This window comes from Neobacillus sp. NRS-1170 (assembly GCF_050468025.1).
Genome location: NZ_JBITPF010000029.1, coordinates 1 through 115,343, shown reverse-complemented (window position 1 = coordinate 115,343; position 115,343 = coordinate 1). Strand labels below are relative to the sequence as shown.

Sequence of the window (115,343 nt, the reverse complement as noted above, 5' to 3'; positions counted from 1 at the left end):
TGCCATATGGTGATTTAGAAGCATTAAAGCAAGCCATTACGCCAAATACAGCTGCCTTTTTAATCGAACCGATTCAGGGAGAGGCGGGCATCGTTATTCCGCCGCAAGGTTTTATGAAGGCTGCTTTTGAGCTGTGTAAAGAAAACAATGTCCTGTTTATCGCGGATGAAATTCAAGCAGGTTTAGCACGGACAGGTAAAATGTTTGCCTGTGAGTGGGAAGATATTGAACCTGACATGTATATTCTCGGAAAAGCTCTAGGAGGCGGTGTGTTTCCAATCTCTTGTATTGTTTCCAATAAGGAGATTTTAGGCGTCTTTAATCCAGGATCCCATGGTTCTACCTTTGGTGGAAATCCGATGGCATGTGCTGTCTCTATTGCCGCGCTTGATGTGCTTGTCGGTGAAAGGTTAGCTGAAAAATCCTTAGAGTTTGGTGAGTATTTTTTAAGCAAACTTAAGGAAATTAACAATCCGATTATTAAGGAAGTTCGCGGACGCGGCTTGTTTATTGGAGTAGAGTTAACGGAACCGGCCCGAAAATATTGTGAACAATTAAAAGAACAGGGACTGTTGTGCAAGGAAACACATGATACAGTCATTCGATTTGCGCCGCCGCTCGTGATTACGAAAAACGAATTAGATTGGGCTATTGAAAGAATCACGAAAGTATTAGGTTAAATTGGGATTGCTAGGGGTGCCAAAATGTGGAAAATTGATGGAGCAGGCAAAGAGAAAGAGACGTTAAACCTTCTTACATCAACACAAACTATCATTCGTGATGCAATAACTGAACTCGGTTTTAACCATGATATGTATCATCTGCTAAAAGAACCTATAAAAACACTCGAAGTCAGGATCCCTGTTCGAATGGATGACGGCTCGACGAAAGTATTTACTGGTTTTAGATCCCAGCATAATGACGCACTTGGCCCGACCATGGGCGGTGTCCGTTTTCATCATCAGTTGAAAGAGGATGACATAAAAGCCTTATCAATGTGGATGAGTTTGAAATGCGGAATAGCTGATTTGCCTTTCGGAGGAGGAAAGGGCGGCGTTATTTGTAATCCAAGAACGATGTCCTTTGGTGAACTGGAACGACTAAGCCGCGGATATGTAAGGGCAATAAGCCAAATTGTCGGACCAACCAAAGATATCCCTGCACCAGATATGTATACCAATTCGCAAATTATGTCGTGGATGATGGATGAATACAGCCGTCTCCGACAATTCGATTCACCCGGTTTTATCACAGGGAAACCCCTTGTTCTTGGAGGGTCTGAAGGCCGCGAAAAAGCAGGAGCAAAGGGTGTCATCATTTGTATTGAAGAAGCGGCCAAGAGGAGTGGAATCAGATTAAAGGGAGCGCGTGTGATTGTCCAAGGGTTCGGTAATGCCGGCAGCTACATCGCTAAGTTTATGCATGAGGCGGGGGCGTATATCGTAGGGATTTCTGATGTATATGGCGCTCTTTATGATCCAGATGGATTAAATATTGAGTACTTACTTAGCAGGCGGGATAGCTTTGGGACTGTTACCACCCTTTTCGAAGGGGCTATTTCTAATCAGGAACTATTGGAACAAGATTGTGACATTTTAGTTCCAGCGGCGATTTCGAATCAAATTACGGCAGAAAATGCTGGAAGCATAAAAGCTAAGCTGATTGTAGAAGCGGCGAATGGCCCTACATCGCTAGAGGCAACCAGGATTCTTACAGAGCGTGGAGTGTTAATCGTCCCTGATGTTCTGGCAGGGGCTGGTGGTGTAACGGTTTCCTATTTCGAGTGGGTGCAAAATAAACAGGGCTATTATTGGTGTGAAGAGGAAATCACCGTAAAATTACGGGATAGAATCGTCAAGTCATTTAATGAAATTTACAACCTCGCGCAAAACCGTCAAATAAATATGCGTTTAGCTGCCTATATAGTTGGCATAAGAAAAATGGCCGAAGCCACAATAGTTAGAGGGTGGATATAATTTCTCCTTGCATTCTTTATGAGTGCAAGGTAATTTTTTTGCAAAAAAATCTTAAATCCATAATAATGTTTAGTGAAAAGGATGGTGTTAATTTTGGATAATTTTACATTTTGGAATCCCACCGTTTTAATTTTTGGAAAAGACCAGCTTGAACAATTAAAAACACAGGTTACACGCTTTGGAAAAAAGGTGCTGCTCGTGTACGGCGGCGGAAGTATCAAGCGAAACGGCTTATATGATAAGGTGACGTCCCTTTTAGATGAAATCGGGGCTGAAGTGTATGAGCTATCAGGTGTAGAACCAAATCCACGCCTTACAACTGCCCAAAAAGGAATTGAAATCTGTAAAAAAGAAGGAATTGAATTCCTATTGGCGGTTGGAGGCGGAAGCGTTATCGACTGCACCAAATTGATTGCTGCAGGTGCAAGATATGAGGGAGATGCCTGGGATTTAGTAACGCGAAAAGCAGTTGCTAAGGATGCCCTTCCGTTTGGTACTGTTTTAACCCTTGCTGCTACCGGCTCAGAAATGAATGCCGGTTCGGTTATTACCAATTGGGAAACAAATGAAAAATATGGCTGGGGAAGTCCTGTGACGTTCCCGAAATTTTCGATTTTAGATCCTGTTAACACTTACACTGTTCCACGCGATCAAACCATTTATGGAATGGTTGATATGATGACACACGTTTTGGAGCATTATTTTCATCTTGAGGAGAATACGGATTTTCAGGACCGTATGTGTGAGGGCTTGCTGACAACTGTAATGGAAACGGCGCCAAAATTGCTCGATGATTTAGAAAATTATGAACACCGAGCAACGATTCTATACTGCGGCACAATGGCTTTAAACGGTATTTTAAACATGGGATACCGCGGCGATTGGGCGACACATAATCTTGAGCATGCGGTTTCAGCTGTTTATGATATCCCTCATGGCGGCGGGCTTGCGATATTGTTCCCGCACTGGATGGAGCATAATCTTTCAGTAAAACCGGAACGCTTTAAAAAGCTGGCGGTAAGAGTGTTTGGCGTTAATCCGGAAGGAAAAAGTGCCGAGGAAACAGGACTTGAAGGAATTAGAAAACTGCGTGAATTCTGGAGCAGCATTGGTGCCCCAGCTAGATTAGCCGATTATGATATTGATGACAGCAAGCTAGAAATTATGGCAGACAAAGCTATGGTGTATGGTGAGTATGGAAACTTTAAAAAGCTGAATCGTGAAGATACACTAGCAATATATCGCGCATCATTATAAATGCATGGACTCGGGCACTCGGTGTCCGAGTTTTCTTATTTTAGGTAGATGAGATTATATTTCGACAAAATCTACGAAAACGTAAAAAATTTATCGAAAATGGGTACGCTTACATGAGAGGAACTTGCTTGATAATCCGTCAGTCATTCGTTAAAGTGATTATTGAAAATAAAATTATGGAGGATCATTCATGACACACGTTCGTTTTGATTACTCAAAAGCATTAACCTTTTTTGGAGAGCATGAACTTACATATCTGCGCGATGCCGTTAAAGTTGCCCATCATTCACTGCATGAGCAAACAGGTGCGGGCAGCGACTTTTTAGGTTGGATTGAGCTTCCAACTAACTATGATAAAGAAGAATTTTCCCGGATCCTAAAATCAGCCGAAAAAATTAAAGCTGATTCTGACGTACTTCTTGTCATTGGAATAGGTGGTTCTTACCTTGGTGCAAGAGCAGCGATTGAAATGCTCCAGCACAGTTTTTATAATTCGCTTCCAAAAGAAAAGCGGACCACCCCTCAAATTATTTTTGTCGGTAACAATATTAGTTCTACATATATGAGGGATGTAATGGATCTCCTTGATGGCAAGGACTTCTCCATTAACGTTATTTCTAAGTCTGGGACTACAACAGAACCAGCGATTGCTTTCCGTATTTTCCGTAAGCTTCTTGAAGAAAAATACGGACAAGAGGAAGCGCGTAAAAGAATTTATGCAACTACTGATAAAGCCAGAGGTGCTTTAAAAACATTATCAAACGATGAAGGCTACGAAACCTTTGTTATTCCAGATGATGTAGGCGGCCGTTACTCCGTTTTAACTGCAGTTGGTTTACTTCCAATCGCCGTGAGCGGCGCAAATATAGAAAAAATGATGGAAGGAGCTGCCAAAGCACAGGAGGATTTTGGTCATTCCGAACTTGAAGACAATGCTGCCTATCAATATGCAGCCGTTCGAAATGCTCTTTATAATAAGGGAAAAACGATTGAAATGCTGATTAACTATGAGCCAGGGCTTCAGTATTTCTCAGAGTGGTGGAAACAGCTTTTTGGCGAGAGTGAAGGAAAAGACCAAAAAGGAATATTCCCTTCCTCGGCAAACTTCTCAACAGATCTTCACTCACTTGGTCAATATGTCCAAGAAGGCCGCCGTGATTTATTTGAAACGATTATTAAGGTTGAAAAGCCGCGTCATGAGCTTACCATTGAAGAAATGGCCAATGACCTGGATGGCCTTAATTACTTAGCCGGCAAAACGATTGATTTCGTCAACAACAAAGCGTTTGAAGGCACGATGCTTGCTCATACAGATGGCGGTGTACCGAACCTGATCGTAACGATTCCATCTTTAGATGAGTATACATTCGGCTATCTGGTTTATTTCTTTGAAAAGGCTTGTGCCATGAGTGGATACCTGCTTGGCGTCAATCCATTTGACCAGCCTGGCGTTGAAGCATATAAAGTCAATATGTTTGCATTATTAGGTAAACCAGGATTTGAAGAGAAAAAAGCTGAACTTGAAAAACGTTTGAAATAAAGATAAAAAAGTGCTGATTGGATTTTACGCAATCAGCACTTTTTTTATTGAAATTGGAGAAACTAACGGTAATGTCTAAAGGGGGTAAATAAATAATGATTGAATTACCATCAAAAGTAGAAGGGAAACAATTTGATTTATACAAGCTTGAACAAAAATTAAAACCAATCGGGTATTCGATTGGCGGGAATTGGGATTATGATCACGGAGCATTCGACTATAAAATCAATGATGATGATAGTTATGAGTTCTTGCGCTTGCCATTTAAAGCTGTAGACGGCCAGCTAGATGCCAGAAATTGTACAGTCCAATTAGAAAGACCATTTCTGTTATCACATGTTTATGAATCAGGATTGGATCAACTAGGGTCTTCAGGAGGAGGTACTTTCAATCAATTTCAAGATCCTGTTGATAAGGATGCCAGTTTTCCAGAACAATATATCGAAAACGGAAAATCGCTTGTTCAAGAACTAGAGTCATTGTTGTTAAACGATTAGCATTATTTAAAAGTCAATAGCTGGTCATTTTCTTCAATCTTGAAAGAATGGGAGGGGTTAAGCATGGTATCCTCCCCTCTTTTGATTCCGATTAAAAGAAAACCTTTTCCGAGCAGCTCCTGACAAAGCTCCATGAAAGTTTTTCCAATATCTGTTTCCATTACTTTAGAAGAAGATAATCGACTTTCCTGGAGCTGATGGATCACGCTAGATAAGAGGCCATCACCATTGGAATGGAGGCTGTTCACCATAAAAACGCTAGTCAGCTTATTAGATTGAATGACCTCGTCAGCACCTGCTCTCATCGCATTAATCACTTGTTCAGCGGTTAATATTTCAACGATGCATTTAACCTTTGAGCATAGCCCTTTAATCGTTAATAAGGTTAATATACTATTCATATCAGCTTGCAGCTCATCATTTCCCCGGTCGGCAGTGATTAAAACCTTTTCTGCCTTTTCGATATCACTTTTAAGGATTGTTTCATCTACATGACCTTTTCCTTGAATAAAATGAACAAATTTTGATTTCACCGGATTTGATTCCAGTGTTTCATCGATTAAGACAATCATTTGTGGAAAGTTAATATTTGTCAGCTTGCTGATTAATTCTTTCGAGCGTTCGTTCCAGCCAATGATAATGATGTGGCTTTCACCTTTAAAAGGAATTCTCCCCTCTGAAAAGGCATCTTGCTTTGTGACTGCGGCTGCTGCGAGTGTTCCAAAATAGGAAGAAACAAAACCTACTCCCAGTAAGATTAAAAATAACGCTGTTAATCTGCCCATTAACGACTGAGGTACATAATCTCCATACCCCACTGTGGAAGCAGTGATAATAGCCCACCAAATTCCATCAAAAATAGTTGGAAAGGTTTCTGGTTCTAATAGATGAATGGTTATTCCGAAGGTAAGAAAAACAAGCAGGGCAATCAGTAATATCCTTACTAGAAGCGGCATTCTTAAAAAGCTTATATAAACCCTATTTGGCACAACCAACACCTCTTTTCTACTAAGTAATATTATGGACGAAATTGGAGGATCTAATAATCATATCTAGTAATTTCTAAAAAACACTAAAACCCTTCCAATCCGTTTGGAAGGGTTTTTTATAGGAATAAATTTTATCAAATTTGTAAAATTTAAACGAAAGTGACCAATTATTTCAAGATTTATGAGGTGTATAAGGTGCTGATTGAAAGAAAAAAAGAGCGAAGATATATCCTCTTCGCCTTGATTGTTCTAGCGGTCTATCTTTCCCCGCTTTTTATTCTTCAAGAAAATGCCCATATTCGTGTCCATGATAATTTGGACTCTAATTTGGCATGGTATAAAGTTTTAGCAAGAAGCGGCGAGATGTTTGGTGGTGTACAGTCTCCTATCCCGCAAATCATTAATGGACTGTTGTCTAGAAATGCCTTCGGAACAGAATATAGCGTGATTGTTTGGTTATATACTCTTCTTCCAACCATGGCAGCCTATGGTTTGAGTCAAGCTTTAACAAGGCTTGTGGCCTTTTTTGGTATGTACGTACTGTTAAAGGCGCATTTACTTCCCGGGGAAAGATGGCTTCCCATTCAAATAGTAACGGCTTTGGCTTTTGCTTTAACGCCTTTTTGGCCTTCGGGGATGCTGAGTACATTAGGGATGCCGCTCGCACTTTGGTCGTTCCTTAATTTTCGGAATCGAGAGGATACGTGGAAGGATTATTTAGTAATAACTTTATTACCCTTATATGCGAGTATTGTCTTAGGCTTTTTCTTTTTCTTAAGCGCTATGGGCATCTTCTGGCTGACAGACGTTGTAAGAAGAAAAGGCTGGAACCTGCGTTTTTTATTTGCCATTGTTTATATGACCTTTATTTTTATGCTAGTAGAATATCGCTTAGTTTATTCGTTTCTATTCACTGCTGAGCCCAATAGCCGAGATGAATATTTCCATGCTCACTTGCCATTTTGGAGTGCTGTTCGGCTCTTTTTTAAAAACTACTTGCTTGGTCACACGCATGTTCTGACCATACATACTTTATTTATTTTACCTGCTACGTTTATTGCCTTTTATTTTGTTTTTATGAAACAGCTTTGGAAACAGGAAAGAATTTTTGTATTTTTATTCGTATTAAATATTTTGTTGTCTGCCTGGTATGCCTTTTGGTTTTATGAGGGCTGGCTTCCGTTGACAAAAAAATTCCATTTTATGGATACATTTAATTTTGCCCGCTATCATTTTTTAAGGCCTCTCGTGATTTATGCAAGTTTTGCCCTGGCCTTAAAGATTATTTCACTCCAGGGATTTTCCTGGAGAAATACGGCGAAATGGTTTGCTATTATGCAAATTGTTTTTTTAGGATTATTTAATGATGAAATCATTTATCAACAAAAACCAACTGTGAAGGAATTTTACGCAGTGGATTTATTCACGGAAATCAAAGAGCATATTGCTCTTCCTCAAGAAAATTATCGGGTGGCCAGCATCGGAATCCATCCAGCAATCTCTCAATATAATGGCTTTTATACACTTGATACCTATAATAATTTTTATCCTTTAAGCTATAAGCATCAATTTAGGAAAATAATTGAAAAAGAATTGGCGAAAAATAAAACGGTGCGAACGTATTTCGATCAATGGGGCGGGCGCTGCTATCTGTTTACGGCTCAGCTCGGAAAAAGATATATGATTAAAAAGGATTCAAAACGACATTTGAAAAAACTAGAGTTAAATACAGATGTTTTTAAAGAAATGGGCGGACGTTATATATTCTCTGCCATCCCAATCGATAATGCCGAGCAAAATCAGTTACTGTTAGACAAAGTGTTCGAATCGAAAAAATCTGCCTGGAAAATTTATTTATATAAGATATTGTAGACATCGGGGGTATATAACAGATGATGGAACCAGTTCTTACGATTGTGGTGCCTTGCTATAACGAAGAAGAGGTATTGCCTGAGACAATGATGAAGCTTGGTCAGCTGCTGCAGGAGCTAATGAGCGATGAGCTTGTTTCAAAACAAAGCAAAATCTTATTTGTGGATGACGGAAGTAAGGACCATACGTGGGAAATGATTTATAAAGAAGGGTTAAAAAATGACCATGTACGGGGCTTAAAATTAGCGCGAAATGTTGGACACCAAAACGCATTATTGGCTGGTTTATTTACCGCTAAGGAACTTTCTGATTGTGTCGTTTCCATTGATGCTGATTTACAAGATGATATTCAGGTAATTCGGGATTTTATGCTGAAATTCCATGATGGCTGTGAAATCGTTTATGGTGTGCGCAAAGGCCGTGATACAGATACGTTTTTTAAACGAAGCACGGCACAGGGATTTTATAAAATCATGAAAATACTCGGTGTCGATCTCGTCTACAACCATGCAGATTTCCGGTTAATGAGCAAAAGGGCTTTGCAAGAGCTGGAGCGATTTAAAGAGGTCAATCTTTTTTTACGGGGGATTGTCCCGCTCTTGGGTTTTCGAACTGACGTGGTCTTTTATGACCGCTTAGAGAGGCAGGCAGGTGAAACAAAGTATCCGTTAAAGAAAATGTTGGCCTTTGCGTTTGATGGGATTACTTCCTTTTCAATCTCTCCAATTCGTTTTGTTTTAATGATTGGCTTTGTCTCATTCTTTATGAGCCTTGTCTTTGGCGGCTACTTTTTAACGTTAAAATTTTTGGGGAATACAGAAACCGGATGGACATCACTAATTACATCGATTTGGTTAATTGGCGGTCTGCAGTTAATTGCGATTGGTTTAATTGGAGAATATGTTGGGAAAATATATAAAGAAGCAAAGCAGCGCCCCAAGTATATCGTTGATATTGATTCCTTTAATTTACCTTTGCCAAGGCATCGTCTGCTTAACCAAACCGGTGAGGATGAGTTTTATAACCTTGATTATAGAAAAATAGCGGAATCCAATAAATAGTTTTTTGTATAAAGAGTTTTCCTGACGATGGAGGCTCTTTTTATTTTTGTCGTACAACCTACTGGCGTTGAATAAAAATGAATAGACAGGCTTTTATTTAGGGTGGGGGAGATATAAATGAATGTATTTTTAAGCTATATACTTTTAGGATTGTCTCTAGCTGCTCCCATTGGACCAATTAACGCAGCCCAAATTGACAGAGGAATTAGAAATGGCTTCATGCACTCATGGCTGATTGGCGTAGGTGCAGTGTTGGCGGATGGGATCTATATGCTGGTGGTTTACATAGGTGTGGTCAATTTTCTTGAAACGTCCTTTATGCAAACCTTCCTATGGCTTTTTGGCGCCTTTGTACTAATCTACACAGGGGTTGAAACGATTTTAAAGGCAGGAAAGATTCACTTACAGGATTCAAGGGGGACGGAGCCGCTCATAAAATCGTTTCTCTCCGGTTTTTTTATGTCGATTTCCAACCCATTAACAATTCTTTTTTGGCTGGGTATTTATGGCTCCGTGCTCGCGAAAGCAGCTTCTGCCTATGAAACCACTCGATTAATATTTTATAGCAGCGCTATTTTTATCGGGCTTTTGTTATGGGATATCACCATGGCAGGGGTTTCTAGCAGCTTCCGAACCTTTGCCACCTCACGTTTACTTATTATGATTTCACTTCTGTCGGGTTTTTCTTTAGTAGGATTTGGCGTGTATTTTGGTATCCAGGCGTTTAAAATTTTATTTCCTTAAAGCACAAAAACTGGCATGAATAATTGCCAGTTTTTGTGCTTTATTTTTATGCGGTAGGCCAAGGTTTAAGCACTTTCTTCTTATGCTTATTCCATTTGAGGTTCATCATAAAGGTAATGGCTCCAATGATTCCAAGAAAGGCTAAACTAATAAAAAAACCTGGACGGCTTGTATCATGGAAAATCGTCCCGCTTACGGCGATTAAGATTAAGATTGTCCCGAGGGTATATTTCATTTTGTCCATTATTCTTAATTCAAGAATTTTTCTTGAGGAGGCCAGAATAAACATCCAATTATATAGAAGCATTAAGCCGGCCGCCGTTGTAATATACTCATAAATCAGATTTGGCATTAACAAAGCAGATACTACTGAAGCAGTGATACCGACCATGGTAATGATGAGTGTCGCAATCGGTACCTTTAATTTTCCTTTTCTAGAGAAGCTTTTCGGTGCATCACCTTCTTCACCCAGGGTAACAAGAACGCTTGTTACACCATAAAGAGAAGCAACCATCGTAGAAAATCCTGCAATGATTAAGGCTCCATTGAAAATATGAGGGACAAATGAAAGATGATAGGCATCTAAAGCAACGACAAACGGACTTTCCTTTGCATTAAATTTTTCCCAGGATACCATTATGACAGCCAGACCAATAGATAGAATATAAATTAGCATAAGCGTAAACAGCATAACCCTTCCAGCCTTAGGGGCTTCTTTGGGATCCCTCAAATTTGTTGCCATTAATCCTAATATCTCAATCCCGCCAAAGGCGTAAAAGGCAAAAATGACGGAAGACCATAAGCCTTTTACTCCATGTGGAAGGAAATCGTTTCGGCTGCTCGGATATTGTATTGGGCGGTCGCCATCAATCACACCGAAAATGGCTAAACAGGCAATGATGATAAACATTAATATCGCAGAAATTTTTAATATTGCCAAAATGTTTTCCAGCTTGTTCAATACACTTACTCCGATTAATAATACGACGAGTCCAAGAGTGGCATAGCCAGCTGCGAACAGCCACAAGGGAACTTTTGGAAACCAAAAACGTGAAAAAATGGAAAGAGCAGTCATTTGGCTTCCCATAATTAACACTTCAGAGCACCAGTATACCCATCCGCTGCTAAAGCCTGCCCATCTCCCGTAAGCTTTTTTTGCATAAGAGCGAAAACCGCCTTTAAGGGGCTCTTTTGATGTCATTTTTGAAAGAGCATCAAAAACGAAATAAGTACTAATGGCAGCAATGATGAATGCAATTAAAATAGATGGACCTGTCATTTTAATAGCTAAGCTCGATCCTAAAAAAAATCCTGTTCCTATCGTACAGCCCACTCCAAACAAAGAGAGGTGCCACCACTTCATGTCGTGTTTCTCCTCAGCCCCAGACTTTGATTTGCCCATACAACTTCTCCTTTTTACAATCTTCGTCCAGTGGCACCTGGTGATTTATCGGTATCCTTTTGATTATTATATTCTTCATCATTAAGTCCTGGATTCTGGTTATTAGCTCCTCCTAAATACTGTGCCTCATGCTCACGTTGGACTTTTCGAAATTTATTAAAATTTTCATTAACCATCTAATCTCCTCAATTCTTATCAAGTTATCTTTTTTAAGATACACGCCATGTTCATTCTTATTCAAAATCTTAAAGTAATTATGGATAGGTTTTTGATGGAATTAAATTTTTGTTACATAATCAGCCGCCTAACAAATGAAAATATATGATATAGACAATAGCGCTTTTTGATGAAAGGGGTTTATCTTATGCTATCGACACAGCAATTAGCTGAGTTACGTCTGCAACTATTACAGGAAAAGAATGAAGTGGAGGAACATTTACAACAAAATGACCACTTTGGTTTAGAAAGAGGCCATGCACATGAAGCAGTAGGGGAGTTGTCGAGCTATGATAATCACCCCGCAGACGAAGGAACAGAATTATATGAACGTGAAAAGGATATTGCCTTAAATGAGCATTATGGATTGCAGCTTCAAAATATTAATCATGCTTTAGAGGCGATGGAAAATGGAACATATGGGAAATGTGAGGTTTGCGGAAAAGACATTCCGCTAGAACGCTTGCAGGCCTTGCCTAATACCACTTATTGTATTGAACACAGTCCTGACCAAATAGTTTCTCACAACCGCCCAGTTGAAGAAGGGGTACTTATGCCGCCTTGGGGGAAATTTGATATGGATGAAAAGAATGAGAACGTCGCCTTCGATGCCGAAGATTCCTGGCAAACAGTGGCCCAGTGGGGAACCTCTGATACTCCCTCTGATATAGCCTTTCCACAGGATGATTATCAGGATATTTATGCGGAGGCAGACGAAAACATTGGGTATGTGGAGGACTTTGAAAACTTTGTCGGGAATGATATGTACGGCAATAATATCACAGTTTATCCAAACCCTCAGCACGAACAGTATGAGGAAGCGCTCGATGAGGAAGGAATTATGACAAGCTTCGGAGATTTGCCAGCATTTGAACATGACCCTTATGTGGATCATGATGATAAATAATTAAAAAAAGAGAAAACAGCTTTCGCCATGAGAGCTGTTTTCTCTAATTATTGATTAACTTTGTTCAGTTGCATTTTCGTTTCCGGTCGTGACATCGCCTTCCGCATACACATCACTTACTTGTTCATGTGTGGTGGCAAGCCCTGATGAAATCTGATCTTTTTCTTGATAATAGCTTGGATGATAGAAGCTCCCGGCAACTTCTTTGTTCGGATTCGCTTTTTGTTTCTGTTTGTCCATCATGTTTTCCTCCTTTTCATTATGATACAACGGTATTTTTTTCTTTTTTAAAGCGGATTACTCCTAAAAAATATTTCAGCTAAGGAAGTGCTTACTATGAAGAATAAAAAGAATTTTCCAACCCGAGAAGATTTAGACCAGGCTTTTCATTATCTCCACGACCAGATAAACAGGATTTCTGTTATCGAGGAAGTTGAAATGATGAAAGAAGAAAAAGAAGAATATAAAGAGTAAATAAGACTGAAAAATTGCCTAAATCCAAATTAGATTGAAAGGGGCAAGAATTTTTCTCTAGACCCAATAAGGTTGTTTTTGCTATGATTTCTAGAGGCATTTTAAAGGTGGTTTAATATGGTAATAAGAGAAACGCTGGCAAAAAAAGTCGCTTGGATCAGTGTGATCAGTAATATTATTCTTACATTAGGAAAGATCATCATAGGCTGGTATGGAAACAGTGATGCGGTATTTGCAGATGGGATTCACTCTGCCGCCGATGTTTTCGCGTCTATCATTGTTCTATTGGTCATTAAAATTGCCAATAAACCCGCGGATAATGAACACCCCTATGGACACGGAAAGGCAGAAGTCATTGTCTCTGGCATTGTTGGAATTTTACTCTTTCTTGTCTCTATTTATGTTGTTTATGAAGGAATAAGCGGCTTTTTTCACGAAGTGGAATCACCTAGCCTGTTGGCCATGTGGGTCGCACTATTTTCATATATTATGAAAATCATTTTATACCGCAGTTCATTAAAAGTAGCCAAGCAGCATAATAGCAAGGCCATTGAAGCCATTGCTTTTGACCATAAAGCCGATATTGTTGCATCCATTGCTGCGGCTATTGGTGTTCTCATTTCTATTTTAGGAGAACGATTCGATCTTCAACTTCTTCTTTATGGAGATAAAGCTGCTAGTATTTTTGTCGCCTATTTAATTTTTAAAATTTCAAAGGAAATGCTGACAGAGGCGTTTGATATTCTTCTGGAGCGGAACATTAGCACGGAGACAATTCAAGAATATACTAAAATAATTAATGATTTTCCTGATGTAAAGCGGATTGACCGAATCCGGGCAAGAGAGCATGGCCATTATATATTGGTGGATTTGCGGATTTCCATTGATCATTATAAGACAATCAAAGAGGGTCATGATCTGGCCAAATCGATTAAACAAAAGCTCATGAAAAATTATGATAACATCGATGAAGTTTTAATTCATTTAAATCCTTATTTTCCGGAAGACAATTAATTCCCAAAAAAAACACCTTTGTACTTTGGACCATTTGGGTTTATGATAGGATAGGATATAAAAAGATCGAAGGAGTTGATATTTTTGAGTTATTCCGTTGACCCGGACCCAAGTAGGCGAGGGGAAGTCAATGTTATTTTTGAATTGATTGAATTGATTATCAAGAATATCAACTCTAGAATTGGATGTTGGCTTCCTCAAACAAAGTGAGTGAGGAGGTTTTGGCATGCTTGAAATGTTTAAAAGCACCGATGCGAGGGTGCTGGAAAAAGTGGATGCTATTTCCAAAGGCTGCTGGATTAATATCTATGCTCCAACCCCCGAGGAAATAGCAAAGGTCTCAAATGATGCCCAAGTAGATATCGATATTATAAAAGACGCGCTGGATGATGAAGAGCGTCCGAGGATTGAACGTGATGATGGCCGAGTTTATATCATCGTTGACTTTCCCTATATTATCCATGATGAAACAGGTCTTGCTGTTTATGAAACGATTCCAATTGGGATTATTTTAACGGAGGATAATATTATTACCGTATCCTTAAAGGATTCTCCAATTATAGAGGAATTCCGAAAAAATCGCGTCAAAGAATTTTTTACGTTTAAAAAGACGCGCTTCGCTTTGCAGATTCTATTTGTAATCTCATCCTATTATCTTCGGTATCTAAAGCAAATCAATAAGAAAACAAATGAAATAGAACGCGAAGTACACCAATCGTTGAAAAATAAAGAACTATATGCCTTTTTAGCTTTAGAGAAAAGTTTGGTTTACTTTACGACATCCTTAAAATCAAATAAAGTCGTCCTTGATAAAATCCTGCGTTTTAACTATTTTAAAATGTATGAAGAAGACAAGGATTTATTAGAAGACGTGATAATTGAAAAAACGCAGGCAATAGAAATGGCTGAAACGTACCGTTCGATCTTGAGCGGGATGATGAATGCTTTTGCATCGATCATTTCAAATAACCTGAACATTGTGATGAAGTTTTTAACTTCAATTACAATCATCTTGTCTTTCCCAACGATGGTGGCCAGCTTTTACGGAATGAACGTGGATATTCCATTCCAGCATGCTACACATTCCTATGCAATCCCGCTAGTGATCTCTGCCTTTTTAACTAGTTTAACAGCGTTTATTTTTTGGAAAAAGAAATATTTCTAGATTACCAGCCATTCAATTGGCTGGTTTTTTTATTTTCAATGATAAAATTTTCTTATTTTTTATTACCAGAAAAAATAATCTATTTACGTTCTGTTATTTTTATAGAAAATTAAAAATTTTCCCAACATTAATAACTGGTGGATTGTTATTATATAAGAAATTTAACAATAGGCTAGAACATCAGCAAAACGGCTGTAGTGCAAAGGGAGAAGGGAGTTTTTGAATGAAAAAAGGGAAAATTCTAGGGGCTGCGTTAATGAGTGCGGTAATGGGGATATCGATGTTTGCAACAGCCGCATTCGGACAGCAATCTGCCAATCAGGAATCTTATCGCGTCTTGATTCAAGGCCCGTCTGCAGAAAAAGCAAAAGCTAAGGCAAGCTATGGGGCCCGCTGGGAGTTTGAAGGGCAAGGATTTACAACAACGGTAAACGGTCAGCAATACCAAGCACTATTGAAAAATAAAAATCTAAAGATTGAAAGACTTCCAGAGCTTCAGCTTGGTTTAAATCAGGATGCAGCAGCAAAGCCAGGAGGAACAACGGCAGCGGCTCCTAGTGATCAAACACCTTGGGGGATTGAAGCCATCTATAATGATTCAGGAGTAAAGGCAACTTCCGGTGGCAACGGTATTATAGTTGCCGTACTTGATACAGGTGTTAAAAAGGACCATAAGGATTTAGTTAATCAAGTTCTTCAGTGTAAGGATTTCTCCCAAATGAAAACCCCACTTGTTGATGGAAGCTGCTCTGACGGAAATGGACATGGGACACATGTTTCCGGTACCGTTCTTGCAAATGGAGGCAGTGACGGGAAAGGAATCTATGGTGTGGCACCAGGGGCAAAACTGTGGTCCTATAAAGTATTAAACGACCGTGGCTCAGGGTACTCAGATGATATTGCAAAGGCAATTGAAACAGTTGCTGATAATGCATCAGGTTTAAAAGTTATTATTTCGATGTCACTTGGGTCTAGTACAAAGGATTCGCTTATTGAAAATGCGGTTAACTATGCATATAACAAGGGTGTACTAGTCGTCGCTGCTGCTGGGAATGATGGTCCTGGAACCAATACCATAGGTTATCCAGGTGCATTAGTGAATGCTGTTGCAGTAGCCGCCTTAGAGAATGTCCAGCAAAATGGGACCTATCGTGTTGCAGATTTTTCATCTCGAGGCAATCCAGCTACTGATGGCGACTATGTTATTCAAGAGCGTGATGTAGAGCTTTCAGCCCCTGGAAGAGCGATTGAATCCACTTGGAAAGACGGCGGCTACAATACGATTAGCGGAACATCGATGGCTACTCCGCACGTATCAGGTCTTGCCGCAAAGATTTGGGCCGAAAATCCATCTTTCACCCATACCCAACTTCGGGACGAACTGCAAAGACGTGCAAAGGTTTATGATATTAAAGGCGGCACTGGAGCAGCAATAGGTGATGACTATGCATCTGGCTTCGGATTCCCTCGAGTAAATTAAATGTGTATAGGCCATCCGGCTCTGATGATTGGATGGCCCTGTCATAATATTATTTATTTTTTAAAAAATCAGAAAAATAACTGTATGAAGGGTGACATTTCATGTAAAATAGTGTAAAAAAGGAAGGCAAGCTAGGTGGTCATATGGAATTTGGAGCCCTGATTAAATTCTATCGTACACAAAAAGGAATGACGCAAGCAGAGCTTGCTAAAGGAATCTGCTCTGTTCCCCATTTAAGTAAGATTGAAAACAACTCGAAGGAAGCAAATGAGGAAACGATTTCCCTTTTACTTGAACGGCTGGAAATCGGACTGGAGGAAATGGACGAGAAAGAGGGCTTAATCCAAACTTTATTGGGGCAGCTTGGGGAAAAAATCAATTATTTTTTAAAAGACAAAATCGATGAAATCTATCAAAAGCTCCAGGAAATGGAGCATATCATCCCATTTTCAAAGTTTATTCATACCTATGAATTATACAAGTATCGATATCTATTATTTAAAGGATTTTTGGCCGAGGCCGAAAGCCAAAAGGATTTATTATTTAAACAAAAGAAAAATTTTTCCCAACATGAAGAGTATTTATTTCGCTACTTTAATGCGGTATGTTTAATTATGAAGGGACAGTATAAAGCTGCAGATGAATTACTCGAGGCATTGTATATTGATCCAAGTAATGATAGGCCTAACGCTGAATTTTTTTATCATCGTGCAATAGTAAAAAGCTCTTTAGAGCAATCAGGACATGCCATTCATTTTGGCAAAATGGCATTGCAGCTGTTTATGAACGAACATAATTTCTTCCGAATCCTTCATACGCTTATGATGCTGGGAATTAATTATACTCAATCGAATATTTATGAGGAAGCTGAAGACTGCTTCAAACACTTAATCCGCAATGCCGAATTATTAAAGCAGGAAAAGCTGCTTCCACAAATTTATCACAATATGGGCTACCTGCAAAACAAAAAGAAAAATCCTAAGGAAGCGATAAGTTATTACGAAAAAAGCTTAGCCCTTCAGCCAATCAACAATTCGCATTATCTGGTAACCCTGTATTCAATTGGTGAGAACCAATATGCACTTCAAGAAACGGCTAAAGCGAAAGAGTGCTTTCAGGTGGTCAGTTCATTAGCGAAGGAGCTAGGTGTTAAGAAATATCGCTTGCTGGCAGATTTTTATATTTTCCACATCGTTTCTCCAGAAAAGGCATTTAAATACTTAGAATCAAAAGTGATTCCCTATCTTGAAGCGACAAACGAACATCATAATGATCTTACCCGCTTTTACAAAATGCTTTCAGATTTTTATAGTCAACAAGGAACCTACCTGGAAGCAGTTAACTATTTAAATAAAATTACATGAGGAGGATATAACATGAAAAAGGCTTTTATTCTATTATTTTCTGTCGCATTACTAGTTTTATCATCACCGGTGAGCAGCGCGCAACCTGTTAATGTTGCAGATTCTATTACAGATCACCCTATTTTGCCTCCAGTATAATACAATAATAATAACCTCCTGTTCATCAGGGGGTTTTTATTTTGCGGAAAAAAGCGATGCCCTGAAATGTCTAGTTGAATAAAAATAATAAAAAGGATTTCTTTGAAAGGATATCGCAATGGATATTAAGAAAAAAGAAAATGAACAGGTTTTATCCGAGAGGGAAGAGTTAATCATTAAGTTTGAAAAACAAATTGCCATCGGTGTCTGGATTCAAGCAGTGGGACAATTAATTGAATTGGTGGGCTTGTACAGGCTAAATCTTATTAGTGATGAAGAGGAACCTATGATTGAAAACCAAATTCTAACAGGAGCATCCCTGCAAACAATCGGCACATTTTTAGAAGCGATTGGCGTTACAGGAGAAATTGGCATGGACAGCGGCGAGATTAGCTTAAGTGCACAAAAATTAGCCGTAACCGGTGATTGGATTCAGGGATTAGGAGCAATATTGGAAGCTGTAGGCGGAACTGAAATTATCAAAGAAAACGCCAATTTATTTGTCCCATAATAGGAATGAAACCAACGCTAATAAGGGTATCCTAATCACATGTGTTGAAAAATTATGGAAGAGGATTGAGGATACGATGAAATCATTTGTTGTTGGTTTTCACCAAGAAGACAATGTAGATGCAATGCAAATTCAAAAATTAAGCAAAGAGGATTTCGATAAAGCAACCGAAGGCGGTACGCGGCATTTATTTGAACTTGATACCAACATTGGCTTTTTTGTTTTTTTTGATGGAGAGGATGCTGATGGGCTGGTCTCATACATGGTGCTCCAATATGAAGAGGACAATGAAGAGCCAGTGGCTTGTTACTCGTTCCAGTTGAAGGATTTTTATGAATTTATGGCGCTTTACTTAAGTGATCTTGGATTTAGCGAAGAAATGGAAGAAGAGGACCAGGAATACGGCCCCATTCATCATCTCGCCCATTTAATGTTTCACATCGTCGAAGAAGGGCAGAGTCTTGAGGTGTAGAAGGTACAGAATTGAGAATAAACAAGCACCGGACCAATATAGTCCGGTGCTTGTTTGTGTTAGCTTTACGCTGTACCTTTTTTATTCACAATGACACGGGCATTGCCCATGAAAAAGATCGTTATGGCAGCAAGCGCAATCGGAATTAATGTAAGCATAAAGGTATGCGTAATCGAATCCGACATTGCATGGACAATTTTATCCAAGATAAAGCTAGGGATTTTCGAGCGCTCGCTTGCTTGGAAAATTTGTCGTGGATCGCCCATTTGGAAACCTTGTCCTCCAGCACCCTGCATGCCTTTAAACGCCTCGTTAAGCTTATCCGTAAATAAGTTGTTTTGCAGCGAACCGAAGATTGTAACACCGAGTGTCATCCCAAAAGAACGTAGGAATGAGTTCGTAGAGTTGGCTGTACCGCGGAATTGCGGCTCTAAATTATGCATCGATGCCGTCGGTAATAGCGAGAAAGAAAACCCTACGCCGAAACCGACAAGAATCATATAAATCGTTAATAACCAGCGTGCGGTATCAACAGTTAAGGTTCCGAGGAGATACATGCCAACAACATATGAAATAATGGAAATAATCATCAAATTTCGATAAGAAGTTTTGGTTAAGAATATACCGCCTATCGAGCTTCCCGCTACAGACCCCAGCATCATCGGCGTCAAAATAAGTCCGGCATTCTTCGCGCTGCCCCCGTAGACTGCCTGCACAAAAATCGGAATAAACACTGTTAATATAATAAACGTGCCGCCATATAAAAAGGCCAAGATTTGCGAGGTAGCAAATAACCGCCTTTTAAAAAGCCATAGTGGCAAAATCGGTTCAGCTGCTTTCAATTCAGCTATGAAAAAGACAACAAAAAAGACAAAAAAGCTCGCAAATAAGCCAATGATTTGAATAGAATCCCAGTCGTATTCTTTTCCTCCAAGCTCAAGAGCAAACATCAAGCTGACGACCGATATAATAAGTGTAATCGCCCCGGCCCAGTCAATTTTTTGCTTAGAGTGCTGCAGTGATTCATGATAATAACGAACGATTAAGATAATTGAAACAATGCCAATCGGAACATTTACATAGAAAACCCAATGCCAGCTGATATAATCAGTAATATAGGCACCAAGCAGCGGCCCTAAAACGCTGGATGCCCCAAATACGGCACCAAGTAAGCCCGTCATTTTACCACGATTTTCAGGCGGGAAAATATCAAAAACAATCGTAAAGGCAATCGGCATAAGAGCACCGCCGCCGATCCCTTGAATGGCTCGGTAAACACTTAACTGAACGATACTCTGGGCGATACCGCATAGAGCGGACCCAATAAGGAAAACGACTAATCCGAAAATAAAAAAGCGTTTCCGCCCGTACATATCAGATAACTTACCGAAAATCGGCATTCCCGCCATAACAGCAACCATATATGCAGAGGTTACCCAAATAAATTTATCAAGTCCGCCGAGGTCGGAAACGATGGTCCCCATAGCAGTTGCGACTATCGTGTTATCCATTGCTGCCATCAGGATACCTAATAGTAAGCCTGCAACAACAGGTTTTATATTACTGTCTTTTTTTATCATAAAAATCTCCTTAAAATGGTCATATAGGGTATGGGCCATAATTGCCACGGTTCCTCCTCCTGATGACTATTTTAACTGATGAGTGAAATAAAATAAATTTTAAACAAAAGGCTCTGTTAAATATGTCTGTTGATTTCCGCTCCAGACGCTCGCTTTCCGCGGGCGTGCCGGGGAGCCTCCTCGGCGCTGAAAGCGCCTGTGGGGTCTCCCCAGCCCCGTACTCCCGCAGGAGTCGAGCGCCTTCCGCTCCAATCAACAGGGTATAAAAAAACAACAATATCGTTTAACACAGCCAAACAACAAAAAAATCCCCTATTTGTAAGGGGATTTAAACCATTTTTTATTTTAAAACATCATGGTCAACATAACGCTCGCCATTCATTTCACTGATAACGTTGATTGCGACTTTTGCACCGTCACCAGCCGTGATGATCGTGTGCATGCTGACACCAGCGATAGTGCCGGCTGCCCAAATTCCTTCAATATTAGTTTTTCCTTGAGCATCAACGTCAAGGATCGTTTTAATTCTTGGTTCAGTTCCAGGCTTTGTGGTTAAGCCGATTGTTTCAGCAAGGTCAGCCATCAAACCAGTTGCAACAATGACATGCTTTGCTTCATATGCTGATTGGTCGGTTTCTACTTTAAATCCACCGTCGGTTTTAGTTACGTTTGTTACAGTAGCTTTAACCAGTTCAGCGCCAAATTTGCTCGCTTGTTTTTTGCCAGTTTCAACAAGGTCTGGTCCAGAGATTTCTAAAACGCCATAATGGTTTTCCATCCAGGCTCTCTTTGTCACGCTCTTATCATTATCAATTACCAGGGTTTTCTTGCCAGCTTTAGCTGTAAATAAGGCAGCACTAGCACCAGAAGGGCCTGCACCAATAACTACAACATCAAACATCTCCAAAACCTCCACTTTTTAAAGTTATTCCTTGTATTATCGTAACGTAACAAAAAATGAAAGTAAAATGAATTGCTTGTTTGAGATATTGGGAAAAAGAAGTGATTGATAAGATTCTCTTGTATTATTTTTTACATCCATTTACTGTAATATTAAAGAGGGTGATAGTTATGGTAGAAATTGTTCCGCTCGGTGATTTGGCCGTACGAGTTTCTTTTGGAAACGAAATTAATGAGGAAATTCATAAGGAAATACAAGGATTTATTTCTAAACTGAAAGCAGCAAACGTGAAGGGTATAGTTGAATGGGTACCATCTTATACAGCAGTTGCTATATACTATCAGCCTGAATTCATTAGTTATTTTACACTAGTTGAAAAAGTAAAAAAGATTTACCATCATAATAAAGATGTCGAACCACTCGAGCCAATTGTTTATAAAATTCCGGTTTTTTATAATGGTCCTGATTTGTCCTTTATTGCTGGGTACAATCATCTAAGTGTGGATGATGTTATCTCTTTACATAGCAATAAGGAATATCTTATCTACATGATGGGCTTTGTACCGGGGTTTCCGTATCTTGGAGGACTCTCTCCAAAATTGACCGTCCCCAGGCTTGAACACCCAAGACCGAATGTCCTCGCAGGTTCGGTTGGTATCGGCGGAAATCAAACAGGAATATATCCTTCAGATGTTCCGTCCGGCTGGAGGATATTAGGTATTACCCCTGTAAAGCTGTTTGATATAGAAAATTCCGCGCCGATTCTCTTCTCGGCCGGAAATTATATTAAGTTTTATCCAATTGATGAAGAGGAATTTTCTAGAATCAAGCAATTAGCAGAGTCGAATAAATATGAGATCTCAACTTTTAAAAGAGGTGAAAGTAATGAAGGTCATTGATTTAAACTGCGATCTGGGTGAGGGTTTCGGGGCATATAAGATTGGAAATGATCAAGAGGTATTAAATTATATTTCAAGCGCTAATATTGCTTGCGGCTTTCATGCTGGTGACCATAATGTCATGTTTGAAACTGTAAATCTCGCAAAAAAATCAGGAGTAAGAATTGGCGCACACCCGGGATTCCCAGATCTTGCGGGTTTTGGCCGCCGCGAGATGATACTTTCACCTCGTGAAATATATAACCTAGTTACCTATCAAATCGGAGCATTAGCTGCCATTTGTAAAGTAAATGGAACATCACTAGTCCATGTAAAACCGCATGGTGCGTTGTATAACATGGCGGCGAGCAATCGGGAAATGGCAGCCGCAATTGCCGAAGCTGTGGCAGATTTCGATTCTACTATTGTCTTATTCGGACTTGCAAATAGTGAGTTAGTGCGGGCTGGGAAAGAAAAAGGCCTCCTAGTGGCCGAAGAAGTATTTGCCGACCGTTCATACCAGCCTGATGGTTCATTGACCTCCAGGAAGGAAAAAAACGCCATCATCCATGATGCCGATATTGCGATAAAAAGAGTGGTTCGCATGATAAAAGAAGGAAAAGTGGAAACGGTGGATGGGACGGATATTGATATAAAGGCGGATACGATTTGTGTCCACGGTGACGAGCCAAAGGCTTTAGAATTCGTATCAAAATTAAAGCATGCCTTCGAACAAGAAAATATTCTTATCCGAAAAAGCTGGTGAGACCAATGAAAACAGCTCTTTTTAAAGTAATGAAGCCTGGGCTGCAAACAACGGTTCAGGATTTAGGAAGATATGGGTATCAGCAATTTGGAATCAGTCCATCGGGAGCTATGGATCCATACACGATGCAGGTAGCAAATATACTCGTCGGAAATGCAAAAGGTGAAGCTGTGTTGGAGGCAACGGTGATTGGACCCGTTTTTCTGGCTTTGAGTGACATGACCATAGCAATCTGCGGCGGGAATTTTTCTCCAAAGGTGGATGAACGAGAAGCTCCAATGTGGAAGAGTTTTTTAATTAAGAAGGGGCAAATTCTTTCATTAGGTTCATGTAAACAGGGTGCTAGGGCTTATATTGCTGTTTCAGGGGGAATAGATGTCCCAGTGGTTTTAGGAAGTAAATCTACCTTTTTAAATGGTAGATTTGGTGGATTTGAGGGACGTTCCTTGCAAAAAGGAGATGTGTTATTTGGCAGTCCAATGATAAAAAAGCCAAATAAAACACTGCATCCAAATCTAATCCCACAATTTAAAAAACTAATCTCCTTGAGGTTTATTCCTGGCCCGCATCAAAATAGCTTTAATAAAGTGAGTCTCGAGCAATTTTGTAGTGAAGAATACGTAGTTACTCCACAGTCTAATCGAATGGGCTATCAGCTGAAAGGACCACAACTAGAACATCTTATTGGTCCGGATATTATCTCTGACCCGGTCCCACTAGGCGGAATACAAGTACCAGCAAGCGGGCAGCCTATCATCTTAATGACTGAACGGCAAACCACAGGGGGTTACACCAGAATAGGCACGGTTATTTCAACGGATCTTCCAAAGCTTGCTCAGGCGGTGTCTGACACCGTTATTCAGTTCTCCATCGTGTCATTAGAGGAAGCGCAACATTTGTATTTACAAAATCAGATTTTATTAAAGCATTTGTCGCTGGCTGCAAAATAAAAAGTCCTAATTTTTACAGTGATAGGACCGAATCCTCAGCCGGACAGGAGATTGGAAATAATACTAATTATTTATATTTACTATTAGCAGCCTATAAGGTAAAATGTATTTTGTACAATACATATAGAAATAGTAGGAATTAAAATTCATTACTAAAACTACTATTCTTGTTGTTATAAAAATATTAAGCATAGGGGGAAGACAAAATGGTTCGTAAAAATGTAAATATTCTTGTAGCCATTTTACTCAGTATCTTATTAGTACTTGCAGGCTGTTCTTCAAAAACGAAGGATAATGCAAGCACTAAAGATAAAGGTGATACTGCAAATAAACCAGATACCTTTATTTATGGAATTGATGGAGATCCAGGTAACGCAGTAAACGTCATTTCAACAGGTGACCGTTATGGATTAATGGAAATTAAAACTATTTACTCTCCATTGTATATGTATAACGGAAAGGATAATGTTAAGTACTTCTTGGCAGAAAGCATGACTCCTTCAGAAGATTTCTTAACATATACAGCAAAATTAAGAAAAGATGTAAAATGGCATGATGGACAGCCATTTACGGCCGATGATGTTGTTTTCACGTATGAGCAAATGTTAAAAGAAGAAAATGGCGGCTGGGCAAGAAGCCAGCTGATCTTTAATAACCAACCAGTTAAAGTTGAAAAAGTGGATGACTATACAGTAAAATTCACGCTACCAACTGTCAGCATGGGAGCAATGGAAGCTTTAGGCAATATTTTCATCATGCCGAAACATGTTTATGATGGGGAAGCAAATATTGCTAACAGCCCTAAAAATGCCACTCCAGTTGGTACTGGTCCATACAAATTAAAAGAATATAAAGCAGGGGAAAGCGTCACGTTTGAAAAGAATGATGATTATTTCCTAGGTGCACCTAAAATTGCAAAAGTTGTTTACCGTATCATCATGGATCCAAATACAGCTACATTGGCTCTGCAAAAAGGGGAAATTAATGCCCTTGCGATCCAGCCATCCGATACAAGTAAGTTTAAAGGTAACGACAATGTTGCGATTAAACCATACGATGAAGGGCGAATCGGTTACTTAGCCTTTAACTTAAGCTCAAAAGCAGTACAATCAAAGGATGTAAGAACGGCAATAGCTTTCGGTTTGAATCGTGACGAAATCAATACAGCAAGCTATGTTTCAACTGATTATTCCAAGCCAGCCTATTCATTCTTACCAAAAAAAGCAACCTATTTCACTGACAATGTTGAAAAACATAAATTCGATACGAAAAAAGCAAAAGACCTGCTGGCAAAAGCCGGAGCATCTAATTTAAAATTAAAACTTGCATTTATCGCCAATAATCCAATCCAGCAAAAACAAGCAGCTGTTATTCAACAAAACTTGAAAGCTGCAGGCGTTTCAGTTGAGTTAGTTGGTATGGATGCGGCAGCTTTAAGCAAGAAGCTTCAAAGTGTCCAAACGGACTTTGATATGTATCTAAGCGGATATATCATGGGAATTGACCCAGATACCTTTAATTCCTTGTTTGTTACAAATGGTGAAGCAAACTACATGCACTATAGTAATCCAAAAGTGGATGAGTTATTTAATCAAGGCCGTGTAGAAAAAGATGATGCAAAACGTAAAGCTATTTATGAAGAAATTCAAAAGCTCATCATTGATGATGCTGCGTTCTATCCATTAACAGAGAACAAACGAATCCTTTCGATTGATTCAAGAATCAAAGGTATTGAGGAAGCTGCTTTAGTTCCGGTTTACACATTTGAAGATATGTCAAAGCTATCCTATTAAAAAAATAAAGGTTTTAGTAGATAAAGATAAACAGTTCGCTGTTTATCTTTATTTATTAAGACCAAAAGGAATAAAATGATAGAGTAGGATAGCGTAAGGAGTGGGATTATTTTTGTTAAGGTATATTTTGAAACGAATTTTACAGGCAATCCCTTTGCTTTTCATTATTTCGATTATTTGCTTTACGCTCATTCAATTGGCTCCATATGATGCAGTTGACGCGATGACAACTCCAAACATGACGAAGAAAACAGTGGAACTAATAAAAGCAAGATATGGATTAGACCAGCCAGCCTATATGCAATATGTTTATTGGATAAAAGGGATTTTGAGCGGTGAATGGGGATATTCTATTGTAACGCATGAAAGTATTACAAATGATCTTTCCGCAAGGATACCGAATACGATTCTGCTTGTCCTTCCTGCTTACATTCTTGCACTTTTATTTTCTATTATTCTTGGGTTGATTGCAGGGGCGAATAGAGGGAAATGGGCGGATAAAATCATTGATAGTTTAAGCTCATTCGGGATTGCCATACCGAGCTTTTGGATGGCGATGATTCTAGTGTTTATTTTTGGGTATCTTTTAAATTTATTACCAATCCTTGGGATGCACACCATTGGGAGTGAAGGATCATTCTCTGACCTGCTAAGTCATATGGTGCTTCCTTGCACCGTGTTGATGCTGTCTTTCATGCCTGAGCTTGTTCGTTATGTACGCTCATCCACCATTGGACAGCTTTCCGAAGATTACGTCATGGTGCAACAGGCATACGGGGCCGCTTCTAGTTGGATTTTATTTAAGCATGTACTCAGAAACGTTCTGCTTCCCATCATTACGATTGTAGGGATGAGCCTTCCAATGCTTGTTACCGGGGCTGTCGTAACAGAAACGGTATTTGGATGGCCTGGAATTGGGACATATTTTGTCAAAGCAATCCAAGGGTTTGATTACCCAGTTGTCATGGCCATCATGCTGCTATCCTCAAGCCTTGTGATTATCGGTAATTTGCTATCCGATCTTTTATATTGCATCGTCGATCCGAGAATCAAGGGAATGGGGGAATAGAACATGGCCGGAAAGAAAAATAAAAGAATGAACCAGTTTAAAAATGAATTAAAACGTAATAAAACGGCGGCCATTGCCCTTATTTTTCTTATTCTTATTTTATTCATCTCTATTTTCGCCTTTCTCTCACCTTATCCTCCTGATAAGGTCGATGTAACCAGTGTCCTTCAGGGACCAAGTGCGGACCATTGGTTTGGTACAGACGAGCTTGGCAGAGATTATTTAACACGAGCCTTATATGGTGGACGAATCTCCCTTACTGTCGGAATCTTAGCCATGCTTATTTCGACTAGTATTGGCGTATTGGTGGGATCGATAAGCGGCTATTTTGGCGGAAAGGTCGACAACTTTTTAATGAGAACGGTTGATGTGATTTCTTCGATCCCGTGGATGATTCTTGTTACAGTTGTAAGTATTTATCTGACACCGGGGTTAAAAGCGATTATTCTCGTCATTGGTCTGTTTACCTGGATGAGTACGGCTAGGCTTGTTCGTGCCGAAACTCTTTCGATAAAAGAAAGAGAATATGTTTTATATGCGAAATCATCAGGACAATCATTGAAAAAAGTCATTTTGAAGCATATTATTCCAGCTGTCTTTCCTACTTTCATCGTCGCATCCACCGTTAGTATCGCCAATGCGATCTTGATGGAATCAGCCTTAAGTTTTCTTGGTCTTGGCATTCAACAGCCATTATCTTCATGGGGAAGCATGCTTCAAAATGCGCAGGGGAACTTAGGGAATGCTCCCTATATGGCCATATTGCCTGGACTTCTTATCGTACTGACGGTTTATTCTTTTAATAGACTCGGAGATATTCTTCGGGCCGTGGTCGAGCCGAAGACAAGTGGGAAATAGGAGGGTTGGATAAAATGAGTACCATTATGGAAGAGAATAATAGATTACTTGATGTAAAAAACCTCCGGACGAACTTTTACAATGGAAAAGCAAAAATGGAAGTGGTAAGAGGAATTGACTTCACTGTGCAAAAGGGAGAAATACTAGGGATTGTTGGTGAATCCGGGAGCGGAAAAAGTGTCATGGTTAAATCGATTCTCGGCATTATCCCGAGGAACGCAAAAGTAGATGCCGGTGAAATTGTTTTAGATGGAAAGCATATTGAAAATTTATCGAACAAAGAAAAAAGGGCGATTAGAGGCCGCGATATTGCTATGATTTTCCAAGACCCGATGACTGCTCTTAATCCATTAAAAAAAGCCGGGAATCATCTGATTGAATTATTAACAAGGGTAAGAGGCATGAACAAGAAGGAAGCCAAGCTTGAGGCTGTTGAACTGTTAAGAATGGTCGGTATCCCTTCTCCTGAAACGCGCGTCGACCAATATCCGCATGAATTTAGCGGAGGAATGAGGCAAAGGGTATTGATTGCCATGGCATTAGCGTGCAATCCTAAGCTGTTAATAGCAGATGAACCTACAACTGCCCTGGATGTCACGATTCAAGCACAAATCCTGGAACTCTTAAAAAAACTTCAGCAAGAAAATGATATGTCAGTGGTGTTAATTACACATGACCTCGGAGTGGTAGCGACGATTTGCAGCCGAATTTTGGTGATGTATGCCGGAATGGTGATGGAGGAAGGATTGGCCCATGAAATTTTTTATTCACCTAGGCATCCTTATACAAAGGCATTATTGAATTCCATTCCTAGAGTGGATGGGGAGAAAACAAGATTAAAGCCAATTAAAGGGGCTGCCCCATCGCTTCAAAATATACAGAGCGGCTGCCCATTTGCAGGAAGATGCGATTTTGCTATTGAAAAATGTTTCACTTCAGTACCAGAATACAAGAGCTTTTCATCAACGCAAAAAAGTATGTGCTTTTTAGCAGGGGAAGGGGAGCATCTAGATGACTAAGTCTCAGCAAAAACTTATTGAAGTTAACAATCTAAAAAAATACTTCCCATTAAAATCCTCCATTTTTAGTAAAAATAAACAAGTTGTGAAAGCTGTTGATGATATCTCGTTTCATATTTATAAAGGAGAAACGTTTGGGCTGGTTGGTGAATCAGGATGCGGCAAATCCACATTGGGGAGGACTATCAATCGTTTGTACGACCCGACTTCAGGAGAAATTCTTTTTGATGGCAAGGATATTGCCAATCTATCAAATAAAGAATTGCAGCCCTATCGAAAAAGAATGCAAATGATTTTTCAAGATCCATATTCATCACTTAACCCATATATGAGTGTCGAAGAAATCATCGATGAACCGCTGGAGATACACACTTCTCTTTCGAAAAATGAACGAAAAGGAATCATGGTTGATATTCTTGAAAAGGTTGGTCTAAAGAAAGAAGACCTGGAAAAATACCCGCATGAATTTAGCGGCGGACAGCGCCAGCGGATTGGTATTGCCCGGGCGTTATCGATAAATCCTGAGTTCATTCTTTGTGATGAGGCCATATCTGCTCTGGATGTCTCCATTCAAGCTCAAGTCATAAATATGTTAGAAGATTTACAGAGTGAGATGAAGCTTACGTATTTGTTTGTCGCACACGACTTATCCATGGTCCGCCATATCTCAGACCGAATAGGTGTAATGTATCTCGGTAAACTGGTTGAGATATCTAACAGCGATGAGTTATACCATAAACCGCTGCATCCCTATACGCAAGCGTTATTGTCTGCTATTCCAATACCAGATCCAATCAAGGCACAAAATAGCAAACGTGAAATTATTACTGGAGAGCTTCCGAGTCCAATAGAAATGGAAACCGGCTGCCGATTTCGATCACGCTGTCCATTTGCCAAACCAATCTGTGCAGAAGTCGATCCGCAAATGAAGCAAGTGGATGGAGAGCATTTTGTCGCCTGCCACTTATACTAAACTAAGGTGGATGAAATTAATGGAAAAAGTAAAATTAGCGTTAAATTATGCACTCATGCTGGAAATGATGAAAGCAAAAGGATTCAATAATCCAACCATCGTTGCTCTCTTAAATGAGGGAAAAGAAGAATTGCTTGAGAGCATGGGAGAAGGAATTCCTACTTGGAAATCGTTGATCGACTATTACCATATGAACAAAGATAAATGCCACCAAGCACTAAAGGAAGGCTATGAATTTTCTTTTATGACAAAAGGAGCACTCAAGTCTTTGCTGAATATTAAGTTTGCGATGAATGAAGGCGAAGATTTCGTTGATACCGGCGAGTTTTTAGACACAGTAAAAATGACCAGTGACAACCTGGAGGCACTCCGTGAAATGATTGCTAAAAATTGGACAATTGTTTTACAAGAAGAAAACTATAGCGAAGATGTTCATCTCCTAAAAATTGAGCTGACTCATAAACCGAATTTTAATATTAAATAACTAGTAAAATAAAAAGAACCATCATTTCCGTCCTGGGATTGATGGTTCTTGTGTTTAAATTGATATAAATGGTCTTTCTTAGTCTTTGTTACTCTCGTTCTCATATCTGCATAAACAAACGTGCTGCGCTTTACTTCTGGGTTCATTTTTCCTTCACGCTCAAGCTTATCTCGTAATTTCTTGGCTTTAGATTTTGCCAAATTAATCACTCCTTAAGTTAAATTCAATCCATTATATAACAATTACTTTATTCCGAAAAGTAAATTTATAAAAATTTAAGAAATTCATTATTAGTTCTTTAGAATTTAGGTTTATTCTAAAGTAATAGCAAATTTGTTAAAGGTGGATTTTCATGACAATCCGTAAAAGTCTCTTTCTTTCGAATGCTGCCATGGTCATTATGCCGATCATCATCTTCATTCTTTATTTTACCCTGTTGAATGTCATGTTCAGCGGCGATTTTAAACTTCTTAGCAATAACTTTCATCGTGGCTGGCAATCAGGGGAAGGCGGACAGAATATCGAATTTTTTAATCAATTGAAGAAAACAGCCTCTTTAGAAGAGGAGAAATTTTCGAACCCATCATACCAGGGTGCCTTATCCAAGGAATTGAAGGATATGAATGCCGGCATCATTATTCGAAAAGATAAAAAAGTTTTGTTTTCATCTGATAATGTAAGTAATTTGAAAAAAGAAAAGCTGCCAGCTTTCGGAAATGAAGGCTATCAACCGCTTGTCCGGCTTGGACAGCAGCTCTATTCAATCAGGCAGCATGATTTTTATTTTAAGGACGGGACAGAAGGTACCTTTTTTTTATTCGATAAAGGGGTGCCGTTTATCCAATTTGCTAGAAGATTCTTTCCGATGATATTCATTGGATTTGTGCTTATTTTGGTACTAACAAATTCTGTTCTCTCCTATTTTATGTCTAGACGAATTCTTAAGCCAATTAATCAAATGTCCGCAGCTGCAGCAAAAATTAGTGCAGGTAATCTTCATTTCCATATGGAACCGACCCGAAAAGATGAATTAGGAACACTAGTAAAATCCTTTGATGAAATGAGAGAGAAATTAAAAAAATCAGCTGAACTCAGGGAACAATACGAAAATAATCGCCGTGAACTCATTGCCAATATTTCTCATGATTTAAAGACTCCCATTACATCTATTCGGGGCTACGTAGAAGGAATTAAAGATGGAGTTGCCAATACAGAAGAAAAGCTCGAGCGTTACTTAGATACCATCCATGCCAAGGCAACTCATATGGACCGTTTAATTAATGAACTATTTCTTTTTTCAAAATTAGACGTCAATAGTGTCCCATTTAATTTTGAAAAAGTTGAACTGACCCCTTTTTTAGAAGATTATCTCGAGGAAATAAGGCTGGATTTGAGCGATGAAGGTACGCAGATAGTCCTGCTGACGAATTTCCGAATATCGGTATATATTGACCGAGATAATATCATCCGAGTAATGAATAATATTATCTTTAATAGTGTGAAATATATCGAAAAAGGTAAATGCCGAATTCAGATTTCCTTCATAGAACAGGGGGAAATGGTAAAGGTCTCTATATGTGACAACGGGCCCGGAGTCCCGGCTAATGAGATTTCCCATATATTTGACCGTTTCTATCGTGGCGACCCTTCCCGCAGCTCGGATACAGGTGGAAGTGGTCTAGGACTTGCTATAGCTGCCCAAATTATTCAAGCCCATGGTGGTGAGATTTGGGCAGAAAATTCTTCTGGAAGCGGTTTATGTATCCATTTTACTCTTCCAAAATCGAACGATAAAGGTGAAAACTAATGAGTGAAATATTAATCATTGAGGATGAACGGAGTATTGCGGAGCTGGAACGTGATTATTTAGAAATTGAAGGCTTTAAAGTAGAAATTGCAACAGATGGAAAAATGGGGCTTGAAGCTGCCCTTAATCAAAACTACCGGTTAATATTGCTGGATTTAATGCTGCCAAATATAAATGGCCTTGAGATTTGTAAGCAAATTCGAAAAGAGAAAGATATCCCTATCCTAATGGTTACAGCCAAAGATGAGGACATAGATAAGGTTCGCGGTTTGGGGCTGGGGGCCGATGATTATATCGTTAAACCCTTCAGTCCAAGTGAACTTGTCGCTAGAGTTAAAGCACATTTGGCGAGATATGAGCGGCTGATCCGAAAAAGTGTGCCGCTCGATGAAATTCAAATTCGCGGTCTGCAGATCAATAAATCCTCCCGCCAGGTTTTTATTAATGAAAAGGAAGTAATCTTAACAGCGAAGGAATTTGATTTGTTAACCTTCTTAGCCTTGCATCCAAACCAGGTTTTTACCAAAGAGCACCTGTTTGAACGAATTTGGGGACTTGAATCGATGGGGGATACTGCAACAGTAACCGTTCATGTGAGAAAAATCCGCGAGAAAATCGAAAACAATCCTTCTAATCTTCAATATATTGAAACAGTTTGGGGAGCAGGGTATCGGTTTAAAGGATAATAAATTGTTTGTTGAGGATGTCCTGCTAGCGGGGGCATCCTGTTTTTTGTTTCGAACGATTGGGCAAAAGGTGCATCCGAGTCCGTAATAATATCTATAGAGGACACGAAAGCGGCAAAAGAAAGGCACCGAGTCCCCATTAAAGGGTATGGAGGACACGGCAAAGCCAAAAGGAAGAGTCCGAGTTCAACAAGAAAGGCTATAGAGGACACGGCATAAGCAAAGGAGTCCGCAAGAAAGGCTATAGAGGACACGGCAAAGGCAAAATGAAGAATCCGAGTCCACTATAGAGGCTATAGAGGACATGGCAAACGCAAAAGGAAGAGTCCGAGTCCGCAAATCCCAATAAAGTTTAGAAATATTTAAGAATTGCTTTAGAAGGAGTTTAGATATTCTGTTTAAACTAAAGCTTGTAAAACATCAAGGAGGTGATGGGGCTGAAGATTTCGTATAAAACCAAGAGATGGCTGCTGATTTTTCATATATTATTCGCTGCAATCATGCTGGGGAATATGACGGCTTTTCTTATTTTTAGTATTACGGCAGCCGTGGCAAGTGATGAAGGTTTAATTCAAGCCTGCTATCAAGCAATGCATATCCTTTCAAAAACATCAGTGCGAGCTTCTACTATTGGAACGACCGTAACAGGCATTCTACTTTCCGTTTGGACCAAATGGGGATTGTTCAAATATTATTGGATCATTGCAAAGGAGGGCCTTACGGTATTTTGTATCATTCTAAACTTGTGGGGAATGTACACTTGGACACTTCAAGCTATAAGTAAAACAGATGACCTTTTCTTTGTCAAAGCCGAGCTTTGGACTGGGATTATTATTCAAATCATTTCACTTATCCTAATGTACATTATTTCAGTTATTAAACCATGGGGGAAAAGAGTTAGCACCACCACATAAGAGATAGGAGGCTTTGCTTTCCTCACATGGTTGAGAGGGCAACAAACTTTTAAGGAAAAATTATAAAAAATTTAGGAGTTGATTCATATGCATCACTGGGGATATTTTCACCCTTTCGCATTTATTTTCCCTTTACTTTTCATTGCTTTTTTTGCAGCTAATTTTTTTATGTGGAGGCGTAGAGGCAGATTTTGCATTCAAGGTAATGCCGATGCACAGGTAATCCTGGCAAAAAGATTGGCATCAGGGGAAATTGGTGTCGAGGAATATGAAAAAATAAATGAAATCCTAAAGAAAAAATAACGGTAAAGACCCTCTTGAAAATCAAGGGGGTCTTCCAGTTTAATTAATTCGCTCTTTATATTCCTTAACTGGCTCTTTTTTACGGATATGAAGGAAGTAATAAAGGACAATCCCGATAAGGATATAAAATGAACTTAAAAAGTAAAATGAGCTAAAGCCTATTTTTGCAACTAACAAGCCTACCACGAATGACCCTAATCCAATTCCGGTATCAAATATCGATAGGAAGGTAGCAGTTGCAAGCCCTCGTTTTTTAGGAGGGGCATCTTGAAGGGCAATGGTTTGAAAAGTTGGAAAAAGTGTTCCCCATCCTAAGCCAATCAGTCCAGCTGAAAATAGGAATGTGCCGGCTGTACCACTATTACTTAATAGAAACATCCCAATGGCAAATAAAACAATAGAAGGGAAAACAATTACGTTTGGACCACGGAAGTCAAACAATTTGCCGGTAAAAGGTCTTGAGATTAAAAGGACAACTGCATAAACTACAAAGAATAAGCTTGAAACGGCTGATAAATGAACTTCATTTGCATACACATTGACGAAGGAAAGAATCGATGAATAAACAAGTGCAAAGAATGCGCCAATTAAAGAAATGGGAACTGCTGAAGTTTCAAAGTAGTTACGAAATGAAAAAGTGGAATAAGCAACTTCCTGCTTAGGTTGTTCTCTCTTTTCTATTTTTACAAATAATCCAGCAATGAGCGATGCTAAAGCACCAATTATACTTAGTGTAAACAATACTTCCGGTCCCCATTGATTCATAGCAGTAATACCTATAAATGGACCGAGGACCATTGCAAGATTGGCCGACATAATAAAATAGCCCATGCCTTCGCCCCGGCGTGAATTCGGAATTATATCAGCGACAATAGTACCAGCAGCAGTGGTCGCCATGCCAAAACCAATCCCATGCAAAAAGCGAATGGTCAGCATACCAGAAATTGTTTTTGGAAAAAAGTAAAATAGCGAGCCCGCAAAGAATATTATGAGGGCTGTTAATAGAATTTTTTGATGGCCGGCCCGTTCAAGCCATTTGCCGGCGATCGGACGTGAAATGATGGCAGAAATCAAGAATACTGTCGTCATCAGACCTGCTTCAGAAGCACTGCTATGAAATTCCTGTAGTGCGAAATTTGGCAGAGTTACGAGTAAGAAATAAAAGGTTAGAAAAAGAAAAAAGTTACTTAAGGAAATACTAATAAAATCCTTCGTCCATAATTTTGTTTTATCCATATGTTGCACTCCTTATTTAAGCTGCTGTAACCAGCTTTTTTGCAAACTTAAAAGCACTTCCTGTGAAGAGAGTGGGAAATTTTCTAATAAAACTTCATTGGATTCAAAAACGGCTTTTTCCCAATTTGGGTATTCAGACAGTGCCAGGTCAGTTAATTGAATGATTTTCTCACGCTTGTCTTTGCCTTGCACCTGTCTGACATATCCTTGTTTAACTAGCCGCTGGATGGTGCGGGTCATTGGCGGTGCTTCAACAAATAGGTAATCACATAATTCTTTTTGAGTTAATGAGCCTTTTGTTTTTAAAACAAAAATTGCTGACCATTGTGAACCGTATAATCCTAACGGCTTTAATGCCTCATTAAGGGTATTAGTTAAATGCCGTGAAAGCTGGTGTAGTGTATGGAATAATTCGTGGGTATTCAATGTGGATTCACTCCAAAAAAATAATTAGTTACCTAGGTAACTATATTCCTTTAAGTGAAAAATGTCAAGGTAAGTGTGTTTGCGAAATAATTTTCAACTTAAGCGAAAATCATTATATTTTTAGCGAAATAACTGAGGCAATTTGCGAAATATAATAAAAAATCCGCGGAAATATTAATAAATTCCGCGGAAAAAATCATCTAATTAATTTATCTCAAAACATTAAAATACCTAGCTTCTGGATGAGCAAAAACCATCGCAGAAACGGATGCTTCTGGTTCCATCATACACCCATCTGTTAATTGAATTCCAATTTCCTCAGGCTGAATTAACTTAAATAATTTCTTTTGATCCTCTAAGTCAGGACAGGCGGGATAACCAAACGAGAATCTCTGTCCCTGGTATTTAGCGGCAAAACGGTCTTGCATTGTAAAGTTAAGTGGATCAGGGAAGCCCCAGCGGTCTCGCATCTGTCGGTGAATTAATTCGGCAAAACCCTCTGCTGTTTCTAGTGCCAATGACTGTAGTGCATGACTTTCAAGGAATCGACCTGCGGCTTTAAATTCGTCAGCTTTCTCACGAATGCCTCTTCCAGCAGTGACAGTGAAGAAACCAACATAATCCTTAACTCCACTATCAACCGATTTAATAAAATCCGCCAAACAAAGATGAGGCTCAGACTCTTGTCTAGGGAAATCAAATGTTTCAATGATTTCCTCTGGATTTTCTGGATTATAAATATTTACCTTATTCCCGTCTGCTTGAGCAGGGAAAAACTGATACACGGCTTGAGGTGTAATCCAATTGTTTGCAGTCGCATCAGCAAGCAATTGATCAACCACTTCTTTTACTTTTAAAGCTTTTTCATCTTTTTCAGCGATTAATTTGGCTATTTTCCCTTTAACTCCAAGGTGATGTCCAATAAGCATTTGCATATTAATATAAGGCTCAATATGTGATAAAGAATAAGACCTTAAGATATGTCTTTTTGTATCCATTGGAGTAAAAACTGGCACTTTTGTAGAAACAGATGGCTTTGGTTTTACAGCAACAGACACAGCAGACCGACTTGGAATATCTCTTGGAATTTCAGCTGCTTCCAATTTTTCTTGTTTTTCAGCTAGGAGTTTTTGATGTTCTTCAGGTGATTGCAGCTGATTAGCAAGTGACAATCCGGTCATGGCATCTTTAGCATAAAGGACTAGTCCATCATACTCTTTAGCAATTTTTGTATCTGTAAACTTACGGGAAAGTGCAGCACCGCCAACTAGAATAGGCATGGAAAGTCCTGCTTCCTTCATGTCTTGTGCGGTTAACACCATTTGCTGCGCCGATTTTACAAGCAAACCAGAAAGTCCAACCATATCTGGTTTTTCATTTTTGATAGCTTGAACCAATTCAGTCGGAGTCACTTTAATTCCTAAGTCAACCACATTATAGCCATTATTGCTCAGAATGATATCAACAAGGTTTTTCCCGATGTCATGAACATCACCTTTAACCGTTGCTAAAATAACTTTCCCTTTTGATGCCGAGACATCGCCTTTTTCCATGTGAGGCTCTAAAAAAGCAACTGCTGCTTTCATTACCTCAGCACTTTGCAGTACCTCAGCCACGATAAGTTGATTGTCATTAAAAAGACGGCCAACTTCCTTCATGCCGTTCATTAACGGACCATTAATGATATCAAGTGGAGCAGGGTACACCTTAAGCGCTTGATCCAAGTCAGGAAGCAAACCTTCTTTTGTGCCTTCAACAACATAATAGGAGAGACGCTCTTCAAGGGTCATATCAGGTACAGTACTCTTTGCTTCTTTCTTTTTGCCACGATAAAACTCCGTAAAAGTAGCTAATGTTTCATCTGTTGTTGTAAATAATAGATCATCTGCTAACTTTACTTCTTCTTTTGAAATAGATGCAAAGCGTTCAAGCTTCTCAGTGTTTACAATGGCATAATCGAGGCCAGCCAGTGTACAGTGATATAGGAACACAGAATTTAATATTTCTCTTCCAACTGGCGGTAAACCGAAAGAAACATTACTTATTCCAAGTATGGTCTGAACTTCGGGAAGCTCCTCCTTAATTAACCTAATCCCTTCAACTGTTGCCTTGGCAGAACCAATGTATTGCTCATCACCCGTACCAACTGGAAAAACAAGTGGATCAAAAATTAAATCCTGGGATTTAAGACCGTATTTGTTCACCAAAAGGTCATGGGAACGTTTGGCAATCTCAAGCTTCCGTTCTGCTGTAACTCCCATGCCTTTCTCATCAATGGTGCCGACGACTACTGCAGCGCCATATTTGTGTATTAATGGTACAACCGCTTCAAAACGTTCTTCTCCGTCCTCAAGATTAATCGAATTAATAATTGCTTTACCTTGAGAATATTTAAGCGCCTTTTCAATAACCTTTTCATCGGTAGAATCTATAACAAGAGGAACCTTAACCTTCTTTACAACCTCTTTAATAAAATTCTCCATATCAATGATTTCGTCACGGTCTGGATCAGCAAGACAAATATCAATAACATGCGCTCCGCCCTTAACCTGCGCGCGGGCAACTTCAGAAGCTTCTTCAAATTTTCCTTCGGTAATTAATCGCTTAAATTTACGAGAGCCAATTACGTTTGTCCTTTCACCAACCATGATTGGGCGCAAAGTAGGATCATCATAAACAAAAGGTTCAATACCAGAAACCATGTGTACAGTAGATTGTTTTGTTTCTCTAGGTTTAAAGTTTTTCATAGCCTCAGATATTGCTCTAATATGCTCAGGTGTGGTACCACAACAGCCCCCGACTATATTAAGCCAGCCATGAGCAGCAAAATCAGATAATTTTTTCGCCAGAATTTCCGGCGTTTCGTGGTAGTGTCCTTCTTCATCTGGCAAACCGGCATTAGGGTAACAGCTTACTGCTGTTGTAGCAAGCTCTGATAAAGAACGAATATGATCCTGCATAAACTCCGGTCCTGTAGCACAGTTTAGTCCAACGGCAACAGGATTCATATGCTCAACCGATATAAAGAAAGCCTCAATCGATTGCCCCGCAAGAGTCGTTCCCATTGGCTCAATCGTTCCTGATATCACAATTGGAAGTGTTGTTCCGGTCTTGGAAAAAGCACTTTGGATCCCTGCGAATCCAGCTTTTACATTCAACATATCCTGGCTGGTTTCAAGAAGGAGCAGGTCCACGCCGCCATCAATTAAGCCTAGAGCTTGTTCCTCGTAGCTGGCTGTAAGTTCATCAAAGGTTGTTCCGCCTGTAACGCTTAACGTTTTCGTAGTGGGCCCCATCGAACCAGCAACAAAACGAGGCCATTCTTCAGAATAAACTTTTTGCACCTCGCCAATTGCGATCATTGCAGCGATTTTATTCATTTCATAGGCTTTATAGCCGAGTCCATACTCATCAAGGACGATGCTTGTAGCGCCAAATGTATTTGTTTCAATGATGTCGGCTCCAGATTCAAGATATTCCCGATGTATGTTGGCAATAACAGAAGGGGCGGTCAGATTCAGGTTTTCATTACATCCTTCATACTCCTCACCGCCAAAATCATCAGCGGTAAGGTTGGCACGCTGGAGCATTGTCCCCATAGCTCCGTCCATAACGAGGATTCGTTTCTTTAACTGATCAGTAAATGATGTTTTCGGCAATGTTGTTCCTCCTCACTTGACTTGCCCGCTGATTGGCATATTGAGCAAGCTCAGCGGTTAATTCATAACGTAAAAACGGTGTAATTAAATAAATTCCGTTAAATAAATCTAAAGCTGTATCAATTAATGACTTGGTAATATCAATTCCCAGGCGGGTTGCTTGCACCGGGTTATCGTTTAAAGCAGCCATCTGTTCACGTATAGTATCAGCAATTTTAATGCCAGGAACCTCATTATGGAGGAACTCAGCGTTTTTGCTGCTAATTAACGGCATTAAACCAATATAGATTGGCGTATCTAAATGTTTCGTATTTTCATAGACTTCAATTAATTTTTCTTCCGAAAATACTGGCTGAGTAATAAAATAATCGGCCCCATATTGAATTTTCTTTTCCAAACGTTTAGCAGCTTTTTCAACAGAGCGGACATTCGGATTAAAGGCTGCAGCAACACTAAAAGCGGTTTTTTGACCCAAGTCTTTACCTGAAAAGGATAAACCTTCATTAAGCTGCTTTATCATTTGAATTAACTCAAATGATGACACGTCATAAACGGAAGAAGCGCCAGGGAAATCTCCAACTCTAGCAGGGTCTCCGGTAATTGCGAGAACATCATGCATGCCCAGAGTATGAAGTCCCATTAGATGAGATTGCAATCCAATAATATTACGGTCGCGGCAGGCAATATGAATGAGAGGGCGCATTCCATAATTTTGTTTCAATAGATAACCGATTGATTCATTGGAAATCCGGACTTGTGCCAAAGAATTATCCGCAAGAGTAATCGCATCAATTCCTGCTTCCTTTAAAACCTTAGCCCCTTCGAAAAATTTGGTCGTATCTAGTTTTCTAGGAGAATCCAATTCAACTATAACGGAAGGTCTTTCTTTTACAATCTCCTGCAGGGGAGTTAGATCCCTTTTCGCAGCCTGGGGTTCTACGATTATCTTCTTTGGTTTTAATTTTACTATTTTTTCAGAAATCGGTACACTATTCTTTAATTCGGCAGCAAAGGCTTTAATGTGTTCAGGTGTTGTACCGCAGCAGCCGCCAAGGAGGCGGACACCTTCATTTCTAAAACTTTGTGCCGATTTTCTGAAATAATCCGCATCACCCTCATAATGGAACTTTCCATCCGTATAGGCAGGTAGACTAGCATTTGGATAAGCAGAAAGAAAGGCATGTTCAGGCAATTCAACCTGCTCCAAAGCTAATAACATATGATGGGGGCCCAGCCGGCAATTAAGACCGACGATATCCGCCCCAAGAGCTTCAAGTCTTTTTAAAGCGTCATTGACAGGAGTCCGGTCCTGTAAAAATCCAGGCTCTTGATGGGATACCTGCGCAATAATCGGCAGCTTTGTTTCCTTTCTGGCTATGGTTAGAACTGTTTCAAGTTCTTCAAAATCGTAAAAGGTTTCAAGCAATAATCCATCCACACCTTCAAGAAGGAGGCAATATAATTGCTCGCGAAAGCTGCGCTTTAATTCTTCTAACGTAATGGAATCTGGCTTAACACCTCGATTTCCACCAATTGTTCCAAGAACGTAAGTACTATTTTGGGCTGCTGCCTTTTTTGCAATAGAAACTGCAGCACTGTTAATTTCTTTAACAGAATCCTCTAAACCATACCTTTGCAGCTTTAAATAGTTTGCGGCATAAGTATTGGTTTGAATAACGTCAGCGCCGGCATCAATATAAGCCCTATGAATATTTTGGATGTGATCTGGCTGGGAAAGGTTCAATTCCTCTAAACAACTATCCTTACCGAACGAATACAATAATGTACCCATGGCCCCGTCGGCTATTAAGATTTGATTTTTTAATTTTTCTAAAAAGCTCATATACATTTCTCCTTGTTAATAAACCAAATCATTTTGGTACTGCTTCGCTAGGGCCTGTGAAAAATCTTTTATTATGTCGTCAGGATTTTCTAATCCTACAGATAGCCGCAGCAAACTATTTTTGATTCCACGCTTTTCTCTTTCTGGCTGCGGCATGGCAGCATGGGACATTTTAGCTGGATACGATAAAATGGATTCTACTGCGCCAAGGCTAACTGCAAAGACAGGGATTTTTACATTTGAAACAAAGGAGCGGACCGCTTCTTCATCAACCAACTCAAACGATAAAACAGCGCCTGCTCCCTCAGCCTGGGCCTTCTGTAATTCAAATTCAGGGTGGTCTTCCAAACCAGGATAATAAACCTTTTTAACAAGCGGATTAGCCTGTAAAAACTGGGCAATCTTTAATGTGGATTTTTGGGAGTGCTCCAACCGGACATGAAGCGTCTTCAGTCCTCTAAGCACCAACCAGGCATCTTGAACTCCTAGAACAGCACCGAAGGAGTTTTGTAAGAAATATAGCCGCTTTGCCAAATTTTCGTCCTTTACCACAGCAAGGCCGGCTACAACATCACTATGTCCGGACAAAAACTTGGTCGCACTATGGAGAACAACATCCGCACCTAGCTCTAAAGGCTTTTGTAATGCTGGTGTAAGAAAAGTATTATCCACAAAGGTTAAAGCATTAATTTCTTTCGCAAGCACACTAATCGCCTGTATGTCCGTTACTTTCAATAAAGGATTCGATGGAGTTTCCACATAGAATGCCTTCGTATTCGGTTTAATGGCTTGTTTCACTTGATCCAAATCCGTCATATCGACAAAAGTATGTTCAATTCCAAAACGTGTAAGCACCTCTGTAACCATACGGAACGTACCGCCATAAACATCTTCAGTAATCACAACATGATCACCAGAAGATAAAAGAAGAAATGCAGTTGAAATCGCAGCCATTCCGGAAGAAAAGGCAAAGCCTTTGATTCCGCCTTCGAGCTCTGCAATCACATCCTCGAGCGCTTCACGAGTCGGGTTCAAACTGCGAGCATAATCATATTTTCCGAAACTGTCGATATCAGATTGATGGAAGGTGGAAGCATGTTGAATCGGTACACTTACTGCTCCTGTAGCGGGATCAAATTTATGCCGGTTATGAAGAAGCTTCGTTTCAAAACAATATTCTTCAGATTCCATTACACAATCACTCCTTCGTTAACTTTGGCTAATGCCTGTTCAAGATCAAATATGATATCCTCTGCATCTTCAATTCCCACCGAGAAACGCAATAAACGATTACATACACCGGACTGAATTCTAATTTCTTCTGGAATATCCGCATGGGTTTGCGTGGCTGGATAAGTAATAAAGCTTTCTGTGCCGCCTAAGCTTTCAGCAAAACTAATCAGTTTTAAATTTTGTAAAAATGGATTAACCCACGATTCGTCTTTAACACGGAAGGAAACCATTCCGCCTCTTCCTGGATAGAGGACATCTGTTACCCCTTCATGATTAGAAAGATATTCAACCACAGCCTTTGCATTCTTCTCATGCTGTTTCATCCGAAGCGATAAAGTCTTCATTCCGCGCATTAATAACCAGGAATCAAATGGACTTAAGACAGCACCCGCACCATTATGATGGAAGGCCAAGGCTTCACAAAGCTCTTTGCCTTTTGCGACAACAAGTCCGGCAAGCACATCATTGTGTCCGCCTAAATATTTCGTTGCACTGTGGATAACGATATCTGCGCCAAGTGCAATCGGCTGCTGCAATAGAGGAGTATAGAAGGTATTGTCAACAATCAGGAGAATCCCGTGCTTTTTGGCAATCTTGGATACCTCAGCAATATCGGATTCCTGCATAAGCGGATTGGTTGGAGTCTCAAGGAAAATAGCCTTTGTATGCGGAGTAATTTTCTTTTCGATCTCTTCCGGACAACACGTATTGACATATTGACTGTTCAAACCCCATTTTTTGTAGCCTTTTTCTAATAGACGATAGGTTCCACCGTATAAATCCTCGCTTACAAGCCATTCATCACCGGATTCAAATAAGGCAAGAATCGTTAATATAGCGGCCATCCCAGAGCTGCAGGCAAACCCTTGAACACCGCCTTCTAAATCAGCGATTGTCTTTTCAAGAAGCTGGCGTGTTGGATTTCCGGTTCTGATATAATCAAAACCAGTTGATTGCCCAATCCCCTCGTGGCGAAAGGCAGTTGAAAAATAAACAGGCGGGTTAACGGTTCCAGTTGCAGTCTCACTTCGATTTCCAATTTGGGCTAATTTCGTATCAATTTTGTACATAATGCACACTCCTTGTTTTATAAAAAATATAAGTATCATATAATTTGAACTTTAATTCATTGTGGTGCTAAAGGCTGTTAAAAAAAGAAAAAAGCCTTCTATAAGAAGAAGACTTTTGTTAGACGATCACTTTGTCATTCTTCTTATCTCGCAAATTAGCAAATAATTTGCAGGACTTAGCACCTTTTCAATGGACAAGCCACTGAAGGTTGCTGAGGTGTCGCAGGGCCATTCCCTCAACCTCTCTTGATAAGAAATTAATATTTAGATTATTTATAAAATTTACTACAATAAGGATGTTGTGTCAATTGGTTTTTTAACCATTTAAATGATTAAAGCGCTTTCATCTGCTTTTTTCCCAGTTTTTAAATTTAATAAAGTTTATATATTCTTTAAAATCATCTTTATTCATGCCATCTTTAATGGCTTTTTCAATAATTAATTGCCACTCCTCGTCCAGTAGTTCCTTCCCATTTGAACTCGAAGGATTTGCAGACTGATCCATTCCAGTTAGTAAAAACTCCATGGAAACATCTAAAGGCTTTGCCAGCTTCATTAAAAAATGAATAGAGGGGTTTTTATTAAGATTACGCTCAATATAGCTTAAATAAGACTTAGAGACATTTGCTAACTCTGCCAGTTCTGTAATCGAAAATCTTTTTTCTTCTCTTAATTTCTTTATACGCTCTCCAATCATAAGTTTCTCCTCATTACCATAGTATTTTATATGCAGTATAAATGTTATGAATCTAGCAGGTTTCTCAAGATAAATTTATCAAAGCACAGAGGTTTAATATGTTCGTTCAAACGAAAAATATTATTCAACTAATCACTAATTGGTAAAAATAGTATACTATATAATATGTTCTGTTTAAAGAACATATTTATGAGAAAATGAAAAAAATTGATAGATATATGCTGTTTATTATGGATAAATGAGCGAATTTCAATTTTTTTTTAATTTGCTTTTTTTTATAAAGAGATTATAATGTTCTTTATAAAGAATTAACTTTTAGTTTGAGACAAAAAATTAAAGGGTAAAGGTAAAAATTTTTTTATTCGCGTTGTTCTATATTAAAAACAAGTTGTTCTATTAATAATAGGTGATGTCTTCTTACCATTATCAATGAAGGCACTCGGTCATGCTGTGGGTTGCAAAATACCTTAGACGCGCTTTGTCGTCGGGAGTGTGATGTGAGGGTGGGTTAGATGCCCATTATTAATGATTAAAGATTTTGATTATCCCTGCTTTAAGAAGACGGATAATCAAAATCTTTAATTTTAATTACTCTATTCAAAGGGGAGAAAGTATGACTTATCGCCAAAGAGTGTCTCTATTTTTTTTAGTCGATTCCTGTATTGTCTTAACCGCAATTTTTTTCAGCAGATTCTTGGTAGATGCAACTGTACATGTCATTACTTTTCCAATTATTGTCACTTCTGTAACTATCCTAGTTAGCCATCATCTATTCTCGCTATATTTTAAACTGTATAAAAAAGCTTGGGAGTATGCAAGTATAGGAGAATTGCTAATTATATTTAAGGTGGTAACTGTATCTATTATTGTGGCAGCTTTACTTCAGAAGTTTTTCACTCTTGAAATACAGTTTCGTCTACTAGTAAACACATGGTTTCTTCATATTTTTTTAATTGGTGGATCCCGTTTTTTTTGGAGACTGTACCGTGATTCGCTTATTAATAATAACCATAATAAAAAACGGACTTTAATTGTTGGCGCGGGTTCAGCAGGGACAATGGTGGCCCGGCAGCTCATTAAAAATCAAGGGGCGGATCTCTTTCCTGTTGGGTTTATTGATGATGATCTTTACAAACAGCAATTAGATATTTTAGGAATACCTGTTGTCGGTGGAGTGAACTCTATTGTTCAGGTTGTTAAAGAACTTCGCATTGATAATATTGTTATTGCAATTCCTTCATTAGGCAGAAAAGAGTTAAATATTATTTTTCAGGAATGTGCTAAAACACCTGCTAAAACGCAAATCCTCCCTATGCTTGAAGATATAGTCACGGGGAAGGTTTCAGTTAGTCAGTTCCGTGATGTTCAAGTAGAGGATCTATTAGGCAGAGATCCTATCGATTTGGATATTGAAAAGATTTCATATTACCTTACAGATAAGACAGTGTTGGTGACGGGGGCGGGAGGCTCAATAGGATCAGAAATTTGCCGCCAAATTGTACAGTTCAGGCCCAAAAAGTTGATTCTATTAGGACATGGTGAAAACAGTATTTATAAGATAGAGATGGAATTGAAGGAAGTATATACTGATTTATCCATTGAATTTATTACTGAAATAGCTGATATCCAGGATGCAGAAAAAATAGACTTGGTGATGCGTACTCATCAACCGGATGTAGTTTACCATGCAGCGGCCCATAAACATGTACCTTTGATGGAACGTAATCCTGAAGAAGCTGTAAAAAATAATGTTATTGGAACAATGAATGTTGCAAATGCTTCAAGCTGGAATGGCGTCAAAACCTTTGTCATGATCTCAACGGACAAAGCAGTCAATCCAACAAGTGTAATGGGCGCAACAAAAAGATTGGCTGAAATGGTCGTGCAGTCCGTTGGTAAGGGAAGTAAGACGAAATTCGTTGCAGTTCGGTTTGGCAATGTGCTTGGGAGCAGAGGCAGCGTCATTCCCTTATTCAAAAGGCAGATTGAAAAAGGCGGACCGGTTACCGTTACGCATCCAGAAATGATTCGTTATTTCATGACGATCCCAGAAGCCTCAAGGCTTGTGATTCAGGCAGGAGCTTTTGCTGAGGGAGGGGAAATATTTGTTTTAGATATGGGAGAGCCAGTAAAAATTGTCGACCTTGCACGAAATCTAATTAAATTATCCGGAAATTCTGTTGAAGAAATCGGAATTGAATATACGGGGGTACGTGCGGGTGAGAAGCTTTTTGAGGAGTTGTTAAATAACGATGAAGTTCATAATAAACAAATCTATTCGAAAATTTATATTGGCAAAAGCTCAAAACTATATATACAAGAAATAGAAGAATTTCTTACTATCTTCTCAGGCCTTGAGAAAGAGGAAATTAAGGAAAGGCTTATTCAACTTGCCAATCAAAAAGAGGGTAAGTCACAAATTTCTATTTCGGTATAACAATCATATGTACTGATTCCTGGAGATGGCAATTAAATAATCCTGATGGGTATATTGATGAGCAAAAATTTCTAGAAGATTCCCAGATAGCTGGAATGATAATTAACTAGAATTATTTTTTTCATGTGAATTTATTTCTTCCTGGAAGAACCCGGAATAAAAGTATGAAATGCAAGATGATTGGGGGCATATAATTTGGTAGTTAAAACAAAGCAAAGGAGAATTTTTCTTTCCCCGCCCCATATGAGCGGAAGAGAACAGAAATATATTAATGATGCATTCGCATCAAACTGGGTTGCACCTCTAGGTCCAAATGTCGATGCTTTCGAAATGGGAATAGCCAGTTTTACTGGTGTCAAGAGTGCTGTTTCTGTTAGTTCAGGAACCGCTGCGATTCATTTGGCACTTTCTTTATTGGATGTCCAAAAAGGAGATACCGTATTTTGCTCAAGTCTTACTTTTGTAGCGTCCGCCAATCCAATCTTATATCAGGGGGCAGAGCCAGTATTTATTGACTCAGAACCGACCACCTGGAATATGTCTCCATCAGCACTGAAGGATGCATTTGTGAATGCTGTTGCTTCCGGTAAACTGCCAAAAGCCGTCATCATCGTAAATCTTTATGGACAATCTGCCAAAGTGGATGAGCTTGTTTCCATTTGTCAGCAATACAGTGTTCCCATAATAGAGGATGCTGCAGAATCCCTTGGTGCCAAATATAAAGGTAAAGTTAGCGGTACATTCGGAGAATTTGGTATTTATTCGTTTAATGGCAATAAAATTATTACAACATCGGGCGGAGGCATGCTTATTTCTAATAATTCTGAAGCAATTGGTAAAGCTCGGTTTTTAGCCACTCAATCGAAGGATCCTGCTCTGCATTATCAGCATAGTGAAATCGGGTATAACTATCGCATGAGCAATATTTTGGCTGGAATCGGCAGAAGTCAGTTAGAGGTATTAGGAGAAAGAGTCGATGCCAGAAGGAAAATCTTTGAAACTTATCAAAATGAATTAGCCCAACTTCCCGGAGTTTCGTTTATGCCGGAATTGGACGGAACTTTTTCGACTCGGTGGTTAACTGCATTAACCATAGATGCAAATAGACTCGGTGTTTCCAACGAAGAATTACTATCGTCATTAGATTCGGAGAATATTGAGGCTAGACATGTTTGGAAGCCGCTCCACATGCAGCCGCTATTCAGTAATTGCAAGTACTTTCCGCATTACAAGAATGAGAGTGTTTCCGAAAAGCTTTTTAAAACGGGAATATGTTTACCATCCGGTTCTAGTATGACAATTGAAGAACAAATGAGAGTGATTAACTGTATCAAAAAAAGAGTAAAACAAATAAACTTTTTGTAAGGAGAAATCTTAAGTATGAAAAGATTATTGATCGTTGGTGCCGGAGGTTTTGGTAACGAAGTATTATTTTGGGCTGAGCAAATTCAAAAAGAGAATATCTTATGGGAGGAAATAGCTTTCATTGATGATAACCCAGATGCTCTTAATGGATTAAGTATTGATAATAAGGTCGTATCCTCAATTGAGGAATTTGAACCTCAAAAAGAGGATTATTTAGTATGTGCGATTGGGAACCCAAAGGATAAACTTCGTATTTGTAATCAACTTTTACAAAAAGGTGCTAAATTTACAAATTTAATTCATCCTACAGCAGTAGTTGCAGAAAATGCTGTTTTAGGGACAGGTGTTATATTAGCTCCTTATTCAATTGTTTCTAACAACAGTACTATTGGTGATTTTGTTACATTAATGAGCTTCTCAATTATAGGACATGATGCAAAAGTAGGCAGTGGCTGCACTATTTGTGACCATTGTAATGTAATGGGAAACGTTAGTATAGAAGACTCTGTTTTTCTTGGCGGAAGTGCAGCCGTTTTGCCAAGTATTCATATTCAAAACAATGCAATAGTAGGTGCAGGAAGTGTAGTAACACGTAAGGTAAAAGAAAATACAACAGTATTTGGCAATCCAGCGGTTAAGGTTATTTAAGAATTTAAATTTAGAAAGGGAGATCAAAATGAAAATAGAGGAATTTATTCAAAAAATCGCTGAAGCTTTATATGAGGAGGAAAATGTATTAACAATTGATACTGTTTTAGATGAATTGGATGGCTGGGATTCCTTGGGCAGATTGGAGATTTTTTCACTTATTAAAGAGGAGTTTGAAAAAAGTATAGACCCAGAATCCCTTAGAAACTGTCAAAAAGTTGGAGACATAATTGATTTAGTGGAAGACGGTTTAAAAGTTTAAAACGAACATGTACCATTAATTATATTTTTATTTCTCTTCACCAAAATTTTGGTATTATTTCGCCCCATAAGTACACTTTCAAAAGGTGCAAATTGGCTTTTGATATCAGAGATAAATTGTTTTGGCTTCTTTAAGGGTTTAGGATTATTCGCAAAGAAAAAGAATAATTTTTAAGAGGAGAAATATAATTTGAAAATCAATGCACTAGAATATTTAAAAGAGACGGCAATAAAATATCCTAATAAGCCAGCAATCATTGATGGGGAAAGAAGTATCACGTTTCATGAATTAGAAATAAAATCAAAATGGTTAGGATTTATTATACAAACAAAAACAAAAAGTCGTAATCTACCAATTGCAATTTTTTTGCCAAAAGGATTGGATGCCATTGTTTCCTTTATGGGTACGCTCAACAGCGGGAACTTTTATGTACCTATGGATGTGAAATCCCCTGAAACAAGAATAAATGCAATATTAACTAATCTTAATCCATCAATAATAGTTACAAATAAACATTATAGAAGTATTTTACTTTCATATGGTGTAGCTGAACATCTACTTGTACAAGTTGAGGATATAGATGAAGAACCGGATAATTTTGCACTGTCTTTTGAAGAGCATATTTCATTTAATATGATCGATACAGATCCGATTTACACAATTTATACCTCTGGGTCAACGGGAGTTCCAAAAGGGGTTGTCATTTCACATAGAGGTGTTATCGATTATATTGAATGGGCAAAGAAAACTTTTAATATAGACGACAAAACGATTATTGGTAATCAGGCACCTTTTTACTTTGATAACTCAACTCTGGATATTTATCTTTCTATGGCTGCCGGTTGTACTTTAGTAATCATTCCGGAACAGTACTTTGCATTTCCTATAAAATTAATGGATTACATTAACGAACTAAATATTAACTTCATATTTTGGGTTCCTTCTATCTTAATAAATATAGCAAATTTTGATATTTTAAGTCAAATGTCGAATTTCGGCTTAACCAAAATTCTATTTGCCGGAGAAGTAATGCCTACTAAGCAGCTTAATTATTGGAGAAGAAATTTACCTAGTGCCCTATTTGCTAATTTATATGGCCCCACTGAAATTACTGTTGATTGCACATATTATATAGTTGATCGCGACTTTGATGATAATGATCCATTACCAATAGGCAAGCCGTGCCGTAACAGTAATATCATTATTATAAATGATGATAACAAAGAGGCTGGGGTTAATGAAATTGGTGAGTTATGTGTAAAAGGTAGTTCTTTAGCTTTGGGCTACTGGAATGATCCGGCAAAAACGAATGCAAGCTTTATCCAAAACCCCTTAAACAGCAACTATCAGGAAAAAATTTATAAAACCGGTGATTTAGTCTATATAAATGAATTTGAAGAAATCATATATGTTGGTAGAAAAGATACACAAATTAAACATATGGGTTACAGGATTGAACTTGGGGAAATAGAAATGGCAGCTATAAGCCTGGACTCCATTTTTAATGCATGTGTTCTATATGATCATGAAAAAAAGGGAATTGTTTTAGTATATGAATCAGAAAATAATTTAGCTGTTTCTGATATTAGAAGACAATTGATGAATTTGGTACCTAAATATATGATACCAACCACCATCATCCAATTAGATCATTTGCCCTTAAATCCAAATGGAAAAATTGATCGGGTTTTATTGAAAGAGATTTACATGAACAAAGGATTTCCTATTGAACAAAGGTAATCTAAAAGCAGTTAATGATTACTTTGTCAAAGTGTCTGAATGTAATAAGACATATTTTATGGGAAACATTGGTTTCTTATTTATAAAAGGAGATTAACATGGAAAAGGTTTTAAGAATGTTAGAAGAGATAAGACCTGAATTTAACTTTCAAAATTCAAGCAACTTTATTCAAAATGGGTTCCTAGATTCACTGGATATCATTACGCTTGTTTCAATGCTGGATGAATCTTTTCACATATCAATAAATGGAACTGATATAGTTCCTGAGAATTTTGAAGATATCGAATCTATCAAAAAACTTATATTAAAGAGTGGTGGTACTTTATGAACCTAACATTTCAAAATAAAAAAATAACAGGCGTATTGACAGTTCTCCCCAAAAATGAAGTAAAGTTCGATGATGAAGCTGCCAATTATAACTTTCCTATTGAAAAATCCTTAAGATTGAAAAAAATTATGGGGTTTAATAAGCATCGAATCGTAGACGAAGAGACATGTGTTTCAGATTTATGCGTTTTTGGCTTGGAACATTTAATTGAATCAAATCTTTTAAAGAAAGACGACATAGACGCTTTAATACTAGTAACACAGACTCCCGATCATTTCATACCTCCTACCAGTAACATTATCCAAGGGAGGCTTGATCTTAAACAAGACATGATTTGTATGGACATTAATCAAGGTTGTGCCGGATATTTATTGGGCTTGATTCAGGCTTTTATGCTTTTAGAACAAGACTCCATTAATAAAGTAGTGTTATTAAATGCCGATGTATTAAGCAGAAAGACGTCATCAAAGGACCGCAATAGTTATCCGCTCGTAGGTGATGCAGCTTCTGTGACGATTGTTGAAAGAGGAGATCAAAACGTTCCGATATACTGCAACATTAAGATGGACGGAAGCAAAGCCAATTCTTTAATTATTCCAGCTGGAGGATTAAGGATGCCTTCTACACAGGAAACTAGTGAATTGGAAGACACAGGTGATGGAAACCTTAGGAGTAAGGATGACTTAATAATGGATGGAACAAGTGTATTTAATTTTGTTCAAACAGAAGTTCCACCAATGGTAAGTGATTTATTAGATATAAGTAAAGTTAACAAGGCCGATGTCGATTTTTTTATGTTTCATCAACCTAATAAGTTCATGCTTAAAAAGTTAGCGGATAGTATGGAAATTCCCTATGAGAAAATGCCAAATGATATTGTTACTAATTTCGGAAACTCAAGTAGTGTGACAATTCCGACAACCATTACATTCAATCTTGGGGAGCAGCTGCAAGATAGGTCATACAAGATTTGTCTAGCTGGTTTTGGGGCAGGGTTGACATGGAGTTCAATGATGATCGAACTAGGGAATTTAGACTTCTGCAATATCATTGAATATTAGATTTGCATAAATTGGATTGGGGAAATTTTCTATGTATATAGGCATTGATATTATTGAAACAAATAGAATTTCTAAGCTTCTTGATTATGAAAAATCTCTATTGAATATTTTCACTAAAAATGAGTTAGATGTTGCAAATAAGCTTGGAGCAAAAAGGAAAATAGAAAGTCTAGCTGGTAAATTTGCAGCAAAAGAAGCTACGGTAAAGGCACTCGGAAGCGGATTTAATGAATTTATTCAACCAAGTGATATTGAAATTTTAAATAATGAAAATGGAATGCCTTTTCTGATACTTCACAATAGATCTCTTGAATATTCAAAAAAAATGAATATTCAAGAATATAAAATTTCAATTTCCCATAATAAAACAACGGCTGTTGCCGTTGTGGTGCTGTTATAAATTTAACTTAACGCTATAGATAAATCATTTTTCAATTTTTTTACTGTACACATTAATGAGTAAAAATGCTGCCAGGGAGCTAAGCTTTCTTAACTTCTTTTCTTTTTTATTAAATGGAAAAAACCAAAAACGGAACATAAATGAAATTCTGTACATTGGCTGGTTCTATTATGGTCTGTTTTGAAACAAATAAATTGGAGGACATTATGGATAGTACAGTGAGTTTAATGGATATATTCAAGACCTTGAAAAAGCGCTGGAAGTTTATTGTGCTCTTAACATTGGCGGCCGCATTAATAAGCGGTGCTGTTTCTTATTTAGTATTGAAACCTGTTTATCAGGTATCCACGCAAATTCTAGTTAATCAAAAAACTGCAGACAAACAGCCTGATCTTACTCTAATGCAGAGTAATGTAAATTTAATTAATACGTATAGCGATATTATGAAAAGTCCGGTTATTCTGGAAAAAGTCATCAATAAGCTTAACCTTCCACAAAATCCCGAGGAACTGAATAAAGATATTTCCATTACCAATCAAGAGAATTCACAAGTCTTTACTTTGAATGTAGAAAATGAGAATGCAAGTTTAGCTGCTCAAATTGCAAATACATTGTCTGAAACATTTCAACAGGAAATCAAAGGCATTATGAACGTCGATAATGTGACTATTCTTGCTAAAGCAGAAGTAAAGAAGAATCCTGTCCCTGTAAAACCAAAGCCGCTGTTAAATATCTTTGTTGCCATCGCATTAGGTTTCATAGCGGGATTAGGGACTGCGCTTCTATTGGAATTCTGGGACAATACCATAAAGGATGATCAGGATGTTGCTGATTTGGGACTGCCAGTTCTAGGGTCAATTCAAAAAATGTCAATGGTTCATAAAAAGGAGAAAAGAAAATCAATTACACCTGCATTGGGGAGTGAAACAGTTGTCACGTCAGGAGAAAAATAAATATAAAAAAGTGGTAAATTTAATTACACATTATGATTCCAATTCAGCAGTTGCTGAACAGTATCGGCTAATTCGGAATAATTTACACTTTTCCTCGGTGGATAAGGATATCAAAACGATCGTTGTAACTTCACCGGATGCCTCGGAAGGAAAATCTACAACGTCTGCCAATTTGGCCATTGTTCTGGCGAACCAAGGAAAACGAGTATTACTTGTGGATACAGATTTAAGGAAGCCCACTGTGCATCATTCATTTGGTGTTAGTAATTTAGATGGGCTGACAAGTGTACTTACAAAGGACATTTACTTGGAGCAGGCAATTTCGAAGACAATTATAGCAAATTTGGACATTTTAACATGCGGACCCATCCCTCCCAATCCCTCAGATCTATTAGATTCAAAAGCTATGGAAAAGGTGATAGATGAGCTAAAACAAACATATGATTATATTATTTTGGACACTCCGCCAATACTTTTGGTGACAGATACACAGATTATCGCAAGTAAAAGTGATGGAGTCGTCATGGTTGTTGCCAGCGGAAAGACTAGAAAGGACAGGCTGATGAAAGCGAAGGAATTATTAGAAAAGACAAACACTCTGATACTTGGTGCAGTTGTGAATGGGGTGGAGTCAAAGAAAAATGATTACTTTGGTCATTACAGTTAAAGGAAGCATAACAGATTTTTCATTTTGTAATAAATCTATTGCAATTCTCACTATTATTAAAGGGGCTTGATTTATATGATTGATATTCATTGTCATATTCTTCCGCAAATCGATGACGGTCCCAGAAATATAAATGATTGTTTAGTCATGGCGAATGCTGCAGTAGAAAATGGAATAACCGCTTTATTTGCAACTCCACACCATTTGAATGGACAATATGAAAATTCAAAAAAGAAAATATTATATCGTATACTCGAACTCAATAAGTTATTGCAAAAGGAAAATATTCCCCTTATAGTCTATCCCGGTCAAGAGTTAAGACTGCATCGGGAAATTTTTATGTCAATTGAAATGGATGAAGTTCTTACACTTGGCAATAAGGGGCAATACTTGTTATTAGAACTTCCTTCAGGTGAAGTTCCGTCATACGCCCGCGAGGTGGTTTATGAACTGTTATTAAAAGGGATTACACCGATTATTGTCCACCCGGAAAGAAATAGGGCATTGATCGGGGATAGTCATCTCCTTTTTGAACTGATACAGGAAGGCGCGTTGACACAGCTTACTTCTGGCAGTATTCTCGGTCATTATGGTAAAAGGATTAAATCATTTTCTGAAAAAATCATTGAGCATAATTTAGCTCATTTTATTGCAACAGATGCCCATAACACTGATACAAGGGGCTTCTCCTTATGGGAGGCTTATGAATGTGTCACAAAAAAATTCGGTATTAACCGCACCTTTTATTTCAGAGAAAATGCTGAATTGCTCATTAACGGTCAACATATTAATAGACAGGAACCGGTTCCTATTAGAAAAAGGATTTTGGGTATCTTTTAGTCCATTAATCTAATAAAAAATGAAAGTTAAAATATGATTTTACCTGGCGGTTAAATAAAATAAAGGCGGCACACATTTCATGAGAACAAAAAAGGCTTTTTATATTATGATTTCCAATCTTTCTTACCAATTGGTTTATACGCTGATTTGGCTGGTTTTGCCAAGGTTGTTTATGACCTTTTATGGTTCTATTATGAACGGTCTGATCTTATCAATTAGGCAATTTCTTAATTTTTTTAATATAGTTGAAGCTGGAATTGGACTTTCTTCGGTAACTGCTTTGTTAAAGCCATTAGCATCAAATGATAAAGATGCTGCCAATGGGATTCTTTCTTCAACAAAAATATTTTACATGCGGGCAGGATATATATTTTTAAGTCTAATCACACTGCTCGCATTTATTTACCCTTTTCTTATTGCACATCAAGTCGATTTCAAAATCTCCTTTTTTCTGGTTCTGATATTGGGCAGCAGCAATTTTTTAGATTTCTTTATCATCGGCAAATATAAAGTATTGCTAACAGCCGACCAAAGAGGTTATGTGTTAACAAATATTCAAATCATAAGTCTGCTAATCAATTTGATATCCTACGTAGTATTAATTAAGTTTGGATTCAATATCCTTCTCGTAAATGGTATTGCGACCTTAATGTTTGCATCGCGAACATTTATGGTCTTTGTATATGTCAAGAAAAATTATCCATACGTTAGTTTTAAAGAACAGCCCAATATGGCTGTATTAGCTCAACGCAAGGATGTTTTTATTCAACAAATTGCCGGTTTTATTGTATTTAATACCCCGGTTATTATCATTACAATCTTTTTGGGACTTAAGGAAGTCAGTGTTTTTACAACTTATAATATGGTGTTTTCCGCAATTCTTTTACTGCTTACTTCCTTTTCCAGCGCATTATTTGCAGGCTTGGGGGATTTGCTGGTAAGGGGTGAAAAGCAAAGGGTAATTGAAGTTTTTACTATATTTGAATCGATTTTTTATGCGATTATTGCCTGGGTCTTTACAACAACTTTTTTGCTTATCATACCATTTATAAGAATCTATACTCATGATGTTTTAGATGCCAACTATATACGACCTGATTTGGCGATATTCTTTATTGTTGCTGCAGTTGTCACCAATATTAGAATCCCGGCCTATACTCTCGTTAATTCTGCCGGACATTTTAAAGAAACAAGGAATGGTGCAATTGCTGAAGCTATAATAAACCTGGTGGCATCTCTAATTTTTATCCAGAAATTTGGAACAGTAGGTGTATTAATCGGTGCTTTTTGTTCTTCTATATATCGGACAGTTGATCTCATTTTTTATGCTTCCAGAAAAATATTGAATTGTTCACTAAAACCTACCATTTTTAAATTAGGCGTCAATTTAGCCTTATCTGTAGTTGCGGTGATTCCTGTTCAATGGCTGATAAAAATAAATCCGAAAAATGCTTATGATTGGGTTGTATATGCCGTAATTCTATCCATTTGGAATTTAATGGTCATAATGACCGGCAATATCATTGTCGACCCTAAAATGTCCCGAAATGTGTTCCATAGATGCAAGGTGGTTCTCTCAAGAAAAAGAGGCGTTACATCCGAAGAAATGTAATGAATTACGAAAGGGGAAATATCCAAAAACCTAATATATGTGGGGGGGGGAGAGACATCTATAGTTTAACCGCTGTTAATCATAAGGAAATGGAAAGGAACCTCTTTTATTATCTTGTGGTTTTATTTTCCGTTTTTTTAAATCAAACGAGTATATTCAAAGGAATTAATTTTTCATTAAGTGATTTAATTATTCCCTTTTTGCTTTTTTTCGTGATTTGTAAAGGAATCAAAGTTCCTGGTTATCACTTCGTGTATTTTTTGTTTTTGTCTGTTGTGACCGTAGCAGCTGCTATTTTCTATACCCCCTATAAATTTGGTATTCCATTAGACTTAAATTCAACAATAAAAGAATATATAAAACTGGCAGCAGTATCTATGTATATGTTAGGAGGATATAATTTTATTCAAGAAAAAATGGTCCGCTTATCATTAAAGTGGTATTCATATGCTGCACTATTCACAGGGATATTGGGGATATTCATATATATCCTGGGAATGAAATTTCTTTTTCGTATCTATAATTTTGGTATATTTGATCGTTATAACGGTTTTATGAATGATCCCAACTATTTTGCGATAATTCAAATTAGCGCACTTCCTTATTTTTTACGATCCAAAAATATTTCACTTAAGGCCAAAATAATTACTTATGCCATAATGATGCTCAGTATTTTTCTATCAGGATCAAAAACAGGATTTATCACATTAATCATATATTCAATACTATTTGGCTTAGGCGAGGTATTTAAAAACAAAATGCGCTTGAGGACAATTTTATTTTGGTTTTCTGCCATTTTATTTCTATCAATCCTAAGTGTAGCTATACTTTTAATCGGCTCAAATTTGAATTTAAATTTGGACAAATTCGTACAATTTCAAAGAATTTCCCTTTTGTTCACCAATTTTGATGAAGCCATAAATGGGAATGGTTCATCCAGACTTCCCATATGGATGGCAGGTATTCATCTAATTAGTTTATCGCCTCTGTTTGGTGTCGGAATCGGGATGTATCCTGCGGTATCTGAGAAAATAGCAGGAATTGAGGCGGTTGCGCACAATACGTATATTCAAGTCTATTCTGAATGGGGAGGGTTATTTGCAACAATCCTTTTCATGTATCTAGCCGCCATTTTGTTAAAAGTTACAATTGATAAAAAAATCAAGAATGTGACCAATTTTGTATTAAGGGATATACTAATCATTTTGTTAATTGGATCAATTGCCATTTCCTTAAATAATTCCAGAATGTTTTGGTTTTTCTTAGGTGTGTTGGCTTGCAGGATCAGCGAGAAGCAACAAACTAAATTGCAAAGTCGTATTATTTCTTAATGGAGGGCTATCAATTGAAAAAAGTATTATTTGTAGCATCGATTTACGGCCATTTTGCTGCATTTCATAAACCTTTTATGCAAATGTTTCAGGAAAAAGGATATGAAGTTCATGCAGCCGGAAGTAATTCCTTGAACAGCAAAGATGAACTGCTTGAAATGGGGATTATATGTCATGACATCGAATTTGATCGTTCACCATTTTCCAAAAATAATCTATTAGCCATAAAAAAACTCCATCACTTATTCCAGGTTAACTATTTTAGTTTAATACATGTTCATACACCAACTGCTGCTTTTTTGACAAGATATGTTGCCTCTAAACATGACCAAGGTAAAGTTCTATATACGGCGCATGGATTTCATTTTTTTAAAGGAGCATCTCGAAAGAATTGGATTCTTTTTTATCCTGCAGAAAAGATGGCTAAACGCTGGACAGATGGTTTGCTGGTGATGAACGAGGAAGATTACCAGCTGGGTAAAAGGCTTGGATTTAAAGAAAACGATAATATGTTTCGCGTCCACGGTGTTGGTGTGAATCTACACGAATTCAATCCGAGAACAGAAAAAGGGATGGATATTAAGAGCGAATTAGGTCTGAGCTCAGATGCAGTTATTATCAGTTGTGTAGCAGAGTTAATAGACCGAAAAAACCAAATGTTCTTGCTGGAAAACTGGAAGGAGGTTGTAAACTGTTGCCCGAATGCTCATTTATTAATAATCGGCAGCGGAAAAGATTTTGATAAAATTAATACTTTTATTCATGAACAGGGTATGATAAATGTTCATCTTTTGGGACATAGGCGTGATGTGCCAAAAATTCTTGCCGTTTCTGATATTGTAACACTTGTTTCTAAACAGGAGGGGCTGCCCCGCTGCTTGATGGAGGCAATGGCTTGTGCAAAACCAATTATTACTACAAATATAAGAGGCTCAAAAGACTTAGTAGAAAATGGTCACTGCGGAATAGTGGTCAATCTAGGTGATCATGAACATCTTCGTAAAAGCTTTATCACCTTAATCAACGATGAACAATTAAGGACTGTTTACGGGAAAAATGGTCAACAAAGAATCCAGAATTACAGTTTAATGAATGTATTAAGTGAAATGGAAGACATATATTCACGTTATATATAATACCCGGATAAGTCAAAGAGAGGATAAAAAATAGAATATAAGAATGGTAGGTATCTTATGAAAAGAGTAATAGATATCTTTATTTCATTTTTTCTTTTAATTTTATTATCAGTAATAATTGTAATTGTCGCTTTATTGGTCAGATGGAAATTAGGTTCTCCCATAATATTTAAACAGCAGCGTCCAGGACTTCATGGGATGCCCTTTTTTATTTATAAGTTCCGAACAATGACGGATGCCAGAAATAATAAGGGTGATCTTCTGCCGGATGAATTTCGTTTAACTTCCTTTGGAAAATTTTTAAGAAAAACCAGTTTAGATGAATTGCCCCAGCTTATTAATATAATTAAAGGAGATATTAGTTTAGTGGGACCTAGACCACTATTAATGGAATACCTTCAATTATATACTCCAGAACAAGCAAGAAGGCATGATGTTCGGCCTGGTATTACAGGTTGGGCGCAGATTAATGGTCGTAATGCTATTACTTGGGAAGAGAAGTTTAAGTTAGATGTATGGTATGTAGACCATCAATCTTTATGGTTAGATATCAAAATATTATTTTTTACTGTTATAAAGGTTTTTAAATCAGAAGGAATAAACAAGCAGGGGCATGTAACTGTCGAAAGTTTTAGGGGGAATAAAGAAAAAGAGGAAATATCGTAAGGAAAATTGCCATTATCGGAGCCGGCGGTTATTTAGGGGGCATTTAGGACATTATTCGTACAAACAAAAAGTATATAAAGGTCGGTATTTTGACGAAATATATTTTCGTTTAAAGAAATTGGAGCTTTATAAAATAATCCCCGCCTGGGTGACAGGCGGGGATTATTTTAATCTAAATAAAAACTTACTACATATTTGAGAATTCCCGTTCGAATATATGTTATTTTCCTCAAATTTCAGAATGGAGGAATAATTTGAAAAAAAATCCAATTTTATTTCTTGCTTGTATTCTTGTGTTATTGACCACAATTATCGTCTGGAAAATAAATGATATAAAGTCATCTTCATTCGACTTGCCCAATAGTATGAAACAGGAAACACCAAGTCTTCCCCGAGTAAACGACCGAATAGATGTTAAGGATATTGGGGCTGCAGGAAATGGCTATACGGACGATACCAATGCATTTCAAACAGCTATTGACCAAGCAAGCAAAAATGGAGGGGGGAATGTTTATATTCCCGCCGGAACTTATATATTAAATTCGCTTTATTTAAAGTCAAATGTGAATTTAATTGGTGAAAATCGAGATTTGGTGACATTAAAACTTACAGATAATGCAAATGATCAAGAACAAACCAGATTATTAAATATCTCCGAAGTAAAAAATGTAAAAGTCCAAAATATAACGTTTGACGGAAATTATGAAAAACATAAAAAAGGTATCGAACATATGCATGACATTTTTATTTGGGACAGCAATAATGTGTTAATTGATTATTGCCGAATGCAAAATGCGGTTGCAGATGGCATTTCTGTTACGGGGTCTAAAAAGGCTAGCAATAATGTAATTATTTCCAATAATATTTTAATTAATAATCATCGTTCCAATTTAGTAATTGAACAGGTAAACAATATCAATATATTCAACAATTTCAGCAAATCGGAGATTGGAAGACCAACATTACACTTCGAGCCTTTTAAAGAGGTTCAACTTCAAAACGCAAAAATTTATAATAATACATTTGATACGAATGCAACTGAATACGATTCTATTCAAATTATGGGAGGAACAGATAGTGGAAGGTTTCATGGAATTGAATTTCATAACAATATAGTTAAAGGTAAGAATACAAGAATCACGATCACTAGGACAGTTGACGCAAAAATTAAGAATAATGACATAACTACTAAGGATGTGAACATTTGGTTTCAAAATGATAATTTAGCACTTTACAAAAATATTATTAACACGAAAAACGGGGTTTTAATCGAAGGTGAATATGGAAAATCAGTTGGAACCGAAATATATGATAATAAAATTACCACCGATAACACAGCAATTGCGATTCGGACTGATTCAATAGATACATTAATAAAAGGGAATACCTTCATTGGAGAAGGAAATAAGGATGCAATCTTTTTATGGGCTTTGAGAGCATCGATCCAAAAAACACATTTTATCAATAATACCTTTACCAATTTTGATAGAGTTTTGTCGACTGATTTTTATCAAGAGTCCAGTATTAAGGATTTAGTATTTCAAGGAAATCAATTCAATAAATTTAAAAATCGAACGACAAATTCAAGCAGACCCATTCAAAACTTGGTTGTAAATGATAAAACTTACAGTTCTATTCAAATTATAACCATTAAGTAAGTGATTTTTCATATCTAAAAAATACTCTAAAAAGAACAAATCTATTTATTATAAAAAAATAATATGTTTAATGGAGTGAAGAAAATGATTTCAATTCCAAGTACAGCATTTATTTTACAAGTTCATAAGAATCCGGAACAAGTTAATTTATTTATAAACCAATTAATACATGAAAAACTAGCTGATGTTTATGTACACATTGATCAAAAGAGTTATAAATACATGTATAACAAAATAGTAAAAAGTCCAAATGTAAAGATACTTGAAAATTGCATTAATTGTGAATGGGGTGACATCAGTCAAGTTGATACAACTATCCTTCTTTTAAAAGAAGTGTTAGCTTCCAAAAAAAACTATGACTTTATTTGTTTAAGAAGCGGTCAAGATTTATTAGTCAAGGAGGGATTCAAAGAATTTTTAGATGAAAATAGGAATAGTGTATTTTTGGATATTAGAAATATATCATATAAAAATTTAGGTGCAATGAAGATTAATTGGCCAAAAGTTACAATCAGAAGGTACAACAATATGCATCCTTATAGAATTTATCGACGAATTTTACAAGACTTGTATAGAAAAGGAATCAATTTATTTCCTAACACGAAATATTGGCCGGAAGATTTTAAGTTTTATTGTGGTTCTCAATGGTTTAACATACCTCTTAATGTAGCCGCATATATCATTGATTTCCTAAATGAAAATAAATGGTACTATAAATATTTTGAAAACACGTTAATTCCTGATGAATGGTTTTTTCACACAATTATAATGAACTCGCATTTTCAATCAGAAGTGGTTTCAAATAACCTCGTGTATTTGAGAATGGGAGAGACGTTAAGTGAAACAAATTCTCCGGTGTGTTTAACAACCAAAGATATAAGTTTTATTGAGGACTCAAATCAGTTTTTTGCAAGAAAATTTGACGAGACCACTGATAATAATGTTATTAAGTATTTTACAAATAAAGTAAAGTTGGGTTCTAGGACACTGGTGGGTTCCTAATGGTCTATTCAATGGATAAAGCGTACTATTCATTATTTTATTCCTTTTTTGGTATATATGTATTTCTCATTTATCCCTGGGGAGAATCTTATTATTATGCGAATGCAAAAGCCTATTATTTCATAGGATGTATTCTTCTTCTTAGTCTTTTTCACCTTTTAAGAGTTTGGTTGGGGAAAAATAAGTTGATTTGGAAATTAGAAAAACTGGACGCACTTTTGGTTGCTTTTTTATGCCTGCTCTTTTTCTCAACTCTTCATTCCATCAAAATATCTTGGGTTGGAGAGGGGACAGAGCACCAAGGATTACTTATCATGCTTTCCTATATTATATTATTTAGTTTGGCTTCTCGATTATATTCAGTGCATTTAGAAAGGCTTAGCAAAGTTATTATCATAAGTTCATTCTTTGCTTCTTTTTATAGTGTAATTCAGTATTATCATCTAAGTATTTTGCCTCAGGATTCAGTTAATAAGTTACTATTTGGTCAAAGGACTTATTCCTTTTTTGATAATCCGGACTATTTTGGTTCCTATTTGGTATTGGTCATTCCTTTAACCATTACAAACTATTTCTTATCACAAGAGAGGAAATGGAGAGTTCTTTATTTTTTTATTTTATGTTTTCAGTTTCTCTCTTTAATTGAGTCACAGACTAGGAGTGCTTGGCTGGGAATAGTTATCAGTTTAACTATTATTTTAGTTTGGGTCGTCTTGAATAGGAGAGAGATTTGGAGGAAATTGGTCTTTATTATAATTTCAGCTTGTTTCATCTTTACTATCTCTGATCTGGCTTCTCACCAGGGGTACTTTTCTCGAGCTTTAACGATTACGAATGATATTCATAAAATCATCATCAATAAAGATGCAAGTTCTGCAGGTTCTTCCCGTTTGGATATTTGGCAAATTTCTCTCCCTCTTATTTCAAACCATTTATGGCTTGGAAATGGTCCGAATACATTTGAAGATGTTTTTTATTCACAGGATTCAAAAATAATAAAAAACTATTTAGGTTCAGGGAATGAAATTTATGACGAAAACAATGATTATTTACAAATAGCCTTTACAATGGGGGTGCCGGCATTATTAAACTATTTACTAATCTTGTCAATCATCGTGATTAAAGGGATTAGACAAGTAAAACAATTGGATATTGACCAGAAGTTGTTCTCCATTGGCATGCTGGCGGCTATTGTTGGATATCTGGTACAGGGATTTTTTAATATAAGCGTCATTTCCGTGGCTCCCTATTTTTGGTTAATCTTAGGGTTTTTTGTGAATAAGGATCGGTTCCAGGGCTTGAATAGAAGATATGTGTCGTAAATCCTGGAGATTGCAGAAGAAGAATCCGAAATAGAAATGGGGGTTAATCTAATGTATATTTTTCAAGATTTTAAGGGGATTAACAAACTTACTTTAATGGGTCGTTTGTTAATTGGAACTAGTTCAAGAGCAGTATTTATTTTTAGATTAAGTTCATGGTGTCATCAACATAAGCTAAAGGTATTTGCTAAATTTTTTTGGTATCTAAATATATTGTTACATTCTTGTGACATCTCACCAGCAGCTGACATCGGTAGTAATTTCTTTATGTATCACACTGTTGGTGTCGTTATTGGTGCAATTACAGCAGGTACAGGCTTACGTGTATTTCAGAATGTTACAGTTGGAGAAAATAATTTTAGCAAAATTGTACCGAAAATCGGAAATAATGTAACACTGTACGCTGGATCAGTTGTTGTTGGTGAGATAACTATTGGCAATGAAGTTATGGTCGGAGCGAACTCTGTGGTACTTAAGAATTTGCCTAATAACTGTACTGCTGTAGGAGTACCATGCCGAGTTATTGATAATAAATATAAGCAAGTTGTATTATGAATAAAATTCTGCTAGTGGTGATTATGCTTCAATTGCTCCCTTTGGTTGCAAAATTCTCGTTTTACCACTAGCAACAACTATTCATCCAACTTTACCGGCTACCACAGGTGTGTATTCCATATCACTATTCCTTGTGTATATCTGTCTACACCTCTGAGGTGATCGCATTAACAGATGCATGAATCTTTGCTAATTAATTCGATGGAGGAATTCTTGTTGTAACAGTAGCAAGACTGAAAATAAGTAAGTAAATAGGCCCAAGGAAAGCTCCTTGGGTTGTATTAAATCATAAGGAACTTTAAAAGAATTTTAAACCTGGTTTTTTAACTTTCTATAAAAACTTCACACAAACCGGATGAGGAACAACAATATCAGAATTAAGAAGCGTTAATCTTCCAGTAGCATCATCTCGGGCAAACAACACAAGATTGCTCGATTCCTGATTGGAGGCTACGATGAATTTCTCCGTTGGATCTAAAGCGAAATCTCTCGGCCAATCCCCTTCGGTAGATGTATGCTCGATAAAGCTCAACTCACCGGAAAATATATCTGCTCTAAATACAGCGATGCTGTTATGACCCCGGTTACCAGCATAAACAAAACGGCCGTCAGAGGAAATATGAATCGCACTGCCTTGATTATTCTCCTTAAAATCATCAGGAAGTGTTGAGATATATTGTTTTTCGGTAAAATGTCCATTTTCAGGATGATAGGTTAAAACAATAACCTCTGAACTGAATTCAGTCATGACATACGCAATTGTTCCATTCGGATGAAAAACCAGATGTCTTGGCCCGCTGCCTGCCTTTAATGGTAAACGGCTAACCTCTGATAATTTCCCCTCAGCACTGATTTCATAGGTTATGAGTGCATCAATCCCTAATTCCACAACAGCCAGGTATTTTTCATCAGGGGTGAGTCCCGCATAATGGGTATGGGGTTTATCCTGTCTTGGATCTGGTCCCCGTCCTTCATGCTTCACGACTGAAACCGCAGGTCGAACAGAACCATTCTCTTGATTAATGGGTTGGGATTCTACCTGCCCCTTATGATAATTTGCGCTGAACACATAGCGGTTTTGACTATCCACACTAACATGGCATGGGGAAGATCCCTCGGAGCCTTCACTATTAATCGCAGTCAGGCCGCCTGTTTCACTTATAGAAAAAGCGGCAACTCCGCCGGATTTTCCTTCTTTTGCCACAGAATAAAGATATCGATTGTCATTGCTGATGGTTAAATAGGTAGGATTCTCTAATTCCGCTGCAACTTCCACTTCTGCAATTACCCCTGCTGCGGCATCAAGTGAAAACCTGTAAATACCCTTACTGTCACCTTTTGTATAAGTTCCAATATAACCTATGTATTTATCGTTTCTTGTCATTATACCAACTCCAATTAGTTATATAATTTAGAATCCCTTCTTATATTATCCTATTATTGTTAATAAGCTCATCCTAATGCTCAGAATTGATATCTTTTATTTGCATTATTGAAAAGGATAGGTAATATTTATACTATCAAGGACAACAATTTACATAAGGAGTCTGTTTATGGCAAATAACAAAAAATACACGAAAACTAATAAGAATTCATCATCGATGTTTATTTTCTGGGTAGTCGGTCTAGTTGCCGTTGGAATATTGGCACTTATTTTATTCGGAAATCATAATAAGGATCAGGACAATACAACATCCGAAAAAATTGATTACGCTAATCAGCCATTCCAGGGCGATAAATCCGCACCCGTCTCTATCATTGAATTCGGCGACTATAAATGCCCAAATTGTAAAAACTTTGCTGATCAAGTAATTCCTCTGATTCAAAAAGATTTGGTGGATACTGGAAAGGCTAAATTGTATTTTATGAATGATTCGTTTATCAATGTTGATTCTGAGCGCTCTGCTAAATTTGCGGAATCTGTTTATCAGGAATTAGGAAACGATAAGTTTTGGAAGTTCCATGATCTTCTTTACAAAAAACAGCCAGAAGATACTAAATTTGAAAAAATCGATTTATATACAGAAAAATTCTTAACAGATACGTTGAAAGAAGTAGCCAGCGACAAAGAAGTGGATAAGGTTGTCCAAAACTTCCAGGTCAAGAAATCAGATGCTGCCTGGAAAAAGGATATGGATTATGTTGAAAAATTAGGTGTAACAGGCACGCCAACCATTTTTGTAAATGGCAAGAAGTTTGAAGGCGGAAGTATGGACGATTTAAAAAAGATGGTTGATAAAGCCGCGAAGGGGAAATAGCATGAATAAATCCTTAGTGGTCTCGTGGATTGCTGCTATAATTGCAACACTTGGAAGCTTGTACTTTAGTGAAGTCATGCACTTCGTTCCTTGTACGCTTTGCTGGTACCAGCGGATATTCATGTATCCGCTAGCCATCATATTGGGAATTGCTGTCTACCGAAACGATAGAGGAATTTATAAATATGTACTGCCGCTGTCACTCATCGGAATCCTAATATCAGGCTACCATACTTTATTGCAAAAGATTCCCTATTTACAACAGTTTGAAATGTGTACAAGCGGGGTTCCCTGTTCAAAGGACTATATCAATTGGCTGGGATTTATAACGATTCCTCTCTTAGCGCTGATTGCTTTTATTACCATAACGATTAGCTTAGTAATCCTCGCTCGCAGTCAAAAGGAGGAAGAGACTATCCAAGGATAGTCTCTTTTTTTTCCTACATATGCTGTTGTTCTTGTTGTTTGACTTTTAATCGTTGTTCTAAAACATGAACCATTTGCAAGAAATGGTCAGCTTCCCTAACTACATGGTCAGCAAGCAGCGGATCAATGACATTTTTAATTTGACAGTTTTTAATGAAATCTAGTCCGGCCTGTTTAAAGGCACGAATCTCATGTGCTGCAGTTTCACTATCTTTATTAAGCTTGCCAATTATCGGGTAGGTTGGTTTTTTCTTATACAGCATCGATTCCACGTCTCTTGCCTGGTTAAGGAGAACTTCAAAATCATCGCCAAATTTTAGTGCTGCTTTAACTAAATTCCGTTCCGATTGATCAAGCAGGGAGGCAATAAAACGTGAGTGCTCCATCATGATTTTTAGCCAAAAGACATTTTCTTTAATAATCGCATCCTGGATAGGGTCTAATATCCCTTCATTAAACTTTTTCAACGTTCTCATAAAATACTCTGCCTCGCGCGCCGTATGATCAACAAGAAGCGGGAAGTTAAAACCCATAACCTGGCAATTAATGATCATAATCAGCAAGTTGCGTTTGAAATTTCGCAATCCTAATACAAGCTGAATCGAATCCTCATTTAACTTCCGAACAGCGGTTACATTATTGGGGGTTTGATAGGCTCGTTTTTCCTGCTCCTCAAAATAATGATAAAAACGGTCAGTTTGTTGAATTAGTTGCCTGTCTTTCCGGCTAAATCCTTCACCTAAAAAATAGGAATGCTCTTTCATAATTCTCAGCCAAAATTTATTTTCGATTAACGATCTCTCGATAAACATTTGTTCGGTTAGTGATTCAGGTGGTGCTGCAAACGTTTCAGGGGCAATTAACATTGGATTTTGTGTATCCATTCCGTTAAAACCTTGCTGTACCATTTAAACCCCTCCTCTTAAATGCATTATTACATTATATTGGCCGTTTTTTTGTTTATGTTTTTTTCAACAAAGAACTTGAAAAAGAAAAAAAAAGAGCAGTAAAACCATGAGATTTTACCACCCTCTTTTTATTAAGGTGTAATGGCCATTGCCATGATTAGTACATCCAAGATGCACCAACAATGATTAAAAGGATAAACAACACAACGATTAGCGCAAAGCTTGTGCTACTGTGTCCCATTTCAAAGTCACCTCCTATTTAATAATTACAATTTATGCAAATAGGAGAAAAATGAAATGGACAAACGTTGATTCGCAGAAAAAAGATTGAAATTAGCTATATTGCGGTCTTAGTTTTGATCGTTTGTTGACGTGCTGTTCGGCACTTAATGCAGCAATCGCACCATCAGCTGCAGAAATAACGGCTTGTTTAATCGGTGTTCTTCTAGCGTCCCCGCCTGCAAACACTCCATCAACATTTGTACGAAGATGGTCGTCAACGATCACATAACCTTCTTCATCTCTCATGACGGCTCTATTGAGGAAATCAGTCCCCGGTTTCATTCCGCCAAGATATAAGAAAATACCATCGACATTCCATGTTTCCACTTCTTTTTTATCATTTAGAACAACTAATTTCTCTACACTATCTGTACCAGTGATTTCTCTGACTCGGTGACGTCGATAGATTTCGACCTTTGGATTATCTTCCAGGGGTGAAAGGTCGGTTTCCCCCTTTAACTGTTCCGTAGGAATTAATAATTTAACAGTTTTGCAATACTTTGCAAGTGTTTCTGCCTCATGAATAGCCTCGTCATTATCACCAACAACAGCGACAACCTGATCTTGATAAAAGGCAGCATCACAGGTTGAACAATAGCTGACCCCGCGACCGGTGAATTCTTCTTCACCATTAATCTTACTGGATGGAGCTTTTGCGCCAACGGCAATAAAAACGCTTTTAGCCTTAATCGTTCCTTCAGCTACCTCTATCATTTTGATTTCATTTGAAAAATCAACGGAAAGAACAGTAGAGCGAACGAATTCTGCTCCAAAGTCTTTTGCTTGTGCTTGCATTCGTGTCAGTAATTCAAGACCTGTTACTTCTTCACGCACCCCTGGATAGTTAGCGATTTTATGAGTAATCGCTAAAGTTCCTGCCTTTGGTGCCTTATCAATAACAAGGGTTTTTAATTTACCACGGGCAGCATAAACAGCAGCAGATGCTCCAGCAGGTCCTCCGCCAATGGTTACAAAGTCATAGACTTCTTCAAGGATCTTTTCATTAACTGGCTGGAAAATGGATTCTTCACTTTCAGGTTGCGGGGGTGCCGATGATACTGGCTTGTCCTCTTCTGACAACCCAAGAAGTTTAATAAATTTTTTCTCCTGGAAGCCTAAAACAAGCTTTCCATTAATAAAGGTTGCAGGTGTTCCGAAAATTTTCCGTTCCTTTAACTGCTCAAAATATTCTTTATGAATCGAGGCATTTCGTTCTTCAAATTCAATTCCCTTTTCTTTTAGATACGATTTTACTTTTTCACAATAAGGGCAGCCTGTGCTGCTATATACGATGACCTCATGTTTGGGCATTCAGGGGTACCTCCTAAAACTTTTTCTTAATTACAATAATAATATTAATACTAAATAAAAGTCAAACCTTTTTAATAATAATTCTAATTTAAAAAAGTCCAACAATTAATTGTTGGACTTTAAGTTAATTAAAGTGTTTTTCCAAGGAATGCTGTCAGCATCCAAACATGCTTCTCTAAGCCTGAATGGATTGCGAGCAGCATATCGCCGGTGGTTTCATCATCTAACTCACCAGCTAAACTCATTCCTTCTTTTATTTCACCAATGATGATCGAAAAGTCGTTAATAATCGATTGAACCATTTCTTCAGCTGATTCTGCGCCTGTTGCTTCTTGGATAGATGAGATTTCGAGGCATTCTTTCATGGTTGCGACAGGATTACCTCCAATTGCGAGCAACCGTTCTGCCAATTCATCGACATGGAGCCCAGCCTCATTATAGAACTCTTCAAATTTGGCGTGAAGTGTGAAAAATTGCCCGCCCTTCACGTACCAATGATAGTTATGTAACTTCATATACAATACAGACCAATTGGAAATTTGTTTGTTAAGTACGTCCACTAATTGATTTTTCATAAGAAATCCTCCTTTATATCATCTCGTTATATTATTTCCAAAGATACACGTGAAATCCTGTATGATTTCAAGGGAATTGTTGTCAGATTGGTGAAAGTTTTTCATTTACTATGTTACATGGCTGAAACAAAATGTAATAATACCCCCTTTATTATCCAATAAAGCATTTATATGGAGTTTGAGGTGAATTGGTTAGACCTTCCATTTTTGTGAGAAACGCTTTGATATCAATCGGTCTCTTTGCTAGTTTCTGTAATCCATTTTTTGGCTAATGAATTCGTATGTTACAACTGGTAGCATTAGTTGTAGAGAAACGAGCTACTAATCTAGGAGGTTTTCAAATGAACAAATTTAAAAAACTAGTAATTGCAGCTGGTCTTATCTTATCAATGTCAGCATTTACGATAAATGGAAAAACAGAAGCGGCTACGACAACTCATAAAATTCAGTCTGGAGAAACTTATTGGAAAATTGCAAAAGGTTTTGGTGTACCTTTAAATAGTTTAATGTCGGCTAATCATTCTAAGCCATTATATACAGGACAAAATATGCTGATCCCGAACTCTCCTTATACAGCAGCAGAGAAAGATCTAATGGCACGACTTGTCCGTGCAGAAGCAGTGGGAGAGCCTTATGCTGGGAAAGTAGCAGTTGCTACAGTCATTTTAAATAGAGTAAAAAGCCCTGACTTCCCAAACACAGTTCGTGGAGTTATCTATCAAATAGCAAATGGGCATTATGCATTTACACCTGTCCAAAACGGTCAAATTAATCAGCCAGCTGATTATGCTTCAAAGAGAGCGGTTAATGAAGCAATCGCTTTTAGCGGAAAAGGAAGCGGCTCATTATTTTTCTACAACCCTAAAACAGCGCAAAGTCAGTGGATTCTATCACGCCCTGTTACCGTTACAATTGGAAATCATCGATTTGCAAGATAATCATTAACATTCCAAAAAAAATAGATTTTTATACAAAAAAGCAGTGGATTCCAAATGGGAATCCACTGCTTTTTTGTATTTATTTATTTATTTTAAGAGCTACTAAACTAGCAAAATCATGAATGATAGTGGCAGCGAGCAGGGAAGTAATTTGTGTTGGGTCGTATGGCGGCAGCACTTCGACTAAGTCAAAACCTATAAAATTAAAATCTGTTAGGGCACGGATAATTTGTAGGGTTTCAAAGCTATTTAATCCGCCGACCTCAAGTGTCCCGGTTCCGGGAGCACAGGAAGGATCGACAAAATCAATATCAAAGCTAAGGAAGCAAGGAGTATCCCCAATTTTTTGTTTGATTTCTCTAATAATATCCTCCATTCCACGTTCTTTTAATTCAGGTGTGGTAATTACATGGTAGCCCAAGTCTTTACTAGCATCAATATCGCCTGGATGGTTGAGTGTACCGCGAATCCCAACCTGAAATACCTTATCTGGAATAAGCAGATTTTCTTCATAGGCTCGGATGAAAGGAGAACCGTGCCAATATTTTTCATCATAATAGGTATCCCACGTATCGGTATGGGAATCAAAATGAATTAAGGCAACTGGTCCGTGCACCTTGGCAGCTGCTCTTAAGTTGGCCAACGTCACAGAGTGATCCCCGCCAAGCCCAATGGGAATGATTCCTTTTTCCATCAATTCAATGACTGCTTTTTCAATGACCTCGTAGCTGCGATGGATATTATGAGGGATCACGGAAACATCGCCAATATCAATGGCATTGCAATCATCAAACGGATACACCTTGTGAATCGGATGATACGGGAATAAGGTCATCGATGCCTGACGAATGGCCTGCGGTGCGAAGCGGGCCCCAACACGGAAGGATGCGGCAGTATCAAACGGCATACCGACAATTGCTAATTTCGCATTTTCTCTTGCGGAAGGCAGTCTCATAAACGTGCCTGTCGTACAAAATTCAGGTTTTACGTCTGGTGATAAAGGATATTGCATATTTAGATTCCCCCATTTCTGCTTTTTCTAAATTAAATGATGCAAGTTTTATGCCAAATGAAAGGAAGGAACTCTTCATGATTGGCACGGAAATTGCAATCTTACATACTGATTTTAAAAATAAGGGGGAATAAAAAATTTTAAAAAAACGACAAAGGGGTTCTCTTAAATAGAAAGCGGTTTAAAAAAGGGGAGGTATGATAGGTGGAAAATGGCGTAAAGTTGATAAGATCGTTAAAGCTTTGGCAGGTTGTTATTATGGGGCTTGCATATATGACCCCCATGGTTGTATTTGATACGTTTGGGATTGTTTCAGGGATAACCAATGGTCACGTGCCAAGCGCCTATATTATTGCATTGATTGGTATGCTTTTCACGGCGGCAAGCTATGGCAAACTGGTAAAGGTTTTTCCCCAGGCGGGTTCGGCCTATACTTATACGCAAAAGGCAATAAACAGTCATTTAGGATTCCTTGTTGGCTGGTCCTCTTTACTTGATTATTTATTTTTACCGATGGTCAACGCTTTATTAACCAAACTGTACTTAAATGCTTTGTTTCCATCCGTTCCTGATTTTATCTGGGTATTAGCGTTTGTCGGAATCGTTACCTTTCTTAATTTACGAAGCGTTAATATCCTGGCAAATTTTAATACGATTTTTGTGGCCGTGCAAATCATGATTATGATCGTCTTTATCATCCTTGTCGTTAGAGGGCTGAATGGAGGCGAAGGAGCCGGAACCGTCCTCAGCTTGAAGCCTTTTTTTGTAGAAGGGATGAACATCCCAATCCTAATTACAGGAGCAACGATTCTCTGTTTTTCCTTTCTTGGTTTTGATGCGGTTACAACCCTCTCTGAGGAAACGCCAAATCCTGAAAAAACAATTCCAAAAGCGATCCTTTTAACAGCTTTATGGGGGGGAGTCATCTTTATCACCACATCGTTCTTTATTCAGTTATTCTTCCCTGATATTTCAAGATTCAAAAATCCCGATGCAGCCCTGCCGGAAATCGCTCTGTATGTGGGGGGGAAGCTGTTTCAATCGATTTTCTTATGTACAACCTTTGTCAATACTCTGGCATCCGGGCTTGCTTCACATGCAAGTGTATCACGACTACTATATGTCATGGGGCGGGATAAGGTCTTTCCGGAGAAGTGGTTCGGCTTTGTCCATCCAAAATGGAGGACGCCGGCATTTAATGTTATTTTTGTCGGTGTCATCTCCTTATCTGCCTGGTTCTTTGATTTGGTCACTGCTACGTCGTTAATAAATTTTGGTGCCCTTATGGCATTTACTTTTGTAAATCTTTCGGTTATTAGTCATTTTGCAATCCGGCAAAAAATGCATCGGTCTCCAAAGGGATTTTTTGATTACGTCATCATGCCATTAATTGGGGCCGCCGCAGTAGGAATCCTGTGGGTAAATCTTGAAATAAGTTCCTTGACCATGGGCCTTATATGGTTTGGGGTAGGCTTTGTCTATTTGCTCTATCTAACAAAAGCATTCCGGGCAGCTCCGCCGCAATTTAAAGCAGAAGAAGCATAATGAGCTTTTAAGCCTTCAATCATTTATAGATTGAAGGCTTTTTTGATGCTCTTGACTATGCAAATAAGATTAGATTATGCAAAATTTCATAGATTTTAGGATTATTTTATTATTTCCTTAGTTAAAAATTTTTGGCATGAAAATTGCAACTATTTTGAATAGTAATATAATTATTTTAAAGGGGAGGTTCTATTTGTATTCATATTGATTTGAACAAAAATGAAACTGCTTACATTAATTTTTTTTAAAAAAGGAGAGTTGTTCAAATTGGAGAATGTAACCCTTAAACGTTCACTTGGACTCTGGGCCATAGTTGGTCTTGGATTAGGCTATATGACCCCTACTATTGTGTTTGATACATTCGGGATCGTTTCTGAAGAAACAAATGGTGTTGTTCCCCTTGCCTATCTAACGGCATTAGCTGTTATGTTGTTTACAGCGATTAGTTATGGAAAAATGGTCCAAGTGTTTCCAAGCGCTGGATCTGCCTATACGTATACGAAAGAAACAATGAGCCCCCATCTTGGATTTATCGTTGGCTGGGCAGCATTGCTTGATTATATCCTCTTACCCATGGTGAATGCCTTGATTATCCGAATTTATATGGTATCCGTCTTTCCTTCGGTTCCAGCATGGATTTGGGTGGTCTGTTATGTCGCCGTCGTTACCGGCATTAACGTATGGAGTATGAGTAAAACCTCAAATTTGAATTCCCTTCTTGTAATTTTTGAAGTTGTATTAATATGTGCTTTTATAGTCCTCGCTTTTGTGAAGCTATCCCAAGGAATGGGGCAAGGCACGATATTCACTACGGAACCGCTTATTCATTCCAATGTCCATCTTGGTGCTGTTTTGACTGGTGCTACAGTTGTTTGTTTTTCTTTTATTGGTTTCGATGCCGTCACGATGTACGCTGAGGAGGCCACTGATATAAAAACAATGCCGAAGGCGATTATGTTAACGGTCTTAATCGGCGGCGCCATCTTTTTTATCTGTGGTTACTTCGCCCAAGCTTTATTCCCAGACGTTTCAGGGTTTAAAGTAACGGATGATACGTTACCTGAAATTGGCTTGTTTGTTGGTGGAACGATTTTTAAACTAGTTTTTCTTGCAGGTGCGTTTGCAGCAACTATCGCTTCCGGGCTGGCATCCCATGCGAGTGTGGCACGTCTGTTATATGTAATGGGACGTAACGGTGTCCTTCCGAAAAGGCTATTTGGTTCGGTTCATCCGAAATTCCTGACACCTGCCTTTAATGTCATTCTCGTTGGAGTAGTATCATTGCTAGCGATAGCACCTAGCCTTGAGCTCATTTCTTCCTTTATTAACTTTGGGGCGTTGATTGCGTTTACCTTTGTTAATTTGTCGGTTATTGCCCATTTCGTTTTCCGTCAAAAAAGATACAAAACTGGTAAAGATATTTTCTCCTTTCTGGTAATGCCTATCCTTGGGGCAGGTACCACGGGGATTTTGTGGTACAACCTCCAAGCGGATGCCCTCATCGGAGGAATTGCTTGGATTGTCATCGGGTTAATCTATTTAGCCTTTAAAACCAAAATCTCCAAAACGAGTATTGTGGATCTTCATTTTGATGAAGCGGAGAAACCTACTTCTTTATAAGTGAAAGTTACCTGAGCCAGGCTTGATGCCTGGCTTTTGGGTGTTTTGTGGGGAGAGGTAGGGGATGGCGAGTAAAAGGGAAAGATTCGCGAGTATTTAATGAAAATCGGCAAGTAAAATGTAATTTTGGCGAGTAAATGGTACTTTTTAGCGAGTAAAACCTTCAAAAAGGCGAGTAACAATTTTCCCTATCCAAAAGAAATATGAAAATTCAAAAAGTGCTCACAATTATTGTCGATTATTGCAGGAAATTGGAAGAAAGAGCAAGAAATTAGTGGAAAAATGAAAGGGTGTGGTATTTTGTTCGCTAAAGAAATTCAAATAACACCAAGAATTGAAAAACTGGAGGCACTTACTAGGAGATTATCCACTTTTCATCCAAAATGGCCTGAAGTTATGGCAGATTTTAAAGGCAGAATGGCTGGTTTTCGCGGAGAGAAATCTTTAGGCTTCTACTTAAGTATGCTATCCGACTCAAAATATCTAATATTTCATGGACTTCGCCTTTTATATCGGCAATATTACTTCCAAATGGATTTTTTTCTATTATGTTCCGCCTTTGGGATCGTTCTTTAGGTCAAAAACATGTCTGGAGAATTATCCTTTGAAAAGGATCATAATCAAACCACCTGCAAAAGAAATGGGAATGAAGAAAGAATCAAAAATCCCGTTTTACAAGCAAAACTTCAGGCAAGAAAGCTAAAAAATTGGCTGCTGGAACATAATTGCAGCGATATCCCTATTCTTTATTTTTTTATAAATAGTAATGAAAGAACCATCATAAGAACAGAAATTAGAAATGAACAGATTACTCAACATATTTGTAATAGCGAAAACCTCTTAGAGAAAATAAATCAAATAGAAAAATATTATAAAGTAGACAAACTAAACAAAAAAGAGCTTAACAAAATAAAGCGTCTCCTCTTGTCCAACCACACACCAGATAACCCTGATATCCTAAAAACCTACCATTTATCTCCTAATGATATTCTAACCGGTGTACAGTGCCCTGAAAGTTGCGCCATACTAATGGTTTATAAAAGAGGAAAATGGAATTGTCCGAAGTGAAATGCTCAATCCAATAAAGCACATATTCAAGCCATCCATGATTATTTTCTATTAATCAAGCCTTGGATAACAAAAACGGAATTCTGCCAATTTCTACATATCGACTCTCCCCATATTGGACAAAAGCTACTTAAATCGATGAATCTACCCACCACAGGAAAATTTAAAACTCAAGTATACCATCAGCCCGAAAACCCCTCATCAGGATACGAAAAACCAATTATGCAGAAATGAATAAAGTCAGTCACTTTTTCATAATACCTAAATTCTTTTTCAAAAAAAGTAGCAATATAGCCCCTTTCTTAAGTTGGCACGAATCTTGCTTTTACCATAGGTAACAACAAAAAATGAGGTGTTATGATGGCAATCGATTCTTTAGATTTGAAAAAGAGCGAGGTATTAAAGGAAATGGATAACTCTTTATTTGAGTTTCAGGAAATACTCAGTGAGGCTGCTCAAATCCTAAATTATCCTCCGCAGGTCTTTGAATTTTTAAAGAAGCCGATGAGATTTTTAGAAGTAAGTATTCCCGTTAGAATGGACAACGGGCAAACAGAAATTTTTCAAGGATACCGGGCCCAGCATAATGATGCATCAGGTCCGACAAAAGGCGGAATACGCTTCCACCCAGATGTTACCCCTGAAGAGGTAAAAGCATTAGCGGGCTGGATGAGCCTAAAATGCGGGATAACCGATCTTCCATACGGCGGGGCAAAGGGCGGGATTGTCTGCGATCCCCGAATAATGAGCCTTGACGAACTGGAACGCCTCAGCAGGGGCTATGTTAGAGCAGTCAGCCAAATTGTGGGGCCGACCAAGGATATCCCCGCACCGGATATGTATACAAACTCGCAAATTATGGCGTGGATGCTCGATGAATACGACCATATCCGCGAATTTGATTCACCAGGTTTTATCACAGGAAAGCCCATTGCATTAGGCGGCTCAAAAGGAAGAGAAACAGCCACCTCGAAAGGCGTTTTGTACACCCTTGAGATGGTTTGCGAATTAAAGAAAAAGCCAGTAAAGGACCTGAAAATCATCATTCAAGGATTTGGCAATGTAGGCAGTTACTTAGCGAAATATTTATATGATCTAGGAGCTAAAGTTGTCGGGATTAGTGATGTTCTAGGCGGTTTATATGATGAAAACGGCCTTGATATCCCATACCTCCTTGAAAATAGAGACTCGTTTGGGATTGTATCAAATCGCTTTAATAGATCGATGACAAACCAAGAATTATTAGAAAAAGAATGCGATGTCTTGATTCCAGCTGCGATTTCTGGGGTGATTCATAAACAAAATGCCAGCCGCCTGAACTGCAATATTATTATCGAGGCGGCGAACGGGCCAACGACAAAAGAAGCGCTGGAAATTCTCGACGAACGAGAGATTCTCGTTGTACCAGATATACTCGCAAATTCAGGCGGCGTGATCGTTTCTTACTTCGAGTGGTGCCAGAACAACCAGGGATATTACTGGACGGAGGAAACCGTTGATAAAAGACTCAAAGAAAAAATTACTCAGAGTTTCCTAAATGTTTTTAACACCTCCAAAAAATATAGTGTTAATTTAAAAATTGCAGCTTATATCGAAGGAATTCAGAAATTAGCTGAAGCTTCAAGACTTAGAGGATGGCTGAAATATTAAAAAGGAGGAATAAACCATGAAATTAGAAATATTATCTGAACAAAAAGAACGCCAGCTTTTACATTACTTTTGCTTAATTTCCAATAATCATCGTTATGATTTGACAGTCGGCTATTCAGAGCACTTTTTTGGAAAAGCAATGGTAACCTCATTACAAACAGCTAACATGGTCTTGCTCTGCCAAGAGGACACCTATGCAGATGAACTTTGGGCCGACAAACTTGGTATCGAGCATGAGGACATTCCAGAATTCCAAGAGTTCTTTGGTCTTGTATTACAAACGGCGCCCTATCAGGAACAATATTAAGCCGGGATTGGAGGAGAAGCCCTATGTATTTAGGAGTAGTTATAAGCCCTTGCTTCGGGAGGGTTGAGAAAGTTCAAATCAAAAGCGAAGAAAGAATATACGAATGGGAACCATTATTCATGATAAAAGCAGATGACGGACATGTGGAGATGATCCAAACCGGTGTTAGTGGTGAGGTAGAGTCACTCGAGGTACAGGAAGGAGATAACGTTATTCCTGGAATGGTCCTTGCCTATATAAAAGAAGATTTATTTATAACTGGTAGTGATTAAACGATTAAAAAAGAAGATGGACAATGCATCTTCTTTTTTAATGATTTTTTATTTAAAAAATTCTGATTAAAGTGGTAGTATAAGGTTGATAGGATAGAAGGGGATGAAAAATATGTTTTCCGTCGCAATGGAAAAAATCAAGCCAATTATTTCAGTCACAGTGGAACATCAAGAAGAATTAAAATCAACCTTAAACAATTTAAAAGAACCCTTTATATTCTTAGAAAAACAAAATCAATTATTTGCCTATGTATCGTTAAACAATCAATTGCTTGAAAAGCTGAAAGAGAATCATTTTTCGATAGATATTTTGCTCGACCAAGCGAAGTCCATCGAAAGTATATGCCATTTAAGCGAGAATATTTCTCTGCCTGTTTTGTTTCAAATTATCGGGGAGCCGTTTGCCATCATAAAAGGCGAGGATGGAAAACCTTCAGGCTACATAAGAAGAGAAGATGTTCTGGCCGAGCTATTTAAACAAGAGAATAAAAGCGTTGATTTGCTTAAAATTATTTTAACTTCCATTCCGATGGGGATATTTGTTCTGGATAAGGAAAAACGCATCATCAATTGTAATGAAGCCGGATTAAAAATGATTAAATCAACCGCCGAAAAGGTCTTAAATTTTCCGGCAGAAACGATATTCAGCAAAGAGCATATTGACAATGTGTTTTCAACCGGAAAAACCCTCCTCAATCACCTGGAGATTACGAACGAAATGGGTGTCCTCGTCGATTACAGCCCGATTATGAACTATGATGATGTGGTCGAAGGAATCATTATCGTTGTCCAAGATTTACCAATGGTCGAAGAAATGGCAATGGAAATTGAATATATTAAGGACTTGAATAAAGACTTAAATGCCATTCTTTCAAGCATATATGATGAAATCCTCGTGGTTAATGCCAAAGGAGAACTAATCAGATTTAGCGATAATATTATTCAGGATTTTTGGAAGGTCGATCTCAAAGAATTAATTGGAAAAAATATTCTTGATTTTGAGGATCAAGGGCTGTTTACCCCTTCAGTCACAAGACTTGTTTTAGAAAAAAGAAAAAAGGTATCCGTTGTTCAGGAAACAAAATCAGGCCGAAAAATTCTAGCCGTCGGAAATCCTGTTTTTAATGAAAAGGGGGATCTGGACCGGATTATTGTGGCTTCAAGGGATATTACCGAGACTACCCGCTTAAAAAGCGAACTTTTGGAAATGCGCAAGATATCAGAACAATATAAGAAGGAATTAGATGATTTTAAATCTAAAGACCGCTTCTTAAAAAAGCTGATTTACTGCAGCCCAAAGATGGAAAAGATTATGAACCAAGTGAAGAAAATCGCCGACTTCTCCTCAACTGTTCTCCTTCATGGAGAATCTGGGGTCGGAAAAGAAGTGATTGCCCAAGCGGTACACCAGTTAGGAAAACGATCTTCAAAACCATTCCTCAAATTAAATTGCGGGGCCATTCCGGAAAACTTATTGGAAAGCGAATTGTTTGGCTATGCAAAGGGTGCTTTTACAGGTGCCGATAAGAATGGAAAAGAAGGTTATTTTAAACAGGCGAATGAAGGTATTTTGTTTCTCGATGAAATTGGTGAGATGCCGATGCATCTTCAGGTGAAGCTGCTCAGGGTGCTTCAGGAGCAGGAGGTTATTCCAGTCGGAAGCACTACGCCAATCAAGGTCAATGTGCAAATCATCGCCGCTACCAACAAAAAATTAGAAAAAATGGTTGAGGACGGGACTTTCAGAGAAGATTTATTTTATCGCTTGAATGTTATTCCTCTCCATATACCGCCATTAAGGGAGCGGACGGAAGATATTTCTTTACTGGCTTTCCATTTTCTGCAGAAGCTGAATGAAAAATACGAACGAAATTATCATTTAACCCCCGATGCCGTGAATGTCATGGAATTCTATCCATGGCCGGGCAATGTCAGGGAGCTGCAAAACATTATTGAACGGTTAGTGGTAACAGCAGACCATTTGGCCATTGATGCCGAATTCGTCAGCCAGTTCTTATCACTAGGTTATGAGCACAAAAAAATGAAGCCAGTCATTACGAGGGTTATTCCGTTACAGGAAGCCATCGATCATGTCGAGGAACAACTGATTGTCCTGGCAATGAACCAGTACAAGACAACTACAAAAGCAGCTAAAGCATTGGGAATCAGTCAATCCTCCGTCAGCAGGAAATATCAGAAAATCTTAAGTGAGAAAAATATGAATATCGAAAACTTATCTACCATTTAAGCGAAAACTGCTTCCAGATATCTATTCTGGAAGCAGTTTTTTGTTTATGCAAAAAATACTAAAGTTATGCAAAAATGAATAGCTTCGCAAATTTAATTTTTCTAAAAGCACAATTTTATTTGGTTTTATGTTTTGGCACGTTTCTTGCATTAATAGTTAGTGAGGGAATTAAAAGGAGGAATTGATAATGGTCGAGGTAAAAAATCGAGTGATTAACCTAAAAATGTTCATTGATGGTGAATGGAAAGATGCTGAAAATCAAGAAACACGCCCAGTTATTAATCCTGCCAATGGCGAGGTAATATCATATGCCCCAGAAGGAACAGTTGCTGATGCGCGCGCGGCCATTTACGCTGCCCGCCGAGCATTTGAGGAAGGTGTCTGGTCAGGTCTATCCGCACAGGAACGAGCCTCCTATTTATTTAAAATAGCTGACAAAATTGATGAGTATGCAGATGAGCTTACGCAATTGGAAACCATGGATAACGGCAAGCCCTTAAGAGAGGCAGGATTTGATATAGGCGATGCCGCTGCCTGTTTCCGTTATTATGCCGGCCTGATTACAAAACCAGATGGTTATACGTATCATGTAGCCGATCCAATGCAGGCAATGGTTGTCCGTGAACCAGTGGGTGTGTGCGGTCTGATTGTTCCATGGAATTATCCGCTTTTAATGAGCGTTTGGAAAATTGCCCCTGCTCTAGCTGCCGGCAATACCATTGTTTTCAAACCTTCAGAAGTAACTCCTGTGACTCCTAAAAAGTTATTCGAGATTTTTGAAGAGGTAGGTCTTCCAAAGGGTGTAGCTAATATGGTGATGGGCGCTGGTCCAGTGGCAGGAAATGAAATTGCATCCCATCAGGAAGTGGATATGATTTCATTTACCGGCGGTACGAAAACAGGCAAACATATTATGAAAACAGCTGCCGACACGATGAAAAAGGTATCGCTTGAGTTAGGTGGAAAATCCCCAAATATCATTTTTGCTGATGCTGATTTTGAAACCGCTGTCGATTATGCATTATTCGGAATTTATGCCGGTGCCGGTCAAGTGTGCTCGGCCGGATCCAGAATTCTGGTTGAAGAGAGTATTTACGAGCAATTTGTCGAACGGTTTGTTGATAGGGCTAAGAAAATTCAAGTGGGACCAGGAAACGATCCTTCCACAGAGATGGGCCCGCTTGTCAGCCAGGAGCATTTGGAGAAGGTCCTTCATTACATCGAGCTTGGAAAACAGGAAGGTGCAAAGGTCGCTTGCGGCGGCAGCCGAATCGTTCGTGACGGCTTAGGAAATGGATATTTCGTTGAACCTACCGTTTTTATAGATGTCAAGCAAGATATGCGAATCGTTCAGGAGGAAATTTTCGGACCTGTAGTGGTTATCCAAAAGTTTAAGGATGAAAACGAAGCGGTTAAGCTCGCGAATAGTACGGTTTATGGGCTTGCCGGTGCCGTATTTAGCACGGATGGCGCCAAGGCGCTTAGGGTTATTAAAAAGCTTCGCGCCGGGATTACCTGGATCAATTCCTATCATCCTACTTATAATGAAGCGCCATGGGGCGGCTATAAACAAAGCGGAATCGGCCGCAGTCTAGGAACATTTGGCCTTGAGGAATTCCAAGAGATTAAACAAATTAATATCAATTTGCAGGTTGAGCCTGTAGGCTGGTTTTCATCTTAAAAGCGGAAGCGCCCGTTTTGTATATACTATTTTAATAATGAGGAGCGATAACATGAGTATCGATTTAACACGAGAGACAAAGACTGAGCAAAAACAAAATGTGACTGATTATATTAACAAGGTTTTGAGTTTAATAGAAAAAGAACAAATCAACAAGGAAGAGGCGGCATGGATCACAAAAGAAACAGTCGATGGCTTCCGTGAGCACGTGAACCCTGGTTTCCTGGAATACCGCAAAACTGTTACGGAAGGCGGTCAATTCGCCGCTGTTGAATGGTCCGATAATGGCGCCTGCTTTAAGGATGTAAATGGGAAGGAATACGTTGATTGTCTCGGCGGCTTCGGGATTTACAATGTTGGCCACCGCAATCCAAAGGTGGTTAAAGCTGTAACCGATCAGCTAAAGCGCCAGGCCCTTCATAGTCAGGACCTGCTTGACCCGCTTCGCGCCATGCTGGCAAAAATTTTAGCAGATATCACCCCAGGTGATTTGAAATATGCCTTTTTTACCAACAGCGGTACCGAAAGTGTGGAGGCTGCATTAAAACTTGCAAAAATGTACAGCGAGCGGACCACCTTTATTTCCACCACTCGTGCATTCCATGGAAAAAGCCTAGGTTCGTTGTCCGGAACAGCGAAAGGAATGTTCCGTAAGCCATTCCTGCCATTAATTCCAGGCTTCCGTCATGTGCCATTCGGGGATATCGACATGATGAGAAAAACGTTTGAAGTGTGCGCTTCTGTCGGAGAAGACGTCGCTGCGGTGATTTTAGAACCAATTCAAGGCGAGGGAGGAATTATTCTTCCGCCGGAAAACTACTTAAAACAAGTTCGTGAGCTTTGTGATCAATACGGATCTCTGTTAATTTTTGACGAAGTGCAAACAGGCATGGGCCGTACCGGGAAAATGTTTGCTGCTGAATTGTACGATGTTGTTCCGGATATTATCTGTTTGGCCAAAGCCTTTGGCGGCGGAGTCATGCCAGCAGGAGCGATTGTTGCAAAAGAAGAAGTGTTTAAAAGCTGGTTCCCAAATCCGTTCATGCACACAACAACCTTTGGAGGCAATCCATTAGCATGTGCGGCGGCGATTGCAACAATCGGTATTTTAATAGAAGAAAACCTGCCAGAAAGAGCAGGGGTAGTCGGTGAATATTTCCTTAATAAGCTGAAAGAAGCTGCAGAAGGACATGAAGACAAGGTTCAGGAAATCCGCGGCCAAGGCTTAATGATCGGGATTGAATTCCATAAAGATGAAATCGGTTATGAGGTTTCAAAGGGAATGTTTGACCACGGCATTCTAGTGGCGGGAACCCTTATCAATTCAAAGACCATCCGTATTGAACCGGCTTTGACAATTAGCTATGAAGAGGTTGATAAGGTTGTCAACACCTTCAAAGAGGTTTTAGCACATGTCAAAGCGTAACGGTGATTTTTAAAGGTATGCATAGGTAAAAGGGGGGAGCACGAAATTGGAAAAGAAATACGTCAAGCTCCAAACAGAGATACCAGGACCGAAATCGAAGGAAATATTGGAGCGAAGAAATAAGTTTGTCCCAAAAGGAATCAGTAATAACTGCCATTCCTTTGTTAAAAAAGCACAAGGAGCCGTAGTCGAAGATGTGGACGGTAATCGCTATATTGATTTTGCTGGTGCTATTGGAACGTTAAACGTAGGACATTCTCACCCAAGAGTGGTGCGAGCGCTTCAGGAACAGGCTAGCCAATATGTCCATACCGGCTTTAATGTCATGATGTATGAATCATATATCAATCTAGCCGAAAGACTTTGCGAGCTTGCACCCGGCGATTTTGACAAGCAGGCTGCCTTCTTTAACAGCGGTGCGGAAGCTGTTGAAAATGCAGTGAAGATTGCACGAAGATATACGAAGCGTCAGGGGATTGTTTCTTTTACAAGGGGCTTCCATGGCAGAACCTTAATGACAATGACGATGACAAGCAAGGTGAAGCCTTACAAGTTCGGTTTTGGCCCCTTTGCCCCAGAGGTCTATAAGGCGCCATATCCATACGTATATCGACGCCCTGATGGAATGAATGAACAGCAATATACGGAGATGATTATAGAGCAATTTGAACAATTCCTTCTCGCTGAAGTCGCGCCGGAAACAATTGCGGCAGTCGTAATGGAGCCTGTTCAAGGCGAGGGCGGCTTCATTGTGCCTGATGCCGCTTTTGTAAAAAAAGTTAGAGAGATTTGTACTCAATATGGCATTTTATTTATAGCCGATGAAATTCAAACGGGATTTGCCCGGACTGGAAAATATTTTGCAATCGATCATTTTGAAGTTGTTCCGGATTTAATTACCATCTCCAAATCAATGGGGGCTGGTGTTCCAATCAGCGGCGTAATTGGCCGTGCTGAAATTATGGATGCTGCTGAGGCAGGGGAAATCGGCGGGACTTACTCCGGCAGTCCGCTTGGCTGCCGGGCTGCGCTAACAGTTTTGGATATTATTGATAGTGAAAACCTCAATAATCGGGCAGATAAGCTCGGAGCCCGTGTGATTGAAAAGATGGACCTTCTTGGCAGCCGTTTCGAATGTATTGGAGATGTCCGCGGCTTAGGAGCGATGTGCGCGATGGAAATTGTAAAAGATCGACAGTCTAAAACTCCTGATAAAGAGGCCGTTGGGAAAATAGTCAAAGCAGCTGGAGAGCGTGGTTTGATATTGCTTAGCGCCGGACTGTATGGAAACGTCATCCGTATTCTTATGCCATTAACGATTACAGATGACCAGCTTGAAGAAGGCTTACAAATACTTGAGGAAGCGATGGAAGCAGTTTATCTGAATGATCCTGCCTTATCAGTTGGGGGGAAATGAAATGGACACGCTTAAGCAAAAATATCAAATCTATCCAATGTATTTAAATGGAGATTGGATTGGCAGTGATTATGAGTTTTTTACCGAAATCATTAACCCGGCTACAAAGGAAGTAGTCGGGGCTGTTCCTATCGGTGGTGCCTATGAAGCCAAACAGGCCGTTGATGCAGCTCATAAGGCCTTCAAGCTTTGGGCGAAAAAAACAGCAGATGAACGCTATCAGCTGTTAATGAAGTGGTTCTATTTAATTGAAAAACATAAAGATGAGATTGCTAGAATCATGACGATTGAACAAGGAAAGCCCTTGAAGGAAGCTCTTGGAGAGGTCCAGTATGCCAACGGGTTTATCTCCTGGTATGCAGAAGAGGGAAAACGGATTTATGGGGAAACCATTCCCGCATCCCATCCGAATAAACGGATTCTTGTCAGAAAAGAGCCTGTGGGTGTCGTAGCTGCGATTACACCCTGGAATTTCCCGGCTGCAATGATAACAAGAAAGGTAGGTCCGGCGCTTGCAGCTGGTTGTACAGTCGTAGTAAAGCCGGCCACTCAAACCCCGCTTACTGCCCTCAAAATAGCAGAGCTTGCTCATGAGGCTGGCATCCCTAATGGAGTCATTAATGTCATTACCGGCAGATCCTCGGAAATCGGGGATGAGTGGTTAAAGGACCCGCGTGTAACGAAGATAACTTTTACGGGATCAACTGAAGTAGGAAAAATGTTAATGCGGGGCGCAGCCGAGAATGTTAAAAAAGTGTCTCTCGAACTTGGCGGAAATGCCCCGTTTATCATTATGGAGGATGCGAATCTGGAAAAAGCGGCAGTCGGCCTTGTTCAATCGAAATTCCGCAATGCCGGTCAGACCTGTATTTGTACGAACCGGGTTTATGTCCAAGAGGGAGTAGCTGATAAATTTATTAAGCTTTTTCAGGCCGAACTAGAAAAGCTTAAGGTCGGCAATGGACTTGAAGAGGGAACGGATATCGGCCCATTAATTGATAAAGCTGCTTATAAGAAAGTAGAAAGTTTGGTAAACGATGCGCTTAAAAAGGGTGGAAAAGTCATCTATAGCGGACTGAAACCTGCGAAAGATACCGGCTATTTTTATGCTCCGACAATATTAACCGATATTAATGACGAGATGGAATGTATGAAGGATGAGATTTTTGGTCCGCTGGCACCAATCTCTACTTTCAAAACAGAAGAGGAAGTCATTGAACGGGCCAACAATTCCTGTTACGGATTAGCTGCCTATGTATATACCGAAAATTTAAGCCGTTCCTTTAGAATAACGGAGCAGCTGGAGTATGGGATCATCGGACTTAATGATGCGCTGCCTTCCGCTGTTCAAGTTCCATTCGGCGGCTATAAAGAAAGCGGTCTGGGCCGCGAGGGCGGACATTTCGGTATTGAAGAGTTTTTAGAAGTAAAATATATTTCGATCGGTTTAGACTTCTAAATATGATTTATAGTCAATACAACCAATAGAAAACAAGCCGTGTAGTGAGGTAACCACCTGCACGGCTTGTTTATTTATGTTTATCTAATACTACTAAGGTTCAATCATCTAGTTACTTTTTGCAGATTTTCGATTAATTGATTCATTTTAAAAAGTAAGTCTTTATATTCCTCTTTCCCTAGGCCAAAATGAGGAATACACTCTTCAGGCAGTTCCAGTGCTTTTTCTCTAAGTTGAATGCCTTTTTCGGTCAGCTCTACAAATACTTTGCGCTCATCATCACTTGCCCGAACGCGGCTTAACAGGCCCATCGCTTCCATTCGTTTTAGCATCGGCGTCAAGGTGCCGCTGTCTAAATAAAGGTGTTCGCCAATATCCTTGACTGTTAATCGCTCATGCTCCCATAAAACCGTTAAACTCAAAAATTGCGGGTAGGTGAGTTCGAGCTTATCTAATATTGGCCGGTATAACCGGGTTATTTCCCTAGAACAAGCGTATATCGAAAAACATAACTGATTATCAAGTTTTAAAAAATCATCAGAGTTCAAAAGTTCAATGCCTCCTGGTCTATTTGATTGTACACAATTTAATTTACATAAACTTATTTGGAAAGTCAATCCTTTAATTAATATCTGTATAATTGGATAAATTACTTTATATTATTTCAATCGCTGTGTTACGATAGCGTATAAAAGCATACTTGGAAATGAGGGTGGGGAAGATGATTAAAACAATTTTATTTGACGTAGATGGAGTACTTTTGAGTGAGGAGCATTACTTTGATGCATCGGCTCTAACCGTTTGGGAGTTGTTAATAAGCTCCAATTACTTAGCCTTGTCACCTGAAAAATTAAAAACGGATTATAGTGAACTCGAGGTTAAGGAAATAAGAGAGCACGTGTTTGATCACGACAACGTCCTTAAGTTTATGAAATCACGCGGATTAAACTCTAACTGGGATATGATTTACTTAGCATTCAGCTATCAATTAATCCACTTATTGTCGCAAATTAAGGACACAGAATACGAAAAAATCAGCCAATGGTGTCAGGCGCCAATCAATCGAGAAACACTATTAGAGATCGGCAGGGTGCTAAGTAATTATAATGCTGAACTAGATTTCAATTTGTTTGTTGGGGATTTTGAACAGTCCAATGTGACGAAGCAGGAGCTCATGGAATATTTAAATGTTGTCGCAAAAGAAAAGCTTGGGGTGGAAACATCAACTTTTAAAGGTAAAGATGAGTTATGGTCTATTTGTGAGCATGTTTCTCAGGAATGGTATGTAGGTGATGAAAATGTTCACGAATCTACAGGCAGGCCATCCGTGCAAACAGGTAAAAAAGGTTACTTGGCAAATGAATCCACATTAGCCCCTCAAGAAGAAATTGCTGAACTCTTCGGATTCCTTAGCGCTAATGGTTATGAAATCGGCATTGGCACAGGAAGGCCTGAGCTGGAAACCATCCAGCCTTTCCAGCATCTAAAATGGCTTCAGCATTTTGAGAGGAATAGAATAGTAACAGAAAATGATGTCCTAAAGGCTGAAAAACAGCTTACAGAACGGAAAGCCTTATCAAAGCCGCATCCGTATACATATGTATTTGGTCTCCACCGTAAGGAGTTATCGGTTGAAGAATGTTTAAGCCTTCCATTGCCGATTGAAAATGGAGAAACGGTTCTTATTGTGGGTGATTCTTTAGCTGACCTTCTGGCTGCAAGACAAATGGGCTGTCAATTTGCAGCAGTTTTAACCGGATTGTCTGGAAAAGATGCTAAAAGTGAGTTTGAGAAGCATAAAGCGGATTATATTTTGGATTCCGTACTTGATTTGAGAGAAATTTTATAAAAAAATAACCGGATTCTCGATGTCATTTGCGGAAAAATGCCTTATAAACGAATTTAAGGGGTTTATCAGCGAATCCGGACACTTTATCAGCGAATCAAAAAAATCCAAAGAACAGCAAAAGAGGGATTGCACCTACCAGCGCAATCCCTCTTTCCATTAAATACTTTCAACCTTCTCCGGTTCAATCCTTCCAGGTTCAAACGAATCTACATTAGTCAATTCTAGTAATTGTGCTTCCTCGAGTCCATCAATTTGCGTTAATTCACCTAGAACATTCGCCTTTAAAGCTTTATCCAAGGTTAATACCATGATTGCTTCTCCGCCGACAGTCGTTCTGCCAACCTGCATCGTACCAATATTAATCTGGTAATCGCCTAATAGAGAACCAACCTTGCCGATCATGCCTGGTACGTCGCGGTGCTTGATATAAAGCAGATATTTTTCTGGTTTTACGTCAATCCGATATTCATTAATTTTTAAAATCCGGGCACCATAACCGTTTAACACGGTTGCCCCAATTTTGGCGGTTTCAAATCCATTAGAAACAGTTAGTTCCATGAAGTTAGCAAACCCTTTATTCGTAGCATTTTTCTGCACATTATAAGATACACCCTGCTCTTTTAATAGATGAAGAGCATTAATCAGATTAACAGAATCACTTAAATGATAGGATAGTACACCCTTCAACAAGGTCCGTGTCAATAATTCCGTATCTTCATCAATTAAATCGCCGTAATAATTGATTTCGATTTTAGTAGGTGCCTGCTTTTTCAATAGCTGAATAACTAACTGGCCCATTTGATCTCCAAGCAATAAATATGGCTGCAGCTTTGCCTGTGTTTCACCTGACATTTGCGGCATATTAACGGCATTTTTAATAGATTGAGTTTCAAAAATCTCGATAATTTCGGCGCTGACTTCTTCTGCAACTTTTTCCTGTGCCTCGACAGTAGATGCCCCTAGATGCGGTGTGACAATGATATTTGGATTTTGCAGCAGTTCTGGGTCTGCTACTGGTTCTTTTTCAAATACATCGAGTGCTGCTCCGGCTACATGACCTGCCACAATCGCGCGGACTAAGGCTTTTTCATCAATAATACCGCCGCGGGCACAGTTGACAAAACGGACGCCCTTTTTCGTTTTTCGTAAATAGTCATCATTAATAATTCCTCTTGTATCATTGGTCAGCGGTGTATGGATAGTAATAAAATCAGATTCTTCAGCGATTAAATCCAGGCTTGCTTTCGTGATACCCAGTTTTTTCGCTCGGTCCTCCGTTAAATAGGGGTCAAATCCCAAAATATTCATGCCGAAGGCTTTGGCCCGCTTGGCCACCTCTGTCCCGATTTTCCCCATGCCGATAACTCCAAGGGTTTTTTTGTACAATTCCACCCCTTTAAATGAGTTGCGGTCCCATTCGCCTCCTGCGGTTTTTTGATGGGCCTGTGGAATTTTTCGCGCTAATGACAGCATCATCGCCAATGTATGCTCAGTGGCTGCCATCGTATTTGCACCAGGTGCGTTAATAACGATTATTCCTTTACGTGTTGCCGCATTAACATCGATGTTATCGACACCCACCCCGGCTCTGGCAATGACTCGAAGCCGGTCAGATGCCTGCAGCAGTTCTTCGGTTACCTTTGTTTGACTTCTCACAATCAAAGCATCATATTCACCAATAATCTTTTTTAATTCTGCCGTTGGAAGGGTCGGCTGCCTTTCTACTACAAAATGGGGATGCTCTATTAAACTCTTTAAACCTGTGTTGCTGATACCATCCGTAACTAGAACTTTAAACATCGAAACCATCCTTTCGTTTTCTTAATTTGATTAATTTCTAGCTGCAGCCCCTGAGCAAGGCGCCTCCGCTTTTCTAATAAAAAAGTCCCTCATAACACAGACATAGTGGTCGTGTTATGAGGGACGTGAAGGAACGTGGTGCCACCCTCTTTTGCTGCAAAAATAGCCGCAGCCTCGAAAAAATGTAACGGTTTTACCCGGGCAAGCCTACAAATACGTTCAGCAGCCAGTTCAGAAGGGCTGGGCTATTTAAGAAAAAAGCACCGGTTCGCAGCAGCCACCGGCTCTCTGAAGCCATTTCTTAATGCCGTCTTCATCATCACATGTTATATTTAGAATTAAGAGAAATTTCAAAATTTAAATTGAATATAGGGATTATTCTACAACCATCTATTCAGTATTGTAAAGGGAAAAAGGGAAGAAAAATTCACTTTTATTTGATGAAAAATTTTACTTAAAAAAAGAAATTCAGTAATGGCGCAGTAGTAAGCGATTACACTGCGAAATAACGAAAACAAATCTATTGTAAAAAAATAGAGAGAGTCATATAATGTCTACAATACAAATACATTTGTACGTGACATAAGGACACGAACAGGAGGGGAAATCATGAAAGCAATATCGATTGGATTATTAGGCTTAGGCACCGTGGGTTGTGGTGTGGTGCAAATCATAAAAAATCATCAAGATAAATTAATGCATCAGGTGGGCTGTCCGGTTGTCATCAAAAAAATCCTCGTACAAGACGTACATAAAGCGAGATCCGTAGAAGTGGACGTAAGTCTTTTAACTTCAAATGCTGCTGATATCCTTAAAGATGATGAAATTGATGTGGTCATCGAGGTAATGGGCGGTGTGCAGGATACAAAAGAACATCTCATTAGTGCGCTCCGTCAAGGAAAGCATGTGGTGACGGCTAATAAAGATTTGATGGCTTTACATGGATCAGAGTTATTAACCGTGGCATCTGAACATGGATGTGATTTATTTTACGAAGCAAGTGTTGCCGGCGGCATTCCAATTTTAAGAGGGTTAGTTGATGGGCTTGCCTCAGATCGTATTACTCAAATGATGGGAATTGTTAATGGAACTACCAATTATATATTAACCAAAATGAGCACTGAAGGAAGGTCATATGAAGAGGTCCTAAAAGAAGCACAAGCTCTTGGATTTGCCGAAGCGGATCCAACCTCTGATGTTGAAGGTCTAGATGCTGCCCGCAAAATGACCATCCTTGCTACACTTGGTTTTTCGATGCATATTGATTTAGAAGATGTTAAAGTAAGCGGGATTTCAAACATTACTGAAGAAGATTTACGTTATGGACAACAATTAGGCTACACAATGAAGCTGATAGGCTACGCCCATCGGGAGGGTGAAAAAGTAGAGGTCAGTGTAGCCCCGACCTTCTTGTCTAATAATCATCCGCTTGCCTCTGTACAAAACGAATACAATGCTGTGTATGTTTATGGGGAAGCAGTTGGTGAAACGATGTTTTATGGTCCAGGAGCAGGAAGCCTGCCAACTGCAACAGCAGTTGTCTCAGACCTAGTCGGCGTCATTAAAAACCTGAGGATTGGGGTAAATGGGAAAAGCGCTGTGACTCCGCAATACGCTAAACTCTTAAAGGATGATGGCGAAAAGTATTCTAAATATTTCTTACGCATTCATGTACAAGATGAGGTTGGTGTGTTTGCTGATATTACCTCTGTGTTTGCCAAACATGGAGTCAGCTTCGAAAAAATACTCCAGCTGCCAATTAAGAAAAATGAAACATCAGAAATAGTTCTAGTGACACACCATGCATCATTAACAAATTATGATAAAATTTTACAAGAATTATATGATATCCAAGCGGTGAAAGAAGTAAAAAGTGCATATAGGGTGGTGCGAAAATCGTTATGAGATGGCCAGGATTATTAGAAGCATATAAAGAATATTTACCAATTACCAATGAAACTCCTAAATTAACTTTACATGAGGGAAATACGCCGTTAGTCAAGCTAGAACGTCTTTCCAAGGAATGGGGTATAGAGCTTTATGTAAAAGTAGAAGGGGCAAACCCTACAGGGTCCTTTAAGGATCGTGGAATGGTTATGGCTGTTGCTAAAGCAGTGGAGGAAGGAAGCAAAACGATTATTTGCGCATCAACAGGCAATACATCTGCCGCTGCTGCAGCCTATGCAGCCCGCGCAGGCTTAAAATGCATCATTGTCATTCCAGAAGGGAAAATTGCCATGGGCAAGCTGGCACAAGCCATGATGTATGGAGCAGAGATTATCTCCATTGAAGGGAATTTCGACCAAGCCCTGCAAATGGTCCGTAACATTAGTGAAGAAGAACCAATAACGCTCGTTAATTCCGTCAATCCTTTTAGGCTAGAAGGGCAAAAGACAGCAGCCTTTGAGGTTTGCGATCAACTGGGCTTTGCACCAGATATTTTAGCAATTCCAGTTGGAAATGCCGGTAATATTAGTGCTTATTGGAAAGGATTTAAGGAATTTGCCGATAAGAAGGGCACTGGTCTGCCACGTATGTTTGGTTTTGAAGCGGCAGGAGCTGCTGCACTCGTACACAATCGCGTGTTTGAAAATCCAGAAACGATTGCAACTGCGATTAGGATTGGAAATCCAGCAAGCTGGGATTTAGCCGTTTCTGCTGTTCAGGAATCAGATGGACTTTTTGATGAAGTCAGTGATGAAGAAATTTTAGCGGCGTATAAAAAATTGGCATCTTCTGAAGGTGTTTTTGTCGAACCTGCTTCAGCTGCTTCTCTTGCTGGAGTGTATAAAAGCATCCAAAAAGGAAAAATCGCGGGAGGAACAAAAATTGTTGCGGTCGTGACAGGAAACGGCTTGAAGGATCCTGACACTGCCATTAAAACCAGTCTCATTAAACCAGTGCAGCTGCCAAATGATGAAAAAGCCGTTACGGAACATATTCGAGGGGTTGTCCTGAATGCCTCAAAATAATCGATTTATTATCGAAGTTCCGGCAAGCACTGCCAATCTTGGGCCCGGCTTTGATTCTATTGGCTTGGCGCTCGACTTATATTTAACATTAGAAGTTGAAGGCAGCAGTCGCTGGGAATTCTATTCCACTTCAGATGAACTGAAGGAGCTTCCGAATGATGAACAGCATTTTATCGGCCAAGTAGCCATTAAAACCGCTGAGAAATATGGAAAGATTTTGTCACCATGTAAGGTTAAAATCGAAAGTGAGATTCCGTTAGCACGAGGATTAGGCTCAAGCGCATCAGCTATCGTTGCCGGAATAGAGCTTGCCGACCGTATTGGGGAGTTAAATTTAACGAAACAGGAAAAGCTCTTCATTGCCACAGAAATGGAGGGGCATCCTGATAATGTTGGTGCATCCATTTACGGAGGACTTGTCATTGGCTGCTATCAAAAAAATGAGGTCGACATCCTAAACTTTGCAAACTTATCCTTTGAAGTAGTAGTGGCAATTCCGCAAGAAACCTTACTGACCAAGGACGCACGGGATGTTCTTCCGGAAGCTTTTTCACAGCAGGAAGCAATCCAAGCCTCATCGACTGCAAATTTATTAGTCGCAGCACTTTTAAGTCAAAAATGGGAAGTAGCGGGAAAAATGATGGAGCAGGACCTCTTCCACCAGCCATATCGTAAACCGCTAATCTCCTTTTATGAAGAGGTTGAACAAGTGGCAAAATCCAATGGGGCTTTTGGGGTAGCATTAAGCGGCGCTGGTCCGACCGTCATATGCTTTACTGAAAAAGGACAAGGTAAACTGCTGTCCCAAGTTTTACAAAGTGAATTTACAGAAATGACAGTAAAGCACCTAAATGTCGATAATGACGGAAGCATTATTAAAGAAGTTGAAAAGTTTGTAAGATAACTTATTGAAAAAGAAGGGCAGCGATTACCGCTGCCCTTTTTCCTTACTATCAAGAAATTGCTCAAATTCCTCTTTTCTTAATGGTTTACTAAATAAATACCCCTGCATTTGCACACAATTTTTCGATAGTAAAAATTCCTTTTGATACTCTCGTTCTACCCCCTCTGCAATGACATTTAAATGAAGACTGCGGGCTAGGTTGATAACTGCTTCAGATATTTCTGAATTCCCCCAATCCTCCTTGATGTCCTGAATAAAGGATTTATCAATTTTCAAAGTATTGATGGGTAAATTCCTCAAGTAATTTAAAGAAGAATACCCGGTTCCAAAATCATCGATAGAAATAGATATTCCAGCATCCTGAAGGGAATGGAGCGATTCAACTATGTCCGAAGAATTATTGAGGAGAATACTTTCAGTTATCTCAATCTCAAAATTTTGCGGATCTAATTTCGTTTTATTTAATATTTCTTTCACTTGCTTGACCATGCTGGTTGGTTCCTGGAATTGGCGGGCTGAAAAGTTTACCGAAATCGATAAAGGGATGGAACGATTCCTGTTCCATTGACTCATTTGTCCGCAAGCCATTTTCATCACTAATTCCCATAAGGGCTGGATAAGGCCTGTTTCTTCAGCAATCGGGATAAATAATTCTGGAGACACGAATCCTAATTCTTCATCCGTCCACCTGAGTAATGCCTCTGCACCAAAAAGTGTATCAGATTCAGCATTTATCTTCGGTTGATAATAAACTTCCATTTTTTCATTTTCAATCGCTTTTCTTAAGCGGGCTTCAAGACGCGGCCTCCCAATATTAGATTTCATTAATTGCTCAGAGTATACCGTTAAGCGGTTGCCTCCCATTTTTTTAGCGGAATACATAGCCATGTCTGCATAAATTACGAGGGTGTCAAAGTTTTCTGTTTGTTCCGGGTATAAACTAATTCCACAGCTGGCACCTAGGTAGATCTCGTTGCCATCTATAGAATATGGTTTTTTTAAATTCGAAATGACTCCTTCGGCAGCTGCTTTTGTTTGTTGCAAATCATAATTGACTAATAAAATAATAAATTCATCGCCGCCTTGACGAGTAATAATGTTCCTGTCTTCATCAGGCAAGCATTGCTTAATTCGTTCAGCGACAATTTTCAGTAATTCATCACCTTTATTATGACCAAATGAATCATTTACTTGTTTAAACCGATCCATATCGATAAACAAAACTGATAAAGTTCTGCTTGTATCATTTAAATCAATAATATGTTTGATTTTTTCTTGAAAATATCTTCTGTTGAGCAACCCAGTTAAAGGGTCATGATAGGCCTGGAATTCGATAAGCTCTTTACTTCGTTTTAAATCATCTACATAGCTTCGCAAATGGTTTGATAAGGCATTGACATTTTCAGTGAGAAGGCCTAATTCATCTTTTCGATTTAAGTGCAGGTGCTTACCAAACTTTCCTTGTGCAATTTCATTGACCTGCTCGACAATATAGCCAATTGGCAGTGTAATCGAACGTGAAAAAATAAAGCTAATAATTAAAACGATAATCATAATGGCAATGGAAAGAAGAATATGTACTTTCAGTTCGTGAGCGAGTTCTTTTTGAATAAGCCCATAATCATACACGAGCTCGATAACAAATGGATCCCCATTAAATGCAGGTACAAACGTTTTCATGATGTTTTTGCCATTTATGTGATCCTTGTATGATTGAACTTCATTTGTTTTGATTGCTTTTTTGATATAATTCGAATCTATTTTGATATTCGGATATTTGTAGTCACCGTACCAATAGGGTTCTGCGGAAATGCGGGTATAGCTCTGGCCATTTGAATGAACAACCTCTTTCTTTTTTCCAAAATGTTTTGGATTAAGGACAATTAGCTCTAATATCCCCTGCTCTTTCGTGAAATCATTGATAATACTTTGGGGCCCAAAACGGTTCTCGTATTCTAAAACTTCATTGTCGCGTAAAAATGGATTGATTATATAATTCGTCGTCCCATCATAATAATAGCCCCATTTATCAATATGCTTTGGATTGGAATCAGCAATTTCTATAGGCCCTGACCAATAATGCGGTAAGGTGATTCCTTTCTCAACCTTTACAGGGGCTAAGGATAGGAGTTGTCTGAATGCATCATACCAGTAACCCCATTCCTTTGTGGACATATCGATTTCTTCAGGGTCCGAAGAACGCACCCCGATAATATCATCAGGTGTTTGAGCTAACAAAGTTATATGGGAAACGCCTACATCCTTAGCCAATTTCGTCAGCTGGTCATTGGTAATATCTTGATACCTTGATGGCAGTTTCGCCTTTATGGCCAATGAGGCCATACGCAAGTCCCTTCCGAGGATGTCCTCTACATATAAAGAACCTTTTTTTGTATTTTTCACCTGGAAGGAAACTTCCTTTGTAATCATCGAAATCTCCCGCTCGTTATAATCAAGTAATTGATTTTTGGAGCGAAAAAAATGGAAAGCATTATTAGTTAACAATATTAAAAAAACTAAAAGACAAAAAATAAGTGGAAGTTTCTTCTTGATAGACAATGACGCAACACTCCCATAAACTATTTGCTCATCTAAAAAAATAGATGAGCAAATAGCGGTATTGATATCCGGTTAAGAGGAGTCTAGCCCTTTAACCCGTGCAGCCATTCTTGATAGCATTCATCACAAAGTGCTTCATCTCTTTCCGAATTTGCCGAAAAAAACGATACAAGATGGAGATGTTTTTCCTCAATTTCCTCTGTGCAATAAAAACATTTTTCAGACATAACAATCTTCTCCTTAAAAAATTTTGATAGCTTAGTTTTTTCAGGGAGAAAGAGTTTTATTACATAAAAAATCCCCGCCTTTAAGGGAGATAGTGTGGTAAAATAGTGTAAAAATTAAGAAAATTATAGAAGGGAGGCCATATAATTTTGAAGCTTCCAATCATTCATACAAAACTGCGCATTCCAGTTGTCAAAGATGACTATATAAGAAGGGCCAAGCTGACCCAGAAAATGAAAAAGATTCCCGAATATCCATTAACGATTATTCATTCTGGAGCTGGATTTGGGAAAAGTACATCCCTCGCATTATTTATGAGGGATGAAAAGCTTTCAGGCTGCTGGTATTCCATTTCGTCAATGGATGATGACATTCTTCCATTTCTTTCGCATATTATCCACTCTATTCAACAAGAAATTCCCCATTTTGGAAAAGAATTAATAACCTTTATGGAAACAATGGAACGATATATACGTAATGAAGAATTGGGCTTACTCTGTTCTTTATTTGTTAATGAAATTCTTGAGGCAGGTACAGAAATAACCTTAATATTGGATGATTTTCATCAAATAGAACAGTCCTATACCATCAGCAGCTGGATGGAAAAATTACTTGAGCATCTTCCTCCAAATTTACATATTGTCATTTCGAGCCGTAGCCGGCCAGCTTGGAAGCAGCTCAGTAAAATGAAGATTTGTGGGCAATTATTAGAAATTTCCCGCGAGGATTTGGTCCTTACTATTGAAGAAATGGAATTATTGCTAACAGATTTGTATGGATTAGAACTGGAGGAAAGCCATTTACAAACCATCTATGAGATGACCGAAGGATGGATCATTGCCCTATGTATGATTGCCCAGCAAATCCCGCTAAATGAGGATATCTCAGATCTCTTTAATCACTCCTCAGATTCACTCCACGATTTTTTTCAGTATTTAGTGATGGAAGTATTTTCGAAACAGCCCCCGATGATTCAGCAATTCCTAGAACAGACATCCATTTTTGAAGAAATTGAAAAAGAGTTATGTGATGAAGTCATTGGGATTCAAGCGGCATCATCTATGCTGGAACAGCTAAAGGAGAGAAATTTATTCATTCAAAAGGTTGGCTTAAGCCATTATCGATATCACGCTTTATTTAAAGAATTTCTAGAGGATATTTTTCAAAAAAATAATCCCGTCCATTTTACGATTCTTCATGAAAGAAGCGCACGCTTTTATGAAAAAAGAGAATTATGGGAAAAGTCCCTTTATCATTATCAAAAAATCAATCATTTTAATGCAATCGCTGCCATTTTACAAGAAAATGGCTTTAGCATGCTTGAAAGCGGCAAATTAGAGAGTTTATCAGATCAGCTAATGCTGATTCCTAAGGCCGAAATGGAAACGTATTATTTGCTGTGGTTTCTAAAAGCCGAAGTATGCCGTTATCGGTCTCATTATCAAGAGGCAGAGGACTGTTATGAGAAGGCATATGCCGGTGCAAAAAAGCGCGGGGATTATCTGGGGATGAGTAAAGCGCTGGAGGGAAAAGCCCAAATTTATTTGGACACCATCCAGCCGCAGCAGGCTGAAAGGTTATTATATGAAGCAATTTCCTTTCGAGAAAAAGGTATTAGTCCATTAGAAGAAAGTGGCAAACTGTATGAGTTATTATCAGAGAATCTGTTGAACTCTGGGAAGGCGCGAGAAGCGGAAAAATGGCTGCAAAAAGCAAAAGAATCAAATATCTTTGACTTTGACGGGAATTTAGAAGGACGGCTTTATTTAAGGACCGGCCGCTTTGAGGCGGCAAAGAAATTCCTTTACTCGAAGAAGGAAGAGCTGAAGGGGGCAAAGCTTTCTTCTTTGCCGCAAGCTCACCGTGAAACCGATTTATTACTCTCTCTAATAGAAGCATTTACAGGAGAAGGAACTAAAGCAAAAGAGCTGGCACAAGCTGGAATTCAGCAGGGAATTAGTTTGAAAGCTCCGTTTGTAGAAGCTTGCGGCTGGATTCGGATGGGCCATGCTGTTCAAATATTAAATAAATATGATTCAGAATTAGCCGAAACCTGTTATCAAACTGCGCTGGAAATTATGGAAAAGCTTCAGGTTCATAGAGGAAAAGCAGAGCCATTAATGGGCCTGTGTATTCTATATGGAGTAAGAGGTGAATTTGAACGGGCGATGGAGGCAGGGAAAAAAGCGCTTCAGGAGACAGATAAAGTCCAGGATGTTTGGCTTTCCGCTTTAATCACTCTATGTATGGGGATTACTTGTATCTATAATGAACGATTTTCGAAGGCCAGATTCTTTTTTGAAAAAACCGATTCCTTGTTCCTTCAATGTGAAGATACTTATGGCCAAATGCTCAGCAAATTTTGGTTAACCTATTTATTTTATTTAGAGAAAAAACATGATTTATTTCAAGAAACAATAAATGTTTTTCTACGCCTTGTTCAAGATCATGATTATGAATTCTTTTTTCATCGGGTTTCAATGTTTGGTCCAAGAGATTTACAAGTGTTTGTGCCCCTATTAATAGAATGTTTGAAGGAAAACATTCAAAACACTTATGCGGCCAAAATTCTTCAAGATATGGGAGTTTCGACTTTGGACTCCCATCCGGGATATTCCATTAGGATTCAAACTCTTGGCCAATTTAAATTATGGCTTGGGGAGAAAGAAGTAGGGGAAAAGGATTGGCAACGCGAAAAAGCAAAGGAATTATTTCAGTTATTTATCACGAATAGTGACTCCATCGCAAAGGAGGAAATTCTCGCGACTATCTGGCCTGCTCAAGATAAAAAAAGTGCTGACCGTGATTTTAAGGTTGCGCTGAATAGCCTTCATAATGTCTTGGAACCATTAAGGAAAGCGCGGGCTGCTCCCTTTTTTATCATCCGCGAAGGGGCATTTTATCGTTTAAATCCACTTGCGGTAATCGAATTGGATACTGTTCCCTTCCTGAACTGGATTCAAAAAGGGCTGAATGAAACGGACCAGGAAAAAGCCACAAATTGTTTAGAAAAGGGCTTATCCTTTTATCAAGGAGACTATTTACCAGATCGCCGTTATGATGATTGGTGTATAAGTAAAAGAGAAAGCATGCTCGTCTATTTTTTAAGAGGGGCCGAGAAAATGGCCCAGCTATTGGTCAGGTGTGAACATTACGATGCTGCTATTTACTGGTGTGAAAAAATATTAGAGAGGGATCGAACATGGGAAGAAGCCTATCGGCTGCTCATGTATTGCTACTACCGGAAAAACAATCGTCCCCAGGCAATGAAATGGTTCCGAAAATGTATGGAGGTTTTAGAGGAAGAGTTGGGTGTAACGCCGCTTGAGCCAACCAAACACATGTATGAAATGATTATTGAAGCAGATAAATACATCAATCCCATCAAGCAGCCTTAATTATAAGGCTGTTTTTCATTTGTAACCAATATGTAACTATCTTTTCTTACTATTAATTCAGGCGGCAATATAAAACATTTTAAGGGGGAAAAAAGGTGAAGGCTAAGCGCGGAAAATGGGCATTTTTAGGGGTACTTATGTTTATGATGATTTTTGCCAGTGCATGCAGCTCAGACAAATCGTCAACAGAATCAAAGGATTCGGGCGGCAAGAAGGAAGAGCAAGCTCCAATTAAAATCGGTGTCCTTGCTTCCAAAACGGGAGCTTTAGAAGCTTATGGGAAACAAACGTTGAGAGGCTTTGAACTTGGTCTCGATTATGCAACTGATGGAAAAATGGAAGTGGACGGCCGGAAAATAGAATTTATAGTTGAGGATACAGAAACAAAGCCGGAGGTAGCCGTGCAAAAAGCAACGAAGCTACTAGAAGAGGATAAAGTCGATTTCTTAGTCGGATCATCCAGCTCAGCTGATACATTAGCTGTCCTGCCGCTTGCGGAGGAATATCAAAAAGTTATGGTTGTAGAGCCGGCAGCAGCTGATAGTATTACAGGTTCAGAGTTTAATAAGTATATTTTCCACTCAGCCCGTAACTCTTCTCAGGATGCAGTGGCGGGAGCGGCGGCAATCGCTAAAAAGGGCGTAAAAATTGCAACTCTGGCTCCTGATTATGCTTTTGGCCGTGATGGGGTCGCTGCCTTTAAGGAAGCGGCTAAAAAGCTGGGGGCTGAGATTGTAAAGGAAGAATACGCCGATCCTTCTGCCACAGATTTCACTTCAAATATTCAAAAAATCATTAATGCAAAGCCTGATTATTTATTTGTTGTATGGGCAGGCGCCAATTCACCCTGGAAGCAAATTGCCGATATGAAGGTTCAGGAAAAAGGAATTAAGATTTCAACTGGGGCTCCAGATATTGCGGCATTATCGACAATGGAGCCGTTAATCGGAATGGAAGGTTTCACCGTTTATTATCATGACCTTCCAAAAAATAAAATCAATGACTGGCTAGTGGCGGAACATAAGAAGAGATTTAATGGCGAGGTTCCGGATTTATTTACACCAGGTGGTATGAGCGCAGCCATTTCTATTGTTGAAGCGGTAAAGAAAACAAAAGGTGACACAGATGCTGATAAGCTTATTGAAACCATGGAGGGCATGAGCTTTGAAACGCCAAAAGGAAAGATGACTTACCGTAAGGAAGATCATCAGGCCTTACAATCCCTGTATGCGATTAAGCTGGAAAAGAAGGATGGCGTTCCATACCCTGTACCAGTATTAGTAAGAGAACTATCCCCAGAAGAGACAGCACCCCCAATTCGAAATAAATAAAGGCAGCTCGCAATAGGAATCTTTACGGAGGGCCCGGCCAGACTTACTTGGTCACCCTCTTCCTTATTTCTATCACAAGGTGGTGATTCTAGTGGCAACATTGATTGAAACAAACGATTTATCGATTTCTTTTGGCGGACATACTGCCGTGGATTCTGTCAGCATAACTGTTCCTGAAAAACATTTTAAGTCGATTATCGGACCTAATGGGGCCGGGAAAACAACTTTTTTCAACCTATTAAGCGGACAATTGACACCCACAAAAGGAAAAATCTATTATCGCGGCAAAGATATCACCAAGCTCTCATCTACAAAACGAACGCGGGAAGGCATTGGGCGTTCCTTTCAGATCACGAATGTTTTTCCTAATTTAACCGTGATGGAAAATGTCCGATTAGCCGTTCAATCACAAGCAGGAACCCGCTATCAAATGCTGATTCATTATAAAAAATATCGTGCGTTTGAAGAAAAAGCATTAGAGTGGCTCCGGCTGGTGCTGTTAGAAGAAAAGAAAGATTCATTAGCTGCCAATCTTGCGCATGGTGAAAAACGCAAGCTTGAGATTGCCATGCTGCTCGCGTTAGAAACAGAGGTTCTCTTATTGGATGAGCCGACTGCGGGTATGTCTTTAGAGGAAGTGCCTGCCATTTTAGAGGTCATAAAAAGAATAAAGAACGAAGGAAACCGGACGATTATTCTTATCGAGCACAAAATGGATATGATTTTAGATTTATCGGATTCAGTCATGGTGTTATTTAACGGAAGACTATTGGCGGATGGCACTCCCGAAGAAATCATGAAAAACGAAACAGTTCAGTCTGCTTATTTAGGAGGGCATTTTGATGAGCCAACTGTTAAAGCTTAACGATGTCGAAACCCATATTGGACAATATCACATTCTTCAAGGTGTTTCTCTAGAGGTAAAAAAAGGAGAAGTTACCGTTCTTCTTGGAAGAAATGGGGCAGGTAAAACGACGACATTACGGACAATTATGGGATTGAACCCTGCTTCAAAGGGCAGAGTTCTTTTTCAAGGAGAGGAGATTCAATCTCTACCAACCTACAAAATCGCCAAAAAGGGTATCGGCTATGTTCCTGAAGATCAAGGGATATTTGCCGAATTAACGGTAGAAGAAAACATAAGGGTGGCCATTCAAAAGGATACTGAGGAAACGGCTGAGCGAATGAATTGGATCTTGAATTTGTTCCCTGACTTGAAAAAGTTTTGGAAAAAACCCGGCGGTCTATTAAGCGGAGGGCAAAAACAGATGCTTTCGATTGCCAGAGCTTATGTGAATGACAACCAGCTGTTATTAATTGATGAGCCGAGCAAGGGATTGGCTCCTATTATGGTGGAAAAGGTAATGGAGTCTATTTTACAAATGAAAAATCAAACCACTATCGTTTTAGTCGAACAAAACTTCATGATGGCGAGCACGATTGGAGATTGTTTTTACATTATTGATGATGGCCGAACCGTCAGCCAGGGAACAATGAAGCAATTAAAAGAAGATGAAAATATGAAACGGAAATATCTTGGGATTGCTTAAGGAAGGAGGAAAGAGTTTGTGGATTTGTTCATGAATTTAACATTAAACGGACTGGCAACCAGCATGCTGATCTTTTTACTCGCATCCGGTCTCACTCTCATTTTTGGTTTGATGGATGTCCTAAATTTTGCGCATGGCGGGTTATTTGCCTGGGGAGCCTACAGCGGCCTCTGGATATATTCACAAACAGGCAGCTTTTTAATTGGTATCCTTGGAGCAATTTTAACAGGATTTCTGCTTGGTATTATCACAGAAAAATGGATTATTAAGCCGGTTTACGGAAATCATGTCCAGCAGATTTTAATCACACTTGGTCTGATGTTAGTTTTATCCGAAATGTTGAAGGTTATTTGGGGACCTAATCAACTGACTGCTTCACCTCCCGATTATTTAAGCGGCAGCTGGGAGCTGGGCGGCGTCATTATTATTAAGTACCGTGTTTTTATTATTTTAGTCGGTTTGCTGATTTTTGCCGGTGTTCAATACTTATTGAAAAGAACAAAAATCGGACTGGTCGTTAGAGCGGGTGTTATGAATAAAGAAATGGTTCAGGCTCTTGGGATCAACATCCAAAAAGTATTTATGTTTGTTTTTATTATTGGTGCTGGTATGGCTGCCCTTGGCGGCGTTCTGCTCGGTCCATATTCAGGTGTCATTCATGCTGGGATGGGCATGGAATTTGCCATTTTAGCGTTCATAGTGGTGGTCATTGGCGGGATGGGCAATTTTAAGGGGTCAGTACTGGCCGCAATCCTAGTTGGACTTTCTGGCTCCTTTATGGCTTATTATGTCCCGGATTTATCATTAGCTGTAAATATGCTCTTAATGGCTGTTGTGTTAATCATTCGGCCGCAAGGTCTATTTTGGGCGAAAGGGTGAAGCGTATGAGGTTCCTACAAGGTAATAGAATGACGGCGATATTTTTAGTCGTCGCGGCTTTTCTGCTCCTTTTGCCATTTGTATATGAATCTAGAAATCTCTTGATTTTGTTAACGCAAATTTTTGTTTTTTCCGTTTTTGCCATGAGTTATGACCTTTTATTAGGTTTTACAGGGATTGTCTCTTTTGGGCATGCGATGTTCTTTGGAATTGGTGCCTATTCGATGGGGTTATTTATGAAACGGCTGGAACCAACCTTGTTGAATTTCCTTTGGGCTGTGCTTACAACCATTGCCCTGACTGCCATTGTAAGCTTTATTGTTGGTTTGTTGACACTGCGGTTAAAGAGTCATTTTTACGCGATGTTAACATTATCCTTATCGGGGTTATTCCTAGTTTTAGCGGAAAAATGGCGTTCCTTAACGTTTGGTAATGACGGTTTTACATTCCGGGTACCGGAGATGTTTATTGATCGGACCAATTTTTATCTCCTTTGTTTGGTTGTGATGGTCGTTGTCTTTTTGATTCTGAAACGGTTTACTAATTCTCCATTAGGGCGGGTGCTTCAGGCCATTAGGGAAAATGAACAAAGAACAGAATCCTTAGGTTACCAGGTTTTGCATTATAAAATTGCCGCGAGTGTAGTTTCGGGGGTTTTAGCCGGAATAGCAGGTATTTTATATGCCATATCCCTTCGATTTGTAAATACTAGTGTGTTTTCGATGGATATCACCTTAGATGCCTTATTGATGACGATTATAGGCGGTGTCGGAACGTTAATAGGCGCCATTATCGGCGCAGGGTTAATTGAATTTGCTCATGATTGGTTAACGGAGCTTGCAAAAACGCATGTGATTTTTGAGCGTTGGATCATCTTTTTTGGCATTTTATATATCCTTGTGGTCATGTTTTTTCCGAAAGGGATTGTCGGTACGCTGAGGTCCATAACTTGGAAACGAAAAAGGGAGCATCCCGTAAAAAAAGCTGCTCAAAAAGCAGCGGGATGAAGGAGGAATCAATGGATACGAAACAAATTGCATCCTTCGTCGTTCGTTTTCAATTGGCAGCGGTCGAGAAGGAGACCGGCAAAAAACAATGGAGAATAAAGGTCACGCATGTTCAAGAGGAACGGGAGACATTATTTGAATCGATTGAAGAAGCGATGACTTTTATGAAAAGCATGGCGGAAGATTCATAGGGAGGTGATCAATTTGCAGATTGGCATTCTTAGTACAGGCATTTATTTGCCTGAGGAAACGATGACTGGAAAGGATATAGCTGAATCAGCAGGTATCCCTTTGCACGTTGTCGAAGAAAAAATGGGAATCAGGAAAAAACATGTTCCAGGCCACGAAGATCATACGTGTGAAATGGGGATTATCCCAGCAAGGAAGGCGATTGTTAAAGCGAGAATCGATCCAATGGAGATTGATCTGGTTATATATATAGGCGAGGAGCATAAGGAGTATCCGCTTTGGACGGCGGGGATTAAATTGCAGCAGGAAGTCGGTGCCCTTAACGCTTGGGCCTTTGATGTGTCCTTACGCTGCTGCACGACTGTTATGGCGTTAAAGGTAGCAAAAAATATGATGACTTCTGATCCGGACATTCGAACCGTGCTCCTTGCAGGTGGTTACCGAAATGTTGATTTTATAGATTACGAAAATCCGAGAACGAGATTTATGTATAATCTTGGAGCTGGCGGAGGAGCGATTCTTTTAAAAAAGGGACATAACGAAAATGTCTTGCTGGAGACTGAAATGATTACGGACGGTTCTTTTTCAGAGGATGTAGTGGTAGTTGCCGGAGGAACGAAAAATCCAATAACGGCTGAGGCATTGGCCTATCGTTTGAACAAACTGGATGTTCTCGACCCGGAAGGAATGAAACAGCGTTTAGCGGAAAAAAGATGAGCAATTTTTTAAAGGTTATTCATGAATCTGTTAAAAATAGCGGATTTCAAGTAGATGATATTTCTTATTTAGCAATGCTTCACATGAAAAGGTCTGCCCATGAATATGTTTTAAGAGAATTAGGTTTGTCCAAAAAGCAGTCAATATATCTGGAAGAATTCGGCCATATAGGGCAAATTGACCAGATTTTATCCCTAGAACTTGCCTTAAGAGAGGGTAAAGTAAAGAACGGCGATATCGTGGTATTTGTTAGTGCCGGAATCGGTTATGCGTGGGGAGCAACGACTATTAAATGGGGGAAGGGTGATTCAAATGGTTAATGTGACAATGAAGGAAGTATTATTACCAAATGGAGAAACTTTGGCATATCGGGAGAGAGAAGGCGGTGAGGTGAAGGTTTTATTAATTCACGGAAATATGACCTCCTCAAAGCATTGGGATCTTGTAATTGATAATATCGATGAAAAGTATAGGGTCTATGCCGTGGATTTAAGAGGATTTGGAAGCTCGAGCTATCACAGTCGGATTATGTCCATCAAAGATTTCGCTGATGATGTGAAGCTTTTTGTCGATGAATTAGGCTTAAAGGATTTTACGCTGATTGGCTGGTCTACTGGTGGCGGTGTTGCGATGCAGTTTGCGGCTGATTACCCAGGGATTTGTAAAAAGTTAATTTTATTAGAATCCGTATCAACTCGAGGATATCCATATGACGGCAAAACTAGTGAAGCTGAAGAAGTTCGAAGATTAAAGACATTCGATGAAGTGAAAAACGATATCGTAAGGACCATTCCCATTCAAGCTGCCTATGACACCAATGATGCGCCTCTTTTAAAGTTGATTTGGAATTCGTTTATCTACACACATAATCAGCCCGACGAAAAACATTATGACGAATATGTCCAAGATATGAGGACTCAGCGAAATTTTGCTGAAGTATACCATGCCCTTAACACGTTTAATATTAGCCGCCAATCTAATGGTCATGTGGAAGGAAACGGGAAAGTCGATCGCATTGATATTCCTGTCCTTGTTTTACGCGGAGACCGGGATTTAGTCATCCCAAAGGAAATGAATGATGAAATTCTCGAAGATCTTGGAGGAAAAGCTAAATTTATTGAATTGAAAAATTGTGGGCACTCTCCGCTGATAGATGACCTGCCACAATTGCTGAAGGTAATCTCAACATTTATAGATAGCGCTGTGCATTCAAATTAATGTCTGTAACTCATCTGTAACTGATAATCTGTAATATTGTTCCATCTAGTAGTGAAGGAGCGATTATTCGGTGAGGTGGGAACTAGATTGGCTTGAAAATAGGGCAAGATTATCGCCCGATAAGGCTGCAATAATAGACGAAAAGACAGACAAGGCTTGCTCTTTTAAAGAATTGAATAATCGTGCGGAATTTACGGCTGAATGGCTCCTAGCACGTGGCGTAAAAAAGGGCGATCGGATTGCCTTAATATCGCCAAACCATATTAGTTATTTTGATTTATTATTTGCCTGCGGGAAAATTGGTGCCATTTTTGTACCGTTAAACTGGCGGTTATCCTTGCAAGAAATAAAGGAAATATTAGAGGATTGTACACCCAAATTAATAGGATACCACCCGCAATTCCAGGGTGTTTTTAAGCAATTAATGTCCTTTGGCATAGATTCATTTTTTATTGATGAGCTGCTATTTGAGGAAATTTCAAACGAGAATTCCTTAATAGATGATATTGTTGAAACCGACCCACTTGCGATGATTTATACGGGAGGGACTACCGGTAACCCAAAAGGTGTTGTTTTAAGTCATCAATCCATTCTATGGAATGCCATCAACACCATTTTAAGCTGGGGGATTTCAGATAACGAGGTTACGATAAACTATTTACCAATGTTCCATACCGGAGGCTTAAATGCGCTATGTATTCCGATACTTATGGCCGGAGGGACCGTGGTAATAGGGGATCAATTTACTGCACAAAAAGCAGTGGAATCCCTAAATCGATATCGTTGCACGATTATTCTCTTAGTGCCAACCATGTACCATTTATTGATTCAATCACAGGAATTTCAAAACAGCAGCTTCCCTTCGATGAAAATCTTTCTTTCCGGTGCAGCGCCATGTCCATTACAAATTTACGAGGCTTTCAAGAGAAAGGGATATGCTTTTAAGGAAGGGTACGGGCTCACAGAAGCAGGACCTAATAATTTTTATATAACCCCGGAGGATGCCCTGATAAAACGCGGGTCGGTGGGCAAACCGATGCTATTTAATGCGATTACCCTTGTAAAACTGGATGGACAAAAGGCAGGGATTAATGAAGTCGGAGAACTTTTATTAAAGGGGAAACATTCTTTTTCTCATTATTGGAATAATACTCAAGCCACCCAGGAAACTTTGAAGGATGGGTGGGTTTACACAGGTGATTTAGCCACCAAGGACGAACAGGGCTTCTATTACATCGTTGGAAGAAAAAAAGATATGATTATCACCGGAGGGGAGAATGTATACCCTCTCGAAATCGAGCAGTGGCTTTCCGAGCATCCCGCAATTGACGAAGTGGCCGTGACTGGTTTGCCCGATGAAAAGTGGGGAGAGATTGTAGCTGCTTTTATTGTTTTAAAGCACTCAAAACCGGTAGCAGATGAAGAATTGAAAACCTATTGTGAGGCGAAATTAGGGCGATATAAAATTCCGAAGCGGTTTATTTTTCTGCAGGAACTCCCAAAAACCCATGTTGGAAAAATTGATAAAAAGAAACTAAAAGAAATGAGCACAAAATGTTAAAAGGAGAACAGCAATTCGTTCTCCTTTTTGCTATTTTTGGGCAAGGTCCAAAGCAGTGCCTGACACCGAAAGGCTTTCCAAAGTTGTTCAATTAAATCCTGCGGATTTCAAACATTTAACAAGATTTTTTCTGTCGCAAGACATTGCTCTAACATCCATGGCCATTTTCCATGCCCCGAATTTGTATTTATGTGACCTGCATTAGGTATCGTAATGGAAGGAAGAGCTAGGTTTAAATAATTTTTTGCATCCTCCATACTGCAATAAGGATCATTGGAGGAATGGACAAATAAAGTTTCTTCCGACGCTGCCGATAAATGCGTTTTATTTAGAGGAACTGGATAAAAGGATGCTGCTTCTGGAAGTGTGATGGCTGGTGAAGGCGGTGCCACAAGGATAACTTGGTCTGCAATCCGTTTGTTTTGATTTGCTGTGTAATGGAGCCATAGGATGCATCCTAGACTGTGGGTAATAACGGTAAGCTTATGATCTTTTGGAATCGTTTTTAATGCGGTATTTAATTCATCCAGCCAAATCTGTAAATTGGGTGAATCAAAGTTTGAAAAGGTTGGATAGCAAACGTGAACGTTTCTTTGCGTTAATTCTTGCGTTAACCAGCTCTGCCAATGATCAGGTCCGCTCCCTCCTAAACCATGAAGGATTAAAAAGCTATGTTGATTCATACGAACACCCCTTTTTTGAGAAAAGTTTATTATTCCGATGGATTAAATAGGTTTTAATGAATTATACCTTCTTTATAATGGAATGACAATCAGTTTCTTCATAAAAGTTTAAAAGATATTTGCATTTGCCATAATAAACAATCAATATTAGTAGATATGTTCATATAGAAAGCAGGGGTATTATTTGTCCGATTTTTTATCAATAGGTGTATCGCCAACATTAGCTAATAAATTACATTCCTACGGAGTGGCTATTCCGACGCCAGTTCAAAAGCAAGCCATTCCCATTATCATAGGTGGTAAGGATATTATCGCTCAAGCACAAACAGGTACCGGAAAGACGTTTGCTTTTATCCTGCCAATATTAGAAAAGATAAAAAGCGGTACAGCATATGTTCAAGCCTTGATCGTCACTCCTACCCGGGAATTGGCCTTGCAAATTACTGACGAAATAGAAAAGCTAATCGCAGGTATTGAGGGTATTGATGTGTTAGCCATATATGGCGGTCAGGACGTTGACAAGCAATTGAAAAAATTGAAGAAGGGTATGCAGATTGTGGTTGGGACACCAGGAAGGCTGTTAGATCATATCCGAAGAGGAACCGTAGATTTATCACAAACTTCTTTTCTGGTATTAGATGAAGCCGATCAAATGCTGCATATTGGATTTTTGAATGAAGTAGAGGACATTATTAAGGAAACTCCCAAGAGCCGTCAGACGATGCTGTTCTCAGCAACAATCCCCTCTGAAGTAAGAAAACTTGCACATAAGCATATGAGGGCACCTGAATATATCCAGGTGGAAAAAACACAAGGACCCGCTGATAATGTTAAGCAAATAGCCATCCATACCATTGACCGGGCCAAGCAGGCAACACTTATTCAATTAATTGAAACGCACCGGCCGTTTTTAGCAGTTATTTTTTGCCGGACAAAACGAAGAGTAAGTAAACTTTATGAAGTGTTAAAGAGCCATGGTTTTCCGTGTGATGAATTGCACGGTGATTTGTCTCAAGCAAAACGGGAGCAGGTAATGAAGCGGTTTCGGGAGGCTGAGGTCCAACTGTTAATTGCAACAGATGTAGCTGCAAGAGGACTTGATGTCGAAGGTGTAACCCATGTCTTTAATTATGATATCCCACAGGACAGTGAAAGCTATATTCATCGTATAGGGAGAACAGGCCGAGCTGGAATGAAGGGATTAGCGATTACTTTATACTCATCAGCCGACCGCCCCACTTTGGATTTGATTGAAAAAGAACTGAATATCACCATTCAAAAACAAAACCTTGGGAATTCAAGTAAGGAAAAAGAAGCGAAGCCAAATCGTTCCGATGTTCAAAAAAGGAAGGATACTAAGGGTAATGCAAACCAGAATAAGACTGCAGATTCACGCAAGGCGAAAATGAATTCGAATACCAAGCGTCAGGGCTCAAAAGGAAAAGCAAATAGCTCTACAATATCTGCCAGGTTCGGAAAAAAGATCACAAATGCAGGTGGAGCAAATAAACAAAAGAAAAGATAATAAACAAACGGGACTGAAATTACTTCAGTCCCGTTTGTTTATTTAACTGCCGATTCCAATTCCAGTGTTTGATTTTACGAGTACTTCTTCATATTTTTTCACATCAGCCTTTTGGCTGGAGAAGATGGTTCCAAGATAGCCTGCTAAAAATCCAAGTGGAATCGAGATAATCCCAGGTGTTGTATATGGGAATAATGGTTCCCCTACAAAAATGGCTTTTCCAACCTCCGGACTGAAAACATTCGGACTTATAAGAACAAGACCGATAGCGGAAATGAGTCCAACAACCATCGCCCATACAGCACCAGTCGTGTTAAATCGTTTCCAATAGATGGTGTAAATAATGACTGGCAGGTTGGCACTTGCCGCAACTGCAAAGGCTAGGGAAACAAGGAAGGCTACGTTAAGTGTTTGTGCACCTAAAGCTAAAATTATAGAAACAACTGAAACACCAATTGCGGCCAAGCGGGCCATGCTAACCTGCTGCTTTTCTGTTGCCTTTCCTTTTCGGAGAATTTCGTTATAGAAATCATGGGCAAAGGCAGAGGCAGCTGTTAAAACAAGACCTGCCACTACGGCAAGAATAGTAGCAAATGCCACAGCTGAGATAAAGGCAAACAGCATATTACCTCCAATAGCTTTAGCTAAAAGCGGGGCCGCCATATTTCCGGCCGGATTGGCCGCAATAATTTCACTATTGCCGACAAACGCGGCAGCACCGAAGCCAAGGAAAATGGTCATGACGTAAAAGATGCCAATGATCCATGTAGCATAAACAACAGAAGAACGGGCCGTTTTGGCATCCTTTACCGTAAAGAAACGAACGAGAATATGAGGGAGCCCTGCTGTCCCAAGGACCAGTCCCATGTTTAATGAAATCGTATCAAGACCGATTTTGTATTTAACACCGGGATTTAAGAAAGATTCCTTAAGCGGTGTAGCAGTTTTCATTTGCGCAAACATATCAGTGATACTCCAGTTAAACTTGGCCAAAACAATAAGAGAAATAATGAAGGTGCCTCCCATAAGAAGAATCGCTTTTATGATTTGCACCCAGCTCGTGGCATGCATTCCGCCGAAAATGACGTAGACTGTCATTAACACGCCCACAATTAAAACCGATGTTGTATATTCCAATCCTAATAATAATTTAATAAGTGCTCCCGCCCCAACAAGCTGAGCGATCATATAAAAAATAGAGATAGCCATCGTGTTCATCGCTGCAAAACCCCGTATTTTCTTAGCATTAAATCGGGCGGCAATCATATCGGCAAACGTATACTTACCAAGGTTCCGAAGAGGTTCTGCTACTAAATATAGAACGACCAGGTAGGCAACAAGAAACCCGATACTATAAAAGAATCCGTCAAAGCCCGTCAATGCAACCGCTCCTGCAATTCCAAGAAAGGATGCGGCAGACATATAGTCCCCAGCAATAGCCAGTCCATTTTGCCAGCCTGTCAGCCCTCCGCCGGCTGTGTAGAATTCACTCGCATTTTTGGTTCGTTTTGATGCGTAATAGGTTATAACTAATGTGACTAAAACAATCGCAAGGAACATAATAAAAGCAGGAGTATTCATCAGCTATTCCCCCGTTCCTTGACGACTTTATCAGCCAGCTCATCAAATTTGGCCGCTTTTTTTGAATAAAGCATGCAAAGTCCCCAGGTCATCACAAATTGCAGAAAGGCAAACACCCAAGCCCATGAAATACTTCCGATAAATTTGTGATTTAAGATGGTTGAATAGGAAGTTAAGATTGGTAAAGCAAAGTAAAAACAAAAGAAGAATATCGTGATAGGAATGATAAATTTTTTCTTTTCGGAGAGTAATGTTTGAAACGAAGAAGATTGTACAATTGAACTGTATTCGCTTTCAGAAATATCATTGATTTTTTTAGCCTCCAATGAAGCTCCCCCTCTCTCAAATAAACCTTGGTTCAAAACATGAGGACGAAAAAATGACAATGCTGAAGGTCACTAGCTGAAGTATTGTTGGAGTAGTACAAGGTGAATGAATTACGGAATACCTGAATGTAATCTAACATTTCCCCTCCTTTTTCAAAATAATTAAACTTTATTACAGTTTCAATTATAGTAATGAAATTTTTAAATGCGCAAGGGATTTTTTGAAAAATAGGAAAATTTTAGTATAAAAAATTTAGATAAAAAAAGAAAACCCTTGCTGGGCAAAGGTTTTCTAAATATGGAGACTATCGGGATCGAACCGACGACCTCTTGCATGCCATGCAAGCGCTCTCCCAGCTGAGCTAAGCCCCCGTATAATTGGTACAAGAAGAATTATATCCGGATTTTAATTTTCATGCAAGAGGAAAATTAAAAAAAGGGCAGAAAATTTCAGCCCTCAGCTAATACTTTCAATTTCCACTTTTTTAACACCTTCTAAATCAGAAACGGAAGCATAAACATCCGTAGTTTTTTCTCTGTAATCAACCGCTACTAATATTTGTACGAGATGATCGCCATTGTCCAGATCTTTAATACGAAGTCTGCGAATGGTATATTTTTTCACTAATAAAAAAGCAATAGCCTGATCGATTTGATCACGATCACAAATACATAGCTGCAAACTAACTTCTTTTTCCCGCAATTGCTTCGGTCCAAAGAGCTTCATTAAGAAAGGGATTAATTCGACGCTTATAATGAGTAAGGCTACTCCAACAGAGGCCTCCAAATAAAAGCCGGCTCCAACGGCAATGCCAATTCCGGCAGCCCCCCAGATCATCGCAGCAGTTGTTAAACCAGAGATACTATCATTGCCCCGTCTTAAAATCACACCTGCACCTAAGAATCCAATTCCGGAAACGATTTGGGCAGCAAGTCGAAGGGGGTCCATTGTAATTTTCACATCATTTGAATTCGGAAACATATAAGCGGATTGAATCGAAACGATTGTTAACAGACAACTTACAACGGAAATAACCAGGCTTGTTTTAAGTCCCACAGGCTTTCTTTTTAATTCGCGTTCCAGACCGATTATAAGCCCAAAAACGGCCGATATTCCCAGCTTTATTAATATATCTATATCCGTATTTGACATCTACATTCACGTCCAATTTAAGAATCAATTAGCAGAACTTTTGATAAAATTGATAGTAAATAATATAGGATTAATTTAAAATATTTAAAGCCTTACTTAGATTCTACACATAAAGGAGTATGTTATGGAAGAACCAAAAATAAATCCCTATGCCGTCTTAGCTATAGGTGTACTATCTGTTTCAGCCTCAGCTATTTTTGTCAAGCTCAGTACAGCACTATCAGGAGTAATTGCATTTTATCGCTTATTTTTTTCAGTCTTATTCATGCTCCCCATTTTTTTAACGAAGCATGTTTCAGAACTACGTCTTATAACCAAAAAAGACTGGCTTTTTTCGGCCATTGCTGGAATATTACTAGCCTTTCACTTTATCCTATGGTTTGAATCACTAAATTACACTTCGGTTGCAAGTTCCACTGTTCTTGTTACCCTGCAGCCCTTATTTGCTTTTGTTGGAACATATTTTTTCTTTAAGGAGAAATTATCCAGTAAAGCAATCCTTAGCGGAATCATTGCTGTTGCAGGGAGTATAATTATTAGCTGGGGTGATTTCCAAATCAGCGGAACGGCGCTATATGGAGATATTATTGCTTTACTTGCCTGTATACCGGTAACAGCCTATTTATTATTTGGTCAAAATGTTAGAAAAAGGGTATCACTTATTACTTATACATTTATCGTCTACTTTATGAGTACCATTACGCTATTCATTTATTGCCTGGCTGCTGGTGAGCCATTATTTCCTTATTCTTCAAGTAACTGGACTTATTTTATTTTACTCGCTCTATTTCCTAATTTGCTCGGACATACATTATTTAATTGGTCAATAAAATGGCTCAGTACTTCGACCATTTCAATGGCCATTTTGTTTGAACCAGTTGGAGCTACAATCCTTGCATTTTTCTTACTAAGCGAAAATGTCGTCTGGACACAAATCTTAGGAGGGGTTGTAGTAATTGGAGGAATTTTATTATTCGTGATGGATGAGAGAAAAATGAAATTAAAAGGTGAAATGAAAAGTACAACCGAATGATCCCAGTTATTCACATTCTTTTATTTACATAAAGGAATGTGAATAATCCTTTTAAGAAAGGATCTTGTAAAAAAGTTTTAAAATTATATTGCAATCATTTATTTATCGTGTTATATTAAATCTCGTCCTCTTCGAGAGAGTCAAAACAACGAAAAATGAAATTAAAAAAGTTGTTGACATCTAGAATTGAGATGTGATAAATTAAGGAAGTCGCTTTTGAAGGATTAAGCAAAAGGGACTGAGATTAACAACATTGTTCTTTGAAAACTAAA

At 38.8% G+C, this 115,343-nt stretch carries 106 protein-coding genes, 1 tRNA gene, 1 pseudogene, 1 riboswitch and 1 other annotated feature (1 of these 110 running past the window's edge); of the genes and pseudogenes, 79 read left to right on the top strand and 29 right to left on the bottom strand.

Features of this window, described 5'->3' with window-relative positions; genetic code table 11:
• The 5 genes from ACIFOT_RS13915 to ACIFOT_RS13895 form a co-directional block, all read left to right on the top strand.
• Positions 1-680, top strand: partial view of an ornithine--oxo-acid transaminase gene (locus ACIFOT_RS13915; protein WP_430065416.1) — the 3' portion only. It extends 520 nt beyond the left edge of the window; only the last 680 of its 1,200 coding nucleotides appear in the window; its start codon lies beyond the left edge, outside the window; its stop codon occupies positions 678-680.
• Between the two features lie 24 nt (positions 681-704).
• Entirely contained in the window at positions 705-1,976 is a 1,272-nt protein-coding gene (locus ACIFOT_RS13910) for a Glu/Leu/Phe/Val family dehydrogenase (RefSeq protein WP_430065414.1), read from the top strand.
• 93 nt (positions 1,977-2,069) lie between these two features.
• Positions 2,070-3,233, top strand: a complete 1,164-nt coding sequence (locus tag ACIFOT_RS13905) for an iron-containing alcohol dehydrogenase (RefSeq protein WP_430065412.1) — start codon at positions 2,070-2,072, stop codon at positions 3,231-3,233.
• A gap of 190 nt (positions 3,234-3,423) precedes the next feature.
• A complete protein-coding gene (locus tag ACIFOT_RS13900; protein ID WP_430065410.1) occupies positions 3,424-4,773 on the top strand; it encodes a glucose-6-phosphate isomerase in 1,350 nt (449 codons plus the stop codon).
• Positions 4,774-4,868: 95 nt separating this feature from the next.
• A complete protein-coding gene (locus tag ACIFOT_RS13895) occupies positions 4,869-5,270 on the top strand; it encodes a YugN-like family protein (protein WP_430065408.1) in 402 nt (133 codons plus the stop codon).
• Positions 5,271-5,272: 2 nt separating this feature from the next.
• Here ACIFOT_RS13895 and ACIFOT_RS13890 read toward each other — a convergent pair whose 3' ends face one another.
• Positions 5,273-6,259 carry a potassium channel family protein gene (locus ACIFOT_RS13890; protein WP_430065406.1) on the bottom strand — a complete coding sequence of 329 codons (987 nt, stop codon included), beginning with the start codon at positions 6,257-6,259 and terminating at the stop codon, positions 5,273-5,275.
• 195 nt (positions 6,260-6,454) lie between these two features.
• Between ACIFOT_RS13890 and ACIFOT_RS13885 the strand changes: the two genes are divergently transcribed.
• The 3 genes from ACIFOT_RS13885 to ACIFOT_RS13875 all read left to right on the top strand — a co-directional run bounded on the left by ACIFOT_RS13885 (position 6,455) and on the right by ACIFOT_RS13875 (position 9,936).
• Positions 6,455-8,131, top strand: coding sequence for a DUF6044 family protein (locus tag ACIFOT_RS13885; RefSeq protein ID WP_430065404.1), 1,677 nt, complete (start codon positions 6,455-6,457; stop codon positions 8,129-8,131).
• 20 nt (positions 8,132-8,151) lie between these two features.
• Positions 8,152-9,192, top strand: a complete 1,041-nt coding sequence (locus ACIFOT_RS13880) for a glycosyltransferase family 2 protein (RefSeq protein WP_430065402.1) — start codon at positions 8,152-8,154, stop codon at positions 9,190-9,192.
• 117 nt (positions 9,193-9,309) lie between these two features.
• Complete coding sequence (locus tag ACIFOT_RS13875) at positions 9,310-9,936, top strand: LysE family transporter (protein ID WP_430065400.1); 627 nt, start codon at positions 9,310-9,312, stop codon at positions 9,934-9,936.
• Positions 9,937-9,982: 46 nt separating this feature from the next.
• Here ACIFOT_RS13875 and ACIFOT_RS13870 read toward each other — a convergent pair whose 3' ends face one another.
• Positions 9,983-11,338 carry an amino acid permease gene (locus tag ACIFOT_RS13870; protein ID WP_430065398.1) on the bottom strand — a complete coding sequence of 452 codons (1,356 nt, stop codon included), beginning with the start codon at positions 11,336-11,338 and terminating at the stop codon, positions 9,983-9,985.
• Positions 11,339-11,352: 14 nt separating this feature from the next.
• The gene (locus tag ACIFOT_RS13865) at positions 11,353-11,514 is read right to left on the bottom strand and encodes a hypothetical protein (RefSeq protein ID WP_223591854.1); all 162 of its coding nucleotides are present in this window, start codon (positions 11,512-11,514) and stop codon (positions 11,353-11,355) included.
• A 188-nt stretch (positions 11,515-11,702) separates the two neighbouring features.
• Here ACIFOT_RS13865 and ACIFOT_RS13860 point away from each other — a divergent pair, with 188 nt between their 5' ends.
• Positions 11,703-12,461 (top strand): yteA family sporulation protein, encoded by a 759-nt coding sequence (locus tag ACIFOT_RS13860; protein WP_430065395.1) that lies wholly within the window; start codon positions 11,703-11,705, stop codon positions 12,459-12,461.
• A gap of 54 nt (positions 12,462-12,515) precedes the next feature.
• Here ACIFOT_RS13860 and ACIFOT_RS13855 read toward each other — a convergent pair whose 3' ends face one another.
• The gene (locus tag ACIFOT_RS13855; protein ID WP_430065393.1) at positions 12,516-12,704 is read right to left on the bottom strand and encodes a YozQ family protein; all 189 of its coding nucleotides are present in this window, start codon (positions 12,702-12,704) and stop codon (positions 12,516-12,518) included.
• Positions 12,705-12,797: 93 nt separating this feature from the next.
• On the opposite strand from ACIFOT_RS13855, the gene ACIFOT_RS13850 reads away from it, so the two are divergent.
• From ACIFOT_RS13850 to ACIFOT_RS13815, 8 genes are all read left to right on the top strand, one after another.
• The gene (locus ACIFOT_RS13850; RefSeq protein WP_430065391.1) at positions 12,798-12,935 is read left to right on the top strand and encodes a hypothetical protein; all 138 of its coding nucleotides are present in this window, start codon (positions 12,798-12,800) and stop codon (positions 12,933-12,935) included.
• A gap of 117 nt (positions 12,936-13,052) precedes the next feature.
• The gene (locus tag ACIFOT_RS13845; protein ID WP_430065388.1) at positions 13,053-13,949 is read left to right on the top strand and encodes a cation diffusion facilitator family transporter; all 897 of its coding nucleotides are present in this window, start codon (positions 13,053-13,055) and stop codon (positions 13,947-13,949) included.
• Positions 13,950-14,175: 226 nt separating this feature from the next.
• A complete protein-coding gene (locus ACIFOT_RS13840; protein WP_430065386.1) occupies positions 14,176-15,114 on the top strand; it encodes a magnesium transporter CorA family protein in 939 nt (312 codons plus the stop codon).
• 223 nt (positions 15,115-15,337) lie between these two features.
• Positions 15,338-16,594 carry a S8 family peptidase gene (locus ACIFOT_RS13835; RefSeq protein ID WP_430065384.1) on the top strand — a complete coding sequence of 419 codons (1,257 nt, stop codon included), beginning with the start codon at positions 15,338-15,340 and terminating at the stop codon, positions 16,592-16,594.
• Between the two features lie 143 nt (positions 16,595-16,737).
• Entirely contained in the window at positions 16,738-17,958 is a 1,221-nt protein-coding gene (locus ACIFOT_RS13830; RefSeq protein ID WP_430065382.1) for a helix-turn-helix domain-containing protein, read from the top strand.
• A 12-nt stretch (positions 17,959-17,970) separates the two neighbouring features.
• Positions 17,971-18,096 (top strand): hypothetical protein, encoded by a 126-nt coding sequence (locus ACIFOT_RS13825; RefSeq protein WP_430065380.1) that lies wholly within the window; start codon positions 17,971-17,973, stop codon positions 18,094-18,096.
• A 118-nt stretch (positions 18,097-18,214) separates the two neighbouring features.
• Positions 18,215-18,607, top strand: a complete 393-nt coding sequence (locus tag ACIFOT_RS13820) for a DUF6944 family repetitive protein (RefSeq protein WP_430065377.1) — start codon at positions 18,215-18,217, stop codon at positions 18,605-18,607.
• A gap of 76 nt (positions 18,608-18,683) precedes the next feature.
• Positions 18,684-19,079, top strand: a complete 396-nt coding sequence (locus ACIFOT_RS13815) for a cytosolic protein (protein WP_430065375.1) — start codon at positions 18,684-18,686, stop codon at positions 19,077-19,079.
• 65 nt (positions 19,080-19,144) lie between these two features.
• Here ACIFOT_RS13815 and ACIFOT_RS13810 read toward each other — a convergent pair whose 3' ends face one another.
• Entirely contained in the window at positions 19,145-20,659 is a 1,515-nt protein-coding gene (locus tag ACIFOT_RS13810) for an MDR family MFS transporter (RefSeq protein ID WP_430065476.1), read from the bottom strand.
• 340 nt (positions 20,660-20,999) lie between these two features.
• Positions 21,000-21,560, bottom strand: coding sequence for an FAD-dependent oxidoreductase (locus ACIFOT_RS13805; RefSeq protein WP_430065373.1), 561 nt, complete (start codon positions 21,558-21,560; stop codon positions 21,000-21,002).
• A 170-nt stretch (positions 21,561-21,730) separates the two neighbouring features.
• Between ACIFOT_RS13805 and pxpB the strand changes: the two genes are divergently transcribed.
• From pxpB to ACIFOT_RS13760, 9 genes are all read left to right on the top strand, one after another.
• Entirely contained in the window at positions 21,731-22,459 is a 729-nt protein-coding gene (gene pxpB, locus ACIFOT_RS13800) for a 5-oxoprolinase subunit PxpB (RefSeq protein WP_430065371.1), read from the top strand.
• On the top strand, positions 22,446-23,204 hold the full coding sequence (locus ACIFOT_RS13795; RefSeq protein ID WP_430065369.1) for a LamB/YcsF family protein: 759 nt from the start codon (positions 22,446-22,448) through the stop codon (positions 23,202-23,204). Before pxpB ends, ACIFOT_RS13795 begins: the two co-directional genes overlap by 14 nt.
• A gap of 5 nt (positions 23,205-23,209) precedes the next feature.
• The gene (locus ACIFOT_RS13790) at positions 23,210-24,154 is read left to right on the top strand and encodes a biotin-dependent carboxyltransferase family protein (RefSeq protein WP_430065368.1); all 945 of its coding nucleotides are present in this window, start codon (positions 23,210-23,212) and stop codon (positions 24,152-24,154) included.
• A gap of 206 nt (positions 24,155-24,360) precedes the next feature.
• Entirely contained in the window at positions 24,361-25,947 is a 1,587-nt protein-coding gene (locus tag ACIFOT_RS13785) for an ABC transporter substrate-binding protein (RefSeq protein WP_430065365.1), read from the top strand.
• Between the two features lie 112 nt (positions 25,948-26,059).
• Positions 26,060-27,016 carry an ABC transporter permease gene (locus ACIFOT_RS13780; RefSeq protein ID WP_430065363.1) on the top strand — a complete coding sequence of 319 codons (957 nt, stop codon included), beginning with the start codon at positions 26,060-26,062 and terminating at the stop codon, positions 27,014-27,016.
• Between the two features lie 3 nt (positions 27,017-27,019).
• Positions 27,020-27,874, top strand: a complete 855-nt coding sequence (locus tag ACIFOT_RS13775; protein ID WP_430065360.1) for an ABC transporter permease — start codon at positions 27,020-27,022, stop codon at positions 27,872-27,874.
• Between the two features lie 14 nt (positions 27,875-27,888).
• Positions 27,889-28,893 carry an ABC transporter ATP-binding protein gene (locus tag ACIFOT_RS13770; protein ID WP_430065358.1) on the top strand — a complete coding sequence of 335 codons (1,005 nt, stop codon included), beginning with the start codon at positions 27,889-27,891 and terminating at the stop codon, positions 28,891-28,893.
• A complete protein-coding gene (locus ACIFOT_RS13765; protein ID WP_430065356.1) occupies positions 28,886-29,866 on the top strand; it encodes an ABC transporter ATP-binding protein in 981 nt (326 codons plus the stop codon). The genes ACIFOT_RS13770 and ACIFOT_RS13765 overlap by 8 nt, the downstream gene beginning before the upstream one ends.
• Before the next feature lie 19 nt (positions 29,867-29,885).
• Positions 29,886-30,350 carry a hypothetical protein gene (locus ACIFOT_RS13760; protein ID WP_430065354.1) on the top strand — a complete coding sequence of 155 codons (465 nt, stop codon included), beginning with the start codon at positions 29,886-29,888 and terminating at the stop codon, positions 30,348-30,350.
• Here the strand turns inward: ACIFOT_RS13760 and ACIFOT_RS13755 are convergent.
• Complete coding sequence (locus ACIFOT_RS13755; RefSeq protein WP_430065352.1) at positions 30,323-30,550, bottom strand: hypothetical protein; 228 nt, start codon at positions 30,548-30,550, stop codon at positions 30,323-30,325. The two genes, ACIFOT_RS13760 and ACIFOT_RS13755, sit on opposite strands and share 28 nt — an antisense overlap.
• Before the next feature lie 152 nt (positions 30,551-30,702).
• Here ACIFOT_RS13755 and ACIFOT_RS13750 point away from each other — a divergent pair, with 152 nt between their 5' ends.
• From ACIFOT_RS13750 to ACIFOT_RS13740, 3 genes are all read left to right on the top strand, one after another.
• Positions 30,703-32,157 carry a sensor histidine kinase gene (locus ACIFOT_RS13750; protein ID WP_430065350.1) on the top strand — a complete coding sequence of 485 codons (1,455 nt, stop codon included), beginning with the start codon at positions 30,703-30,705 and terminating at the stop codon, positions 32,155-32,157.
• A complete protein-coding gene (locus ACIFOT_RS13745) occupies positions 32,157-32,843 on the top strand; it encodes a response regulator transcription factor (RefSeq protein ID WP_430065348.1) in 687 nt (228 codons plus the stop codon). Before ACIFOT_RS13750 ends, ACIFOT_RS13745 begins: the two co-directional genes overlap by 1 nt.
• Positions 32,844-33,274: 431 nt before the next feature.
• Positions 33,275-33,757 carry a hypothetical protein gene (locus tag ACIFOT_RS13740; RefSeq protein WP_430065345.1) on the top strand — a complete coding sequence of 161 codons (483 nt, stop codon included), beginning with the start codon at positions 33,275-33,277 and terminating at the stop codon, positions 33,755-33,757.
• A gap of 342 nt (positions 33,758-34,099) precedes the next feature.
• On the opposite strand, the gene ACIFOT_RS13735 is transcribed toward ACIFOT_RS13740, so the two are convergent.
• From ACIFOT_RS13735 to ACIFOT_RS13705, 7 genes are all read right to left on the bottom strand, one after another.
• Entirely contained in the window at positions 34,100-35,296 is a 1,197-nt protein-coding gene (locus ACIFOT_RS13735; protein ID WP_430065343.1) for an MFS transporter, read from the bottom strand.
• Positions 35,297-35,308: 12 nt separating this feature from the next.
• Positions 35,309-35,722, bottom strand: a complete 414-nt coding sequence (locus tag ACIFOT_RS13730; RefSeq protein ID WP_430065341.1) for a MarR family winged helix-turn-helix transcriptional regulator — start codon at positions 35,720-35,722, stop codon at positions 35,309-35,311.
• Between the two features lie 209 nt (positions 35,723-35,931).
• Positions 35,932-39,333 (bottom strand): methionine synthase, encoded by a 3,402-nt coding sequence (gene metH, locus ACIFOT_RS13725; RefSeq protein WP_430065474.1) that lies wholly within the window; start codon positions 39,331-39,333, stop codon positions 35,932-35,934.
• Positions 39,334-39,358: 25 nt separating this feature from the next.
• On the bottom strand, positions 39,359-41,224 hold the full coding sequence (locus ACIFOT_RS13720; RefSeq protein WP_430065339.1) for a bifunctional homocysteine S-methyltransferase/methylenetetrahydrofolate reductase: 1,866 nt from the start codon (positions 41,222-41,224) through the stop codon (positions 39,359-39,361).
• Positions 41,225-41,239: 15 nt separating this feature from the next.
• Positions 41,240-42,415: a cystathionine beta-lyase gene (metC, locus tag ACIFOT_RS13715; RefSeq protein ID WP_430065337.1), complete on the bottom strand. Its 1,176-nt coding sequence runs from the start codon at positions 42,413-42,415 to the stop codon at positions 41,240-41,242.
• Positions 42,415-43,527 carry a methionine biosynthesis PLP-dependent protein gene (locus ACIFOT_RS13710; protein ID WP_430065333.1) on the bottom strand — a complete coding sequence of 371 codons (1,113 nt, stop codon included), beginning with the start codon at positions 43,525-43,527 and terminating at the stop codon, positions 42,415-42,417. The genes metC and ACIFOT_RS13710 overlap by 1 nt, the downstream gene beginning before the upstream one ends.
• A gap of 140 nt (positions 43,528-43,667) precedes the next feature.
• Positions 43,668-43,783: riboswitch (SAM riboswitch) on the bottom strand.
• 87 nt (positions 43,784-43,870) lie between these two features.
• The gene (locus tag ACIFOT_RS13705; protein WP_430065330.1) at positions 43,871-44,224 is read right to left on the bottom strand and encodes a helix-turn-helix domain-containing protein; all 354 of its coding nucleotides are present in this window, start codon (positions 44,222-44,224) and stop codon (positions 43,871-43,873) included.
• Positions 44,225-44,837: 613 nt separating this feature from the next.
• Between ACIFOT_RS13705 and ACIFOT_RS13700 the strand changes: the two genes are divergently transcribed.
• The 19 genes from ACIFOT_RS13700 (at position 44,838) to ACIFOT_RS13610 (ending at position 64,208) form a co-directional block, all read left to right on the top strand.
• Positions 44,838-46,661: a polysaccharide biosynthesis protein gene (locus ACIFOT_RS13700; protein ID WP_430065328.1), complete on the top strand. Its 1,824-nt coding sequence runs from the start codon at positions 44,838-44,840 to the stop codon at positions 46,659-46,661.
• A gap of 243 nt (positions 46,662-46,904) precedes the next feature.
• On the top strand, positions 46,905-48,026 hold the full coding sequence (locus ACIFOT_RS13695) for an aminotransferase class I/II-fold pyridoxal phosphate-dependent enzyme (protein WP_430065472.1): 1,122 nt from the start codon (positions 46,905-46,907) through the stop codon (positions 48,024-48,026).
• Between the two features lie 15 nt (positions 48,027-48,041).
• Positions 48,042-48,674: an acetyltransferase gene (locus ACIFOT_RS13690; RefSeq protein WP_430065326.1), complete on the top strand. Its 633-nt coding sequence runs from the start codon at positions 48,042-48,044 to the stop codon at positions 48,672-48,674.
• A 28-nt stretch (positions 48,675-48,702) separates the two neighbouring features.
• Positions 48,703-48,936 (top strand): acyl carrier protein, encoded by a 234-nt coding sequence (locus ACIFOT_RS13685; RefSeq protein WP_430065324.1) that lies wholly within the window; start codon positions 48,703-48,705, stop codon positions 48,934-48,936.
• Positions 48,937-49,125: 189 nt separating this feature from the next.
• Positions 49,126-50,676, top strand: a complete 1,551-nt coding sequence (locus tag ACIFOT_RS13680; RefSeq protein WP_430065322.1) for an amino acid adenylation domain-containing protein — start codon at positions 49,126-49,128, stop codon at positions 50,674-50,676.
• 98 nt (positions 50,677-50,774) lie between these two features.
• The gene (locus ACIFOT_RS13675; protein ID WP_430065320.1) at positions 50,775-51,005 is read left to right on the top strand and encodes a hypothetical protein; all 231 of its coding nucleotides are present in this window, start codon (positions 50,775-50,777) and stop codon (positions 51,003-51,005) included.
• Complete coding sequence (locus tag ACIFOT_RS13670; RefSeq protein ID WP_430065318.1) at positions 51,002-52,066, top strand: 3-oxoacyl-ACP synthase III family protein; 1,065 nt, start codon at positions 51,002-51,004, stop codon at positions 52,064-52,066. The genes ACIFOT_RS13675 and ACIFOT_RS13670 overlap by 4 nt, the downstream gene beginning before the upstream one ends.
• 31 nt (positions 52,067-52,097) lie before the next feature.
• Entirely contained in the window at positions 52,098-52,466 is a 369-nt protein-coding gene (gene acpS / locus ACIFOT_RS13665) for a holo-ACP synthase (protein ID WP_430065315.1), read from the top strand.
• 206 nt (positions 52,467-52,672) lie between these two features.
• Complete coding sequence (locus ACIFOT_RS13660; RefSeq protein ID WP_430065313.1) at positions 52,673-53,419, top strand: YveK family protein; 747 nt, start codon at positions 52,673-52,675, stop codon at positions 53,417-53,419.
• Entirely contained in the window at positions 53,397-54,086 is a 690-nt protein-coding gene (locus ACIFOT_RS13655; RefSeq protein WP_430065311.1) for a CpsD/CapB family tyrosine-protein kinase, read from the top strand. Before ACIFOT_RS13660 ends, ACIFOT_RS13655 begins: the two co-directional genes overlap by 23 nt.
• Before the next feature lie 75 nt (positions 54,087-54,161).
• The gene (locus tag ACIFOT_RS13650; RefSeq protein WP_430065308.1) at positions 54,162-54,926 is read left to right on the top strand and encodes a tyrosine-protein phosphatase; all 765 of its coding nucleotides are present in this window, start codon (positions 54,162-54,164) and stop codon (positions 54,924-54,926) included.
• Between the two features lie 79 nt (positions 54,927-55,005).
• A complete protein-coding gene (locus tag ACIFOT_RS13645; protein ID WP_430065306.1) occupies positions 55,006-56,538 on the top strand; it encodes a lipopolysaccharide biosynthesis protein in 1,533 nt (510 codons plus the stop codon).
• Positions 56,539-56,789: 251 nt separating this feature from the next.
• Positions 56,790-57,869 carry an O-antigen ligase family protein gene (locus ACIFOT_RS13640; RefSeq protein ID WP_430065304.1) on the top strand — a complete coding sequence of 360 codons (1,080 nt, stop codon included), beginning with the start codon at positions 56,790-56,792 and terminating at the stop codon, positions 57,867-57,869.
• Positions 57,870-57,883: 14 nt separating this feature from the next.
• Complete coding sequence (locus ACIFOT_RS13635) at positions 57,884-59,005, top strand: glycosyltransferase family 4 protein (RefSeq protein WP_430065302.1); 1,122 nt, start codon at positions 57,884-57,886, stop codon at positions 59,003-59,005.
• 57 nt (positions 59,006-59,062) lie between these two features.
• Positions 59,063-59,671 (top strand): sugar transferase, encoded by a 609-nt coding sequence (locus ACIFOT_RS13630; RefSeq protein ID WP_430065300.1) that lies wholly within the window; start codon positions 59,063-59,065, stop codon positions 59,669-59,671.
• Between the two features lie 254 nt (positions 59,672-59,925).
• Positions 59,926-61,329, top strand: a complete 1,404-nt coding sequence (locus ACIFOT_RS13625; protein WP_430065298.1) for a glycosyl hydrolase family 28-related protein — start codon at positions 59,926-59,928, stop codon at positions 61,327-61,329.
• Positions 61,330-61,413: 84 nt separating this feature from the next.
• Positions 61,414-62,331, top strand: coding sequence for a beta-1,6-N-acetylglucosaminyltransferase (locus ACIFOT_RS13620; protein ID WP_430065296.1), 918 nt, complete (start codon positions 61,414-61,416; stop codon positions 62,329-62,331).
• Positions 62,331-63,653 (top strand): O-antigen ligase family protein, encoded by a 1,323-nt coding sequence (locus tag ACIFOT_RS13615; RefSeq protein WP_430065294.1) that lies wholly within the window; start codon positions 62,331-62,333, stop codon positions 63,651-63,653. The genes ACIFOT_RS13620 and ACIFOT_RS13615 overlap by 1 nt, the downstream gene beginning before the upstream one ends.
• A 51-nt stretch (positions 63,654-63,704) precedes the next feature.
• Positions 63,705-64,208 (top strand): serine O-acetyltransferase, encoded by a 504-nt coding sequence (locus ACIFOT_RS13610; RefSeq protein WP_430065292.1) that lies wholly within the window; start codon positions 63,705-63,707, stop codon positions 64,206-64,208.
• 331 nt (positions 64,209-64,539) lie between these two features.
• Here ACIFOT_RS13610 and ACIFOT_RS13605 read toward each other — a convergent pair whose 3' ends face one another.
• Positions 64,540-65,592, bottom strand: coding sequence for a lactonase family protein (locus tag ACIFOT_RS13605; protein WP_430065290.1), 1,053 nt, complete (start codon positions 65,590-65,592; stop codon positions 64,540-64,542).
• 169 nt (positions 65,593-65,761) lie between these two features.
• Here ACIFOT_RS13605 and ACIFOT_RS13600 point away from each other — a divergent pair, with 169 nt between their 5' ends.
• Together ACIFOT_RS13600 and ACIFOT_RS13595 are read left to right on the top strand one after the other, a co-directional pair.
• A complete protein-coding gene (locus tag ACIFOT_RS13600; RefSeq protein WP_430065288.1) occupies positions 65,762-66,466 on the top strand; it encodes a DsbA family protein in 705 nt (234 codons plus the stop codon).
• Between the two features lies 1 nt (position 66,467).
• The gene (locus ACIFOT_RS13595) at positions 66,468-66,893 is read left to right on the top strand and encodes a disulfide oxidoreductase (protein ID WP_430065285.1); all 426 of its coding nucleotides are present in this window, start codon (positions 66,468-66,470) and stop codon (positions 66,891-66,893) included.
• 13 nt (positions 66,894-66,906) lie between these two features.
• Here the strand turns inward: ACIFOT_RS13595 and ACIFOT_RS13590 are convergent, their stop codons facing one another.
• The 4 genes from ACIFOT_RS13590 to ACIFOT_RS13575 form a co-directional block, all read right to left on the bottom strand.
• Positions 66,907-67,800, bottom strand: coding sequence for a DUF2935 domain-containing protein (locus tag ACIFOT_RS13590; RefSeq protein ID WP_430065283.1), 894 nt, complete (start codon positions 67,798-67,800; stop codon positions 66,907-66,909).
• A 157-nt stretch (positions 67,801-67,957) separates the two neighbouring features.
• A complete protein-coding gene (locus ACIFOT_RS13585) occupies positions 67,958-68,041 on the bottom strand; it encodes a YjcZ family sporulation protein (RefSeq protein WP_223592253.1) in 84 nt (27 codons plus the stop codon).
• A gap of 92 nt (positions 68,042-68,133) precedes the next feature.
• A complete protein-coding gene (locus ACIFOT_RS13580; protein ID WP_430065281.1) occupies positions 68,134-69,393 on the bottom strand; it encodes an FAD-dependent oxidoreductase in 1,260 nt (419 codons plus the stop codon).
• 128 nt (positions 69,394-69,521) lie between these two features.
• Positions 69,522-69,968, bottom strand: a complete 447-nt coding sequence (locus ACIFOT_RS13575; protein ID WP_430065279.1) for a Dps family protein — start codon at positions 69,966-69,968, stop codon at positions 69,522-69,524.
• Positions 69,969-70,309: 341 nt separating this feature from the next.
• Between ACIFOT_RS13575 and ACIFOT_RS13570 the strand changes: the two genes are divergently transcribed.
• Positions 70,310-70,906 carry a cell wall hydrolase gene (locus ACIFOT_RS13570; RefSeq protein ID WP_430065277.1) on the top strand — a complete coding sequence of 199 codons (597 nt, stop codon included), beginning with the start codon at positions 70,310-70,312 and terminating at the stop codon, positions 70,904-70,906.
• A gap of 79 nt (positions 70,907-70,985) precedes the next feature.
• Here ACIFOT_RS13570 and speB read toward each other — a convergent pair whose 3' ends face one another.
• On the bottom strand, positions 70,986-71,918 hold the full coding sequence (speB, locus tag ACIFOT_RS13565; protein WP_430065275.1) for an agmatinase: 933 nt from the start codon (positions 71,916-71,918) through the stop codon (positions 70,986-70,988).
• Between the two features lie 204 nt (positions 71,919-72,122).
• On the opposite strand from speB, the gene ACIFOT_RS13560 reads away from it, so the two are divergent.
• From ACIFOT_RS13560 to ACIFOT_RS13505, 12 genes are all read left to right on the top strand, one after another.
• Complete coding sequence (locus ACIFOT_RS13560) at positions 72,123-73,463, top strand: APC family permease (RefSeq protein WP_430065273.1); 1,341 nt, start codon at positions 72,123-72,125, stop codon at positions 73,461-73,463.
• 219 nt (positions 73,464-73,682) lie between these two features.
• Complete coding sequence (locus ACIFOT_RS13555) at positions 73,683-75,083, top strand: APC family permease (RefSeq protein WP_430065271.1); 1,401 nt, start codon at positions 73,683-73,685, stop codon at positions 75,081-75,083.
• 231 nt (positions 75,084-75,314) lie between these two features.
• Positions 75,315-75,659: a nuclease-related domain-containing protein gene (locus ACIFOT_RS13550; RefSeq protein ID WP_430065269.1), complete on the top strand. Its 345-nt coding sequence runs from the start codon at positions 75,315-75,317 to the stop codon at positions 75,657-75,659.
• A gap of 9 nt (positions 75,660-75,668) precedes the next feature.
• Complete coding sequence (locus ACIFOT_RS13545) at positions 75,669-76,151, top strand: hypothetical protein (protein ID WP_430065267.1); 483 nt, start codon at positions 75,669-75,671, stop codon at positions 76,149-76,151.
• A gap of 360 nt (positions 76,152-76,511) precedes the next feature.
• Positions 76,512-77,801: a Glu/Leu/Phe/Val family dehydrogenase gene (locus ACIFOT_RS13540; RefSeq protein ID WP_430065469.1), complete on the top strand. Its 1,290-nt coding sequence runs from the start codon at positions 76,512-76,514 to the stop codon at positions 77,799-77,801.
• Between the two features lie 16 nt (positions 77,802-77,817).
• Positions 77,818-78,108 (top strand): SAV0927 family protein, encoded by a 291-nt coding sequence (locus ACIFOT_RS13535; protein WP_430065265.1) that lies wholly within the window; start codon positions 77,818-77,820, stop codon positions 78,106-78,108.
• A gap of 23 nt (positions 78,109-78,131) precedes the next feature.
• Positions 78,132-78,380 (top strand): hypothetical protein, encoded by a 249-nt coding sequence (locus tag ACIFOT_RS13530; protein WP_430065263.1) that lies wholly within the window; start codon positions 78,132-78,134, stop codon positions 78,378-78,380.
• A 112-nt stretch (positions 78,381-78,492) separates the two neighbouring features.
• Positions 78,493-80,628: a sigma 54-interacting transcriptional regulator gene (locus ACIFOT_RS13525; protein ID WP_430065261.1), complete on the top strand. Its 2,136-nt coding sequence runs from the start codon at positions 78,493-78,495 to the stop codon at positions 80,626-80,628.
• 208 nt (positions 80,629-80,836) lie between these two features.
• Positions 80,837-82,309, top strand: a complete 1,473-nt coding sequence (locus ACIFOT_RS13520; RefSeq protein ID WP_430065467.1) for an aldehyde dehydrogenase family protein — start codon at positions 80,837-80,839, stop codon at positions 82,307-82,309.
• Between the two features lie 52 nt (positions 82,310-82,361).
• Positions 82,362-83,735, top strand: coding sequence for a putrescine aminotransferase (locus ACIFOT_RS13515; RefSeq protein ID WP_430065259.1), 1,374 nt, complete (start codon positions 82,362-82,364; stop codon positions 83,733-83,735).
• A 46-nt stretch (positions 83,736-83,781) separates the two neighbouring features.
• Positions 83,782-85,152 (top strand): 4-aminobutyrate--2-oxoglutarate transaminase, encoded by a 1,371-nt coding sequence (gene gabT, locus ACIFOT_RS13510; protein WP_430065257.1) that lies wholly within the window; start codon positions 83,782-83,784, stop codon positions 85,150-85,152.
• Between the two features lie 37 nt (positions 85,153-85,189).
• Positions 85,190-86,611 (top strand): NAD-dependent succinate-semialdehyde dehydrogenase, encoded by a 1,422-nt coding sequence (locus tag ACIFOT_RS13505; RefSeq protein ID WP_430065465.1) that lies wholly within the window; start codon positions 85,190-85,192, stop codon positions 86,609-86,611.
• A 104-nt stretch (positions 86,612-86,715) separates the two neighbouring features.
• Here ACIFOT_RS13505 and ACIFOT_RS13500 read toward each other — a convergent pair whose 3' ends face one another.
• Positions 86,716-87,159, bottom strand: coding sequence for a MarR family winged helix-turn-helix transcriptional regulator (locus ACIFOT_RS13500; RefSeq protein ID WP_430065255.1), 444 nt, complete (start codon positions 87,157-87,159; stop codon positions 86,716-86,718).
• A gap of 173 nt (positions 87,160-87,332) precedes the next feature.
• Between ACIFOT_RS13500 and ACIFOT_RS13495 the strand changes: the two genes are divergently transcribed.
• Positions 87,333-88,460 carry an HAD family hydrolase gene (locus ACIFOT_RS13495; protein WP_430065253.1) on the top strand — a complete coding sequence of 376 codons (1,128 nt, stop codon included), beginning with the start codon at positions 87,333-87,335 and terminating at the stop codon, positions 88,458-88,460.
• Positions 88,461-88,616: 156 nt separating this feature from the next.
• On the opposite strand, the gene serA is transcribed toward ACIFOT_RS13495, so the two are convergent.
• The gene (gene serA / locus ACIFOT_RS13490) at positions 88,617-90,260 is read right to left on the bottom strand and encodes a phosphoglycerate dehydrogenase (RefSeq protein ID WP_430065251.1); all 1,644 of its coding nucleotides are present in this window, start codon (positions 90,258-90,260) and stop codon (positions 88,617-88,619) included.
• A 116-nt stretch (positions 90,261-90,376) separates the two neighbouring features.
• Positions 90,377-90,589, bottom strand: a binding site (T-box leader).
• A gap of 280 nt (positions 90,590-90,869) precedes the next feature.
• Here serA and ACIFOT_RS13485 point away from each other — a divergent pair.
• The 3 genes from ACIFOT_RS13485 to thrB are packed head-to-tail and all read left to right on the top strand — an operon-like array spanning position 90,870 to position 94,136.
• Positions 90,870-92,165, top strand: a complete 1,296-nt coding sequence (locus ACIFOT_RS13485; RefSeq protein WP_430065249.1) for a homoserine dehydrogenase — start codon at positions 90,870-90,872, stop codon at positions 92,163-92,165.
• On the top strand, positions 92,162-93,232 hold the full coding sequence (gene thrC / locus ACIFOT_RS13480; protein ID WP_430065248.1) for a threonine synthase: 1,071 nt from the start codon (positions 92,162-92,164) through the stop codon (positions 93,230-93,232). The genes ACIFOT_RS13485 and thrC overlap by 4 nt, the downstream gene beginning before the upstream one ends.
• Positions 93,219-94,136 (top strand): homoserine kinase, encoded by a 918-nt coding sequence (thrB, locus tag ACIFOT_RS13475; RefSeq protein ID WP_430065246.1) that lies wholly within the window; start codon positions 93,219-93,221, stop codon positions 94,134-94,136. The genes thrC and thrB overlap by 14 nt, the downstream gene beginning before the upstream one ends.
• 24 nt (positions 94,137-94,160) lie before the next feature.
• Here the strand turns inward: thrB and ACIFOT_RS13470 are convergent, their stop codons facing one another.
• Together ACIFOT_RS13470 and ACIFOT_RS13465 are read right to left on the bottom strand one after the other, a co-directional pair.
• A complete protein-coding gene (locus tag ACIFOT_RS13470; RefSeq protein ID WP_430065244.1) occupies positions 94,161-96,566 on the bottom strand; it encodes a bifunctional diguanylate cyclase/phosphodiesterase in 2,406 nt (801 codons plus the stop codon).
• Positions 96,567-96,778: 212 nt separating this feature from the next.
• Positions 96,779-96,922: a hypothetical protein gene (locus tag ACIFOT_RS13465; RefSeq protein WP_430065242.1), complete on the bottom strand. Its 144-nt coding sequence runs from the start codon at positions 96,920-96,922 to the stop codon at positions 96,779-96,781.
• Between the two features lie 147 nt (positions 96,923-97,069).
• Here ACIFOT_RS13465 and ACIFOT_RS13460 point away from each other — a divergent pair, with 147 nt between their 5' ends.
• The 10 genes and pseudogenes from ACIFOT_RS13460 (at position 97,070) to ACIFOT_RS13415 (ending at position 108,770) form a co-directional block, all read left to right on the top strand.
• Positions 97,070-100,318: a BTAD domain-containing putative transcriptional regulator gene (locus tag ACIFOT_RS13460; protein WP_430065240.1), complete on the top strand. Its 3,249-nt coding sequence runs from the start codon at positions 97,070-97,072 to the stop codon at positions 100,316-100,318.
• A 137-nt stretch (positions 100,319-100,455) separates the two neighbouring features.
• Complete coding sequence (locus tag ACIFOT_RS13455; RefSeq protein WP_430065463.1) at positions 100,456-101,649, top strand: substrate-binding domain-containing protein; 1,194 nt, start codon at positions 100,456-100,458, stop codon at positions 101,647-101,649.
• 91 nt (positions 101,650-101,740) lie between these two features.
• Positions 101,741-102,514 carry an ABC transporter ATP-binding protein gene (locus tag ACIFOT_RS13450; protein ID WP_430065238.1) on the top strand — a complete coding sequence of 258 codons (774 nt, stop codon included), beginning with the start codon at positions 101,741-101,743 and terminating at the stop codon, positions 102,512-102,514.
• The gene (locus tag ACIFOT_RS13445; RefSeq protein ID WP_430065236.1) at positions 102,492-103,199 is read left to right on the top strand and encodes an ABC transporter ATP-binding protein; all 708 of its coding nucleotides are present in this window, start codon (positions 102,492-102,494) and stop codon (positions 103,197-103,199) included. The genes ACIFOT_RS13450 and ACIFOT_RS13445 overlap by 23 nt, the downstream gene beginning before the upstream one ends.
• An 18-nt stretch (positions 103,200-103,217) precedes the next feature.
• Positions 103,218-104,078, top strand: a complete 861-nt coding sequence (locus tag ACIFOT_RS13440) for a branched-chain amino acid ABC transporter permease (protein WP_430065234.1) — start codon at positions 103,218-103,220, stop codon at positions 104,076-104,078.
• 5 nt (positions 104,079-104,083) lie between these two features.
• Positions 104,084-105,085, top strand: coding sequence for a branched-chain amino acid ABC transporter permease (locus tag ACIFOT_RS13435; RefSeq protein WP_430065232.1), 1,002 nt, complete (start codon positions 104,084-104,086; stop codon positions 105,083-105,085).
• An 11-nt stretch (positions 105,086-105,096) separates the two neighbouring features.
• Positions 105,097-105,276: a hypothetical protein gene (locus ACIFOT_RS13430; RefSeq protein WP_223591690.1), complete on the top strand. Its 180-nt coding sequence runs from the start codon at positions 105,097-105,099 to the stop codon at positions 105,274-105,276.
• A 13-nt stretch (positions 105,277-105,289) separates the two neighbouring features.
• Positions 105,290-106,311, top strand: a pseudogene (locus ACIFOT_RS13425) (3-oxoacyl-ACP synthase).
• Complete coding sequence (phaZ, locus tag ACIFOT_RS13420; RefSeq protein ID WP_430065230.1) at positions 106,304-107,209, top strand: intracellular short-chain-length polyhydroxyalkanoate depolymerase; 906 nt, start codon at positions 106,304-106,306, stop codon at positions 107,207-107,209. Before ACIFOT_RS13425 ends, phaZ begins: the two are co-directional and overlap by 8 nt.
• Before the next feature lie 70 nt (positions 107,210-107,279).
• Complete coding sequence (locus ACIFOT_RS13415; RefSeq protein WP_430065228.1) at positions 107,280-108,770, top strand: acyl-CoA synthetase; 1,491 nt, start codon at positions 107,280-107,282, stop codon at positions 108,768-108,770.
• A 107-nt stretch (positions 108,771-108,877) separates the two neighbouring features.
• On the opposite strand, the gene ACIFOT_RS13410 is transcribed toward ACIFOT_RS13415, so the two are convergent.
• A complete protein-coding gene (locus ACIFOT_RS13410) occupies positions 108,878-109,453 on the bottom strand; it encodes an RBBP9/YdeN family alpha/beta hydrolase (protein ID WP_430065226.1) in 576 nt (191 codons plus the stop codon).
• A 184-nt stretch (positions 109,454-109,637) separates the two neighbouring features.
• Here ACIFOT_RS13410 and ACIFOT_RS13405 point away from each other — a divergent pair, with 184 nt between their 5' ends.
• Positions 109,638-110,978 carry a DEAD/DEAH box helicase gene (locus ACIFOT_RS13405; RefSeq protein WP_430065224.1) on the top strand — a complete coding sequence of 447 codons (1,341 nt, stop codon included), beginning with the start codon at positions 109,638-109,640 and terminating at the stop codon, positions 110,976-110,978.
• 42 nt (positions 110,979-111,020) lie between these two features.
• Here ACIFOT_RS13405 and ACIFOT_RS13400 read toward each other — a convergent pair whose 3' ends face one another.
• From ACIFOT_RS13400 to ACIFOT_RS13385, 4 genes are all read right to left on the bottom strand, one after another.
• The gene (locus tag ACIFOT_RS13400; RefSeq protein WP_430065222.1) at positions 111,021-112,559 is read right to left on the bottom strand and encodes a solute symporter family protein; all 1,539 of its coding nucleotides are present in this window, start codon (positions 112,557-112,559) and stop codon (positions 111,021-111,023) included.
• Positions 112,559-112,885 (bottom strand): DUF485 domain-containing protein, encoded by a 327-nt coding sequence (locus ACIFOT_RS13395; RefSeq protein ID WP_430065220.1) that lies wholly within the window; start codon positions 112,883-112,885, stop codon positions 112,559-112,561. Before ACIFOT_RS13395 ends, ACIFOT_RS13400 begins: the two co-directional genes overlap by 1 nt.
• A gap of 299 nt (positions 112,886-113,184) precedes the next feature.
• A tRNA-Ala gene (locus tag ACIFOT_RS13390) sits at positions 113,185-113,257 on the bottom strand.
• Between the two features lie 85 nt (positions 113,258-113,342).
• Complete coding sequence (locus tag ACIFOT_RS13385) at positions 113,343-114,038, bottom strand: MgtC/SapB family protein (RefSeq protein ID WP_430065218.1); 696 nt, start codon at positions 114,036-114,038, stop codon at positions 113,343-113,345.
• Positions 114,039-114,162: 124 nt separating this feature from the next.
• Between ACIFOT_RS13385 and ACIFOT_RS13380 the strand changes: the two genes are divergently transcribed.
• Positions 114,163-115,071, top strand: coding sequence for a DMT family transporter (locus ACIFOT_RS13380; RefSeq protein ID WP_430065216.1), 909 nt, complete (start codon positions 114,163-114,165; stop codon positions 115,069-115,071).
• The last annotated feature ends 272 nt before the right edge of the window (positions 115,072-115,343 follow it).

Coding starts and splice junctions, on each gene's coding strand:
- ACIFOT_RS13810 (WP_430065476.1), bottom strand. CDS start 20,659: ATGATAAAAAAAGACAGTAATATAAAACCTGTTGTTGCAGGCTTACTA.
- ACIFOT_RS13770 (WP_430065358.1), top strand. CDS start 27,889: ATGAGTACCATTATGGAAGAGAATAATAGATTACTTGATGTAAAAAAC.
- ACIFOT_RS13530 (WP_430065263.1), top strand. CDS start 78,132: ATGTATTTAGGAGTAGTTATAAGCCCTTGCTTCGGGAGGGTTGAGAAA.
- ACIFOT_RS13555 (WP_430065271.1), top strand. CDS start 73,683: ATGAAACTGCTTACATTAATTTTTTTTAAAAAAGGAGAGTTGTTCAAA.
- ACIFOT_RS13650 (WP_430065308.1), top strand. CDS start 54,162: ATGATTGATATTCATTGTCATATTCTTCCGCAAATCGATGACGGTCCC.
- ACIFOT_RS13875 (WP_430065400.1), top strand. CDS start 9,310: ATGAATGTATTTTTAAGCTATATACTTTTAGGATTGTCTCTAGCTGCT.
- acpS (WP_430065315.1), top strand. CDS start 52,098: ATGTATATAGGCATTGATATTATTGAAACAAATAGAATTTCTAAGCTT.
- ACIFOT_RS13895 (WP_430065408.1), top strand. CDS start 4,869: ATGATTGAATTACCATCAAAAGTAGAAGGGAAACAATTTGATTTATAC.
- thrB (WP_430065246.1), top strand. CDS start 93,219: ATGCCTCAAAATAATCGATTTATTATCGAAGTTCCGGCAAGCACTGCC.
- ACIFOT_RS13575 (WP_430065279.1), bottom strand. CDS start 69,968: ATGAAAAATCAATTAGTGGACGTACTTAACAAACAAATTTCCAATTGG.
- ACIFOT_RS13860 (WP_430065395.1), top strand. CDS start 11,703: ATGCTATCGACACAGCAATTAGCTGAGTTACGTCTGCAACTATTACAG.
- ACIFOT_RS13600 (WP_430065288.1), top strand. CDS start 65,762: ATGGCAAATAACAAAAAATACACGAAAACTAATAAGAATTCATCATCG.
- ACIFOT_RS13705 (WP_430065330.1), bottom strand. CDS start 44,224: ATGATTGGAGAGCGTATAAAGAAATTAAGAGAAGAAAAAAGATTTTCG.
- ACIFOT_RS13785 (WP_430065365.1), top strand. CDS start 24,361: ATGGTTCGTAAAAATGTAAATATTCTTGTAGCCATTTTACTCAGTATC.
- ACIFOT_RS13620 (WP_430065296.1), top strand. CDS start 61,414: ATGATTTCAATTCCAAGTACAGCATTTATTTTACAAGTTCATAAGAAT.
- ACIFOT_RS13485 (WP_430065249.1), top strand. CDS start 90,870: ATGAAAGCAATATCGATTGGATTATTAGGCTTAGGCACCGTGGGTTGT.
- ACIFOT_RS13830 (WP_430065382.1), top strand. CDS start 16,738: ATGGAATTTGGAGCCCTGATTAAATTCTATCGTACACAAAAAGGAATG.
- ACIFOT_RS13695 (WP_430065472.1), top strand. CDS start 46,905: ATGAGCGGAAGAGAACAGAAATATATTAATGATGCATTCGCATCAAAC.
- ACIFOT_RS13855 (WP_430065393.1), bottom strand. CDS start 12,704: ATGATGGACAAACAGAAACAAAAAGCGAATCCGAACAAAGAAGTTGCC.
- ACIFOT_RS13850 (WP_430065391.1), top strand. CDS start 12,798: ATGAAGAATAAAAAGAATTTTCCAACCCGAGAAGATTTAGACCAGGCT.
- ACIFOT_RS13685 (WP_430065324.1), top strand. CDS start 48,703: ATGAAAATAGAGGAATTTATTCAAAAAATCGCTGAAGCTTTATATGAG.
- ACIFOT_RS13765 (WP_430065356.1), top strand. CDS start 28,886: ATGACTAAGTCTCAGCAAAAACTTATTGAAGTTAACAATCTAAAAAAA.
- ACIFOT_RS13760 (WP_430065354.1), top strand. CDS start 29,886: ATGGAAAAAGTAAAATTAGCGTTAAATTATGCACTCATGCTGGAAATG.
- ACIFOT_RS13540 (WP_430065469.1), top strand. CDS start 76,512: ATGGCAATCGATTCTTTAGATTTGAAAAAGAGCGAGGTATTAAAGGAA.
- ACIFOT_RS13435 (WP_430065232.1), top strand. CDS start 104,084: ATGAGGTTCCTACAAGGTAATAGAATGACGGCGATATTTTTAGTCGTC.
- ACIFOT_RS13710 (WP_430065333.1), bottom strand. CDS start 43,527: ATGTACAAAATTGATACGAAATTAGCCCAAATTGGAAATCGAAGTGAG.
- ACIFOT_RS13675 (WP_430065320.1), top strand. CDS start 50,775: ATGGAAAAGGTTTTAAGAATGTTAGAAGAGATAAGACCTGAATTTAAC.
- ACIFOT_RS13615 (WP_430065294.1), top strand. CDS start 62,331: ATGGTCTATTCAATGGATAAAGCGTACTATTCATTATTTTATTCCTTT.
- ACIFOT_RS13605 (WP_430065290.1), bottom strand. CDS start 65,592: ATGACAAGAAACGATAAATACATAGGTTATATTGGAACTTATACAAAA.
- ACIFOT_RS13720 (WP_430065339.1), bottom strand. CDS start 41,224: ATGAGCTTTTTAGAAAAATTAAAAAATCAAATCTTAATAGCCGACGGG.
- ACIFOT_RS13660 (WP_430065313.1), top strand. CDS start 52,673: ATGGATAGTACAGTGAGTTTAATGGATATATTCAAGACCTTGAAAAAG.
- thrC (WP_430065248.1), top strand. CDS start 92,162: ATGAGATGGCCAGGATTATTAGAAGCATATAAAGAATATTTACCAATT.
- ACIFOT_RS13465 (WP_430065242.1), bottom strand. CDS start 96,922: ATGTCTGAAAAATGTTTTTATTGCACAGAGGAAATTGAGGAAAAACAT.
- ACIFOT_RS13380 (WP_430065216.1), top strand. CDS start 114,163: ATGGAAGAACCAAAAATAAATCCCTATGCCGTCTTAGCTATAGGTGTA.
- ACIFOT_RS13870 (WP_430065398.1), bottom strand. CDS start 11,338: ATGGGCAAATCAAAGTCTGGGGCTGAGGAGAAACACGACATGAAGTGG.
- ACIFOT_RS13820 (WP_430065377.1), top strand. CDS start 18,215: ATGGATATTAAGAAAAAAGAAAATGAACAGGTTTTATCCGAGAGGGAA.
- ACIFOT_RS13580 (WP_430065281.1), bottom strand. CDS start 69,393: ATGCCCAAACATGAGGTCATCGTATATAGCAGCACAGGCTGCCCTTAT.
- ACIFOT_RS13735 (WP_430065343.1), bottom strand. CDS start 35,296: ATGGATAAAACAAAATTATGGACGAAGGATTTTATTAGTATTTCCTTA.
- serA (WP_430065251.1), bottom strand. CDS start 90,260: ATGTTTAAAGTTCTAGTTACGGATGGTATCAGCAACACAGGTTTAAAG.
- ACIFOT_RS13400 (WP_430065222.1), bottom strand. CDS start 112,559: ATGAATACTCCTGCTTTTATTATGTTCCTTGCGATTGTTTTAGTCACA.
- ACIFOT_RS13805 (WP_430065373.1), bottom strand. CDS start 21,560: ATGTTTGATGTTGTAGTTATTGGTGCAGGCCCTTCTGGTGCTAGTGCT.
- ACIFOT_RS13815 (WP_430065375.1), top strand. CDS start 18,684: ATGAAATCATTTGTTGTTGGTTTTCACCAAGAAGACAATGTAGATGCA.
- ACIFOT_RS13910 (WP_430065414.1), top strand. CDS start 705: ATGTGGAAAATTGATGGAGCAGGCAAAGAGAAAGAGACGTTAAACCTT.
- ACIFOT_RS13775 (WP_430065360.1), top strand. CDS start 27,020: ATGGCCGGAAAGAAAAATAAAAGAATGAACCAGTTTAAAAATGAATTA.
- ACIFOT_RS13515 (WP_430065259.1), top strand. CDS start 82,362: ATGAGTATCGATTTAACACGAGAGACAAAGACTGAGCAAAAACAAAAT.
- ACIFOT_RS13845 (WP_430065388.1), top strand. CDS start 13,053: ATGGTAATAAGAGAAACGCTGGCAAAAAAAGTCGCTTGGATCAGTGTG.
- ACIFOT_RS13595 (WP_430065285.1), top strand. CDS start 66,468: ATGAATAAATCCTTAGTGGTCTCGTGGATTGCTGCTATAATTGCAACA.
- ACIFOT_RS13750 (WP_430065350.1), top strand. CDS start 30,703: ATGACAATCCGTAAAAGTCTCTTTCTTTCGAATGCTGCCATGGTCATT.
- metC (WP_430065337.1), bottom strand. CDS start 42,415: ATGGAATCTGAAGAATATTGTTTTGAAACGAAGCTTCTTCATAACCGG.
- ACIFOT_RS13505 (WP_430065465.1), top strand. CDS start 85,190: ATGTATTTAAATGGAGATTGGATTGGCAGTGATTATGAGTTTTTTACC.
- ACIFOT_RS13745 (WP_430065348.1), top strand. CDS start 32,157: ATGAGTGAAATATTAATCATTGAGGATGAACGGAGTATTGCGGAGCTG.
- ACIFOT_RS13825 (WP_430065380.1), top strand. CDS start 17,971: ATGAAAAAGGCTTTTATTCTATTATTTTCTGTCGCATTACTAGTTTTA.
- phaZ (WP_430065230.1), top strand. CDS start 106,304: ATGGTTAATGTGACAATGAAGGAAGTATTATTACCAAATGGAGAAACT.
- ACIFOT_RS13610 (WP_430065292.1), top strand. CDS start 63,705: ATGTATATTTTTCAAGATTTTAAGGGGATTAACAAACTTACTTTAATG.
- ACIFOT_RS13740 (WP_430065345.1), top strand. CDS start 33,275: ATGGGGCTGAAGATTTCGTATAAAACCAAGAGATGGCTGCTGATTTTT.
- ACIFOT_RS13445 (WP_430065236.1), top strand. CDS start 102,492: ATGAGCCAACTGTTAAAGCTTAACGATGTCGAAACCCATATTGGACAA.
- speB (WP_430065275.1), bottom strand. CDS start 71,918: ATGCAATATCCTTTATCACCAGACGTAAAACCTGAATTTTGTACGACA.
- pxpB (WP_430065371.1), top strand. CDS start 21,731: ATGGTAGAAATTGTTCCGCTCGGTGATTTGGCCGTACGAGTTTCTTTT.
- ACIFOT_RS13525 (WP_430065261.1), top strand. CDS start 78,493: ATGTTTTCCGTCGCAATGGAAAAAATCAAGCCAATTATTTCAGTCACA.
- ACIFOT_RS13835 (WP_430065384.1), top strand. CDS start 15,338: ATGAAAAAAGGGAAAATTCTAGGGGCTGCGTTAATGAGTGCGGTAATG.
- ACIFOT_RS13430 (WP_223591690.1), top strand. CDS start 105,097: ATGGATACGAAACAAATTGCATCCTTCGTCGTTCGTTTTCAATTGGCA.
- ACIFOT_RS13570 (WP_430065277.1), top strand. CDS start 70,310: ATGAACAAATTTAAAAAACTAGTAATTGCAGCTGGTCTTATCTTATCA.
- ACIFOT_RS13840 (WP_430065386.1), top strand. CDS start 14,176: ATGCTTGAAATGTTTAAAAGCACCGATGCGAGGGTGCTGGAAAAAGTG.
- ACIFOT_RS13535 (WP_430065265.1), top strand. CDS start 77,818: ATGAAATTAGAAATATTATCTGAACAAAAAGAACGCCAGCTTTTACAT.
- metH (WP_430065474.1), bottom strand. CDS start 39,333: ATGGACGGAGCTATGGGGACAATGCTCCAGCGTGCCAACCTTACCGCT.
- ACIFOT_RS13495 (WP_430065253.1), top strand. CDS start 87,333: ATGATTAAAACAATTTTATTTGACGTAGATGGAGTACTTTTGAGTGAG.
- ACIFOT_RS13865 (WP_223591854.1), bottom strand. CDS start 11,514: ATGGTTAATGAAAATTTTAATAAATTTCGAAAAGTCCAACGTGAGCAT.
- ACIFOT_RS13410 (WP_430065226.1), bottom strand. CDS start 109,453: ATGAATCAACATAGCTTTTTAATCCTTCATGGTTTAGGAGGGAGCGGA.
- ACIFOT_RS13880 (WP_430065402.1), top strand. CDS start 8,152: ATGATGGAACCAGTTCTTACGATTGTGGTGCCTTGCTATAACGAAGAA.
- ACIFOT_RS13470 (WP_430065244.1), bottom strand. CDS start 96,566: ATGATTACAAAGGAAGTTTCCTTCCAGGTGAAAAATACAAAAAAAGGT.
- ACIFOT_RS13455 (WP_430065463.1), top strand. CDS start 100,456: ATGTTTATGATGATTTTTGCCAGTGCATGCAGCTCAGACAAATCGTCA.
- ACIFOT_RS13900 (WP_430065410.1), top strand. CDS start 3,424: ATGACACACGTTCGTTTTGATTACTCAAAAGCATTAACCTTTTTTGGA.
- ACIFOT_RS13670 (WP_430065318.1), top strand. CDS start 51,002: ATGAACCTAACATTTCAAAATAAAAAAATAACAGGCGTATTGACAGTT.
- ACIFOT_RS13690 (WP_430065326.1), top strand. CDS start 48,042: ATGAAAAGATTATTGATCGTTGGTGCCGGAGGTTTTGGTAACGAAGTA.
- ACIFOT_RS13630 (WP_430065300.1), top strand. CDS start 59,063: ATGAAAAGAGTAATAGATATCTTTATTTCATTTTTTCTTTTAATTTTA.
- ACIFOT_RS13700 (WP_430065328.1), top strand. CDS start 44,838: ATGACTTATCGCCAAAGAGTGTCTCTATTTTTTTTAGTCGATTCCTGT.
- ACIFOT_RS13795 (WP_430065369.1), top strand. CDS start 22,446: ATGAAGGTCATTGATTTAAACTGCGATCTGGGTGAGGGTTTCGGGGCA.
- ACIFOT_RS13645 (WP_430065306.1), top strand. CDS start 55,006: ATGAGAACAAAAAAGGCTTTTTATATTATGATTTCCAATCTTTCTTAC.
- ACIFOT_RS13585 (WP_223592253.1), bottom strand. CDS start 68,041: ATGGGACACAGTAGCACAAGCTTTGCGCTAATCGTTGTGTTGTTTATC.
- ACIFOT_RS13545 (WP_430065267.1), top strand. CDS start 75,669: ATGTCTGGAGAATTATCCTTTGAAAAGGATCATAATCAAACCACCTGC.
- ACIFOT_RS13385 (WP_430065218.1), bottom strand. CDS start 114,038: ATGTCAAATACGGATATAGATATATTAATAAAGCTGGGAATATCGGCC.
- ACIFOT_RS13590 (WP_430065283.1), bottom strand. CDS start 67,800: ATGGTACAGCAAGGTTTTAACGGAATGGATACACAAAATCCAATGTTA.
- ACIFOT_RS13790 (WP_430065368.1), top strand. CDS start 23,210: ATGAAAACAGCTCTTTTTAAAGTAATGAAGCCTGGGCTGCAAACAACG.